The sequence below is a fragment of the Streptomyces sp. NPDC012508 genome, from assembly GCF_042902595.1.
Classification (GTDB): domain Bacteria; phylum Actinomycetota; class Actinomycetes; order Streptomycetales; family Streptomycetaceae; genus Streptomyces.
Map to the genome: position 1 here is coordinate 203718 of NZ_JBIBEO010000007.1, position 115343 is coordinate 319060.

Annotated in this window: 90 protein-coding genes, 1 pseudogene and 1 riboswitch (2 of these 92 cut by a window edge); of the genes and pseudogenes, 64 read left to right on the plus strand and 27 right to left on the minus strand. The window is 71.0% G+C overall.

Features of this window, described 5'->3' with window-relative positions; translation table 11 throughout:
- The 9 genes from ACFY8U_RS24565 to ACFY8U_RS24605 all read left to right on the plus strand — a co-directional run.
- Positions 1–551: the 3' portion of an AraC family transcriptional regulator gene (locus ACFY8U_RS24565; RefSeq protein WP_361599657.1), read on the plus strand. The gene continues 430 nt to the left of window position 1, outside the view; only the last 551 of its 981 coding nucleotides appear in the window; its start codon lies off the left edge, out of view; the stop codon is at positions 549–551.
- 513 nt (positions 552–1064) lie between these two features.
- Positions 1065–11234, plus strand: a complete 10170-nt coding sequence (locus ACFY8U_RS24570; RefSeq protein ID WP_389573616.1) for a LamG-like jellyroll fold domain-containing protein — start codon at positions 1065–1067, stop codon at positions 11232–11234.
- Between the two features lie 41 nt (positions 11235–11275).
- Positions 11276–11848 (plus strand): SMI1/KNR4 family protein, encoded by a 573-nt coding sequence (locus ACFY8U_RS24575; protein ID WP_389574149.1) that lies wholly within the window; start codon positions 11276–11278, stop codon positions 11846–11848.
- 839 nt (positions 11849–12687) lie between these two features.
- Positions 12688–14100: a 4-hydroxyphenylacetate 3-hydroxylase family protein gene (locus ACFY8U_RS24580; RefSeq protein ID WP_389573619.1), complete on the plus strand. Its 1413-nt coding sequence runs from the start codon at positions 12688–12690 to the stop codon at positions 14098–14100.
- A gap of 451 nt (positions 14101–14551) precedes the next feature.
- Entirely contained in the window at positions 14552–15973 is a 1422-nt protein-coding gene (locus ACFY8U_RS24585) for an MFS transporter (protein ID WP_389573621.1), read from the plus strand.
- Between the two features lie 177 nt (positions 15974–16150).
- The gene (locus tag ACFY8U_RS24590; RefSeq protein ID WP_389573623.1) at positions 16151–17488 is read left to right on the plus strand and encodes a monodechloroaminopyrrolnitrin synthase PrnB family protein; all 1338 of its coding nucleotides are present in this window, start codon (positions 16151–16153) and stop codon (positions 17486–17488) included.
- Positions 17485–18831: an FAD-dependent monooxygenase gene (locus tag ACFY8U_RS24595; RefSeq protein ID WP_389573626.1), complete on the plus strand. Its 1347-nt coding sequence runs from the start codon at positions 17485–17487 to the stop codon at positions 18829–18831. Before ACFY8U_RS24590 ends, ACFY8U_RS24595 begins: the two co-directional genes overlap by 4 nt.
- A 138-nt stretch (positions 18832–18969) precedes the next feature.
- Positions 18970–21555: an alpha-glucan family phosphorylase gene (gene glgP / locus ACFY8U_RS24600; RefSeq protein WP_389573628.1), complete on the plus strand. Its 2586-nt coding sequence runs from the start codon at positions 18970–18972 to the stop codon at positions 21553–21555.
- Positions 21556–21669: 114 nt separating this feature from the next.
- On the plus strand, positions 21670–22896 hold the full coding sequence (locus tag ACFY8U_RS24605; protein WP_389573631.1) for an alginate lyase family protein: 1227 nt from the start codon (positions 21670–21672) through the stop codon (positions 22894–22896).
- A gap of 13 nt (positions 22897–22909) precedes the next feature.
- On the opposite strand, the gene ACFY8U_RS24610 is transcribed toward ACFY8U_RS24605, so the two are convergent.
- The 5 genes from ACFY8U_RS24610 to ACFY8U_RS24630 all read right to left on the minus strand — a co-directional run bounded on the left by ACFY8U_RS24610 (position 22910) and on the right by ACFY8U_RS24630 (position 28804).
- A complete protein-coding gene (locus tag ACFY8U_RS24610; RefSeq protein WP_389573633.1) occupies positions 22910–24466 on the minus strand; it encodes a sensor histidine kinase in 1557 nt (518 codons plus the stop codon).
- Between the two features lie 80 nt (positions 24467–24546).
- Complete coding sequence (locus ACFY8U_RS24615; protein WP_361759710.1) at positions 24547–25200, minus strand: response regulator transcription factor; 654 nt, start codon at positions 25198–25200, stop codon at positions 24547–24549.
- Positions 25197–25580 carry a nuclear transport factor 2 family protein gene (locus ACFY8U_RS24620; protein ID WP_389573637.1) on the minus strand — a complete coding sequence of 128 codons (384 nt, stop codon included), beginning with the start codon at positions 25578–25580 and terminating at the stop codon, positions 25197–25199. Before ACFY8U_RS24620 ends, ACFY8U_RS24615 begins: the two co-directional genes overlap by 4 nt.
- A 107-nt stretch (positions 25581–25687) precedes the next feature.
- The gene (locus tag ACFY8U_RS24625; protein WP_389573640.1) at positions 25688–27718 is read right to left on the minus strand and encodes a M4 family metallopeptidase; all 2031 of its coding nucleotides are present in this window, start codon (positions 27716–27718) and stop codon (positions 25688–25690) included.
- Positions 27719–27901: 183 nt separating this feature from the next.
- Positions 27902–28804 carry a TetR/AcrR family transcriptional regulator C-terminal domain-containing protein gene (locus tag ACFY8U_RS24630; RefSeq protein ID WP_389573642.1) on the minus strand — a complete coding sequence of 301 codons (903 nt, stop codon included), beginning with the start codon at positions 28802–28804 and terminating at the stop codon, positions 27902–27904.
- Positions 28805–28927: 123 nt separating this feature from the next.
- Between ACFY8U_RS24630 and ACFY8U_RS24635 the strand changes: the two genes are divergently transcribed.
- Positions 28928–30439: an MFS transporter gene (locus ACFY8U_RS24635; protein ID WP_389573644.1), complete on the plus strand. Its 1512-nt coding sequence runs from the start codon at positions 28928–28930 to the stop codon at positions 30437–30439.
- Between the two features lie 60 nt (positions 30440–30499).
- Here ACFY8U_RS24635 and ACFY8U_RS24640 read toward each other — a convergent pair whose 3' ends face one another.
- Together ACFY8U_RS24640 and ACFY8U_RS24645 are read right to left on the minus strand one after the other, a co-directional pair.
- A complete protein-coding gene (locus tag ACFY8U_RS24640) occupies positions 30500–32377 on the minus strand; it encodes an ABC transporter ATP-binding protein (protein ID WP_389574152.1) in 1878 nt (625 codons plus the stop codon).
- An 8-nt stretch (positions 32378–32385) separates the two neighbouring features.
- Positions 32386–34293 carry an ABC transporter ATP-binding protein gene (locus ACFY8U_RS24645; protein ID WP_389573647.1) on the minus strand — a complete coding sequence of 636 codons (1908 nt, stop codon included), beginning with the start codon at positions 34291–34293 and terminating at the stop codon, positions 32386–32388.
- Between the two features lie 154 nt (positions 34294–34447).
- On the opposite strand from ACFY8U_RS24645, the gene ACFY8U_RS24650 reads away from it, so the two are divergent.
- Genes ACFY8U_RS24650 through ACFY8U_RS24670 form a run of 5 tightly spaced genes read left to right on the plus strand, consistent with a single transcriptional unit; the run spans position 34448 to position 39049 of the window.
- On the plus strand, positions 34448–35320 hold the full coding sequence (locus ACFY8U_RS24650; RefSeq protein ID WP_389573650.1) for a hypothetical protein: 873 nt from the start codon (positions 34448–34450) through the stop codon (positions 35318–35320).
- A 59-nt stretch (positions 35321–35379) separates the two neighbouring features.
- Positions 35380–36285 (plus strand): ABC transporter ATP-binding protein, encoded by a 906-nt coding sequence (locus tag ACFY8U_RS24655; RefSeq protein WP_389573652.1) that lies wholly within the window; start codon positions 35380–35382, stop codon positions 36283–36285.
- On the plus strand, positions 36282–37025 hold the full coding sequence (locus ACFY8U_RS24660) for an ABC transporter permease (protein ID WP_361599717.1): 744 nt from the start codon (positions 36282–36284) through the stop codon (positions 37023–37025). Before ACFY8U_RS24655 ends, ACFY8U_RS24660 begins: the two co-directional genes overlap by 4 nt.
- 49 nt (positions 37026–37074) lie before the next feature.
- The gene (locus ACFY8U_RS24665) at positions 37075–38388 is read left to right on the plus strand and encodes a sensor histidine kinase (RefSeq protein ID WP_389573655.1); all 1314 of its coding nucleotides are present in this window, start codon (positions 37075–37077) and stop codon (positions 38386–38388) included.
- Positions 38381–39049: a response regulator gene (locus ACFY8U_RS24670; RefSeq protein WP_389573658.1), complete on the plus strand. Its 669-nt coding sequence runs from the start codon at positions 38381–38383 to the stop codon at positions 39047–39049. The genes ACFY8U_RS24665 and ACFY8U_RS24670 overlap by 8 nt, the downstream gene beginning before the upstream one ends.
- A 28-nt stretch (positions 39050–39077) precedes the next feature.
- On the opposite strand, the gene glgX is transcribed toward ACFY8U_RS24670, so the two are convergent.
- Positions 39078–41294 carry a glycogen debranching protein GlgX gene (gene glgX, locus ACFY8U_RS24675; protein ID WP_389573660.1) on the minus strand — a complete coding sequence of 739 codons (2217 nt, stop codon included), beginning with the start codon at positions 41292–41294 and terminating at the stop codon, positions 39078–39080.
- Between the two features lie 217 nt (positions 41295–41511).
- Here glgX and ACFY8U_RS24680 point away from each other — a divergent pair, with 217 nt between their 5' ends.
- From ACFY8U_RS24680 to ACFY8U_RS24705, 6 genes and pseudogenes are all read left to right on the plus strand, one after another.
- The gene (locus ACFY8U_RS24680; RefSeq protein ID WP_389574154.1) at positions 41512–42693 is read left to right on the plus strand and encodes an Ig-like domain-containing protein; all 1182 of its coding nucleotides are present in this window, start codon (positions 41512–41514) and stop codon (positions 42691–42693) included.
- 184 nt (positions 42694–42877) lie between these two features.
- Positions 42878–44122: an Ig-like domain-containing protein gene (locus ACFY8U_RS24685; RefSeq protein WP_389573663.1), complete on the plus strand. Its 1245-nt coding sequence runs from the start codon at positions 42878–42880 to the stop codon at positions 44120–44122.
- A gap of 87 nt (positions 44123–44209) precedes the next feature.
- On the plus strand, positions 44210–44977 hold the full coding sequence (locus ACFY8U_RS24690) for an enoyl-CoA hydratase-related protein (protein ID WP_361434611.1): 768 nt from the start codon (positions 44210–44212) through the stop codon (positions 44975–44977).
- A 150-nt stretch (positions 44978–45127) separates the two neighbouring features.
- Positions 45128–45631 carry an ATP-binding protein gene (locus ACFY8U_RS24695; RefSeq protein ID WP_389573666.1) on the plus strand — a complete coding sequence of 168 codons (504 nt, stop codon included), beginning with the start codon at positions 45128–45130 and terminating at the stop codon, positions 45629–45631.
- A 385-nt stretch (positions 45632–46016) separates the two neighbouring features.
- Positions 46017–46773 (plus strand): annotated as a pseudogene (locus tag ACFY8U_RS24700) (polysaccharide deacetylase family protein).
- Positions 46773–47960 carry a hypothetical protein gene (locus tag ACFY8U_RS24705; protein WP_389573668.1) on the plus strand — a complete coding sequence of 396 codons (1188 nt, stop codon included), beginning with the start codon at positions 46773–46775 and terminating at the stop codon, positions 47958–47960. The pseudogene ACFY8U_RS24700 and the gene ACFY8U_RS24705 overlap by 1 nt, the downstream one beginning before the upstream one ends.
- Here ACFY8U_RS24705 and ACFY8U_RS24710 read toward each other — a convergent pair whose 3' ends face one another.
- Complete coding sequence (locus tag ACFY8U_RS24710) at positions 47961–48599, minus strand: GNAT family N-acetyltransferase (RefSeq protein WP_361599740.1); 639 nt, start codon at positions 48597–48599, stop codon at positions 47961–47963.
- A gap of 123 nt (positions 48600–48722) precedes the next feature.
- Between ACFY8U_RS24710 and ACFY8U_RS24715 the strand changes: the two genes are divergently transcribed.
- Entirely contained in the window at positions 48723–48938 is a 216-nt protein-coding gene (locus ACFY8U_RS24715) for an EF-hand domain-containing protein (protein ID WP_361434606.1), read from the plus strand.
- A gap of 66 nt (positions 48939–49004) precedes the next feature.
- Here ACFY8U_RS24715 and ACFY8U_RS24720 read toward each other — a convergent pair whose 3' ends face one another.
- The 5 genes from ACFY8U_RS24720 to gcvT all read right to left on the minus strand — a co-directional run bounded on the left by ACFY8U_RS24720 (position 49005) and on the right by gcvT (position 53662).
- On the minus strand, positions 49005–49160 hold the full coding sequence (locus ACFY8U_RS24720; protein ID WP_361434605.1) for a hydrophobic protein: 156 nt from the start codon (positions 49158–49160) through the stop codon (positions 49005–49007).
- A 107-nt stretch (positions 49161–49267) separates the two neighbouring features.
- Positions 49268–50638, minus strand: a complete 1371-nt coding sequence (locus tag ACFY8U_RS24725) for an L-serine ammonia-lyase (protein ID WP_389573673.1) — start codon at positions 50636–50638, stop codon at positions 49268–49270.
- A gap of 157 nt (positions 50639–50795) precedes the next feature.
- A complete protein-coding gene (glyA, locus tag ACFY8U_RS24730; protein ID WP_389573676.1) occupies positions 50796–52055 on the minus strand; it encodes a serine hydroxymethyltransferase in 1260 nt (419 codons plus the stop codon).
- A 21-nt stretch (positions 52056–52076) separates the two neighbouring features.
- Positions 52077–52457 carry a glycine cleavage system protein GcvH gene (gcvH, locus tag ACFY8U_RS24735; RefSeq protein WP_260227860.1) on the minus strand — a complete coding sequence of 127 codons (381 nt, stop codon included), beginning with the start codon at positions 52455–52457 and terminating at the stop codon, positions 52077–52079.
- 77 nt (positions 52458–52534) lie between these two features.
- Positions 52535–53662: a glycine cleavage system aminomethyltransferase GcvT gene (gcvT, locus tag ACFY8U_RS24740; RefSeq protein ID WP_389573680.1), complete on the minus strand. Its 1128-nt coding sequence runs from the start codon at positions 53660–53662 to the stop codon at positions 52535–52537.
- Positions 53663–53822: 160 nt separating this feature from the next.
- Positions 53823–53925, minus strand: a riboswitch (glycine riboswitch).
- Between the two features lie 140 nt (positions 53926–54065).
- Here gcvT and ACFY8U_RS24745 point away from each other — a divergent pair.
- The 11 genes from ACFY8U_RS24745 to ACFY8U_RS24795 all read left to right on the plus strand — a co-directional run bounded on the left by ACFY8U_RS24745 (position 54066) and on the right by ACFY8U_RS24795 (position 66067).
- Complete coding sequence (locus ACFY8U_RS24745) at positions 54066–54737, plus strand: AAA family ATPase (RefSeq protein WP_389573682.1); 672 nt, start codon at positions 54066–54068, stop codon at positions 54735–54737.
- Positions 54738–54828: 91 nt separating this feature from the next.
- On the plus strand, positions 54829–55569 hold the full coding sequence (locus tag ACFY8U_RS24750; RefSeq protein WP_361759648.1) for an enhanced serine sensitivity protein SseB: 741 nt from the start codon (positions 54829–54831) through the stop codon (positions 55567–55569).
- A 40-nt stretch (positions 55570–55609) separates the two neighbouring features.
- On the plus strand, positions 55610–56398 hold the full coding sequence (locus ACFY8U_RS24755; RefSeq protein ID WP_361599763.1) for an enhanced serine sensitivity protein SseB C-terminal domain-containing protein: 789 nt from the start codon (positions 55610–55612) through the stop codon (positions 56396–56398).
- 310 nt (positions 56399–56708) lie between these two features.
- Complete coding sequence (locus ACFY8U_RS24760; protein WP_389573685.1) at positions 56709–57713, plus strand: ABC transporter permease; 1005 nt, start codon at positions 56709–56711, stop codon at positions 57711–57713.
- A 129-nt stretch (positions 57714–57842) separates the two neighbouring features.
- Complete coding sequence (locus ACFY8U_RS24765) at positions 57843–59612, plus strand: ABC transporter substrate-binding protein (RefSeq protein ID WP_361434597.1); 1770 nt, start codon at positions 57843–57845, stop codon at positions 59610–59612.
- Positions 59613–59737: 125 nt separating this feature from the next.
- Positions 59738–60736, plus strand: coding sequence for an ABC transporter permease (locus ACFY8U_RS24770; protein ID WP_361434596.1), 999 nt, complete (start codon positions 59738–59740; stop codon positions 60734–60736).
- Entirely contained in the window at positions 60733–61854 is a 1122-nt protein-coding gene (locus ACFY8U_RS24775; protein WP_361434595.1) for an ABC transporter ATP-binding protein, read from the plus strand. Before ACFY8U_RS24770 ends, ACFY8U_RS24775 begins: the two co-directional genes overlap by 4 nt.
- Positions 61851–63014, plus strand: coding sequence for an ABC transporter ATP-binding protein (locus ACFY8U_RS24780; protein ID WP_389573689.1), 1164 nt, complete (start codon positions 61851–61853; stop codon positions 63012–63014). The genes ACFY8U_RS24775 and ACFY8U_RS24780 overlap by 4 nt, the downstream gene beginning before the upstream one ends.
- Before the next feature lie 108 nt (positions 63015–63122).
- Entirely contained in the window at positions 63123–63809 is a 687-nt protein-coding gene (locus ACFY8U_RS24785) for a trimeric intracellular cation channel family protein (protein ID WP_389573691.1), read from the plus strand.
- Positions 63810–63832: 23 nt separating this feature from the next.
- Positions 63833–64693 (plus strand): thioesterase family protein, encoded by an 861-nt coding sequence (locus ACFY8U_RS24790; protein ID WP_361599778.1) that lies wholly within the window; start codon positions 63833–63835, stop codon positions 64691–64693.
- A gap of 210 nt (positions 64694–64903) precedes the next feature.
- Entirely contained in the window at positions 64904–66067 is a 1164-nt protein-coding gene (locus tag ACFY8U_RS24795) for a cysteine desulfurase family protein (RefSeq protein ID WP_389573694.1), read from the plus strand.
- Here the strand turns inward: ACFY8U_RS24795 and ACFY8U_RS24800 are convergent.
- Positions 66060–66710: an N-acetylmuramoyl-L-alanine amidase gene (locus tag ACFY8U_RS24800; RefSeq protein ID WP_389573697.1), complete on the minus strand. Its 651-nt coding sequence runs from the start codon at positions 66708–66710 to the stop codon at positions 66060–66062. The two genes, ACFY8U_RS24795 and ACFY8U_RS24800, sit on opposite strands and share 8 nt — an antisense overlap.
- A gap of 61 nt (positions 66711–66771) precedes the next feature.
- Here ACFY8U_RS24800 and mnmA point away from each other — a divergent pair, with 61 nt between their 5' ends.
- Positions 66772–67902, plus strand: a complete 1131-nt coding sequence (gene mnmA / locus ACFY8U_RS24805; RefSeq protein WP_361434590.1) for a tRNA 2-thiouridine(34) synthase MnmA — start codon at positions 66772–66774, stop codon at positions 67900–67902.
- Between the two features lie 138 nt (positions 67903–68040).
- Here mnmA and ACFY8U_RS24810 read toward each other — a convergent pair whose 3' ends face one another.
- The gene (locus tag ACFY8U_RS24810; protein WP_389573700.1) at positions 68041–68826 is read right to left on the minus strand and encodes an alpha/beta fold hydrolase; all 786 of its coding nucleotides are present in this window, start codon (positions 68824–68826) and stop codon (positions 68041–68043) included.
- A gap of 106 nt (positions 68827–68932) precedes the next feature.
- On the opposite strand from ACFY8U_RS24810, the gene ACFY8U_RS24815 reads away from it, so the two are divergent.
- The 9 genes from ACFY8U_RS24815 (at position 68933) to gatB (ending at position 79468) form a co-directional block, all read left to right on the plus strand.
- Positions 68933–69472 (plus strand): TIGR00730 family Rossman fold protein, encoded by a 540-nt coding sequence (locus tag ACFY8U_RS24815; RefSeq protein WP_389573702.1) that lies wholly within the window; start codon positions 68933–68935, stop codon positions 69470–69472.
- 7 nt (positions 69473–69479) lie between these two features.
- Positions 69480–70178, plus strand: coding sequence for an SDR family oxidoreductase (locus ACFY8U_RS24820; RefSeq protein WP_361599790.1), 699 nt, complete (start codon positions 69480–69482; stop codon positions 70176–70178).
- A 12-nt stretch (positions 70179–70190) separates the two neighbouring features.
- On the plus strand, positions 70191–71204 hold the full coding sequence (locus ACFY8U_RS24825; protein WP_389573705.1) for a methionine synthase: 1014 nt from the start codon (positions 70191–70193) through the stop codon (positions 71202–71204).
- Between the two features lie 33 nt (positions 71205–71237).
- Positions 71238–73418, plus strand: a complete 2181-nt coding sequence (gene ligA / locus ACFY8U_RS24830; RefSeq protein WP_389573707.1) for an NAD-dependent DNA ligase LigA — start codon at positions 71238–71240, stop codon at positions 73416–73418.
- Positions 73419–73670: 252 nt separating this feature from the next.
- On the plus strand, positions 73671–75812 hold the full coding sequence (locus ACFY8U_RS24835; protein ID WP_389573709.1) for a putative bifunctional diguanylate cyclase/phosphodiesterase: 2142 nt from the start codon (positions 73671–73673) through the stop codon (positions 75810–75812).
- Between the two features lie 94 nt (positions 75813–75906).
- Positions 75907–76203 carry an Asp-tRNA(Asn)/Glu-tRNA(Gln) amidotransferase subunit GatC gene (gene gatC / locus ACFY8U_RS24840; protein WP_015036350.1) on the plus strand — a complete coding sequence of 99 codons (297 nt, stop codon included), beginning with the start codon at positions 75907–75909 and terminating at the stop codon, positions 76201–76203.
- A 4-nt stretch (positions 76204–76207) separates the two neighbouring features.
- On the plus strand, positions 76208–77701 hold the full coding sequence (gatA, locus tag ACFY8U_RS24845; RefSeq protein ID WP_389573712.1) for an Asp-tRNA(Asn)/Glu-tRNA(Gln) amidotransferase subunit GatA: 1494 nt from the start codon (positions 76208–76210) through the stop codon (positions 77699–77701).
- Positions 77698–77940, plus strand: coding sequence for a hypothetical protein (locus ACFY8U_RS24850; protein WP_389573715.1), 243 nt, complete (start codon positions 77698–77700; stop codon positions 77938–77940). Before gatA ends, ACFY8U_RS24850 begins: the two co-directional genes overlap by 4 nt.
- A 16-nt stretch (positions 77941–77956) precedes the next feature.
- Positions 77957–79468 carry an Asp-tRNA(Asn)/Glu-tRNA(Gln) amidotransferase subunit GatB gene (gene gatB, locus ACFY8U_RS24855; RefSeq protein ID WP_389573717.1) on the plus strand — a complete coding sequence of 504 codons (1512 nt, stop codon included), beginning with the start codon at positions 77957–77959 and terminating at the stop codon, positions 79466–79468.
- Positions 79469–79562: 94 nt separating this feature from the next.
- On the opposite strand, the gene ACFY8U_RS24860 is transcribed toward gatB, so the two are convergent.
- Positions 79563–80183: a TOPRIM nucleotidyl transferase/hydrolase domain-containing protein gene (locus ACFY8U_RS24860; RefSeq protein WP_389573720.1), complete on the minus strand. Its 621-nt coding sequence runs from the start codon at positions 80181–80183 to the stop codon at positions 79563–79565.
- Positions 80184–80397: 214 nt separating this feature from the next.
- Between ACFY8U_RS24860 and ACFY8U_RS24865 the strand changes: the two genes are divergently transcribed.
- From ACFY8U_RS24865 to ACFY8U_RS24890, 6 genes are all read left to right on the plus strand, one after another.
- On the plus strand, positions 80398–82476 hold the full coding sequence (locus tag ACFY8U_RS24865; protein WP_389573723.1) for a phosphocholine-specific phospholipase C: 2079 nt from the start codon (positions 80398–80400) through the stop codon (positions 82474–82476).
- Positions 82477–82666: 190 nt separating this feature from the next.
- Entirely contained in the window at positions 82667–84913 is a 2247-nt protein-coding gene (locus ACFY8U_RS24870; protein ID WP_389573726.1) for an MMPL family transporter, read from the plus strand.
- Positions 84891–85457: a GNAT family N-acetyltransferase gene (locus ACFY8U_RS24875; protein ID WP_389573728.1), complete on the plus strand. Its 567-nt coding sequence runs from the start codon at positions 84891–84893 to the stop codon at positions 85455–85457. Before ACFY8U_RS24870 ends, ACFY8U_RS24875 begins: the two co-directional genes overlap by 23 nt.
- 61 nt (positions 85458–85518) lie before the next feature.
- Complete coding sequence (locus ACFY8U_RS24880) at positions 85519–86091, plus strand: hypothetical protein (protein ID WP_389573731.1); 573 nt, start codon at positions 85519–85521, stop codon at positions 86089–86091.
- 128 nt (positions 86092–86219) lie between these two features.
- Positions 86220–86399: a hypothetical protein gene (locus ACFY8U_RS24885; protein WP_361434573.1), complete on the plus strand. Its 180-nt coding sequence runs from the start codon at positions 86220–86222 to the stop codon at positions 86397–86399.
- Between the two features lie 33 nt (positions 86400–86432).
- Positions 86433–89465 carry an AAA family ATPase gene (locus tag ACFY8U_RS24890; RefSeq protein ID WP_389574156.1) on the plus strand — a complete coding sequence of 1011 codons (3033 nt, stop codon included), beginning with the start codon at positions 86433–86435 and terminating at the stop codon, positions 89463–89465.
- 55 nt (positions 89466–89520) lie between these two features.
- Here ACFY8U_RS24890 and ACFY8U_RS24895 read toward each other — a convergent pair whose 3' ends face one another.
- From ACFY8U_RS24895 to ACFY8U_RS24905, 3 genes are all read right to left on the minus strand, one after another.
- Positions 89521–89745 carry a DUF6191 domain-containing protein gene (locus ACFY8U_RS24895; protein WP_389573734.1) on the minus strand — a complete coding sequence of 75 codons (225 nt, stop codon included), beginning with the start codon at positions 89743–89745 and terminating at the stop codon, positions 89521–89523.
- 7 nt (positions 89746–89752) lie between these two features.
- Positions 89753–90883: a PQQ-dependent sugar dehydrogenase gene (locus ACFY8U_RS24900; protein WP_389573736.1), complete on the minus strand. Its 1131-nt coding sequence runs from the start codon at positions 90881–90883 to the stop codon at positions 89753–89755.
- Between the two features lie 142 nt (positions 90884–91025).
- A complete protein-coding gene (locus ACFY8U_RS24905; protein WP_389573739.1) occupies positions 91026–92027 on the minus strand; it encodes an aldo/keto reductase in 1002 nt (333 codons plus the stop codon).
- A 74-nt stretch (positions 92028–92101) separates the two neighbouring features.
- On the opposite strand from ACFY8U_RS24905, the gene ACFY8U_RS24910 reads away from it, so the two are divergent.
- The 7 genes from ACFY8U_RS24910 (at position 92102) to ACFY8U_RS24940 (ending at position 102793) form a co-directional block, all read left to right on the plus strand.
- Complete coding sequence (locus ACFY8U_RS24910; RefSeq protein ID WP_361759591.1) at positions 92102–93064, plus strand: 2-hydroxyacid dehydrogenase; 963 nt, start codon at positions 92102–92104, stop codon at positions 93062–93064.
- Between the two features lie 584 nt (positions 93065–93648).
- Positions 93649–96501: a putative bifunctional diguanylate cyclase/phosphodiesterase gene (locus tag ACFY8U_RS24915; protein ID WP_389574158.1), complete on the plus strand. Its 2853-nt coding sequence runs from the start codon at positions 93649–93651 to the stop codon at positions 96499–96501.
- A gap of 211 nt (positions 96502–96712) precedes the next feature.
- Positions 96713–98590, plus strand: coding sequence for an acetolactate synthase large subunit (locus ACFY8U_RS24920; protein WP_361759588.1), 1878 nt, complete (start codon positions 96713–96715; stop codon positions 98588–98590).
- Positions 98591–98622: 32 nt separating this feature from the next.
- Positions 98623–99147 (plus strand): acetolactate synthase small subunit, encoded by a 525-nt coding sequence (ilvN, locus tag ACFY8U_RS24925; RefSeq protein WP_215065241.1) that lies wholly within the window; start codon positions 98623–98625, stop codon positions 99145–99147.
- A 136-nt stretch (positions 99148–99283) separates the two neighbouring features.
- Positions 99284–100285 (plus strand): ketol-acid reductoisomerase, encoded by a 1002-nt coding sequence (gene ilvC / locus ACFY8U_RS24930; protein ID WP_361434566.1) that lies wholly within the window; start codon positions 99284–99286, stop codon positions 100283–100285.
- Positions 100286–100522: 237 nt separating this feature from the next.
- Positions 100523–102112 (plus strand): phosphoglycerate dehydrogenase, encoded by a 1590-nt coding sequence (serA, locus tag ACFY8U_RS24935; protein WP_361599841.1) that lies wholly within the window; start codon positions 100523–100525, stop codon positions 102110–102112.
- A gap of 99 nt (positions 102113–102211) precedes the next feature.
- A complete protein-coding gene (locus ACFY8U_RS24940; protein WP_389573742.1) occupies positions 102212–102793 on the plus strand; it encodes a TetR/AcrR family transcriptional regulator in 582 nt (193 codons plus the stop codon).
- Here ACFY8U_RS24940 and ACFY8U_RS24945 read toward each other — a convergent pair.
- Positions 102765–103757 carry an NAD(P)-dependent alcohol dehydrogenase gene (locus tag ACFY8U_RS24945; RefSeq protein ID WP_389573744.1) on the minus strand — a complete coding sequence of 331 codons (993 nt, stop codon included), beginning with the start codon at positions 103755–103757 and terminating at the stop codon, positions 102765–102767. The two genes, ACFY8U_RS24940 and ACFY8U_RS24945, sit on opposite strands and share 29 nt — an antisense overlap.
- 129 nt (positions 103758–103886) lie before the next feature.
- Entirely contained in the window at positions 103887–105116 is a 1230-nt protein-coding gene (locus ACFY8U_RS24950) for a PucR family transcriptional regulator (RefSeq protein WP_389573746.1), read from the minus strand.
- 182 nt (positions 105117–105298) lie between these two features.
- Here ACFY8U_RS24950 and ACFY8U_RS24955 point away from each other — a divergent pair, with 182 nt between their 5' ends.
- The 3 genes from ACFY8U_RS24955 (at position 105299) to ACFY8U_RS24965 (ending at position 108248) form a co-directional block, all read left to right on the plus strand.
- The gene (locus ACFY8U_RS24955; protein WP_361599853.1) at positions 105299–106225 is read left to right on the plus strand and encodes a proline dehydrogenase family protein; all 927 of its coding nucleotides are present in this window, start codon (positions 105299–105301) and stop codon (positions 106223–106225) included.
- A gap of 30 nt (positions 106226–106255) precedes the next feature.
- Entirely contained in the window at positions 106256–107887 is a 1632-nt protein-coding gene (gene pruA, locus ACFY8U_RS24960; RefSeq protein ID WP_389573748.1) for an L-glutamate gamma-semialdehyde dehydrogenase, read from the plus strand.
- A gap of 127 nt (positions 107888–108014) precedes the next feature.
- Positions 108015–108248, plus strand: coding sequence for a hypothetical protein (locus ACFY8U_RS24965; protein WP_389573750.1), 234 nt, complete (start codon positions 108015–108017; stop codon positions 108246–108248).
- Here ACFY8U_RS24965 and ACFY8U_RS24970 read toward each other — a convergent pair.
- Positions 108196–109137 carry an alpha/beta fold hydrolase gene (locus ACFY8U_RS24970; protein ID WP_389573752.1) on the minus strand — a complete coding sequence of 314 codons (942 nt, stop codon included), beginning with the start codon at positions 109135–109137 and terminating at the stop codon, positions 108196–108198. The genes ACFY8U_RS24965 and ACFY8U_RS24970 overlap by 53 nt on opposite strands.
- 117 nt (positions 109138–109254) lie before the next feature.
- Between ACFY8U_RS24970 and ACFY8U_RS24975 the strand changes: the two genes are divergently transcribed.
- On the plus strand, positions 109255–109797 hold the full coding sequence (locus ACFY8U_RS24975; RefSeq protein ID WP_389573754.1) for a GNAT family N-acetyltransferase: 543 nt from the start codon (positions 109255–109257) through the stop codon (positions 109795–109797).
- A 13-nt stretch (positions 109798–109810) separates the two neighbouring features.
- On the opposite strand, the gene ACFY8U_RS24980 is transcribed toward ACFY8U_RS24975, so the two are convergent.
- Genes ACFY8U_RS24980 through ACFY8U_RS24990 form a run of 3 tightly spaced genes read right to left on the minus strand, consistent with a single transcriptional unit; the run spans position 109811 to position 111928 of the window.
- Positions 109811–110536 (minus strand): hypothetical protein, encoded by a 726-nt coding sequence (locus ACFY8U_RS24980; protein ID WP_389573756.1) that lies wholly within the window; start codon positions 110534–110536, stop codon positions 109811–109813.
- Entirely contained in the window at positions 110533–110871 is a 339-nt protein-coding gene (locus ACFY8U_RS24985; protein WP_315892635.1) for a PadR family transcriptional regulator, read from the minus strand. Before ACFY8U_RS24985 ends, ACFY8U_RS24980 begins: the two co-directional genes overlap by 4 nt.
- A 49-nt stretch (positions 110872–110920) precedes the next feature.
- Entirely contained in the window at positions 110921–111928 is a 1008-nt protein-coding gene (locus ACFY8U_RS24990) for a zinc-binding dehydrogenase (protein WP_389573759.1), read from the minus strand.
- 101 nt (positions 111929–112029) lie between these two features.
- On the opposite strand from ACFY8U_RS24990, the gene ACFY8U_RS24995 reads away from it, so the two are divergent.
- Positions 112030–112905 (plus strand): LysR family transcriptional regulator, encoded by an 876-nt coding sequence (locus ACFY8U_RS24995; RefSeq protein ID WP_389573762.1) that lies wholly within the window; start codon positions 112030–112032, stop codon positions 112903–112905.
- A gap of 226 nt (positions 112906–113131) precedes the next feature.
- Positions 113132–113266 carry a hypothetical protein gene (locus ACFY8U_RS25000; protein ID WP_361599877.1) on the plus strand — a complete coding sequence of 45 codons (135 nt, stop codon included), beginning with the start codon at positions 113132–113134 and terminating at the stop codon, positions 113264–113266.
- 23 nt (positions 113267–113289) lie between these two features.
- On the opposite strand, the gene ACFY8U_RS25005 is transcribed toward ACFY8U_RS25000, so the two are convergent.
- Positions 113290–113583 carry a hypothetical protein gene (locus tag ACFY8U_RS25005; protein ID WP_389574187.1) on the minus strand — a complete coding sequence of 98 codons (294 nt, stop codon included), beginning with the start codon at positions 113581–113583 and terminating at the stop codon, positions 113290–113292.
- Between ACFY8U_RS25005 and ACFY8U_RS25010 the strand changes: the two genes are divergently transcribed.
- Both ACFY8U_RS25010 and ACFY8U_RS25015 read left to right on the plus strand, forming a co-directional pair.
- The gene (locus ACFY8U_RS25010) at positions 113582–114622 is read left to right on the plus strand and encodes a 3-isopropylmalate dehydrogenase (protein WP_361599883.1); all 1041 of its coding nucleotides are present in this window, start codon (positions 113582–113584) and stop codon (positions 114620–114622) included. The two genes, ACFY8U_RS25005 and ACFY8U_RS25010, sit on opposite strands and share 2 nt — an antisense overlap.
- Before the next feature lie 244 nt (positions 114623–114866).
- On the plus strand, positions 114867–115343 hold the 5' end (the start) of the coding sequence (locus ACFY8U_RS25015; RefSeq protein WP_361599886.1) for a branched-chain amino acid aminotransferase. It continues 612 nt past the right edge of the window; the window shows 477 of its 1089 coding nt (coding positions 1–477); it begins with the start codon at positions 114867–114869; its stop codon lies beyond the right edge, outside the window.

A 115343-nucleotide genomic window follows, 5' to 3' on the forward strand; every position in this document is an offset into this window, starting at 1 on the left:
CGCTCTACACGTCGCTGCCCTGGGCCCTCGTCCTCGACGGCCCCCAGGTCGACCGCGAGCCCTTGCTCCGCGACACGCTCCGCCTCCTGGCCTCACCGGACCGACCGGTCGGCCCCGGGGACCGCCTCATCACTCTGCGTGCCTTCGAGATGGCCCTCGTCCTCGCGCTCCGCCCCCTGCTGCGCGACCTCGCCGACAACCCGACGTCACTGCCGCTGCTGCGCCACCCGGGCATCAGCCAGGCCATGATCATGATCGCCACCCGCTTCGCCCAGCCCTGGACGATCGACTCCCTCGCCCGCGAGGTCGGCATGTCCCGCTCGGCGTTCACGGCGGCCTTCCGCGACCTGGTGGGCGAATCCCCGGCCCGCCACCTGACGTCCCGCCGCATGCAGGAAGCAGCCCGCCTCCTCGCCGAAACCACCCTCCCCCAGTCAGCGGTCCCGGCCCGCGTCGGCTACCAGAGCGCGGTCGGCTTCCACCTGGCGTTCCGGAAGTGGTTCGGGATGACACCGGGGGAGTACCGGTCGGGGGTGGAGCGGGCGGCGTGAGGGATGGCTCGCCCGTGGATTTCTTGGCATTGGAGAGAAACGCGGCGTGATGATCTTCACGTCGTGATCACGAAATAGCCACGGATCTTGCTCATCGGCTGCTGTTGGAGATCTACTTCGCCTCTCTTGATCACATCCTGAGGGGGCTCCGTGCGTTTCGTACGGCCGATTTCTTTTGCTGTCGCAGCAGTTCTGGCGGGCCTGGTCGGCTCCGAAGGGGCGGCTGCGGCGCAGACCTTTGAGTCGGCCTATGGATGGGCGGATGCTCCTGATCAGCGGTGGGGGTCCGCTGCAGGGCGTTCGCACAAGTCGGCTGTGGGAATCACGGAGTCGGACGCGACGGGCGGCCGGAAGGGTCACCGGCCGGCGCCAGGGGAACTGCCTCGCGAGGCGGAGGCTCCGCGCTCGAACGACGGTTCGACTGTAGGGGGCATATCTGCTTTGACCGCCGCTCCCGTACGGGTCGAGGCGACCGAACCCCGGGGCTTCGACCCTGACACGAGCCGGGAGCTTGTGGCCGAACGTGAGCGAACGGCTCGTACGTTCCAGAACTCGGACGGCACTCTCACGACCCGGTTCTTCGAGGAGCCGGTCAACTTCAAGGACGCTGCCGGGAACTGGAAAGAGATCGACACCACGCTCAAGGCATCGCCACAGGGTGGCAGGCTTGGCCGTGCTGCAAGTGATACCACCGACGGGTGGCGTATCGCGGCAGGGGATACCGAGACGGCTTTCGCGGGCCATGCTGATGGCTCCCCGCTCGTGTCGCTGAAAGTCAGCGAGACGGAGTCTGTCGGCTTCGCCATCGAAGGCGCGGCGCGCGTGCCTGGTGAGCCCGAGGGGAGCACGATCACTTATCGGTCCGTGCGGCCTAACTCGGATGTGCGGTTCGTGGCCAGCGGCACGTCCGTCAAGGAAGTCCTCATGCTCAACAATGGGGACGCACCCACGGAGTGGACGTTCCCTCTGTACATGCAGGGGCTGACCGCGCGCCTCGATGCAACAGGGGCCGTGGTGTTCACGGACAATACGGGTACGGCGCGCGCGCGGATTCCGGCCGGTTGGATGGAGGACTCCAACCAGGCCCCCAACTCCAATGAGGGCGTGATCTCCAACGGTGTCGGGTACGAGCTGATCGACATCGACGGCGGGCAGGCGCTGAAGGTCACCCTCGATGCCGACTGGCTTCAGGCCCCTGAGCGGACTTTCCCGGTCAAGGTCGACCCGTCCGTGGCCACCGTGACGCCGGTAGCTTCCTCCTCCGGCACGTACGTCGAGTCCCCGTACAACGTCAACTTCTCCGGCGACACGAACATCAAAGTCGGCACCTACGACGCAGGCGGACACAAGGCGGCTGGCTTCCTGCACTTCGGGGGCGTCGAGAACACGTTGAAGAACGCATGGGTTCTGGGTGCCAGTCTCGCGCTCTACAACACCTGGTCGTACTCCTGCACAGCGCGCCCGGTGACGATCCATCCAGTCACCTCGAGCTGGGCGGAGTCGACCACGTCGACATACCCTGGGCCCGCAACGGGGGCCGCGCTGGCGTCGAAGAGCTTCACTCATGGCTGGCGCCCCGCGGGGCAGACGGCATACGCGTGCGGCGGTCCTGCGTGGGAGAGCATCAACCTCGGGTCGTCAGGCCGCCAGCTCGTTGACGACTGGACGCACGGCCGGAAGAAGAACTACGGCCTTGCCGTCAAGGCGTCGAGCACGGATTCGTATGGGTGGAAGAACTTCGGCTCCGACGACTACCCGAACGGCAAGCCTTCGCTGGACGTCACGTGGACCAAGTACGGAGCCACGTACGCACTCGGTCAGTTCGTCACGCCGATGACGGCTACGTCCGAAGGAACCTTCAAGGTCACGGTCACCAACCGTGGACAGCAGACCTGGCTCAAGAACGGTACGTACACCCTGGGGTACCGCCTGTACGACGCGGCGAACAAGGAGATCACGGACTCTGGGAAGATCCGCTGGTCGCCGATGCCGGCCGACGTGCCTCCGGGCTCCAGCGTCACCGTAGACGCCAAGATCGCGCCGCTTACTCCCGGCGCCTACACGCTTGCGTGGACGATGCGGGAGAACGGCGTGTCCACCTTCAGCGCGGCAGGTGTGCCGACAGTCGGCATGAAGTTCTCCGCCGCGAACATTCCGCCGTCGCTCTCAGGCCTGGCACCTGACAGCGGAGTCGTCCTCGACACCCTCATGCCCACGCTCTGGGCTTCTGCCACAGACCGAGACCGTTACCCCAAAGCCCTGGAGTACCAGTTCGAGGTCTGCGAGGTGGAGGGCAGCAACACGCGGAAGAACTGCAAGACGGGGGCGCGAAGCACCGCTTCCCAGTGGATCGTGCCCAGCGGATGGCTTGCGTGGGCGAAGACATACGCTTGGTACGGCTATGCCTATGACGGGAGCGCCACCTCGACCCGTCCGGAACCGTCTCTGATGACGACGCAGGTTCCGCAGCCCCCGATCACCGGTCACCTCGGCGGATCTGACTCCGGGGCCGACTTCGGCGAGCGCGCCGGAAACTACACCACCTCAGCCACGGATGCCGCCGTACCCACGGTCGGGCCCGAGCTTTCGGTGACCCGTACCTACAACTCCCAGGACCCACGGAAGAAGAATGCTTTCGGAGCCGGATGGGCAACCCGCTGGGACATGCGCGCGCTACCTGAGAGCAACGGCAGTGTCCTCATCACCATGTCGACAGGTGCCCAGGTCCGCTTCGGCCGCAACGCTGACGGCACCTACGCTGCGCCCGCGGGCTCGGTGGGTGTCCTCAAGGCGGAGGGTGGGGGTGGCTGGACGCTTCGAGACGGATCGGCAAGCCTCTATACCTTCGATGCCCAGGGCCGACTGACCAAGATTACGGATGGCCACGGTCGCATCCAGCAACTGACATACACGGACGGACAGCTGACCAAGGCAACGGATGCCGTCTCAGGGCGCCACCTCACCTTTGCCTGGTCGGGAGGTCACGTCGTCGCAGCGGAGACGAACTCGGTGGCGGGTGCCGGTACGCGTCTGCGGTGGTCCTACACCTACGACGGCGACAGGCTTGTGAAGGTCTGCCCACCGACATCCACGACTGCGTGTACCCAGTACTCCTACGAGAGCGGCAGTCAGTACCGCAGCATGGTTCTGGACGCCAACCCCGTCGGCTACTGGCGGCTCAACGAAGCGGAAGGCGAGACGGCGGTCAGCGAGGCGGTCTCGACAACAGGGAGAAACGCTGGTCGGTATCGCGATGTCACGCTCGGGGCCGCAGGAGTACTTACCGGCACAGGCAACAAGGCGGGCACATTCAGCGGCGGGCATGTTGAGCTGCCTGACTCCACGCTGTCGTCTTCCACCGTTCTGTCGGTGGAAATGTGGTTCAAGACTGGCCGGTACGAGGGCGTGCTCCTAGGGTTCCAGGACACGCCCCTGGGCGATGTGCCACCGAGCGAAACCTTTCCGGTCCTCGAGCTTGACCCCAATGGCTATTTGATCGGTGCCTTCGACACCGTTGGTGCAGCACCGTCTTTGATGTCCTCCGCCGGTCCCGTCGATGACAACCAATGGCACCATGTGGTTCTCGCCAGCACCGGAACGAGTCAGACGCTCTACGTCGACGGCGTGGCGACAGGAACCCTCACGGGCCCCGTGGACCATGCCGGCAAGACGTACTCCTACCTGGGAGCCGGTTACTCCAGCCGGATGCTTGGTACCGGGGAAGGGGAACGCCACTTCTCGGGAGCGCTGGATGAGGTGGCGGTCTACCACCGCGCCCTGGATGGCGCGACTGTCAAGGAGCACTTCGGGGCCCGGAACGGCGCCTCTAGAATCAACAAGGTCACGCTGCCCTCAGGTCGTACGAGTGCGCAGGTCACCTATGACAGCGACACCGAGCGGGCGACTGAGGTGTCGGACTCCGCTGGGACCTGGAAGATCTCCTCGCCGACGTACTCGTCGGGATCTGAAGGCTACGCGTCGGCAGTTCGTGCCGCCGCCCCTGTCAACTACTGGCGGTTGGGCGACAGCAGCGGTGCAGCCGCCGCCGACGACGTATCGAGTGGCGCAGACGGCTCTTACCGGGACGGCGTCATGCTTGGGCAAATCGGTGCATTCTCCGCTGGTGACGACGGTGCCATCGCCCTCGACGGCACCGAAGGGGCTGTCGAGGTGCCCGCAGACGCCCTCGAGAATGCGACCGCACTCTCGATCGAGACGTGGTTCCGTACCGACCAGCCTGGCGGTGTGCTTCTCGGCTTCCAGAACACGGAACTCGGCACCGTGCCACAGATGTTCAACCCGAGCCTGCATGTCGATGTCAACGGAAAGCTCCGGGGCCATCTGTGGCGGGGCTCGACTGCGACACCCACGATCAGCAGCAATTCCGTGACGGACAACGCGTGGCATCACGTCGTGATCACGGGCGGCACCGCAGGGCAGAGCTTGTACCTCGATGGCGTCAAGATCGGATCTCTTACGGGAGTGGTCAAGCCAGAGACCTTCGCGCACGTCTATCTCGGTGCCGGCTATTCGACCCCGGGCTGGGACGGTGGAAGCACCCGCGGGGTGCGGTATTTCAGCGGGTCCATGGACGAAACGGCGTTCTACGCGAAGGAACTGAGCGCTCAGACTGTCATGGAGCACTATCGGGCGCGCACGCGGCTCGTCTCAGGAGACGGAGAACACTACCGAGGATCGATCACCGGAGACGCCCCCGCAGGATTCTGGCGCTTGGACGAGCCCGGCGGTACCCAGGCCATCAGCAGGATTGCCGCGACCAACGGGAACGGGACGTATACGAAGGCTGCGCTCGGCACCACCGGCATATTCGGTGTCGGCGACGGTTCGGCCGTCCAGTTCAACGGAGATGGATATGTCGAAGTCCCAGGGCTCGGAACAAGAACCGCCGATGTCGCTGTAGAGCTCTGGTTCCGGACCGCCAAGCCCGGTGTATTGGTCAGTGACCACAAGAACCCCTTGGCCGGGGCAACCGCTGTATCCGGAACATGGACACCCGTACTGTATGTGGGCGCGGACGGCAAACTTCACGGTGAATACCCCTCGCCGGGAGTGACTCCGTCCAATGCCTCACCGGACACGGTCACAGACAGTCAGTGGCACCACGCCGCCATCACGGTCACTTCAGGAACGCAGACGCTCTTCCTGGATGGTGCTCCAGTGGCCACGAAGGCCAACGCTCCCGTCAACCACCGCTCCAACACACGCACGTTCCTAGGAGCCGGCTTCGCCAAAACCTGGCCGTCGGCGCCGTCGGACATCAGCTACTTCACCGGGCAGCTCGACGAAGCGGCCGTTTATCAGCACGGCCTGAGCGCCGAAGACGTCGCCGACCACTACGCGGCACGCACTTTCGCCAGCGGTTCGACTCTCGCCGCCACTGTGACGGTGACCGACCCCATCGGCCAGAAGACCAGCACCACCTATGACGCCCTGCGTGGTCAGCGTCGCATCGCCTCCACCGATGAGGCCGGAGGGGTCACCAGGTACGCCTACGACGCGGGCGGCTTCCTGCACACCGTGATCGACGCCAACGGCCATTCGGCGATTACCGGCCACGACACGAAGGGCAACCCCGTTTCCCGCACCACGTGCCGGGACGCCAATTCCTGCTGGACCTCCTACGAGGAGTACTTCGACAACCCCGCCGACCCGCTCGATCCACGCAACGGCAAGCGCACGGCAGTACTCGATGCACGCTCCTCGGGACCGTCCGACAACCGCTACAAGACCATAACGACTTACACGGCCCTGGGCCTGCCCGACAAACTGACCCTTGCCGACGGTCGGACCTCGGCCACTACGTACACGAGCGGAGCCGAAGCCGCTGTTGGCGGTGGAACCGTCCCTGCCGGGCTGGTCGCCACCACCGTCACGCCGGAGGGCGCGGTCACCACCCACGCCTACTCCGCCAACGGTGATCTTGTCACCACCACCAGTCCCTCGGGTCTCGTCACGCGTTACACCTACGACGGCATCGGGCGGAAGACCGGCGAAACCCAGGTCTCTGACGCGTACCCCAACGGCGTCGCCACGACCTACGCCTACGACGAAATGTCGAACGTCGTGGTGGAGGCCGGCGTCGGTGTCGAGAACGAGATCACCGGCGTCACCCACACCGCCAAGATCAGCCGCACCCATGACGTCGACGGAAACGTCCTCAGCGAGTCGGAGGCGGACCTCACCGGCGGCGACTCGACAAAGACGACCATCTACCACTACGACGGTCGCAACCTCAACGACACCGTCACGGACGCCGAGGGCAACACAACGACGTTCGGATATGACACCCTGGGGCGGCTCACCAGCGAGAAGGACGCCCTCGGGGACGAGGTGACCTACAGCTACACCCCGCTGGGACTCACCTACGAAACTGTCCTGAAGAATTGGGCCGGTGACCCCTCGGGCACTACCCGGGACCTGGTCTTGGAATCCAACGCCTACGACCCGGCGGGCCGACTCGCCTCCACCACCGACGCCATGGGCGCCACCACGGCCTTCACCTACTTCGACGACGGGCTGCCTGCCACGACGACCGCCAAGCAGGTGGAAGGGTCCGACGGCACGCGCCGTGACATCGTCCTGGAGAACAACACCTATGACGGTGCCGGTTACCTGACCAAGCAGGTTTCAGCAGGTGGCACCCGTACCGAGACCTACACCCTCGACGCCACTGGACGTGTCACCCGGTCCGTGCTGGACCCCAACACCCTCAACCGGTCGGTGGACTACGTCTATGACGACGACGACCGGGTTGTCGAAAGCACCCGACGAGCCCCGAACACAGCAGAGCTGACCGAGCGTGCGACCTACGACAACGCAGGAAACATCACCGCCTCGTCCCTCTCCTCCGGTAGCACCACACTGAGCACCCGCCACACGTACGATCAGCGCGGTCTGCTTCTCAGCAGCACCAGCCCGCGAGGGACCAAGGCTGGGGCGAGCCCCGCCGCCCACACGACGAACTTCCGCTATGACGCCCTCGGTCGACTCGTCGAACAAGCTGCACCCTCCGTGCCGACGGAGACCCACGGGGCGTCGGCTCAGCAGAAGCGCCCGACCGTCACTCTCGGGTACAACACGTTTGGAGGCGCCACCGACTCGCGTGACGAGAACGGAGCCTTGACCCGGGCGGAACTCGACAGACTCGGCAGGACCATCAAGCTCACACTGCCGGCGTACACGCCTCCCGGCGGCACCCCGATCACTCCCGCATACCACACGGGCTACGACGCACTGGGACGCGTCACCTCCACCACGGATCCGCTGGACCGCGCGACGCGCTACGCCTACGACCAGCTCGGACAGCTCATTCAGCAGACCGACCCGCGGGCCGGAGCTTCGCTCACGCAGCTGCCCATCGGCGAAGGCGGCGCACTCAGCGGAACCTCGACCTCGCTCGACGGCTCAGGGATCACCCGCTATACGTGGACGCCCACGGGGTTGCAGCTCTCGGCCACCAGCCCGACCGGAGCGCGAACCGAGGCGACCTACGACGGCCTGGGCCGACAACTGACGGCCACCGCCGTCGAGCGTTTCCCGTCACTTCAGAACCTCACGTCCCGCTTCAGCTGGGACGACGCGGGAAACCAGGTTATGACCAGCTCACCGTCCGGGCTGGTGACCTCCGCTACGTACAACGCCGCCGGTGAGACCCTGACCGCGACCGAACCGGGTGAGCGAGTCACTGGGTACGAGTACGACGGGCTCGGACGCCAGATCGCGGTCGTCGACCCCACCAACCGCAAGAGCACCTTCACGTACGACCTGCTGGGCAACGTGACCGAAGCCGCCGACTACGGCACGGGCACGAGCGCCCTGCGAACCTTTAGGTCCCTCTTCGACGAAGAAGGCAATCAGACTTCGGCCACGACGCCGGGTGGCGGTCACACGACATTCGTCTACGACGTGCTCGGACGGCTGAGCCAGCAGACGGAGAAGGTGTCGGAGGCCGACGTGATCACGAGTAGCTTCGGGTATGACGCGCGAGGCCATCTCACCCGCTTCACCGACGGCCGTGCCAAGTCCACCTTCTACACGTTCAACAGCTGGGGCTTGCCGGAATCCACCATCGAACCCGCGACAAGCCAGCATCCGAACGATTCCGACCGTACCTGGACGACGATCTACGACGCTGCCGGCCAGGCCGTTACCGAGATCCTGCCCGGAAACGTCAAGCGGCAGCGCACCTACGACGGGCTGGGGCGCCTCGTTCGTGAAACGGGCTCTGGCACCTCCGCCGCCACGACACCCCGAAGCCTGGCGTACGACCTCGACGGTCGACTCACGGGCGCTGGGACGGACGGCATCTCGTTCGGCAACGCGTTCAGCTACAACGACCGAGGGCAGCTGCTCCGGGCCCAAGGCCCATCTGGCAACTCCCAGTACGCCTACGACGCTGACGGCAACATGCTCTCCCGCACGGACGCCGCCGGGACGGCGAGCTATGGCTACGACGCCACGGGTCGGCTGGACTCCGCCACCGACCCGCTCACCGGCACCGTCGTCCAGTACGACTTCGACGCCGCCGGACGGCCCACGAGGGAGCAGTACGCCCGAGTCGACACCAGCGGGCAGACCGCGATCGCCGCTCAGCGCAGCTACGGCTACGACAGCCTCGGACGCCAGACGTCGGACTCCGTGACCCGCACCACGACTGGAGCATCTGTCGGGGGCGTTACCTATGGCTACGACCTTGACGACCAACTGGTTCAGAAGACCACGACAGGAACCGCAGGAGCAGCCCAGAACAGCTATGGCTACGACCTCGCCGGTCGTATGACCTCCTGGAGCAGTGGCACCAACACGACCGGCTACGAGTGGGACAAGGCAGGCAACCTCACACGGAGCGGCAACACCGTTGGTGTCTACGACGACCGCAGCCGTCTCCAGACCTGGGGCACGGAGACCTACGACTACAGCGCGCGAGGCACCACTGAAGCCATAAGACAGGGCAACGGGGAAACGCGCAGCATGTCCACCGATGCGTTTGAACGCACTGTAATCAACGGCACGAGCACTTTCGGATACGACTCGCTCGATCGCGTACTCACGTACAACGGTGCGAATTTCACCTACGACGGTGGCTCCAACAATCTGATCACCGATGCCACCACGTCCTACAGCAGAGGACCGGACGGCTCATTGCTGGCCAGTGCTGCCAAGACTGAACCGGCCGCTGCTCAGCTCGCCCTCACGGACCAGCACACCGACGTCATTGCCGGTCTCAGCGCAGACGGTACGTCTCTCGCGGGCTCTCGCGCGTACGACCCCTTCGGCAAGACCATCACGAGTGAAGGCGCCAACCCGGGCATCGGATTCCAGTCCGGCTGGACCGACACCACCACGGGCGAAGTCAACATGGCCTCGCGCTGGTACCAGCCCGGCACCGGCGGCTTCACCTCACGCGACACCTGGCAACTGGACCCCACGCCTTCCGGGCGAGCGAACCGCTACGCCTACGGAGAAGGAGGCCCTCTCAACGGGATTGACCCTTCCGGCCACGCCGCCGACAAGGGCAACGGCGGTGGCGGCGGCCCTAGGAGTCAGTCCTATGGCGGGTCTATGGGTGTGGGTTCCAGCAGGGGATCATCGACAAGGTCCAAGGCACAGCCCCGCAGGCCGATGAGTGCAGCAACAGGCAAGTCCAGGAATGACGCATGCGGTGGGTCGAGGTGTAAGCCCCGTAGAAGCTCTGTGGGCCGGCAGCCGTCGAAGAAGTCGCCCCAGCCGAAGGGCTGTACCTACCTCGGAACCTGCAACACGCCCAAGGCGCCTCGGGGAACAAGCTCACCTGCGCTTGGCAAGGGCAAGGGTTACTCATCAGGTACCGGAAAGGGGCGGCCGTCGCGGAATGGCGTGACGAAGCCGGTCAGGCCGGCGGAGCCCCAGAACGTCAACCAAGGCAAAAACCCGAAGCCCGCCACGCAACGCCCGAAGCCGAAGCCCGAGATCAACGTCACCAGGAGCGAACGTGAAGCGCTGCTCAACGCGCAGGACGTCACATCCGTGGTCCAGGCAGTGTTGGCCGCTGCGGATCAGCCGCTAACACCGGATGAGGTCATCCCGGCCCCGGAGGGTAGTCCTGGCGGAAAGAACGACGGTCGTACACGGAATGATGGGAGGTGCGACGACGGTCCGGGGGTGAGCCCCACTGGGCATGCTGTCTATCTGCCGCGCGAGCGTTATTTCGACGACTTCGAGGGGAGCTATCAATGTCGCGCCACTGGAGTCTATGGCCTGTTGGACTTTACTGATTACAATAAGGGTCGAAAGAATCCGGGAACGAATACGAATAACTCCACGCGGCCTCCAGGGATGCGGGAAATTGAAAGTCAGGGCTACGTGCCTGCCAACGGCCACCTGATTCCGGCCGCGGCAAGTGGGTCCGGTATAGACTTGCGAAACCTTGTCGCGGAGTACGAGAAGACGAATACGCCGTATCTTAATCATGGCATCGAGAAGGAAATTAGGCAGGTGATCAAGTCTGGTAAGCGTATCTCCCTGTCTGTCACTCCGCGATACGGTAATCCTGGCAGTGGGATCCCGACGCAGATCGAGTACAATTATTCAGTCCTGGAGGATGGGACTGTGAAGCATTGCGTTATTCATCAAACACCTACAGGTGGAATCACGACGGGCAGTTCGACTTGCCCTAGGAGGTGAAGGGCTGAATGGGCAACGAATACCTTCTGCGGGTTACTGCGATGCTGGGTGCCCCGCAGGCTCGGCCTCGGGATCCTCGTGCGTGGGCAGCTCTTGAGGCGAGTATCTGCGGGAGCCTGCCGAGTGACTTTAAGGATCTTATCGACGCGTACGCGCCGATCCAGCTGAACGGCCACCTTTATCTGATGCACCCTGCCACGGAGCGCTGGAATCTCGGTGAGTATGTTCGGAGCACTGCAGACGCGTGGTCGGAGATTGAATGGGATGAAGCGGAATTGGAAGGCGATCCCCGTCTATCTCTGAAAACTCCCGAGCTAACTTTTGGGGCTGCGGATGGGCTGATTCCAATTGCTAGCACCGATCGTGGTGAAACCTTGTTCTATGCGCCTCGCGGAGGAGGTGGGAGGGGGACCTTCTTTGTCGAGGACGGCGAAGGTGAGTTCTTTGAGTACGCTTGCAGCTTCAGTGAGTGGCTCTATAGGTATTTGGTCGGCGAGGAAATGGCGGGCCCAGGGACGGGTGCCTTCTATCCCGGCCCTGTATCATTGCGAGATCTCCCCATGACTCCGGGCGAAGATCCACCGGCGCGCTTTGGCCCCCCGCGCGGCATGTAAGTCACCACCCCATGAGCGTCGTCGTCCCCAGGCACCCTCTGGGTGCCCCCTTCGTGACGGTCCGTCGTTTCTCTGGCGGCCCGCTTCGGTTGTTCGGCTGAGACCTAAGCCGGTCAACAGCGCTGGTCAGGTGTCGTCGTGTTGTCACCCACAGATTGGCCTGCCACGGGCGTCGCGGGCGCATGTGCCGGACGGCGGCCCCTCCTTGGGCCGCCAGCCGCGCCCCGTAACGGCTTCCCTCGATCGGCCGCTGACCTTTCGTCAGAAGGATCCCTTGCTTCCGCACCTAAGGGCTTCCCGTGAATGTTCTTCCGGCTGGTCGGGACGTGCCCGACCCTGGGGCGGGTGGGGTACCGGCCTAGCGAGGGCGAGGTTGTCCAGGTGGGCGATGCCGAGCTGGGCGTGGTGAACGCTGGCGCCGCGTTGGCGGTAGTCGGGCAGGTTCCTCGTTCTGCCCACCGCCAGCCCGGCTAGCGTCAGATCGGTGCCATGCGCCAGCGGCGGATTCCCGATGACTCCTACGTGCCAGGGGCGCACGTTTTTTCCGTGATCCAGCTTCAGGGGCAGCGCCGCATCGCCGGTGCCCGGCCGGGAACGTGCACTGCGCCCTGCATGAAGAGGGGGCATCCGTACGAAGCGCGGTCTGGGGTCGTTCGGCGTCAATTTAGAGCGGAAGTCGACCCCTCACCCTGCGTGATCCGTACAAATGCCGCGTCAGCGGCCACCGACTGGCCGGTTCTTAAGGACCGGTGGACGGTCGTTCATTGCCTCTTGTGTCCTGTGACGGGAAGGCTCGGGTCCGGTACAAGGCGTGACACACGAGGAGAGGCGATATCACCGTGACCAGGTCCGGGCAGGATTATCTGGAGGCGCTGCGCGACGGGCGCGAGGTCTGGCTCGACGGGGAGCGGGTCAAGGACGTCAGTGCGCATCCCGCCTTCCGGGCAACCGCCGCCTCCTTCGCCGGGCTCTTCGACCTCGCCAAGGACTCGCCGCACACCGAGACCCTGCTCTCCGGCGGCGTGCATCGTGCTTACGCCGTGCCCCGGTCCTACGAGGATCTCGTGGCGCGCCGGCGTGCGTACAAGGTGTGGGCCGAGGCCAGTTACGGCTTCCTCGGCCGTACCCCCGACTACATGGCCTCCGGCGCCGCCGGGTTCGCCGCCGCGCCCGAGGTCTTCACCACCGATCGGTTCGACGGCGCGGAGAACGCGCTCGCCTACCACCGCCGGCTCGCCGAGGGCGGGTTGTACAGCGCCTTCACCATCACCGATCCCGCCTGCGAGGGTGTGCGGGTCGTCGAGGAGCGTGACGGCGGGATCGTCGTGCGCGGCGCCAAGACCATCGGCACCGGGGCCGTCTTCGCCGACGAGATCCTCGTCGGGACCATCGAGCCCCTGCCGGACGGGGAGGTCGAGAGGGCCGTCTCCTTCTCCGTACGTGTCGACACCCCTGGGCTCAAGCTCGTCTCCCGGACCTCCTACGAGGCCCAGGCCCGGTCCGTCTTCGACCACCCGCTCTCCTCGCGGTACGACGAGAACGACGCGCTGCTCGTCTGCGACGACGTCTTCGTCCCCTGGGACCGCGTGCTGACCTACCGCGACGTCACCGCGACCGCCGCCATGTGGTGGGAGACGCCCGCCTATCTGAACTTCACCCACCAGTCGTCCACCCGCTTCTGGACCAAGCTGGAGTTCCTCACGGGGATCGCGATCCTCCTCGCGCGGTCGAACGGCACCGACGGCATCCCTCAGGTCACCCAGGCCATCGGGCGGCTCCTCGGGACGGTCGCCCAGGCCAAGGCGTTCGTCCTCGGGGCGGAGGCGTCCTGCGAACCGGTCGCCGGCGGTCGGGGCGGTGTACGGCCCGGGCAGGAGATCTCGTTCGCGCAGCGGATCATGGCCGGTGAGCTGTACCCGCGTGCCGTGGCGGACATCAAGCTGCTTGCCGGTGGGGCGATCATCCAGACCCCCGCCAGTGGGCGCGATCTGCTCCACCCCGAGCTCGGGCCGCTGATCCAGCGGTACGTCCGGACCCCCGGCGACCCCGCCGAGGACCGGCTCAAGCTCCTCAAGCTGGCCTGGGACGCCCTCGGTTCGGAGTTCGCCGGCCGCCACGAGCAGTACGAGCGCTTCTACCAGGGCGCCCCCCACGTCTACCTCACGATGCAGACCTGGGCCGGCGCCGCCGACGCCTGCGAAAGCCTCGCGCGGACCTGCCTGGACGGCTACGACCTGGGCACGACGAAGTGAGGCGGCCTGGGGTGGGTGCGATACGGCCCCGGGACGACGGAACGTCTCCCGCCGCCGGGCCGGGTGCGTACCGGAGCGCCGGGCCGGGTGCGTACCGACGGGGCGCGGCCCGTTGCCGCGACCTCGATCCCGGGTGGGGGCGGCGCGGCGTCCTGGCACCCGGCCGGGCCCGGCTCGGGGATCGCGATCCCGGGTGGGGGCGGTGCTCGGTCGCCGTCGAGCCGCCATCCGTCGCCCGGGCCGATGACGGGCCGCGCGCGCCGCGCGCCCCCCGCGCCGTGCGGTCGGCCGGGCTGCCGCGTCGTGGGCCGGGCGGCCGGGCCGTCGCGCTCCGCCCGCCGGGGGGCCGGCGGAGCGCGACCCGGCGTCCCGGCCGGCCCGAGGGGCCGGTCGGTGCCGTGCCGGCCGCAGCCCCGCGCGCGGCGCGCGGCGGAGACGCGGAGGCCGCGCCGTGAAGGACGCCCACGCCTTCCGCGGTGCTCTCTTCCTGCTCGCCACCACCCAGCTCCTCCTGATCCTCGACACCGCGATCGTCAACGTCGCGCTGCCCTCGATCGGGGCGGACCTCGGCGCGGGGTCCGCCGGCCTGTCGTGGGTGGCCAACGCCTATCTGATCGCCTTCGGCGGGCTGTTGCTGCTCGGCGGGCGCGCCGCCGACCTGCTCGGCCACCGGCGCGTGTTCCTCGCCGGACTCGCGCTCCTCGCCGCCGCCTCCGCGCTCGGCGGGCTCGCGCCGAGCGCGGGTGTCCTGGTCGCCGCCCGGGCCGCGCAGGGCATCGGCGCCGCGTTCGCCGCGGCCGCCGCGTTCGCCCTGCTGCTCGTCCTCTTCCCCGACGGGCCCGCCCGGCACAAGGCGCTCGGCGCGTTCGCCGCGATGGGCGGTCTGGGCGGCGTCCTCGGCACCGTACTCGGCGGGATCCTCACCGATCTCCTGAGCTGGCGTTCCACCTTCTGGCTCAACGTCCTCGCCGCGGCCCTGCTGATCCTGTGGGGATCGGCCGTCCTGCGAGGAGGCGGTACGGGCTCGCGCGCGTCCGGCCTCGACGTCGCCGGGGCCCTCACCGTCACCGCCGGGCTCGCCCTCGTCGCGTACGCGCTCGTCGGATCCGCCGCCCATGGATGGGTGTCCGTGCCGACCCTCGGCGCGGGCGGCGCCGGACTGGTCCTGCTCGCCGTGTTCGCCGTCGTCGAGACCCGTACCGCCCGGCCCCTCGTCCCGCCCGCCGTCCTCGCCCGTCCCGCGCTCCGGCTCGCCAACCTGCTCAGCGCCCTCGCCCAGATGACGCTGTTTCCGATGTTCTTCCTGGTCAGCCTCTATTTGCAGAGCGTTCTCTGGTACGACCCGCTCGGCGGCGGCCTCGGTCTCCTCCCGCTCTCCCTCGTCGTCGTCGCGGTCGCACCGCAGACCGGCCGGCTCATCTTCCGTCTCGGCCTGACCCGGACCATGACCCTCGGCTTCGTGCTGCTGTGCGCCGGGACCGTGTGGCTCGCGCTCACGCTCCGGCCCGACGGCACGTTCTTCACCACCGTCCTCGCGCCCAGCCTGCTCCTCGGGGCCGCCCTTCCGCTCGTCATGGTCGCCACCAACGTGGCCGCCACCGCCGACGCCGTCCCCGAGGAGACCGGCCTCGCCTCCGGACTCGTCAACACCGCCCAGCAGTTCGGCTCGGTGCTCGGCCTCGCCGTCCTCGTGGCCGTCGCCGCCACCCGTGACGAATCAGCCACCGCGGCCGCCCAGACCGGCGGATTCCGGGCCGCTCTGCTCATCGGCGGGGCCTTCGCCGCCGTTGCCGCGGTGATCTCCTTACGCTTGCGCCTGCCCACGCCCACCCCGGCGCCGCCACGCCAGGGGCGCGTGGCCGAACCGCGATGACCTCGGTGACCGCGGTGACCACGTAGACCCGGCGAGTGAACCGAAGGACGTCGCGGGTGTCGGAAGGGGAGATCGCGCGCAGGTCCCGAGGAACGCGGGACCGCAGCGGGATCGACCGGTCGACGCGCGCGCGAGGCGTCCGGAGGTGAACGCGCCCCAAATGGAGGGGGCATTCCGTTGGCCCTGTACGACCTTGTCGCACCCCGGCTCGAGGAACGCGGCGACCCGCGCTATCGCATAGCCGACATACGCGACGCCGACCCGCTCGGCGCCGATGCCCTGCTCGCCGCGGTGCCCGCCATGAACGCCCGCGCCGATGTGCCCGCGCTCACCGTCGCGCTGCGGGCGCTCCTCCCGGACCGTGAACTGGCCGCCGAGTGGAGCGTCGTCGACGCGCTCGCCGCGATGCGCGACCTCGGCATCCTGCTCGGCTCGCTGAAACGTCACGGCACGCAGCCCACGGCCGCCGTCCCCGAGGTCCTGCCGATCCTCGAACTCCTCGGCCGCCGCACGGACATGGTGCCCCGCGACACCGTCCACCACTACACGACCTGGAACCCGCCCGGCGCGCGTCAGCGCATGTACACCGGCGACCCCATGGAGAGCCGCCTCCAGGAGGCCGTCCGGATGTCGTTCCCGGGCCTGGTCGCCGCCCTGGACACCTGTGAGCGGCTCACCACGCTCGAACCGTACGACCCCGGCTTCGCCGTCGCGCTCGACCGCACCGCCCACCACGTCCAGTCCGTCGTCGACGCCATCGACTTCACCGTCGCCCATGTCAGCCCGGAGTACTTCGCGCTCACCCTGCGCCCGTACTTCGAGGAGATCGACGTCGACGGGCGCGACTACCTCGGTCCCGCCGCCGCGCAGGTCCCCCTCTGGCTGGTGGACCTGACGCTCTGGCAGTGCGACCGCTCCGACCCGGCCTACGACGCGTTCCTCGCCGAATCCATCCAGTACAGCCTGCCGTCCTGGCGGGACTTCCACGCCCGGTACGCCGGAAGGGTCTCCGCCGTCAGCAAGCTCTCGGCCGCCGTCAGCTGGGAGAGCGGCGACCGCCTGCCCCCGCAACTGGCCGCCTCCGCCCACGCGCTCGGCCGGGTCCTGAAGATCCTCAAGACCTTCCGCGCCCGGCACATCGGCATCGCCCGCAAGGCGTACGCGGACGATGTGCGGCTCTACGAGGAGGGCAGCGGCGGCGCACCCGTCGCCCTGCTGCGCTCGATACTCGACCTGACCAGGGACAACGAGACGCTCGTACGCCGTGCCTCCAAGGGCGTGCCGGGGGCGGCCCCTTCCACGGCGGCCCGGTCCCAGGCGGCCCCTTCCACGGCGGCCCGGCCCCAGGCGGCCCGGCCCCAGACGGTCCGGCCCCAGACGGCCCGGTCCCAGGCCGCCCGGTCCACGACAGCCCCCGCCGGCCCCCCGGCCCCTTCCCCCGTGGCCTCCTCCTCCGCCGGCCGCGCGCTCGCGCCCAGCGCGCATGCCGCCGGCCACCCAGGGGGACTCCGATGACGCGCCCCGGTCCGTTCGCCCCGCCCACACCGGACGGCGGACTGCTCCACATCGTCGTCGCGGGGGGTGGCATCGCGGGTCTCACCGCCGCACTCTCCCTCCACGCCGCCGGATTCGACCGTGTCACCGTCGTCGAGTCCGTCCGAGAGAGCCGCCCGGTCGGCGCCGGTCTCAACCTGATGCCCCACGCGGTCCGCGAACTGGACGCGCTCGGTCTCCTTCCCCGCCTCGAAGCCGGCGCCCTGCGCACCCGCGAGCTGCGCTACTACCACCGCTCCGGCGGCCTGATCGCCCGGGAACCCCGCGGCCTGGGCGCCGGGTACCGCTGGCCCCAGCTCTCCATCCACCGCGCCCACCTCCAGCAGGTCCTGGCGGAGGCGGTACGGGAACGGCTCGGCGCGGCAGCCCTGGTGACCGGCGTCCGGGTGACCGGCGTCGAGCCCCTGCCCGACGGCCGCCCCCGGATCCAGCTGGTCCACCGTGACGGCGCCGTCCGGGGCCGGGCCTCCCTCGAACCGGACGTCCTCGTCGGCGCGGACGGCATCCGCTCGGCCGTACGGGCGGCGCTCAACCCCGGCGAGGGCGCCCCGCCGTGGAACGGGACCCTGGTGTGGCGGGGTGTCTCCCGGATGCCGGCCCGGTCCGTCGGCACCTTCATGCTCATCGCGGGCGACGACCGGCAGAAGGCCGTGGTCTACCCGATGAGCGGGCCCTCGGGCCCCTCCCGTGAGGTCCTGGTGAACTGGGCCCTCGCCCGGCCGTCCGAGGCGGCGGACGAGCGCTACCTCGGCGACTGGAACCGCCCGGTCCCGGTGGAGTCGTTCCTGCACCACTACGAGGGCTGGGAGTTCGACGGCGTCCGCGTCACCGACGTCCTCCGGGCGGCCGACACCGCCCATGAGTACCCGATGGTCGACCGCGAGCCCCTGACGCGGTGGAGCCACGGCCGGACCACCCTCATCGGCGACGCGGCCCACGCCATGTACCCCGTCGGCTCCAACGGCGCCTCGCAGTCCGTCCTCGACGCGCGCGCCCTCGCCCACTCCCTCGCGCTCCACCACGACCCGGCCGAAGCGCTCGCCGCCTACGAAGCGGACCGCAGGCCCGTCACCACCGAACTGCAGCGCGCCAACCGCAGGCTCGGCCCCGAGGTCGTCATCAATCTGGCGCACGAGCGGGCCCCGCACGGCTTCACCGACATCCACCAGGTGATCCCCGCCGCCGAACTGGCCGCCGTCGCCGCACGCTACGCCGTCAGCGGCGCGGCCGACCCGGCCACCGTCAACGCAGGCTCGCCCTACGAGGTGCGACCCGGCGACCTGTCCGTCGGCGCGCCGCGCTGACGCCCTCCCGGGCCACGGCACCACCCCCGTGCGCCGTGGCCCGGGAGCGCGCGGTGGCCTACCTTCGGTGGATGCACAACCGGCTGCACAGCGTGGTGCGTCGGCTCCGCTCCGTCATCCCCTGCGAAGGTGGAACACGTGAAGGCAATCCGTCGATTCACCGTGCGTCCCGTCCTCCCCGACACCCTTCGACCCCTCACCGACCTCGCGCGCAACCTGCGCTGGTCCTGGCACGACCCGACCCGTGAGCTCTTCGGCTCCGTCGACCCCGACCACGCCGGCCGGGCGGGGGACCGTCGCGCCGACGACCTCGACCCGGTCCAGCTGCTCGGCTCCGTCTCCGCCGCCCGGCTCGCCGCCCTCGCCGGCGACGAGGACTTCCAGGCCCGGCTGCGCGCCGCGGCCGAGGACCTCGACCACTATCTGCACGCCCCCCGCTGGTATCAGGAGGAGCGGGAGCGGCGCGACGACCTGCCCGCCTGCATCGCCTACTTCTCACCCGAGTTCGGAGTCGCCGCGGCCCTGCCCCAGTACTCCGGCGGCCTCGGCATCCTGGCCGGCGACCATCTGAAGGCGGCCAGCGACCTCGGCGTCCCGCTCGTCGGCGTCGGCCTGCTCTACCGGCACGGCTACTTCCGCCAGTCGCTCTCCCGCGAAGGCTGGCAGCAGGAGCAGTACCCCGTCCTCGACCCCGGCGAGCTGCCCGTCACCCTCCTCCGCGAGAGCGACGGCAGCCCCGCCCGGGTCACCCTCGCGCTGCCCGGCGGCCGCTCCCTGCACGCCCACATCTGGACCGCGCAGGTCGGCCGCGTGCCGCTGCTGATGCTCGACTCCGACGTCGAGGGGAACGCGCCGGCCGAACGGGAGGTCACCGACCGGCTGTACGGCGGCGGCAGCGAGCACCGGCTGCTCCAGGAGATGCTGCTCGGCATCGGCGGCGTCCGCGCCGTCCGTACGTACTGCCGGCTCACCGGCACCCCCGCGCCCGAGGTCTTCCACAGCAACGAGGGTCACGCCGGGTTCCTCGGCCTCGAACGCATCCGGGAACTGGCCGAGCGGGGCCTCGACTTCGACGCGGCCCTGGAGACCGTCCGCGCCGGGACGGTCTTCACCACCCACACGCCCGTCCCCGCCGGTATCGACCGGTTCGAGCGGAGCCTCGTCGCCCGCCACCTCGGTGAGGACGGCGAGCTCTCCGGTGTCGACGTCGGCCGGATCCTCGCCCTCGGCGACGAGACCCCGCTCGGCGGCGAGCCCGGTCTCTTCAACATGGCCGCCATGGGCCTGCGGCTCGCCCAGCGCGCCAACGGCGTCTCCACCCTCCACGGGTCCGTCAGCCGTGAGATGTTCGCCGGACTGTGGCCGGGCTTCGACCCGGAGGAGGTGCCCATCGGCTCGATCACCAACGGCGTCCACGCGCCGACCTGGACCGCGCCGGAGGTCGGCCGCCGCGCGGAGGGGGCCGACGACCGGGAGCTGTGGGAGCTGCGCCGCACCCTGCGCGAGCAGCTCGTGACGGAGGTACGGGAGCGGGTGCGGCGCTCCTGGCGGCAGCGGGGTGCCGGGGCCGCCGAACTCGGCTGGACCGACACCGTCCTGGACCCGGACGTGCTCACCATCGGGTTCGCGCGCCGGGTCCCCTCGTACAAACGGCTCACGCTGATGCTGCGCGATCCCGACCGGCTGCGGGCGCTGCTGCTCCACCCCGAGCGGCCCGTGCAGCTCGTCGTGGCGGGCAAGGCGCACCCGGCCGACCACGGCGGGAAGCGGCTGGTGCAGGAGCTGGTGCGGTTCGCCGACGACCCGCGGGTGCGGCACCGGATCGTCTTCCTGCCCGACTACGGCATGGCCATGGCGCGCCGGTTGTACCCGGGCTGCGACGTCTGGCTGAACAATCCGCTGCGCCCGCTGGAGGCCTGTGGGACGAGCGGGATGAAGGCGGCCCTGAACGGCTGTCTCAACCTCTCCGTCCTGGACGGCTGGTGGGACGAGTGGTACGAGTCCGACTTCGGCTGGGCGATCCCCACGGCCGACGGGGCCTCGGCCACGGACGAGGAGCGCCGCGACGACCTGGAGGCGGCCGCGCTCTACGAGCTGATCGAGCGCCGGGTCGCGCCCCGCTTCTACGACCGGGGCGCGGACGGGGTGCCGGTCCGCTGGACGGAGATGGTCCGCAGGACGCTCCGTGACCTCGGTCCGAAGGTGCTCGCCGACCGCATGGTGCGCGAGTACGTCGAGCGGCTGTACGCGCCGGCGGCGCGGGCGCACCGGGCGCTCGCGCCGCCGGCCGCGCGGGAGCTCGCGGAGTGGAAGTCCCGGGTGCGGGGCGCCTGGCCGAAGATCGCCGTCGACCATATCGAGGTGGGCGAGATCGGCGAGGACCTGGCCGACGCGGAGCTCGGCGCGACGACGGCGGTACGGGTGAGGGTGGCGCTCGGCGAGCTGCTGCCGGACGACGTGGAGGTGCAGGCGCTGGCCGGCCGGGTCACCCCGGACGACGCGCTCGTGGACGCCCGGGTGTGCGTGCTGAAGCCCGCGGGCGGCCCCGACCTGGAGGGGAGGCTGCCCTACGAGGGCTCCCTCGTCCTGGACCGTACGGGTTCCTTCGGCTGCACGGTCCGGGTGCTGCCCGCCCACCGGCTGCTGGCCTCCACGGCGGAGCTGGGTCTGGTGACCCTGCCGACGGAGACGACGCGCGAGGGGGCGGGGGTTCTGATGCGCTGACAGGTATGGACCAGGGTCTTGACGTGTTCATGAGCCGCCTTTAAGTTCCACGCTCGACGCGGAGTTCATTCACCCGCGCATCGTTCACATACAGGAACGAAAGGCACCCCCCACATGCGCCTCAAAGCCCTGGTCCCCACCCTCGCGGCCACGCTCGCGACGGCCCTCGCCGTCACGCTCGCCCCGACGGCCGCCGCCGGACCCGAACAGGCCGCGGCGGCCCCGGCCGCCCCGGCCCAGGTCGCCGCCCCCGCGACCTTCACCCACCCGGGCGTGGTCGTGTCGCGCCCGCAACTCGACTTCGTACGCTCGAAGGTGCAGGCCGGGGCGCAGCCCTGGAAGGCCGCCCACGACCAGATGATGGCGAGCTCCTACGCCTCCCTCACCCGCGCCCCCAAGCCGCGCGCGATCGTCGAGTGCGGCTCCTCCTCCAACCCCAACAACGGCTGCACGGACGAGCGGCAGGACGCCGTCGCCGCGTACACCCAGGCGCTGGCCTGGTACATCACCCGGGACGACCGCCACGCCCGCAAGGCGATCGAGATCATGGACGCCTGGTCGGCCGTGATCAAGGACCACACCAACTCCAACGCGCCGCTCCAGACCGGCTGGGCCGGCTCCTCCTGGCCCCGGGCCGCCGAGATCATCAAGCACACCTACACCGGCGGATGGGCCGGCTCCGGCCGCTTCGCGACCATGCTGCGCACCGTCTACCTGCCCGAGATCATCAACGGGGCCGCGACGAAGAACGGCAACTGGGAACTCATCATGACCGAGGCCGCGCTGGGCATCGCCGTCCACCTGGAGGACCGCGCGGCCTACGACAAGGCCGTGAAGACCTATCTCGGCCGGGTCCCCGCGTACATCTATCTGACCGGCGACGGCTCCACGCCCAAGCCGCCGCCGAACAGCGGCATCGACACCCGCGACGAGATCGTGAAGTACTGGCAGGGCCAGTCCACCTTCGCCGACGGCCTCTCCCAGGAGACCTGCCGGGACTTCGGCCACACCGGCTGGGGCCTCGCCGCGGCCGTCCACACCGCCGAGACCAGCCGTATCCAGGGTGCGGACCTCTACCCCCAGGTCTCCGAGCGGCTGCGGCACGCGCTCGGCTTCCACACCAAGTACGAGAACGGCGCGGCGATTCCGTCCTGGCTGTGCGGCGGCACGGTGAAGCCGGGCCTGGGACGGGTGACGGAGGTCGGCTACAACGCGCTCCACGGCCGGATGGGGATCTCCATGACGAACACGGCGCAGTACACGGAGTCGCGCCGGCCCTCCGGTACGGACAACTACTTCGTGTCCTGGGAGACCCTGACGCACGCGGGGAACCCGAACTGACGCCGCCGCCCCCTCACTCCACGACCGCCTTGTCGGCGAGCCGCCCGTCGACGAGGCAGAGGCGGTAGACGGGCACCGTCGCCGTCAGCGTCGCCCGGTAGTACAGACACCGGTCCATGCCGGACGGCTCCGGCGGGGCGTCGGCGGGCGGGCCGTCCAGCGGGTGCGGCGGAAGGCGTTCGGCGTCGGCGGAGAGGGGGTCGCCGACGTGCAGGGAGACGTAGTCGTCCCGGTCCAGGAAGGACCGGGACTGCGTCCAGAGGCCGAAGACCAGCATCACCACACCGAGCGCGGCGACCAGCGCGAGCGGGATCCAGATCGCCTGGGCGAGCCCGCGCCGCACCTCCTGCCGCGCGCGGTCCCTTTCCCGTACGGAGGTGGGCGCGGCGGGCCGGGCGGCGGCTGCCGCTGCCGGCGCACCGGGCGCCAGAGGCAGTACCGCCCGGACGGCGAACCCCCCGTCCGTACGGGCGCGATGGGTCAGCCGCCCCCCGGCCAGCCGGACGCGCTCGTCGAGCCCGACGAGGCCGGTGCCGCCGGAGGGGGACCGCTCCCCGCGCACCCCCGTCCCGGGGCCGTTGGACACCGAGACCGTCAGCGTGTCGGCCGCGCGCTCCAGTGCGACCCGGACCGGGGCGCCCGGGGCGTGCCTGGCCGCGTTCGTGAGGGACTCCACCACCAGCCGGTGGACCGCCCGGTCGACCATCGGCGGTGTCTCACCGCACGGGCCCGTCACCGTCAGCTCCACCCGCAGCCCGGAGGCCCGCGCCCGCTCGACGACTGCCTCGACGGTCTCCCCGACGGGCGTCGTCGGGACGCTCGTCCCCTTCCCCTCCCCGTCCTCGTCGGTCCTCAGGACACCGATGATGTCGCGCAGCCGGGCGGTCGCGTCGGCGGCCGCCACGCGCAGCTCCCCTGCCGCGGCCTGCTGCCGGGCGCCCAGTCCCGGATCGACCTCGAGGGCGGCGGCCCGCAGCGCGATCAGGGCGAGGTCGTGGCCGAGGGAGTCGTGCATGTCGCCCGCGATCCGGGAGCGTTCGCGCAGCCGCTCCCGGTCGGCGACGGCGGCCTGCTCGCGCTCCATGCGCGCGGCCAGCTCCCAGCCCGCCCGCACGAGCCGGGCGTACTGGCGCACGTACCGGCCCGTCAGCCAGGGCGCGACGATCGCCAGGGCGAGGACCAGGACGACGGTGAAGCCCTGGGAGACGTTCCCGTCCGAGAGCGGGACGAGGGCGAAGCCGAGGGCCGCGATCGCGGCGAAGAGGGCGAGCGCGGCCCGGGTGTGCCGCCGGCGCCGCCCGGCGAGATACCCGAAGACGACGAGCGCGAGCGCGTACGGAGGGGTGAACAGCTCCGGCGAGGTGGCGAGGCTCAGCCCGACGGCGAGGGCGAGCGCGAGCAGCGGCAGGACCCGGCAGACGGCCACCGCGACCCCGAGCCCGACGACCCCCAGGGCGACCTGCCCCCACGATCCGCCGTCGTGGGGATCGAGCCGCAGCAGGACGGGACAGACGAGGACCCCCCACAGCCCCAGGTCGAGCACCAGCTCCCGAAGTCGTTCACGCCGCATCCCCCCAGCTTCTCGCACGCAGAGGGCGCGGACCCCTGACGAAAGTGATGCCCGGGGCCGGGCGACGCGGGCCGCGACCGTCAGTCGTCGACCAGCCCCGCCTCGTACGCCAGGATCGCCAGCTGCACCCGGTTCTTCAGGCCGAGGCGGGCGAGGACCGCGCTCACATGGGCCTTGACCGTGCCCTCCACGACGTACAGGCGGCCCGCGATCTCGCCGTTCGAGAGGCCCGCGCCGACCAGGGCCACCACCTCGCGCTCCCGGGCCGTCAGGGGCTCCAGCCGTTCCCGGGCCTCCGCCGCGCGGGAGAGGCGGCCCGTCGGCAGGTGGGCGATCACGCGACGGGTCACCTCGGGGGAGAGGAACGCGGCCCCGCCGGCCACCGCCCGTACCCCGGCGAGCAGTTCCCTCGGGTCGCCCGACTTCAGCAGGAATCCGGCAGCGCCCGAACCGAGGGCCCGGGCGATGTACTCGTCCTCGGAGAACGTGGTCAGCATCAGGACCGCCGCGTCCGGCACCGCCCGGCGCAGCTCCTCCGCCGCCCCCAGCCCGTCCAGCCTCGGCATCCGGATGTCGAGCAGGACCACGTCGGGAAGGTGGCGGCGCGCGAGCTCGACGGCCTCCCTGCCGTCGCCCGCCTCCGCGACCACCTCGACCCCCGGGTCGGCGGCGAGGATCGCCTTCACCCCGGCCCGGATCATCGTCTCGTCGTCCGCGAGGAGCACCCTGATCACGTCGTCAGCCTCTGTACGTACGCCGCGCGCCACTCCGGCGAAGGGTCCGCGCCCACCTCGGTCCAGTACTCCCGTCCGCCGGTGATCGTCCCGTTCCCGACCGTCCAGAACGACGCCACCCGGTGCACCCCCATCGTCTCGTGGGGGACCTCGACCTCGGAGACCACGTCCTCGCCCTGCGCCACGACCCGCAGGACCCGGATCGACCACCCCTCCGGGTACTCCGCGTTGACCCGTACGAAGTTCTCGCGGCCCACGATCCGCTCGCCGCTGACCGGCCACTCCACCACAAGGTCGTCGGCGAGCAACGCGGCAAGGCCGGCCCAGTCCCTCGCCTGCATACGGTCCCAGAAACCCCGGACGATCTCAGTCGGCTCCATGGGCCCATCCTGGCAGGGACCCTCGCGCCCCCGCACACACGCACGGACGCCCGGAGGGCACGAGCCCCCCGGGCGTCCGTCACTCACCCGTCGTCACAGCCTCGCTGTTACGGGAAGGTGAGCTTGAAGCTGTTGATGTAGCCGGTGTCGACCGAGGCCCGGTCCTGGACACGGAGCTTCCAGGCGCCGTTGGCGACCTCCGAGGAGGCGTTCACGGTGTAGGTCTGGACGATGTTGTCGGCGCTGCCGCCGGAGCGGTTGTGCAGGTTGTAGACCGAGCCGTCGGGGGCGACGAGGTCGACGACGAGGTCACCGCGGTAGGTGTGGACGATGTTCACGTCCACCTTGAGGGTGGAGGGGGCGTTGCCGGTGATACCGGTGACGTTGACCGTGGAGGTCACCGCGGCGCCGTTGTCCGGGATGGACACGTCGGCCGCGTTCTCGAAGACCTTGCCGGGGTTGGGGTTGCCACCACCGGGGCGCGAGCCCACGTTGATGCCGGCCCAGGCGTGCTCGACGGCCAGGACCTCGGGGCTGCCGGCGCCGTACAGCTCGGTGGCCACCGCGACCGTACCGGTGCGCGCACCGGCGTAGTTGGTGTTCGAGCTGAACTTGGTGGTGAGCGCCTTGAACCAGATCAGCGCGGCCTTGTCCCGGCCGATGCCGGTGACGGGCAGGCCGTCGGAGGTCGGCGAGTCGTAGTTGACGCCGTTGACGGTCTTGGCGCCGCTGCCCTCGGAGAGCAGGTAGAACCAGTGGTTCGCCGGGCCCGAGGAGTAGTGGACGTCGATGCCGCCGATGCCCGAGTACCAGGAGTCCTTGGAGGAGCCGTCCTTGCTCGGCTTGTCCATGTAGCGCAGCGGCGTGCCGTTGCCGCGGATGTCGATCTTCTCGCCGACGAGGTAGTCGCCCTTGTCCTGGGCGTTGTTGGCGTAGAACTCGACGGCCGCCGCGAAGATGTCGGAGGTGGCCTCGTTCAGACCGCCGGACTCCCCGCTGTAGACCAGACCGGCCGTGTTCGAGGTGACGCCGTGCGACATCTCGTGCGCGGCCACGTCGATCGAGGTGAGCGGCTTGGCGTTGCCCGCGCCGTCGCCGTACGTCATGCAGAAGCAGGAGTCCTGCCAGAAGGCGTTGACGTACGCGTTGCCGTAGTGGACCCGGGAGTACGCGCCGACGCCGTCACCGCGGATGCCGGAGCGGCCGTGCACGTTCTTGAAGTAGTCCCAGGTGACCCCGGCGCCGAAGTGCGCGTCCGCGCCCGCGGTCTCCGCGTTCTGCGGGGTGCCGTCGCCCCAGATGTCGTCGGAGCCGGAGAAGAGCGTCCCGGTGCCGGACGTACCGCGGTTGAGGTTGTACGTCTTGTGGTTGCCGCGGCCGGTGTCGGTCAGCGTGTACGACGGCGCGGTGCCCAGCGTCACCTGGCCGCTGTACTGCGTGTTGCCGGTACCGGTGTGGACGGCCTGCCACTCGTACAGCTTCGCGCCCGTGCTCGCGTCGGTGACGACGTGCAGCTCGTTCGGGGTGCCGTCGTGCTGGAGGCCGCCGACGACGGTCTCGTACGCGAGGACGGGCGAACCCTGCGCCATCCAGACCACCTTGCGCGGGGCGCGCTCGGCGGAGGTCTTCTTCGAGCCCTCCGCGGCGGCTGCGCCGAGCGCCTGCTTCTCGGCGGCGGCCGGGGCGACGTCGGCAGTCATGTCGACGTTCTTCAGCTCCGCGCGGGAGGCCTTGGTGACGCCCTGGGTCACTCCGGCCTTGGTCTCCTGGACGACCAGGTCGCCGCCGAGCACGGGGAGTCCGGCGTAGGTGCGCTCGTAGCGGGTGTGCGTCGTGCCGTCGCGGTCCTGGACGACGTCCCGGACGACGAGCTTCTCCTGGGCGCCGAGGCCGAGGGACTTGGCGGTCGCCGCCTTGTCGGCGTCGGCCGCGCGTATCAGCGCGGTGCGCTGGGCCGGGGACAGGTCGGCCGGCAGCTTGCCGGGGTTGGCCTGGCCCGCGGCCTGGGCCTTCGGCGCGGCCGTCCACGGATCGTCCGCCGCGGTGGCGGAACCCGACTGGACGGTGACGGCGATCATGGCGGCGGCAGCGATCAGAGCGCCGGTCGCGGTGGCGCGACGGCTGGGCGTGGATCTCACGCAGACTCCTTTTGCGAGGGGGGTACCGGACGGCTGGGTCGGTCGCCCGGGCAGAGCAAACAGAGCTGTGGAGCACGAACTCACTGACGAGTCGGGGAGAGAGTGGCAGTGATGACACGTATCTGTCAGGAGCGCGTCAATAAGTTGGCCGGAAATCGTCCGGTGCCCGAATGGTCGTGTTCGTTAACCGGACGTTTCGTCGATCATGGCCGCCACGCCGTCCAGCGTTCTCCTCAGCCCGAATTCGAAGAGCGTCTCCAGGTCGAGCTCGAAATCCTCGCCCTCGCTCAGACTGCTGAGCAGCGGATACGCGCCACCGCCCGAGATGGCGTCGTAACGTGGCTCGTTCCGCTCCATCCACTCGCCGTCCGAGATCCCCGAGTCCTGCCGCGCCTGCTCCTCCAAGTCGTCGGCCATGGCCACTCCTTGGACATACGCGAAGATCACCAGATGTGTGTGGATCTTCTCGAAGGGCGTCAGGGGTGTGCCGCGCAGCGCCCCCAGCACCCACTCCGTGTACGCCATCGCGTTCGGTGACGCGACCGGCCTGGTGAACGAGGCCATCGCGTGCGCCAGCCAGCGATGCCGCGCGTGGACCGCGCGCAGCCAGCGGGCCGCCTGCTCCAGCCCTGTACGCCAGTCCGCCGGCACCGGCCCCAACGGCACCTCTCCGCAGACCGCGTCCGTCATCAGCCGCACCAACTCGCCCTTGCCCGGCACATGCCGGTACAGCGCCATGGTCGACGTGCCGAGCCGCGTGGCGATCCGGCGCATGGAGAGCGTCGACAGCCCCTCGCTGTCGGCGAGTTCCAGGGCGACCCGGACGATCCGCTCACGGCTCAGCGCCTCCGCGGCCGGGCCGCCGGCCGAACCGGCCGTCACCACCGTCCCGACACCCGGCTCGACCCGGACGAGGCCTTCCTGGCGCAGCGCCGCGAGCGCCTTCGTGGCCGTCGCCATCGCCACACCCCACTCACGCGTGATGGCCCGGGTGGAGGGGACGCGGTCGCCGGGGGAGAGCTCCCCCGCGCGGATCCTCCGACGGATCTCGGCGGCGATGGCGAGGTAGGGCGGCGGAGTCGTCACGGCGGGCAGTGTACTAGTGCACCGCGCTGCCGTACGCACGGTTGAACTGGTCGTTCGTCGCCCCTGCGGGGGTGCACTAGGGCGAGGGTGGCACCGTACGCGCAGGGCTGCTTCGCTCCCCGCATGACGCTCACGACACCACCGGAAACGGCCCTCGCCGGCCGCCGCGAATGGACCGCGCTCGGCGTGCTGATGCTGCCGCTGCTCCTCGTCTCCATGGACGTCTCCGTCCTGTACTTCGCCATCCCCTCCATCAGCGCCGACCTGCGCCCCGGAGCCACCGAACAGCTGTGGATCCTCGACATGTACGGCTTCGTCCTCGCCGGACTCCTCATCACCATGGGGGCGTTGGGGGACAGGATCGGCCGCCGCCGACTGCTCCTCGCCGGCGCCGGCCTCTTCGGCGCCGCGTCCCTCGCCGCCGCATACGCCCACAGCCCCGGCACGCTGATCGCCGCCCGCGCGCTGCTCGGCGTCGCGGGCGCCTGCCTGATGCCGTCCACGCTGGCCCTGATCCGCACGCTCTTCCGCGACGACGCCCAGCGCGCCAAGGCCGTCACCGCCTGGACGGCCGTCATGGCCGGCGGGATCTCGCTCGGCCCGGTCGTCAGCGGCGCACTCGTCGAACACTTCTGGTGGGGCTCGGTGTTCCTCATCAACCTGCCCGCGATGCTCCTGCTCCTGCTCCTCGGCCCGCTCCTCCTGCCGGAGTCCAAAGGCCCGGTAGCCCGCGGCCCCTTCGACTGGCGGAGTGCGCTCCTCTCCCTCGCCGCGCTGCTGCCCCTGATCCATGGCATCAAGGAACTCGCCGAGGACGGCGCACGGCCGCTGCCACTCCTCACGATCACGGCGGGCCTGCTCCTCACTCTGGTCTTCCTGCGCCGTCAGACCCGGCTCGCGGAACCGATGGTGGACCTCGGACTGCTGCGCACACGGGCCTACGGGGGCTCGGTCCTCACCAACCTGCTGGCGATGCTCGCCACCGTCGGGTTCGCCGTCTTCCTCACCCAGTACCTCCAGTCCGTCCTCGGCCGGAGCCCGTTCGAGGCGGCGCTGTGGAGCCTCGTACCGTCGGCGGGCGTCATGGTCGCCGCCCCCGCGGGCGCGGCGCTCGCCCAGCGGATCGACCGGGCGTACGTGATGGCGGGCGGCTTCCTGCTCTCCGCGGGCGGCTTCGCCTCGCTGACGCTCATCGGCACAGACACCCCGCTCTGGGCGGTCCTGACCGGCTCCACCGTCTACGCCTCCGGTCTCGTCTCCGCCATGACCCTGGCCAACGAGAGCGCTCTGGGCGCCGCCCCGCCCGAGCGGGCGGGCGCAGCGGCCGCCGTCCTCGAATCGGGCTCGGAGCTCGGCGGCGCGCTCGGCATGGCGGTCCTCGGCTCGATCGGAGCCGCCGTCTACACCGCCGCCATGCCCGCCTCGGCCCCGGCGGCGGCCCGCGAGACCCTGGGCGGCGCGCTCACGACCCCCGGCCCGGTCCTGGACGCGGCCCGCACCGCCTTCACCGACGCCCTGAACCGGGCCGCGGGCGGTGCGGCCGTGGTGATGCTCTGCGCCGCGGCGCTCTGCGTGGGCCTGCTCAGGGGACGGCGTCCGGCGGAGGGGACGGCGCCGTACGTGGCGTCCACCTGAGGCCCACCCGGGGCGCGTGGCGTCACCCGACGTCCGGCCGAGGCGCGCGGGACGCCCGGCTCACCCCACCAGGCTGTCCCGCCAGGCGCGGTGGAGGGTCGCGAAGCGGCCCTCGCCGCCCACCAGGTCCGACGGGGTGCCGTCCTCCACGATCCGGCCGGCCTCCATCACCAGCACCCGGTCCGCGATCTCCACCGTCGAGAGGCGGTGGGCGATCACCACCGCCGTACGGCCCGCGAGCACCGTGTCCATCGCCCGCTGCACCGCCCGTTCCCCCGGCACGTCCAGCGAGCTGGTCGCCTCGTCCAGGATCAGGACCGCCGGGTCCGCGAGCAGGGCGCGGGCGAAGGCCACCAGCTGGCGCTGACCCGCGGAGATCCGGCCGCCCCGCTTCCGTACGTCCGTGTCGTACCCGTCCGGCAGCCCGGCGATGAAGTCGTGCGCGCCGATCGCCTTCGCCGCCTGCTCGATCTCCTCCCGGGTCGCGTCCGGCCGCCCGATCGCGATGTTCTCGGCGACCGTCCCGGAGAACAGGAACGCCTCCTGGGTCACCATCACCACGCCCCGCCGCAGTTCGGCCGTCTCCAGGTCGCGGACGTCGACGCCGTCGAGCAGCACCCGCCCCTCCGTCGGGTCGTAGAACCGGGCCAGCAGCTTGGCGAGCGTCGACTTGCCGGCGCCCGTGGAGCCGACCACCGCGACCGTCTGACCCGCCGGGATCGTGAGGTCGAAGCGCGGCAGCACCTCGCCACCCGTCCGGTACGCGAACCGCACCCCGTCGAAGACGACCGCCCGGCCGGGGTGTCCGCCCCGGCGCTCCGGAAGCTCACGCGGCGCGGCGGCCTCCGGGACCCCCGGCTCCTGCGCCAGCAGGCCGGCGATCTTGGCGAGGGAGGCGGCGGCCGACTGGTACGAGTTGAGGAACATGCCGAGCCGGTCGATCGGGTCGTACAGCCGCCGCATGTACAGCACCGCCGCCGCGAGCACGCCCAGCGCCAGGGTCCCGCCGGCCACCCGGTACGCGCCCCACAGACACATGCCGGCCACGGCCGTGTTCGCGACGAGCCGCGAGCCGACGACATAGCGCGCCATCTCCAGGAGCGCGTCGCCGTTGGAGCGCTCGTGCCGCCGGTTGAGCGCGGCGAACTCCGTGTCGTTGGCCCGCTCGCGGCGGAACGCCCGCACGGGCCGGATCCCGTTCATCGTCTCCGCGAACTTCACGATCACGCCGGCGATGGCCGTGGACCGCTCGGCGAAGACGACGCCCGCGCGCCGCTGGTAGATCCGTACCAGCAGATACAGCGGTACGAAGGAGGCGACCGCGACCGCGCCGATGCCCAGGTCCAGCCACAGCAGCATCGCCGAGATGTACACGAACGCGAGGACGACGCCGATCAGCTCCTGGAGCCCCTCGGCGAGCAGCTCGCGGAGGGACTCCACGTCGGTGGTGGACCGGGAGATGAGCCGGCCGGAGGTGTACCGCTCGTGGAAGTCGACGCTCAGCACCTGAGCGTGGCGGAAGATGCGCCCGCGCAGATCGAGCAGCACGTCCTGGTTGACCCGGGCGGCGCCGCGCACGAAGGCGTACTGGAGGAGTCCGCCGGCCACGGAACAGACCAGGTACCCGACGGCGACGGCCACCAGGGGGCCGTGGTCCCCGTCACGGAAGGCGGGTACGCCGCGGTCGATGGCGTACGCGACGAGCAGCGGACCGGCCTGCACGGCGGCCTGCTGGAGGAGCAGGACGAGCGCGGCGAGGGCCACGCGGGCGCGGTGGGCGGCGAGCAGCGACCGCAGCAGGGCGCCGGTGGCCCCGGGCGCGGTGGGCAGGTCGTCCCGGTCGAAGGGGTCGCCGCCGCCGTCGGGGCGTCCGGCCTCGACGCCCGCGGCCGTACCCGTCCCCCTCGCTGTCGCCTTCGACGTCTTCGTCGCCGTCATCGGATCCGTCATCGTTCCTCAGCCCCTTCGCCGGACATCAGCCAGGCGTACTCGGCGTTGCCGCGCAGCAGTTCGTGATGGGTGCCGACCGCGGCGACGCGGCCCCCCGACAGCAGCGCCACCCGGTCGGCGAGCAGCACCGTCGACGGGCGGTGGGCGACCACCAGGGCGGTCGTGTCGCGCAGGACCTCGCGGAGGGCCGCCTCGACCAGGGCCTCCGTGTGGACGTCGAGCGCGGAGAGCGGGTCGTCGAGGACCAGGAAGCGGGGCCGGCCGACCACCGCGCGGGCCAGCGCGAGGCGCTGGCGCTGGCCGCCGGAGAGGCTGAGGCCCTGCTCACCGACCTGGGTGGCCGCCCCCTCGGGCAGCGCCCCCACGAAGCCGCCCGCCTGGGCGACGTCGAGCGCGCGCCACAGCTCGGGCTCGCCGGCTCCCTCCGTACCGCCCATCAGGACGTTCTCGCCGACGCTCGCCGAGAAGAGGGTCGGCTCCTCGAAGGCCATCGACACGAGCGTGCGGAGCCGTTCGCGCTCCATGAGCGTGATGTCCTCGCCGTCCAGCAGGATCCGCCCCCCGGTCGGCTCGTGGAGCCGCGGGACGAGGGCGGTGAGCGTCGTCTTTCCGGAACCGGTCCCGCCGACGAGGGCGAGGGTCTCGCCGGGCCGGATGTGCAGATCGACGCGGTCGAGGACGGGAGGGGCGTCGGGGGGCGCGTCCGGGTAGCGGAACGACACGTTCTCGAACCGCACCCCGTCGGCGGACGAGGACGCGGGCGGAAGCGAGGACGGGGACGCGGATGTGGACGAGGACGAGGACGCGGGCGGAAGCGAGGACGGGGACGGGGACGCGGGCGGAGGCGAGGACGGGGACGCGCCGCTCGGGCTCTTGACCGGCTCGGGCCCCTGGCTCTCCTCCGCCGAGTCCATCACCTCGAAATACCGTTCCGTCGCCGTCGCCGCCTCCTGGCTCATCGCGAGCAGGAAGCCGATCGACTCCACCGGCCAGCGCAGCGCGAGCGCCGTCGACAGGAACGCGACGAGCGTGCCGGCCGACAGCTCCCCGTCGGCGACCTGGACGGTGCCGAGCACCAGGGCCGCGCCGATCGCCAGCTCGGGAATGATCGTGATGAGCGCCCAGATCCCGGCGAGCATCCGCGCCTTGACCAACTCCGTGCCGCGCAGCCGCTCGGCCAGCGCGCGGAACGCGAGGGCCTGACTGCGGTGCCGCCCGAAGCCCTTCACGATCCGGATGCCGAGGACGCTCTCCTCGACCACGGTCGTCAGATCGCCGACCTGGTCCTGCGCGCGGCGCGCCACCATGGAGTACTTCGTCTCGAACATCGCGCAGAGGATCACCAGCGGGACGACGGGCGTGAGCAGCACGAGCCCGAGCGTCCAGTCCTGGCCGAGCAGCAGGACATAACCGGCGAGGATCGTCACGCCGTTGACCAGCAGGAACGTCAGCGGAAACGCGAGGAACATCCGCAGCAGCATCAGATCGGTGGTGGCGCGCGAGAGCAGCTGGCCCGAGGCCCACCGGTCGTGGAAGGCGATCGGCAGCCGCTGCAGCCGCCGGTACAGCGCGGCCCGCATGCTCGCCTCGACCCCGGCGAGCGGCCGGGCCACCAGCCACCGCCGGAACCCGAAGAGCACGGCCTCCGCGATGCCGAGCAGCAGCAGATACAGAGCCCCGAGCCACACCCCGCCCGGATCGCCCTCGGCGACGGGCCCGTCCACCATCCATTTCAGGACGAGCGGGATGACGAGCGACAGGCACGAGGCGACGATCGCGACGGCGGCGGCCCACGCCAACCGTGCGCGCACGGGCCGCACATAGGGCCACAGCCGCGCCAACGAGCGCACGGTCGAGCGGCGGGGATCGGGGGAATCGTTGTCTACTGCATGTTCTCCGGGCATCAGGTCCGAGCCTAGGGTTCACCACTGACATCCCTCACCCGAATTTCCCCGCACCGGGCCCTCCCGGTCTGCCCCTTGACCGGCGTATCCGCAGGCCGGAGACTTTCCCGACCCCGTGGACCATCCGGGGTACGAGCACAGGGGCGGGAAACGGATGACGACGGCCGAGGCGTACTTCGCGCGCTGCGAGCAGCTCTACCTGGCGGGCGGGCACGCCGCCGTACGCCGCGCGGCGCGGGAGGGCCTCGACGCGCTCGGCCCGACCGCCGATCTGTACTGCTGGCTCGCCGTCGGGCATATGGCCGCGGACGAGGACGACCACGACGACGACGCCGAGGAGGCGTTCCGGGCCGGGCTGAAGCTCGCCCCCGACCATCTCGGGCTGCTCGCCGGGTATACGGAACTCTGTCTCCGGGCCGACGGGTTCGAGCATCCCGGCCGGTCCGCCCGCGCGGTCGCCCTCACCGCGAGGATCAAGGCTCTGGCCCCGGATTCCCCGGAGGCCGAACGGGCAGCGTCCGCCGAACGCCTGCACCGCAGGGGCTACTGGGAGGACATCCGGCTCCAGGCCGCGCGGGCCGCCGTGACCAGCCGGGCCGTCGAGGAGCAGAGCGCCGACCTCACGTACGCGCTGAGCCACCACGGCGACCAGGACGCGCGCGCGGCGGTGCGGGCGCACGAGACCGCCCGGCCGACGGACCGCCGCGCCGCCGTGCTCGCGGCGACGCTCGACGCGCTGTCGGGCCCCTGGAACGCACCCGTACGCCTCCTCGCCCGCTACCGGCCCGCGGCCTGGGTGGTCTCCGTCGTGCTGTCGTACGCCACCAACCTCGTGCTCCGGGAGACCGGCGTCGTGGACTCCTTCAGCCTCTGGGGCTGGCTCTGGCTGCTGCCGATGGCGCTCGTCGACCGCCGCTTCGCGGCGGCCCGGCGCGCCGGCGAGGAGCGCGTGGTGGCCCGGCTCGAGGCCGGGCTCTCGGCCGCGGGGGAGACCACGGGTCGTACCGGGCATCAACCGATCGGTTGATCGCGCTTCGAGCGTGATGGCCGATACCCCCGGCCTGCCCCCGCGGCCAGTCTGGGGGCATGCCAATGATCGAGGTTCAGGGCCTGCGCAAGGCCTACGGCGGCCGGACGGTCGTCGACGGTGTGTCGTTCGCGGTCGACGAGGGGGAGATCTTCGGGATCCTCGGGCCCAACGGGGCCGGCAAGACCACGACCGTGGAGTGCGTCGAGGGGCTGCGGAGCCCGGACGCCGGGACCGTGCGGGTCGGCGGGCTCGACCCCGTCGCCCGGCACGCCGACGTCACCCGGATCCTCGGGGTGCAGCTCCAGGAGAGCGAGCTCCAGGCCAAGCTGACCGTACGGGAGGCCCTGGAGCTGTACGCCTCCTTCTACGAGCGGCCCGCCGACTGGCGGACGCTCGCCGAGCGCCTCGGGCTCGACGCCCATCTGAACGCACGGTTCGGGAAGCTCTCCGGCGGGCAGAAGCAGCGGCTGTTCATCGCCCTCGCCCTGGTCGGCAACCCGCGGGCCGTCGTCCTCGACGAACTCACCACCGGGCTCGACCCGCGCGCCCGGCGCGACACCTGGACCCTCATCGAGGACATCAGGGCGGGCGGGGTGACCGTCCTGCTCGTCACCCACTTCATGGAGGAGGCCCAGCGCCTCTGCGACCGGATCGCCGTCATCGACCAGGGCCGGATCGCCGCGCTCGACACCCCCGACGGGCTCATCGGACGGGCCGCCGCCTCCAGGGTGATCTCCTTCGCCGCCGAGACGGCCCTCGACCCCGCCGAACTCCGCGCCCTGCCGCAGGCCGCGTCCGTGGAGACCAAGGACGGCAGGACCGTCGTCACGGGCACCGACGTCACCGTCAACGCGTTCATCCAGCTCCTCGCCCGGCGCGCCGTCACCGCCGAACAGCTCCGGGTCACCGACGCCACCCTCGACGACGCCTTCCTCGACCTGACAGGAGCCGACCACCGATGAGCGCCGCCACCACCATGGTCCTGAAGACCGAGGCCCGCCTCTTCTCCCGCGAACCCGGCTCCCTGTTCTGGGTGATGGTCTCGCCGACCGTCCTCCTGGTGATCCTCGGTCTGATCCCGTCCTTCCGCGAGGCGTCCGACGACCTCGGCGGCCGCCGCGTCATCGACCTCTACGTCCCCGTCTCCGTCCTCTTCGCCATGATCATGTCCGGTCTCCAGGCCATGCCGCCCGTCCTCGCCGGCTACCGCGAACGCGGCATCCTGCGACGGATGTCGACCACCCCCGTCCGCCCGGCCTCCCTCCTCACCGCCCAGATCGCCCTGCACGGTGCCGCGGCCCTGGTCTCCTCCGCGCTCGTCATCGTGGTCGGGCGGCTGGCCTTCGGCGTCCGGCTGCCGCAGAACCTCCCCGGGTACGCGCTCGCGCTGCTGCTCGCGATCGCCGGCGGTCTCGCCCTGGGCGCCGCCGTCTGCGCCGTCTCCCGTACCCAGAAGATCGCCACCGCGGTCGGGTCGGCGGTCTTCTTCCCGACGATGTTCACGGCGGGCGTCTGGGTCCCCGTCCAGGCCATGCCGGATACGCTGCAACGCATCGTCCAGGTCACGCCGTTCGGCGCGGCCTCGCAGGCCCTCGACGCCGCGACGTCCGGCGGGTGGCCCGGGTGGGCGGCGCTCGGGACCATGGCCCTGTGGACGGTGCTGCTGACCGCCACGGCGGCCCGCTGGTTCCGCTGGGAGTGACGGCCGGGGAATGACGGCCGGGGAGCGACGGTATGGGGGGCGAGAGCCGATGACGGTCGAGGAACGCTGGCAACAGTTCTTCCGCTGGGGGCCGTACGGCCTGCTGGCCCTCGCCACGGTCCTCGCCGCCGCGGCCGCCGACCTGGTCATGCACGGTACGGAGGTGGAGACGGCCGCGGTCCTGGTCGTCGCCGCCCTCGCCCTCCAGGTGGGATGGGAGGTCCACCGGCGCCGTGCGGTCGCGCGGGGCAAGACGCCCCCCGACACCACCGTGGGCGTCGACGACACCACGCCCCACCTCGTTCCCGGCGCGCCCAGCACCGCGTCCGTCTGCTACTTCGTCCTGCGCACGGCCCTCGCGTTCGCGCTCAGCTGGCTCAACCCGTTCTTCTCCGTCTACGCCAGCATCGGTTTCTTCGACGCCGTACAGCTCCTGCCCCGCCGCCTCGCCCGCGCCGGACTCCTCTGCACGGCCGTCACCATGGCGGGCGCCCAGTCCGGTGGTCTGCCGCCCGCGGCGCTCGTCAACTGGGTCGCCTTCGGCGGCCTCTTCGCCCTCAACGCCTGCCTCGCCGTGGTCTTCTCCCACCTCCGTACGAAAGAGATCGAGAAGGCCGACGAGCGCGCGGCCACCATCACCGAACTCGCCCGCACCAACGCCCGGCTGGAGGAGGCCCTCGCCGAGAACGCCGCCCTTCAGGCCCAGCTCCTCCTCCAGGCCCGCGAGGCGGGGGTCGCCGACGAGCGGCGCCGACTGGCCGCCGAGATCCACGACACCCTCGCCCAGGGCCTGACCGGGATCATCGCCCAGCTCCAGGTCGTCACCGCCACCCCCGACCCCGGCCTCGCACGCGTCCACGTCCAGCGCGCCGCCGACCTCGCTCGCCACAGCCTCGGCGAGGCCCGCCGGTCCGTGCAGAACCTGAGCCCGGTGGCCCTGGAGCACGACGGCCTCCCCGAGGCGCTGAAGAAGACCGTCGCCACCTGGTCCGAACGCACCGGGATCACCACCCGGTTCACCGTCACCGGCACGCAGGAGCCCCTCCACGACGAGGTCGCCGCCACCCTGCTGCGGATCGCCCAGGAGGCACTGGCCAACGCCGAGCGCCACTCCGGTGCCTCCCGGGCCGGCGTCACCCTCTCGTACATGGGGGACGAGATCACCCTCGACGTACGGGACGACGGGCACGGCTTCGACCCCCGGAGCGTCCCCGCCCGCTCCACCACCCCCGACGGCGGCGGGTTCGGACTCGACGGCATGCGGGCCCGGGCCGAACGCCTCGCCGGCTGCGTCGCCGTGGAGACGGCGCCCGGCGAGGGCACGGCGATCTCCGCCCGCGTACCGTTGGTGCACCATGGCTGACCGAACGAGCATCACCCTGCTGATCGTCGACGACCATCCCGTCGTACGTGACGGCCTGCGCGGCATGTTCACCGCAGCCGGCCCCGGCGCCGCGGAAGCCGGCTTCGACGTCCTCGGTGAGGCGGCCGACGGCGTCGAGGCCGTCGAACTCGCCCTGCGCCTGGACCCGGACGTCGTCCTCATGGACCTGCGGATGCCCGGCGGCAGCGGCGTCGACGCCATAGCCGAGCTGACCCGGCGCGGCGCCCGCTCCCGGGTGCTCGTCCTCACCACGTACGACACGGACACGGACACCCTCCCCGCGATCGAGGCGGGTGCCACCGGCTACCTCCTCAAGGACGCGCCCCGCGACGAGCTGTTCGCCGCCGTCCGGGCCGCCGCCGAGGGCCGTACCGTCCTGTCCCCGGCCGTCGCCTCCCGGCTCGTCTCCCGCGTCCGCACCCCCGCCGCGCCCGCCGACGAGACGCTCTCCGCCCGCGAGCGCGAAGTCCTCGAACTCGTCGCCAAGGGCACCTCGAACCGCGCCGTCGCCGCCGAACTCTTCATCAGCGAGGCGACGGTGAAGACCCATCTGACACACATCTACGGCAAGCTGGGCGTCAAGGACCGAGCCGCCGCGGTGGCCGTCGGATACGACCGCGGCATCCTGGGCCGCGGCTGACCGCCGGCCGACCCCGCAGGCCCCCCCCTCACCCCCCGACCCGCAGCAGCCACACCGAGCGCGCTCCCACCGTCACCGTCCCCCCGCCCGCGTGGACCGTCCCCGGAGGGCGCGTCTGGTCCTCCAGGGCGGTGTCCAGGACCAGTTCGTACGACTCCGCCCACGGCGGACCCGGCAGCCGGTACTCCACCGGACGGGACCCCGCGTGCAGGATCGCCAGGAAGCTGTCGTCGGTGACCTGGGCGCCACGCTCGTCACGCCCCGGGATGTCGCGGCCCGAGAGATAGAGGCCCAGTGTCGCGGCCGGCGCGTACCAGTCGCCCTCCGTCATCTCCGTGCCGTCCGCCGAGAACCACGCCAGGTCCCGGAGCCCGTCCGCGGCCTGCGGCCGGCCCGAGAAGAACGCGCGGCGGCGCAGCACCGGATGGCGGTGGCGCAGTGCGAGCAGCCGCCGGGTCAGGGCGAGCAGCCCGGCCCGCCCCGGTTCCTCGGGCAGCGACCAGTCCAGCCAGCTCGTCTCGTTGTCCTGGCAGTACGCGTTGTTGTTGCCACCCTGCGTACGGCCCATCTCGTCGCCCGCGACCAGCATCGGCACGCCCGTCGACAGCAGCAGCGTCGTCAGCAGGTTGCGCAGCTGCCGCAGTCGCAGCGCGCCCACCTCGGGGTCGTCGCTCTCGCCCTCCGCCCCGCAGTTCCAGGCCCGGTTGTCGTTCGTGCCGTCCCGGTTCCCCTCCCCGTTGGCCTCGTTGTGCTTCCGCTCGTACGTGACGAGGTCCCGCAGCGTGAAGCCGTCGTGGGCGGTGACGAAGTTGACCGAGGCGTACGGCCGCCGGCCGCCCCAGGCGTACAAGTCGCTCGATCCGGAGAGCCGGTACCCGAGATCCCGTACGTCCGGCAGCGCACCGCGCCAGAAGTCCCGCACCGCGTCGCGGTAGCGGTCGTTCCACTCGGTCCACAGCGGCGGGAACGCGCCGACCTGGTAGCCGCCGTTGCCGACGTCCCAGGGCTCGGCGATCAGCTTCACCCGGCGCAGCACCGGGTCCTGGGCGATGACCGCCAGAAAGGGGGAGAGCATGTCGACGTCGTGCATCGAGCGGGCGAGCGCGGCCGCCAGGTCGAAGCGGAAGCCGTCGACGCCCATCTCCGTCACCCAGTACCGCAGCGAGTCGGTGATCAGCCGCAGCACCTGCGGCTGCACCACATGCAGGGTGTTGCCGCAGCCGGTGTAGTCGGCGTACCGGCGGGCGTCGGACTGGAGCCGGTAGTAGCCCCGGTTGTCGATGCCCTTCAGCGACAGCGTCGGCCCCAGCTCGCCCGCCTCGGCCGTGTGGTTGTAGACGACGTCGAGGATGACCTCGATCCCGGCCGCGTGCAGGGCCCGCACCATCCGCTTGAACTCGCCCACCTGCTGCCCGGTGGTCCCGGACGAGGAGTAGCCGGCGTGCGGGGCGAAGTACCCGATGGAGTTGTAGCCCCAGTAGTTCCGCAGCCCCCGCCGCAGCAGATGGTCCTCGTGCGCGAACTGGTGTACGGGGAGCAGCTCCACGGCCGTCACCCCGAGCCGTACGAGATGGTCGACGGCCGCCGGGTGCGCGAGGCCCGCGTAGGTGCCGCGCAGCTCCTCGGGGATGCCCGGGTGGAGCTTGGTGAAGCCCTTCACATGCAGCTCGTAGATGACCGAGTCCGGCCAGGGGGTCTTCGGCCTGCGGTCGTCCGACCAGTCGTCGTCGTCCAGGACGACGACGCCCTTCGGTACGTGCGGAGCGGAGTCCCGGCCGTCCCGCACGGTGTCGGCCACATGCTGCTGCGGCCAGTCCCGCACATGCCCGTACACCTCCGGCGGCAGCGCGAAGTCCCCGTCCACCGCACGGGCGTACGGGTCGAGGAGCAGCTTCGCCGGGTTCCAGCGGGCGCCGGTCCACGGGTCCCAGCGGCCGTGGACCCGGAAGCCGTACCGCTGCCCGGCGCCCACCCCGGGCACGAATCCGTGCCAGATCTCATGGGTCAGTTCGGTCAGCGGGAGCCGTCTCTCCGCCCCGTCGGCGTCGAAGAGGCAGAGCTCGACGGCCTCGGCCCCGCCGGCCCACAGCGCGAAGTTCGTCCCCGCCACGCCGTCCGGTCCCACCCGGCAGCGCGCCCCCAACGGCGTCGGAGCCCCCGGCCACACCACCGGCCGGACCTGCTCCGGGGCAGGCGGGAGCCCCACTCCGTCCCGTACCGCCTCCTGCTCGGCTGCGCTCGACACCTGTCGGCCTCCCGCGGCTCGTCGGGCCCCGTACGGCGCGGACACCGCGGCGTCCCGGCCGCGGCGCCCCGTCGGGGTCCTCCCACCTGTTCTGCCCGTACCGCCGTACTCCCAACATGACCCGCACGCACGTTTCCCCTGGAGGGTGGCCGTCGTTGGGCTGAGCGTGACACTTGTATGGAAGCGGGCGGGTTACGCCCTCGCGGTGGCGGCACTCATGGCGGGCCTGGCGGGCTGCACCGACAAGGGCGACGGCGGCGGTGGTGGTGGCGGCGGTATCGAGCTCCCGCTGCCCGGCAAGGCGCGGGCACCGGGCGACCTCATCCGGATCAGCCCCGAGGACGGCAGCAAGGGCGTGCCGGCCGAGGGGCCGATCGAGGTACGGGTCGACAGCGGCCGGCTGGAGCGGGTCACCGTCGTCCGGGTGGAGGACGCGCAGCGGACCCAGGTGGCCGGTGAGATCAGCGAGGACGGGCTGCGCTGGCGGCCCTCGGCGGACTCCCGGCTCGCGCTGGCCGCGAAGTACAGCGTGGACGCCGTGGCGCTCGACGCGCACGGCCGGCGCTCCGCCCGGCACTCGACCTTCACCACCGTCGTCCCCGAGAGCCGCTTCATCGGCTACTTCAAGCCGGAGAACCGTTCCACGGTCGGCACCGGCATGATCGTTTCGTTCGGCTTCAACCGGGCCATCGAGAACCGGGAGGCCGTCGAACGGGCCATCAGAATCACCTCCGACCCGCCTGTCGAGGTGGTCGGCCACTGGTTCGGCAAGGAGCGGCTCGACTTCCGCCCCGAGGAGTACTGGCGTCCCGGCACCAAGGTGACGGTCGAGCTGGCGCTGCGTGACCTCGAGGGCGCGCCCGGCGTGTACGGCATCCAGAGCAAGACGGTCGGGTTCACGGTCGGGCGCTCCCAGGTCTCCGTGGTCGACGCGGCCGAGCACACCATGAAGGTCCACCGGGACGGCGAGCTGCTCGCGACCGTGCCCATCACGGCCGGGGCGCCCAAGACGACGACGTACAACGGCAAGATGGTCGTGACGGAGCTCTTCGACGTGACGCGGATGGACGGCAGGACGGTCGGCTTCGGCGGCGAGTACGACATCAAGGACGTGCCGCACGCCATGCGGCTCACCAGCTCCGGAACGTTCCTGCACGGCAACTACTGGGCCGATCCCTCCACGTTCGGCTCGGCCAACGTGAGCCACGGCTGCGTCGGTCTTCGGGACGACAAGGGCGGCAGCCCGGACTCCCCGGCGGGCTGGTTCTTCGACCGTACGCTCATCGGCGACGTCGTCGAGGTGGTCAACTCCCGTGACCGAAAGGTCGCTCCCGACAACGGCCTCGGAGGCTGGAACATGGAGTGGGCGGAGTGGACGGAGGGCTCCGCTCTGAGATGAGCCCGTCAGCCCCTCGCCGACCGGTCTCACGTGCACGGTTCCTGGTGCAACTGGGACTGAACGGTGACATTCACGTGGAACTTTCGTGTCCTGCGGTGTGATTATCTATCGCCGTGCGCGCGATGGATGCGCACGGGGGTGCGGGCCGGGGTGAGACCAGGCCGTGCGAGGGGAGACGACCATTTTGAACGGGCAGCCGATATCGGCCGGGGTGGGGCGCGGACGGCGACGCGGGGGCGCGCGTCTGCAGGCTCTGGCTGTGGGGGCGTTGCTCCTGGTCCTGACGGCGTGCGGGGGCGGGGACCCGGCCGACGGGGGCAAGGGCGGGCAGGATCCGGCGCAGGGCGGCAAGCAGGAGATCGCCGCGTCGAAGGCGGTCGTCACGATCGCTCCGAAGGACGGCGCCGACTCGGTCGCCACCAGCGGCGCTCTGAAGGTGACGGCGGAGCAGGGCAAGCTGACGACGGTCACGGTCGCCGACAGCAAGGGCGCCGAGGTCGAGGGCAAGATATCGGCGGACGGCGCCAGCTGGCAGCCCGTCGGCCACCTCGCCGCCGGTACGGAGTACAAGGTCCACGCGGTCGCGCAGGACTCCGACGGGCGTGAGTCGGCCAAGGACACCACCTTCACCACGCTCGTCCCGAAGAACACCTTCATCGGCCACTACACGCCCGAGGACGGCTCGACCGTCGGCGTGGGCATGCCGGTCTCCATCCGCTTCACCCGCGGCATCACCGACCCGGAGGCCGTGGAGAAGGCCATCAAGGTCACCGCGACGCCCGCCGTGCAGGTCGAGGGCCACTGGTTCGGCAACGACCGCCTCGACTTCCGTCCGGAGAACTACTGGGCCGCCGGCACCAAGGTGACCGTCGAGCTCAACCTCGACGGTGTCGAGGGTCGCCCGGGCGTCTACGGCAAGCAGAAGAAGAAGGTCTCCTTCACCATCGGCCGCCGCCAGGTCTCCACGGTCGACGCCAGCGCCAAGACCATGAAGGTCGAGCGCGACGGCAAGATCATCAAGACGATCCCGATCACCGCGGGCGCCCCGTCCACGACCACGTACAACGGTCAGATGGTCATCAGCGAGAAGTACAAGGTGACCCGGATGAACGGCGCCACGGTCGGCTTCGGCGGTGAGTACGACATCAAGGACGTGCCGCACGCGATGCGTCTGTCCACCTCGGGCACGTTCGTCCACGGCAACTACTGGGCCTCCTCCGGGACCTTCGGCTCCGCCAACGTCAGCCACGGCTGCGTGGGTCTGCGCGACACGCGCGGCGCGGGCGACAGCACCACCCCGGCGGCCTGGTTCTACGACCGCTCGCTCATCGGCGACGTGGTGGTCGTGAAGAACTCGAAGGACAAGCAGATCGCCCCGGACAACGGCCTGAACGGCTGGAACATGTCCTGGTCGGAGTGGACCAAGTAGGTCCCCGGGCCTGACCGGACGAGGGACCCGGTGCTGTGAGCAACAGCACCGGGTCCCTCGTCGTTAACGGCGGCTAACCTGCCGGGTATGACTGTGAACCTCGAAGTCGCCGAAGGCGTCGGCACGATCCGCCTCGACCGCCCTCCGATGAACGCCCTCGACATCGCCGTCCAGGACCGGCTGCGCGAGCTGGCCCAGGAGGCGACCGACCGCGACGACGTACGGGCCGTGATCCTGTACGGCGGCGAGAAGGTGTTCGCGGCCGGCGCGGACATCAAGGAGATGCAGGTCATGGACCACGCGGCCATGGTCAAGCGGTCGCGCGCGCTCCAGGACTCCTTCACCGCGATCGCCCGCATCCCCAAGCCCGTCGTCGCCGCGATCACCGGCTACGCCCTGGGCGGCGGCTGCGAACTGACGCTCTGCGCCGACTACCGGATCGCCGCGGACAACGCCAAGCTCGGCCAGCCCGAGATCCTGCTCGGTCTGATCCCGGGCGCCGGCGGCACCCAGCGGCTGTCCCGGCTGATCGGCCCCTCCAAGGCCAAGGACCTCATCTTCACCGGCCGGATGGTCAAGGCCGACGAGGCCCTCGCGCTCGGTCTGGTCGACCGGGTCGTCCCGGCGGCCGAGGTGTACGAGCAGGCGCACGCCTGGGCCGCGAAGCTCGCCCAGGGCCCCGCCATCGCGCTGCGTGCCGCGAAGGAGGCGATCGACCAGGGCCTGGAGGCCGACATCGACACCGGCCTCGCGATCGAGCGCACCTGGTTCGCCGGGCTGTTCGCGACCGAGGACCGGGAGCGCGGAATGCGCAGCTTCGTCGAGGAGGGCCCGGGCAAGGCGAAGTTCGTCTGACCGGCGGTGGCGGCGGTCCCGTACCTACTCACGGGTACCGCCGCCCGCCTCTGACATATGCCGGAGGAATCTTCCGGAATTGTCGATTCCGGGGTACCGAATCCTCCGGAACGGCCACGCGGCCCCGGTCCGTCCGGCCATGATGGGGGCATGGCGGGCCTGGAGGGTGTCGAACAACCGCGGCAGCACGGCGGTGCGACCGCCGCACGGTGGGTACCGACCGTCGAGGACGAACAGGCCCTCAAAGCCCTGGAGTTGTACGGGAATCCGGCCGAGGACGACGTCCGGCTGCCGTCCCGTCCTGAGTCCGCCGCCGTGGCCCGCCGGCTCACCCAGTGTGTCGTGCTGCGCCAGTGGGCGCTGACTCCCCTGATCGCGGAGCACGCCGTCTTACTCGTCTCGGAACTCGTCGGCAACGCGGTCCGGCACACGGGGGCGCGCGTCTTCGCCCTGCGGCTGATGCGCCGCCGCGGCTGGATCCGCGTCGAAGTCCGTGACCCCTCGCGCGGTCTGCCCTGCCTGATGCCCGTCCAGGAAATGGACATCAGCGGCCGTGGGCTCTTTCTCGTCGACAAGCTCTCCGACCGCTGGGGCGTCGATCTGCAGCCGCGCGGCAAGACCACCTGGTTCGAGATGCGCGTGTCCGACCGCTGACCGCCGGACCCGGATGCACAGAAGCCCCCGTCCGCCGTCATGCGGCGCCTGGGGGCTTCCGTGAGACGGCCGTGGATCGGGGGGGTGTAATCCACGGCCGTGAAGACGACCTGGCCCGGGTCAATGGGGGTCGTGGCTCCGACTATGGCAGACGGGCGGCCTTGTCGCCAAAAGTCCCTATCCGGCCAAAACCGGGCATACCGGCATAGTTCACCAATGAATCGTTGGTGACATGGAGCACCGCCCTTATAAATGCTGAATAAGTATGGTGTTCATCGGGTGTTTCCTCGCCGCGTCCGCATGTCGGACGCCTGGATGCGACCTGTAAACGTCCTGAATTGGCTCAATCGTTACTTTTCGGGCATCTCGCCTCTTTAATGGGCGCGTGACCCTCCCCGACCGCCGCGGCGCACTACGGGCAGGTGTGGCGGCCGCCCTCACGGGAGCCCTCACCACCGCCTGCGGTACGGAGCCCCGCCCCGCGCCGCGCGGCCCCGCCCCCGCCGCGAGGCCGGCCGCCCCGGCTCCCCGTCCCTTCCCCGGCCGCCCCGCCGAGATCGAGAACGGCCCGCGCGACCGCCCCCGGGTCGCCCTCACCTTCCACGGCCACGGCGACCCCGCCCTCGCCCGCGCCGTGCTCACCGAGGCCGAGAAGGGCGGGGCCAGGGTCACCGTCCTCGCCGTGGGGGAGTGGCTCGACCAGCACCCCGAGATCGCCCGCCGGATCCTCGACGGCGGCCACGACCTCGGCAACCACACCCAGCGCCACCTCGACGTCAACGCGATGACCGAGGCGGAGGCGTACGACGAGATCGCCGCCTGCGCCACCCGGCTGCGCCGCCTCACCGGCTCCATCGGCACCTGGTTCCGGCCCTCCCGGACCCGGCACGCCGCCGAGACCGTCCGGCGGGCCGCCCACCGCGCCGGCTACCCGCACGTCCTCTCGTACGACGTCGACTCCCTCGACCACACCTCGCCCGGCGCCCCGGCCGTCGTCCGCAACGTCAGCGGACAGATCCGGGGCGGATCCGTGGAGCCTGCACCTCGGCTACCCGGACACCCTCGCCGCACTGCCGTCCCTCCTCGCCGACCTCGACCGCCGCGGCCTGCGCGCGGTGACGACCACGGAGCTGCTGACCTGATGCTGCCTCTCACCACGCGTACGAAGAGCCTCCTCGCCGCCGCCCTGCTCGCCGCACTCGCGGGATGCGGCATCGCCGACGAGACGCCCGAGCCCCGGGGCGGAGCCAAGAAGGAGGCCGCCGCGGTCCCCGCCCCGCCCAGGAAGGCCGTCCCGGCCGGACTGCCCGGCATGCCGCCCGTCCTCGACCCCGACGACATCTACGCGGCGGACCGGCCGGGCATGCTCTCGCCCGTCGTCAAGAACTTCCCGTCCCGCGTCTACGTGCCCAACACCAACTCCAACACGGTCTCGGTCATCGACCCGGCGACGTACAAGGTCGTCGAGACCATCCCGGTCGGCATCCAGCCCCAGCACGTCGTCCCGTCCTGGGACATGAAGACCCTCTGGGTCAACAACAACCGCGGCCACACGCTCACCCCGATCGACCCGGCGACCGGCGTCGCCGGCAAGCCCGTCGAGGTCCACGACCCGTACAACCTGTACTTCACGCCCGACGGCAAGTACGCCGTCGTCATGGCCTCCCTCGACCGTGAGCTGGTCTTCCGCGACCCGCACACCATGGAGCGGAAGAAGACCGTCCCGGTCTCCTGTTACGGCGTCAACCACGCGGACTTCTCGGCCGACGGGCGGTACTTCGTCGTCTCCTGCGAGTTCTCCGGCGAACTCCTGAAGGTCGACACGGCGAAGATGGAGGTCATCGGCCAGCAGAAGCTCCCCCTCCAGGGCGCCATGCCGCAGGACGTGAAGATCTCCCCGGACGGCAAGACCTTCTACATCGCCGACATGATGGCCCACGGCATGTGGGTCCTGGACGGCGAGAAGTTCACCACGCCGCAGCTGATGCCGACCGGCAAGGGAGCCCACGGCCTCTACATCTCCCGCGACTCCAAGGAGATGTACATCCCCAACCGAGGCGAAGGTTCCATCTCGGTCTTCGACTTCGGCCGGAACAAGCTGACGAAGAAGTGGCACCTGCCGGACGGCGGCTCCCCGGACATGGGCGGAGTCTCCGCCGACGGCAAGGTGCTGTGGCTGTCCGGCCGTTACGACTCCGAGGTCTACGCGATCGACACCGCGACCGGTGAGCAGCTGGCCCGCATCCCGGTCGGCGGCGGCCCCCACGGTCTCGCCGTCTACCCCCAGCCCGGCCGCTACTCCCTCGGCCACACCGGCGTCTTCCGCTGATCAGCCCGCGGTCAGCAGCGCCTCGGAGGCCACCGGGCGGTAGCCCGCGGCCTGGAAGACGCGGACACTGCGGGCGTTGCCCGGGGACTGCTGCGCCCACACCACGTCGCCCGGCGTCAGATGCCGGGCGGCGAGGGCCAGCGCCCGGCCGGTTCCGCGGTGCCTGACCTCCTCGTCGACCTCGATCGCGGCCTCCCAGCGGCCCGCCACGCCGCGGCCCAGGATCACCACCCCGCCGTCGGCGGCCCACACCCGTACGTCGTCGCGGAACTTCAGCGCCCGCGCCACCCGGGGGTGCTCCGGGTCCTCGATCTCCCGCAGCGGCAGCTCCGGATCCCCGGGCAGCGCCGTGGCGACCGTCAGCAGGTCGATGGTGTTCATCCGCCGGTCCGTGTGCCGCATCAGGGCCAGCAGGAAACCCGGGTTCATCGAGGCGGCCAGCGGGTCGCTGGAGGTGGCCGCCAGCTCCGCCCGTACCCATGCCGGATCCGCGTCCGTGAAGACCACCGAATGGGCCGTGAAGGCGAGGACCCCGGCGTCCCGGGCGTTCGGCGGCGGGACGACGGTCGTCGAACCGTCCGGCGGAGGGAACTGCCCCCGCGCCGCCGCCGCCAGGATCCGTGCCACGTCGTCGCTCATACCCTCATGATCCTCCCCCCACGCTCGCGGGCGTCGGGGGACCCCCATGCCCGAGGGCCGGGCACGGCGGACCGCCCGATAATCTTTGCTCCGTCATCGAAGCATCGAGAAGGGGCGGAAACAGTGGCGGACATCGAGTCGGCACGCACGGCGTTCGAGCGGTTCGACGTGGACGGGGACGGTCTCATCACGGCCGCCGAGTACAAGAGCGTCATGGCTCAGCTCGGTGACTTCAACGTCACCGAGACGGTCGCCGAGGCGCTCATCAAGCAGCGGGACGACAACGCCGACGGCAAGCTGTCCTGGGACGAGTTCTGGGCGCACCTCAACAAGGCCTGACCCACCGGAGGACCGGAACGGGACGGGCGGCGAGTGACTCGCCGCCCGTCCGGGCGCCGGCGAGGTTCACCAGCGGTACCAACGCGACCCGCTGCTGCGCACGAAGAACCCGAGCAGCCACAGGACCAGGACCGCGATGGCGATGAACCACAGCACGTCGAGCGCGAATCCCGCTCCGAAGAGGATGAGAATCACGAGCAGTACGAGAAGCAGCGGAACCATGGCGGCACCTCCGGCATAGGGACTCGCCCGAGCGGGTGCCCCCGATCAGGCGTCCCATGCGCGCTGCCGACCGCTGCCCGGCCCGGCCGCCGAGGCGGCCCGCGGCCTCAGCACTCGATGATGTTCACCGCCAGACCGCCGCGCGCGGTCTCCTTGTACTTGACCGACATGTCCGCGCCGGTCTCCTTCATCGTCTTGATGACCTTGTCGAGCGAGACCATGTGGCTGCCGTCGCCCCGCAGGGCCATCTTCGCCGCGGTGACCGCCTTGACCGCCGCCATGCCGTTGCGCTCGATGCACGGGATCTGGACCAGGCCGCCGACCGGGTCGCAGGTCAGGCCCAGGTTGTGCTCCATGCCGATCTCGGCCGCGTTCTCGACCTGCTCAGGGCTGCCGCCCATGACCTCGGCGAGGGCGCCCGCCGCCATCGAGCAGGCCGAGCCGACCTCGCCCTGGCAGCCGACCTCGGCGCCGGAGATCGAGGCGTTCTCCTTGAAGAGCATGCCGACCGCGCCCGCCGCGAGGAGGAAGCGGACCACGCCGTCCTCATCGGCCCCGGGCACGAAGTTCATGTAGTAGTGCAGGACGGCGGGGATGATGCCGGCCGCGCCGTTCGTCGGGGCGGTGACCACGCGGCCGCCCGCCGCGTTCTCCTCGTTCACGGCCATCGCGTAGAGCGTGATCCACTCCATCGCCAGCGACGCCGGGTCGCCCTCGGAGCGGAGCTTGCGGGCCGTGTTCGCGGCGCGGCGGCGGACCTTCAGGCCGCCGGGCAGGATGCCCTCGCGGGACATGCCGCGCGAGACACAGGCCTGCATGACCCGCCAGATCTCCAGCAGGCCCGCGCGGATCTCGTCCTCGGTGCGCCAGGCCTTCTCGTTCTCCATCATCATCGCGGAGATCGACAGGCCGGTCTCCTTCGCGAGACGGAGCAGCTCGTCGCCCGTGCGGAAGGGGTACTTCAGGACCGTGTCGTCCGGCACGATCGGGTTCTCGCCCTGGACGGCGTCCTCGTCGACCACGAAGCCGCCGCCGACCGAGTAGTACGTCTTCTCCAGGATCAGCGCGCCCTCCGCGTCGTACGCGGAGATCGTCATGCCGTTGGCGTGGTACGGCAGCGCCTTGCGGCGGTGCAGGATCAGGTCCTCGTCGAAGTCGAAGGGGATCTCGTGCGCCCCGAGCAGGTTGATCCGGCCGCTCGACTTGATCCGCTCGACCTCGTCGTCCGCCGACTCGACGTCGACCGTGCGCGGGGAGTTCCCCTCCAGGCCGAGCAGGACGGCCTTCGGGGTGCCGTGGCCGTGGCCGGTCGCGCCCAGCGAGCCGTACAGCTCGGCCCGTATCGACGCGGTGTGGGCGAGGAGGCCCTCGTTCTTCAGCCGGCGGGCGAACATCCGGGCCGCGCGCATCGGGCCCACCGTGTGGGAGCTGGACGGGCCGATGCCGATCGAGAACAGGTCGAAGACCGAGATGGCCACGGGGAACTCCTTGTGGGGGGCTAGACGCCGTTGTCTGCCGGGGTGGTGCAGAACAGCAGGAAGAGCGGAAAGGGGGTGGGGCACCGCGCTCACTGTCCAGTGTGCGCGGTGCCCCGGAGCTTTCGTACGAATGAAACCGGAACTAAAGCGTACGAAATTACTTCAGGCCGGGGTACAGCGGGTGCTTGTCCGCGAGCGCGGTCACCCGGGCCTTCAGGGCCTCGGCGTCGAAGCCGGGCTTCAGGGCCTCCGCGATGATGTCGGCCACCTCACGGAAGTCCTCGGTGCCGAAGCCACGGGTGGCGAGCGCCGGCGTACCGATGCGCAGACCCGAGGTGACCATCGGCGGACGCGGGTCGTTCGGGATCGCGTTCCGGTTGACCGTGATGCCGAGCTCGTGAAGACGGTCCTCGGCCTGCTGGCCGTCCAGCTCGGAGTTGCGCAGGTCGACCAGGACCAGGTGCACGTCCGTGCCGCCGGACAGGACCGAGACACCGTGCGCGGTGATGTCGTCCTGGACCAGGCGCTCGGCGAGGATCCGGGCGCCGTCGAGCGTGCGCTGCTGGCGCTCCTTGAACTCCTCCGATGCCGCGATCTTGAACGAGACGGCCTTGGCCGCGATCACGTGCTCCAGCGGGCCGCCCTGGAAGCCGGGGAAGACCGAGGAGTTCATCTTCTTGGCGAAGGCCTGCTTCGCCAGGATGACGCCGCCGCGCGGGCCGCCGAGCGTCTTGTGCGTGGTGGAGGTCACCACGTCCGCGTACTCGACCGGGTTGGGGTGCAGACCGGCCGCGACCAGGCCCGCGAAGTGGGCCATGTCGACCCACAGGAACGCCTCGACCTCGTCGGCGATCCGGCGGAACTCGGCGAAGTCCAGCTGACGCGGGTAGGCGGACCAGCCCGCGATGATCACCTTCGGGCGGTGCTCCTTGGCAAGCCGCTCGACCTCGGCCATGTCGACCAGACCGGCCTCGTCCACGTGGTACGCGACCACGTTGAACTGCTTGCCCGAGAAGTTCAGGCGCATGCCGTGGGTCAGGTGACCGCCGTGGGCCAGGTCCAGACCCAGGATCGTGTCGCCCGGCTGGGCCATCGCGAAGAGCGCGGCCTGGTTCGCGGACGCGCCGGAGTGCGGCTGGACGTTGGCGTACTCGGCGCCGAACAGGTCCTTGATCCGGTCGATGGCGATCTGCTCGGCCACGTCGACGTGCTCACAGCCGCCGTAGTAGCGGCGGCCCGGGTAGCCCTCGGCGTACTTGTTGGTGAGGACCGAGCCCTGGGCCTCCATGACCGAGAGCGGAGCGAAGTTCTCCGAGGCGATCATCTCGAGGGTGGACTGCTGGCGGCGGAGCTCGGCGTCGACCGTGGCGGCGACTTCCGGGTCCAGCTCGTGGAGAGGGGTGTTCAGCACAGACATGAATTCGATCCCTAAGGGGTCTCAGTTCCCGGCGGAGAACTCGGCGTACGCGTCGGCGGTCAGCAGGTCGTCCGGCTCTCCGGTGACGCGCACCTTGAACAGCCAGCCACCCTCGAACGGAGCGGTGTTCACCAGCGACGGGTCGTCCACCACGTCCTGGTTGGCCGCCACGACCTCACCGGTGACCGGGGAGTACAGGTCGCTGACGGACTTGGTCGACTCCAGCTCGCCGCAGGTCTCGCCCGCGGTCACCGTGTCACCGACCTCCGGGAGCTGGGCGTAGACGACGTCACCGAGCGCGTTGGCCGCGAACTCCGTGATGCCGACCGTCGCGACGCCGTCCTCGGCGGCCGACAGCCACTCGTGCTCCTTGGTGTAGCGCAGCTGCTGGGGGTTGCTCATGACCTGATTCTCCTGGATCGAGGGAGTGCTGATGAACGTGGGTCTTGCGGGCTGAGACGCGGAGCGAGACGGATGCGTCACTTCTGGCGCTTGTAGAACGGCAGCGCCACGACCTCGTACGGCTCGTGGGTGCCGCGGATGTCCACACCTACACCCTGCGTGCCGGGCTCGGCGTGCGCCGCGTCCACGTACGCCATGGCGATCGGCTTTCCGAGGGTGGGCGACGGGGCACCGGAGGTGACCTCGCCGATGACCTCGCCGTCCGCGACGACGGAGAAGCCGGCGCGCGGGACACGGCGGCCCTCGGCGATCAGGCCGACCAGCTTGCGCGGCGGGGCGGTCTCTGCGCGCTCGGCGGCCTTCTCGAGCGCCTCGCGGCCGACGAAGCGGCCCTCGTTGGTCGTCTTCTCGAACTTCACGACCCGGCCGAGGCCCGCGTCGAAGGGGGTGAGCGAGGTCGTCAGCTCGTGCCCGTACAGCGGCATGCCCGCCTCCAGGCGGAGCGTGTCACGGCAGGACAGGCCGCAGGGGATCAGGCCGACCGGGGCTCCCGCCTCGGTCAGCGCCTTCCAGACGCCCTCGGCGTGCTCGGGCTTCAGGAAGAGCTCGAAGCCGTCCTCGCCGGTGTAGCCGGTACGGGCGATCAGCGCGGGGACCCCGGCGACCGTGCCCGGGAGGCCGGCGTAGTACTTCAGACCGTCCAGGTCGGCGTCGGTGAGCGACTTCAGGATGCCGGGGGACTCCGGGCCCTGGACGGCGAGCAGCGCGTACGCGTCACGGTCGTCGCGCACCTCGGCGTCGAAGCCCGCCGCGCGCCCGGTCAGCGCGTCGAGGACGATCTGCGCGTTGGAGGCGTTGGCGACGACCATGTACTCCTGCTCCTGGAGCCGGTACACGATCAGGTCGTCGAGGATGCCGCCGTCCTCCTGGCAGATCATCGTGTAGCGGGCGCGGCCCACACCGACCGTGGAGATGTTGCCCACCAGGGCGAAGTCGAGGAGCTCGACGGCCTGCGGGCCGGTGACGGTGATCTCGCCCATGTGGGAGAGGTCGAAGAGGCCCGCCTTGGTGCGGACGGCGTTGTGCTCGTCACGCTCGCTGGCGTAGCGCAGCGGCATGTCCCAGCCGGCGAAATCGGTCATGGTCGCGCCCAGGGAGCGATGCAGCGCATCGAGGGCGGTCAGACGGGGGGCAGACGTGCTCATGGGTGGCTCCCGGGTCCCAAGGGCGGAAAACATGACGGGCGAGGACGTCCTCCCCATCTGTCATGGAACCTGAGAGGTTCACCGAGGGCATCTCGTCTCCGAGAGGTCGGCTTGCACCTTGGGTGGGAACGCCGGGGGGCGTCCCGCTTTTCAGATCTGCCTCATCCACGCGGTACGGGGCCTGAGAGATTCAAGGGAGGGTCTTGCTCCTTCGGCGCCCGGGGCCCACCGTGGTGGTTCCGGGACTCTCCCGCGCGGATTCGAGCGGCCGGTATGAGGTTGTGTGCGCTTGGCGCGCACATCATTGCACGCGGTGTCCGATCGGCAAATCGCTTGTGACTGATTACCCCTTCTTTACACTTTGTGGGCAGGGGGTCTCCGGGACCCGACAGGGGGAGAAAAGATGACGTTCCAGCACAGCGGCGCATACGCGACGGGCACGGGCATACCGGCCCAGCGCGCCCGCGCCAGGACACGGAGGCGCCGCTCCGCCGCGCCCCTGCTGCGGGACCTGCGCGAGCGCGGCGGCCGAGGGCCGCGGACGCTCGCCTTCGCCGCCGGGGACCTCGTGGTGGTCTCCGGGCTGCCCGGAAGCGGCAAGTCGACGCTGATGCGGCGCGCGGCCCAGGGCCTGGGCATCGACTCCCAGGATGCCCGCGAGCGCTGGGAGGCCCGCCTGCCCGGCTTCCTGCCGTACACGGTCTACCGCCCGCTGGCCCGGATCGCCCACTACGCCGGGCTGTGGCGGGCGCTGCGATCCGGGCGGAGCGTCGTCGTCCACGACTGCGGCACGCAGTCCTGGGTGCGGAACTGGCTGGCCCGCGAGGCCGGCCGCCGCGGCCACGCCCTGCACCTGATCCTGCTCGACGTCACCCCCGACACGGCCCGCGCGGGACAGCGCGAGCGCGGCCGCGGAGTCTCCGGGTACGCCTTCGCCCGCCACCGCCGGGCCGTCGGCCGGATGATCGGCTCCGTCGAGTCCGGCCGGCTGCCCCGCGGCTGCGCCTCGGCGACGCTGCTCGACCGGGACGCGGCGGGAGCTCTGCGGACGATCGCGTTCCGTACCGCGCACTGAGTACTTTTGGCCACGACGGCATCAGGGCGGCGTTAGGGTTCTGCCCCGAGGGCGTCGTGACCAGGGCGCGCGAGAAGGGGAAACGGGAACCGTGGACGTTACGTGGCCGGGCAACGAGCTCGAAGAGGTCCTCGCGGCCTCGCTCGGCAACGCCTCCGCCGGGGGCCGGCTCGTGGAGGTGCTCGGCCGGAGCGCCGTCTGGGTGCCGCTGCCCAACGGCGGCAGCCCCGAGAGCCGGGACCTCGACCTGCCCACGATGGAGATCGACGGACTCCCGTACGTCCCCGTCTTCAGCTCCGAACAGCAGTTCCTGGCCTGCGTCGGCAGCCATATGTCCTTCACCGTCGCGCCCGCCCGTGACTTCGCCCGCGGTCTGCCCCCGCAGCTCGGCATCGCCGTCAACCCCGGTGGCACCGTCGGCGCGCCGCTGCCGCCGCCCGCCGTGGCCGAGCTCTGCCGCGTCGGGCGCACGCCGCTGGACGGCCCCGCGAGCGGCGGCCGGGTCCGGCTCTTCGAGCCCGACTGGCAGGACGACCCGGTCGACTTCCTCTCCGCCGCGGCCGCCGAGTTCGAGGCCACCGGCGTCGTCGTCTCCGCCCGGCGCGCCCTGGCCAGCGTCGAGGGCACCGAACCCGCCCTCTTCGTCGGCGTCGAGCTCGTCGCCTGGGAGGGTGTCGACCGGAACGCCCCGCTTGACGCCCTCGGCCGCGCGCTCGGGCGGATCGAGGTTGCCTGGCCGGTCAATCTCATCCTGCTCGACGTCGCGCAGGACCCGGTCGGCGACTGGATGCTGGAGCGGGTGCGCCCCTTCTATCAGCGGGCCTCCCTGTAATTAAGCTGGTGCGGTGGACGGAAGAGGGGCGGGAACCAGGGTGAGCGCGTCAGGCACCGCTGCGGCCGGACAGGTCGAGCACATGCTGCGCCAGGTGGCACCCGGACGCTACGACGCGTACGAGCAGCTGCTGCACGCCCTCGCCGACGGCAGCGTCTGGATGCTGCTCTGGCAGGGCACGCCCGGCGCGCCCGAGGCCCAGTACGGAAACATGGAGGTCGACGGCTTCGGGTACGCCCCGTGCGTCACCTCCGCCCAGGAGCTCGCCGCTTCCGGATGGACCCGCGCCCACGAGGTGGTCACCGGCAAGGAGATCGCCCGCGCGCTCTACCCCGACCGCTGGGGCATCTGGCTGAATCCGCATGACGCGGGCGGCGGCGTCGGCATCCCGTGGGCCGACCTCCGCCGGATCGCCACCGGTCTCGACCGGATGCCGGCCGGACCGCTGCGGCTCTCCGAGCCTGCCCTGGAAATCCCCCAGTTCTATGCCCTGCTGACCCAGAACGCCCATCGCACCCCGGCGGTCAGGGCCCTGCGCCGCGCCTGGGTGCAGCCGGCGGTGGGATCTCCGTACCTCGCCATCGGTCTCGACCTGTACGACACCTCGGCCGCCGCCGTCGAGTCGGTACGGGCGATGATGCGCCAGTCGATCTCTGCCGTACCCGACGGGCTGCCCGTGTCGACCGTCGCGATGTCCGACGCGTACGACCCCGTCGCGATGTGGCTGCGGGCCAACGCGCGGCCGTTCTACGACCGCGACGCGCACGCCGCGCCCGCGCCGCCCGCCCCAGGCTACGGCTACCCTCCGGCCGTGCCCCGGACGTACTGATACGTCCCTTCCGTCACCCCAATTCACTCCTTCACCAGAGGAGTTGGGGCACATGTCCGGTCTGACCGAATAGCGGGTGACATGGTCCGCTGACGCGTTCCCAGCGTCCGGATAACGGAAGGCAACGAACCGCATCACGGTTGAGCAAACATTCACCGTGAGGTCTGGCGGGTGATCGCGAACCCATTGAAGACTCCCCGGAACACCGGGCGTTCGGCCTCCTGGCCGGTGCCTCGCAGTTGTTCCACCAAGCCGCTACCCGCGGCGGGCAAGGGCCGGCTACCGGCGGCCGAGAGGGGTCCTGACCACGATGACGGCACCACTGCACGAGACGAGTGCGGTCGAGTCGACCACCGCCGTCGACGCCGTGCCCGACGCGCCGCCGGGCAAGACGATCGAGGGACGTTCCCCCTGGCAGATCGCCTGGTTGCGGCTGAAGCGGGACAAGGTCGCCCTCGTGGGCGGCGCGATCGTGCTGTTCCTGATCCTGGTCGCCATCTGCGCACCGCTCATCGTCGGTCTCCTCGGCCACCCGCCGGACGAGTTCCACGAGGACCAGATCGACCCGCTCTTCGGCACCCCGATCGGCTCCTACGGCGGCATCTCCTCCGACTTCCTGCTCGGCGTCGAGCCGGTCAACGGCCGTGACGTCTTCAGCCGCATCGTCTACGGAGCCCGGATCTCCCTCCTCGTCGCCTTCCTCGCGGCGGTCTTCGCGGTGGTCCTCGGCACGATCCTCGGCATCGTCGCGGGCTACTTCGGCGGCTGGGTCGACGCGGCGCTCAGCCGCGTCATGGACGTCATGCTCGCCTTCCCCCAGCTGCTCTTCACCATCGCCCTGGTCTCCGTGCTCCCCAACGAGCTGCTGGGGATCGAGGGTTCGGGCGTACGCATCGGCGCCCTGGTGGTCGTGATCGGCTTCTTCGGCTGGCCGTACGTCGGCCGCATCGTCCGCGGCCAGACCCTCTCGCTGCGCGAGCGCGAGTACGTGGAGGCCGCCCGCAGCCTGGGCGCCGGCCGGCTCTACATCCTGCGCCGGGAGCTGCTGCCGAACCTGATCGCCCCGATCACGGTCTACGCGACCCTCATGATCCCCACCAACATCCTCACCGAGGCCGCGCTCAGCTTCCTCGGCGCGGGAGTGAAGCCTCCCACCGCTTCCTGGGGGCAGATGCTGTCGAAGGCCGTCAACACCTATGAGGCGGACCCGCTGTTCATGGTGTTCCCGGGCCTCGCCATCTTCATCACCGTTCTGGCGTTCAACCTCTTCGGCGACGGCGTGCGTGACGCGCTCGACCCGAAGGGCGCCCGCTGAGCACCCCGCCCGGCACCCACAGACCGCCCGCACGCCCGTACAGACCCCGCCCCTGCCGCTGGTGACAGGAGGCAGTCAAGACCGGCGGACCGTTTCGACGGCCGCCACTATTCCGGAGGTTGCGAGACCATGACTCTGAACAGCTCTTCGCGGCGCAGAATCGCCGCCGGTGCGCTGCTCGCCGCGGCCACGATGGTCGTCACCACCGCCTGTGGCGGCGGCAGCGGCGACGGTGGCGACAAGGGCAAGACCGGCGCGGCCGGCTTCAACGCCGCCGTGAACAAGGTCGCCAACCCCTCGGACAAGAAGGGCGGCGAGCTGAAGTTCATCGGCTCGCAGGAGGCCGACTCGTGGGACCCGCAGCGCGGTTACTACGGCTTCGTGTGGGACTTCGCGCGCTACTACACGCGTCAGCTGGTCACCTTCAAGGCCGAGCCGGGCGCCGCCTCCACCGAGCTGGTCCCCGACCTCGCCACCGACGCCGGCAAGGTCTCGCCCGACGGTCTGACCTACACCTTCACGCTGAAGGACGGGGTGACCTGGGAGGACGGCAAGCCGATCACCTCCAAGGACATCAAGTACGGCATCGAGCGCATCTGGGCCCAGGACGTCATCTCCGGCGGCCCGATCTACCTCCAGCAGGTCCTCGACCCCAAGGGCGAGTACAAGGGTCCCTACAAGGACACCTCCGCGGACAAGCTCGGCCTGAAGGCGATCGAGACCCCGGACGACAAGACCATCATCTTCAAGCTGCCGGTCGCCAACGGTGACTTCCTGCAGATGCTGGCCATGCCCGCCGCCTCCCCGGTCCGCCAGGACAAGGACACCAAGGCCAAGTACGGTCTGAAGCCCTTCTCCTCCGGCCCGTACAAGTGGCAGGAGTACACCCCCAACAAGTCGATGCTGCTGGTCCGCAACGACAAGTGGGACGCCAAGACGGACACCGTCCGCAAGGCCCTGCCGGACAAGATCAGCGTCGCGTTCACCACCAACGCCGACGACATGGACAACCGCCTGATCGAGGGCGAGTACGACCTCGACCTCAACGCCACCGGCGTCGGCGCGGCGGCCCGTGCCAAGGTGCTCCAGCAGCACAAGGAGAACGCGGACAACCCGCAGACCGGCTTCATCCGCTACGCGGTCTTCCCGCAGACGGTCATCGACAACGTCGAGTGCCGCAAGGCGATCATCTACGCGGCCGACTCCAAGTCCCTCCAGACCGCCCGTGGTGGCCCGCAGGCCGGTGGCGACATCGCCGCCAACATGCTGCCCCCGGCGATCAAGGGTGCCGACCCGAAGGCCGACCCGTACGGCAAGCTGGCCGGCAAGGCGGACGTCGCGAAGGCCAAGGAGGCGCTGCAGAAGTGCGGTAAGCCGAACGGCTTCAAGACCACGATCGCGGTCCGCAACAACAAGCCGATCGAGATCGCCACCGCCGAGTCCCTCCAGCAGTCGCTGAAGGCCGTCGGCATCGACGCCCAGATCGACCAGTTCGACGGCGCCCAGACCTCCGGCATCATCGGTTCGCCGAAGGTGGTCAAGGAGAAGGGCTACGGCATCATCATCATGGGCTGGGGCGCCGACTTCCCGTCGGGCCAGGGCTTCCTGCAGCCGCTGGTCGACGGCCGCTTCATCCTGCAGAGCGGTAACAACAACTTCTCGGAGCTGAACGACCCGGCCGTCAACGGCCTGTTCGACCAGGCGCTGAAGGAGACCGACCCGGAGAAGGCCGGCGAGCTCTACAAGCAGATCAACACCAAGGTCTCCGAGGCCGCGGTCTACCTGCCCTTCACCCACGAGAAGAACATCATCTGGCGCTCCTCGCGACTGACCAACGTCTACACGGCCGACGCCTACAACGGCCGCTACGACTACGCGTCGCTCGGCGTCATGAAGTAAGTCCAGAGTCAATCCACCCGCTCCAACGGCGCACCACCCGCCGCTAGGTCCGAAGGGCAGGTGATGGCCGCCCACGGTGGCCGGGGATCCCGATCGGGATCCCCGGCCACCGGACGGCCGACCGCATGCTTGCATATCTCGTACGACGGCTGTTCGCCGTCGCAGTGATGCTGATGGTCGTCACCCTGGTGACGCTCAGCATCTTCTTCCTCATCCCCAAGCTGACCGGCAGCGACCCTGCCGCGATGTTCGTCGGCAAGCAGGCGGATCCGGCTTCCATCGAGGGCGTCCGCCAGAAGCTGGGCCTGGACGAGCCGATCCTGGTGCAGTTCTGGCACTTCGTCTCCGGCATCTTCGTCGGCCGGGACTACACCGGCGGCGGCGACACCATCCACTGCGCGGCACCCTGCTTCGGCTACTCCTTCCGCACCGAGCAGGACGTCTGGACGCTGCTGGTCGACCGGATCCCGGTCACGATCTCCATGGTCATCGGCGCGGCCCTCCTGTGGCTCGTCATGGGTGTCGCCACCGGCGTGCTCTCCGCGCTCAAGCGGGGCACCGTCGTCGACCGCGCGGCCATGATCACCGCCCTGGCCGGCGTCTCGCTCCCCATCTACTTCACCGCCATGCTGGCGATGTTCGCGTTCCGCACCCAGCTGGGCTGGCTCGACGCCAAGTACGTACCGATCACCGAGTCCTTCGGCGGCTGGTTCGGCGGACTGCTGCTGCCCTGGGTCACCCTCGCCTTCCTGTACGCGGCGATGTACGCGCGGCTCACCCGCGCCACCATGCTGGAGGTCCTCGGCGAGGACTACATCCGTACCGCACGGGCCAAGGGGCTGCCGGAGCGGGTCGTGCTCGGCAAGCACGCCATGCGCTCCACCATGACCCCCATCCTGACCATCTTCGGCATGGACCTCGGCGCCCTCGTCGGCGGCGCGATCCTGACCGAGACCGCGTTCAGCCTGCCGGGCCTCGGCAACGCTGCCTTCAAGGCGGTCAGCGACCGCGACCTGCCGCTGATCCTGGCGGTCACGCTCATCACCGCGGCCGCCGTCGTCATCGCCAACCTCGTGGTGGACCTTCTGTACGCGGTGATCGACCCCCGAGTGAGGCTCGCATGACGGACAAGCTGACCAAGACCGGCGCGGCCCTGGGAGAACCGGTCGCGTCCGGGAACGCCCCGTCCGACGCCTTCCTCGACGTCCGCGACCTGAAGATCCACTTCCCGACCGACGACGGCCTGGTCAAGTCCGTCGACGGGCTCTCCTTCCAGCTGGAGAAGGGCAAGACCCTCGGTATCGTGGGCGAGTCCGGCTCCGGCAAGTCGGTGACCTCGCTCGGCATCATGGGTCTGCACACCGTCGGCCAGTACGGCCGTCAGAAGGCCCGGATCTCCGGCGAGATCTGGCTGAACGGCCGTGAGCTGCTCTCGGCCGACCCCGAAGAGGTGCGCAGGCTGCGCGGCCGCGACATGGCGATGATCTTCCAGGACCCGCTGTCCGCGATGCACCCGTACTACTCCGTCGGCGCGCAGATCGTGGAGGCGTACCGGGTCCACCACCCGGTCGACAAGAAGACCGCGCGCAGGCGAGCCGTCGAACTCCTCGACCGGGTCGGCATCCCCGAGCCGGCCAAGCGGTTCGACAACTACCCGCACGAGTTCTCCGGCGGTATGCGCCAGCGCGCGATGATCGCGATGGCGCTGGTCAACAACCCCGAACTGCTCATCGCGGACGAGCCGACCACCGCGCTCGACGTGACGGTCCAGGCGCAGATCCTGGACCTGATCCGGGACCTGCAGAAGGAGTTCGGCTCCGCGGTCGTCATCATCACCCACGACCTCGGCGTCGTCGCCGAGGTCGCCGACGACATCCTCGTGATGTACGGCGGCCGGTGCGTGGAGCGCGGTCCGGCCGAGGCGGTCTTCTACGAGCCCCAGCACCCCTACACCTGGGGTCTGCTCGGCTCGATGCCGAGGATCGACCGCGAGCAGACCGACCGGCTCATCCCGGTGAAGGGCAACCCGCCCAGCCTGATCAACGTGCCCAGCGGCTGTGCCTTCAACCCGCGATGCCCGTACGCGGATGTGCCCAAGGGCGGCATCACGCGCACCGAGCGCCCCGAGCTGCGGCTCGCGCCGACGGGCGGCGAGCACGCCGACCGTCACTACTCCGCCTGCCACATGTCGACGGAGGAGCGGACCCGGATCTGGACCGAAGAGATTGCGCCGAAGCTGTGAGCGACAACAAGAGCACTGAGCCCCTGCTCAAGGTCAACGGCCTGGTGAAGCACTTCCCGATCAAGAAGGGGCTGCTCCAGCGCCAGGTCGGGGCGGTCAAGGCGGTCGACGGCATCGACTTCGAGGTGTACCCGGGGGAGACCCTCGGCGTCGTCGGCGAGTCGGGCTGCGGCAAGTCGACGATGGGCCGGCTGATCACCCGGCTGCTCGAACCGACCGGCGGCACCGTCGAGTTCGAGGGCGTGGACGTCTCGCACCTCGGTGTGGCCAAGATGCGCCCGCTGCGCCGCGACATCCAGATGATCTTCCAGGACCCGTACGGCTCGCTGAACCCGCGCCACACGGTCGGCACGATCGTCTCGGCGCCGTTCAAGCTCCAGGGCGTGGAGCCCGAGGGCGGGGTCAAGAAGGAGGTCCAGCGCCTCCTCGGCCTGGTCGGCCTGAACCCGGAGCACTACAACCGCTACCCGCACGAGTTCTCGGGCGGTCAGCGCCAGCGCATCGGCATCGCGAGGGCGCTCGCCCTGAAGCCGAAGCTGGTCGTCGCCGACGAACCGGTCTCGGCGCTGGACGTCTCGATCCAGGCGCAGGTGGTGAACCTCCTGGACGACCTCCAGGAGGAGCTGGGCCTCACGTACGTGATCATCGCCCACGACCTGTCGGTGATCCGGCACGTCTCGGACCGGATCGCGGTGATGTACCTCGGCAAGATCGTGGAGCTCGCGGACCGCAAGTCCCTGTACGAGTCGCCGATGCACCCGTACACCCGCGCGCTGATGTCGGCGGTCCCGATCCCGGACCCCCGCCGCAAGGGCGCGAAGAGCGAGCGCATCCTGCTCAAGGGCGACGTCCCGTCCCCGATCGCCCCGCCGCCGGGCTGCCGCTTCCACACGCGCTGCTGGAAGGCGACGGAGGTCTGCAAGACCGTCGAGCCGCCGCTGATCGAGCTCCGCCCGGGCCAGCGGGTCGCATGCCACCACCCGGAGAACGCGGAGGGTGTGACGGTGCCCTCGGCGAGGGAGTCGGTGGAGGTGTCGATCACGAAGCCGGCGCCGGCGCCCGCGAAGGACGCCGAGGTTGAGGCGCCCGCGAAGGACACGGAAGGTGAGGCGCCCGCGAAGGCGCAGGAGCCCACGGAGGGCGACGGCCCGAAGGCGTAACACACGACGAGGCCCCCGCTGCCGCCCGGCAGCGGGGGCCTCGTGCATGCCCGGCGGGCGGCCCGCCCCCACCCGCTCTCGGCGACGCCGCTCGTCCCACCCGTCACAATGGGCGCCGTGTTCCACGATCTGTTCAGTCCCTCCGTACAACACGCCCTCGATCTCGTCGGCATCTTCGTCTTCGCCATCTCCGGCGCCCTCCTGGCCGTCCGGAAGAACTTCGACGTCTTCGGCATCGCCGTCCTCGCCGAGGTCACCGCCCTGGGCGGCGGGCTCCTGCGCGACCTGATCATCGGCGCCGTGCCCCCCGCCGCCTTCACCGACCTCGGCTACTTCCTCATGCCGCTCGTCGCCACCGTGCTCGTCTTCTTCCTGCACCCCGAGGTCGAGCGCACCCAGACCGCCGTCAACGTCTTCGACGCGGCCGGGCTCGGGCTCTTCTCCGTCACCGGCACGATCAAGGCGTACGAGTACGGTCTCGGCCTCACCGCCTCCGCCGCCCTCGGTCTCGCGACCGCCGTCGGCGGCGGTGTCCTGCGCGATGTGCTCGCCAACGAGGTGCCCTCCCTGCTCCGCTGGGACCGCGACCTCTACGCCGTGCCCGCGATGGTCGGCGCCACGACGGTCGTCCTCTGCATCCGTTTCGACGCGCTCAACACGTTCACGACCGGCGCCGCCGTGCTCCTGGCCTTCGCCCTCCGTCTGCTCGCCATGCGCTACCACTGGCGCGCGCCCCGCGCCTGGAACCGCCGTACGTCCGCACGTGAGGAGCCCGAAAAAGCTACCGCTCAGTAGCATCCTGTTGTACGGTCGGGGGCATGAGCACGAGCATCGAGACGACGACCGGCGCGACGACGACGGTCAGCGAGTTCGACCGCGACACCGCCGTCACCCTCCGCGCCCCCGGTGTCTACGACGCCGACCTCTCCGCCGGCTGGACGATCATCAACGCCGTCAACGGCGGCTACCTCCTCGCCCTGCTCGGCCGCGCGCTCGGCGACCACCTGCCGCACCCGGACCCGTTCACGATCTCGGCGCACTACCTCACGCCGTCCGTGCCCGGCCCCGCGGTGATCCGCACGGAGACCGTCCGCACCGGCCGCACGCTCTCCACGGGCCAGGCCTCCCTCTTCCAGTTCGCCGAGGACGGCACCGAGGTCGAGCGCATCCGCGTCCTCGCCTCGTACGGCGACCTGGACGCGCTCAGCGACGACGTCCGCACCTCCGCCGCGCCCCCGGCGATCGCGCCCATCGACCAGTGCTTCGGCCCGTCCGACGGCCCGCGCCCCCCGATCCCCGGCTCCAACGCGATCACCGACCGCCTCGCCCTCAAGCTCGATCCGGCGACCGTCGGCTGGGCGATCGGCGCGCCGTCGGGGAAGGGCGAGATGCGCGGCTGGTTCGGCCTCGCCGACGGCCGTGAGCCGGACGCGCTCTCCTTGCTCCTGACCGTCGACGCGCTGCCGCCGACCTCCTTCGAGCTGGGCCTCAAGGGCTGGACCCCCACGGTCGAGCTCACCACGCACGTGCGCTGCCGCCCGGCCCCCGGGCCGCTGCGGGTCTCCATCACCACGCGGAACCTCGCCGGCGGCTTCCTGGAGGAGGACGCCGAGGTCTGGGACAGCGCGGACCGGCTCGTCGCCCAGTCCCGCCAGCTGGCCCGCGCCCCGCGCGCCTAGGCGATCGGCGTGGGGAGGTGGAGGTGGAGTCCGACCGCCTCCTCTCCCTCCTGCTTCCCCTCCGGACGCGGGGCCGCCCGGGCGGGAGGGGGTGGCGCCGACGGCCGGGGCCCGGGTGCGCCGCCCCGCTGTCCGGTGGCGGTCGCGCGGCCTCCCCGGCCCGGGGGCGTGACCGAGTGGCCGGCCGTGCACTCGTAGAATCAATGCACCATGGCTTACCTCGACCACGCCGCGACCACGCCCATGCTTCCCGAGGCGATCGAGGCGATGACCGCCCAGCTCGCCGTCACGGGCAACGCCTCCTCCCTGCACGCGGCCGGGCGGCGCGCCCGGCGGGTCGTCGAGGAGGCGCGCGAGACCCTCGCCGCCGCCCTGGGCGCGCGGCCCAGCGAGGTCGTCTTCACCTCCGGCGGCACCGAGGCCGACAACCTCGCCGTCAAGGGCCTGTACTGGGCCCGCCGTGACGCCGACCCCGCCCGCACCCGCGTCCTCGCCAGCCCCGTCGAACACCACGCCGTCCTCGACGCCGTCGACTGGCTCGCCACGCACGAGGGCGCCACGGTCGAGTACCTCCCCGTCGACCGCCACGGCCGCGTCCACCCCGACGCCCTGCGCGAGGCGATCGCCCGCGAGCCCGAGACCGTCGCGCTCGCCACCGTCATGTGGGCGAACAACGAGATCGGCACCGTCATGCCGGTACGCGAACTCGCCGACGTCGCCCGCGAGTTCGACGTCCCCCTGCACGCCGACGCCGTCCAGGCCTTCGGCCAGCTCCCGGTCGACTTCGGCGCCTCCGGCCTCGCCGCCCTGACCGTCTCCGGCCACAAGATCGGCGGCCCCTACGGCATCGGCGCGCTGCTCCTCGGCCGCGAGTACAGCCCCGTCCCCGTCCTGCACGGCGGCGGCCAGGAGCGCCACGTCCGCTCCGGCACCCTGGACGCGCCCGCCATCGCCGCCTTCGCCGTCGCCGGGCGGCTCGCCGCCGAGCGGCGCGAGGAGTTCGCCCGCGAGATCGGCGCCCTCCGCGACGAGCTGGTCGCGGCCGTCCTCGCCGCCGTCCCCGACGCGATCCTCGGCGGCGACCCGGTCGACCGGCTCCCCGCCAACGCCCACTTCACCTTCCCCGGCTGCGAGGGCGACTCGCTCCTCCTGCTCCTCGACGCCCAGGGCATCGAGTGCTCCACCGGCTCCGCCTGCACCGCCGGCGTCGCCCAGCCCAGCCACGTCCTGCTCGCCACGGGCACCGACCCGGACCTCGCCCGCGGCACCCTGCGCTTCACCCTCGGCCACACCTCCACCGAGGAGGACGTCGCGGCGGTCGCCGGAGCCATCGGCCCCGCCGTCGAGCGGGCGCGCACCGCCGGCCTCACGTGACCTTCTTCGAAGCCTCCCGTACGAGCTCCATGTAGCGGTCCCAGTCCCAGTGCGGTCCGGGGTCGGTGTGGTCGGTCCCGGGCACCTCGACGTGCCCGATGATGTGCTCCCGGTCCACGGGTATGCCGTACCGGGCACAGATCCCCGCCGTCAGCCGCGCCGAGGACGCGTACATCGCCGCCGTGAAGCCCCGCGGACGGTCCACGAAGCCCTCGTGCTCGATCCCGACGCTCCGCTCGTTCATGTCCCGGGTCCCCGCGTGGAACGCCACGTCGAGCTCGCGGATCATCTGCGCCACATGACCGTCCTTCCGCACGACGTAGTGCGTGGCGGCCCCGTGCCCCGGGTTCTTGAAGACCTTCAGCGCCGTGGCGTAGCTGCCCTGGACGACATGGATCACCACCCGGTCGATCGTGAAGTCGGCCGGGCGGTCGGCCCGCCGCCAGTTCGCCCGGGACGCCGCCGACCAGTCCGCGCCCTTGTGGTCGAGCTCGCCCTCCAGCCGGTCCTTCTCCGTCCCCGGCAGCCGCCACCACGCGCGCGCCAGCTCGTCGCGTGCCAGCGCCGCCGTACCGAGCACGGCCGCGCCGCCGCCGAGCAGGACGGCTCGCCGCCCCACCCCCCGCTTCTTCTCGCTCCCCATGTGCAGGACAACGCTTACTCACGCGACCGCGGTTCCCGGCGCCCCGTACCCTGGTAGGGCTATGACTCAGACTCCGCCGCAGCGCCCCCTCCGTGTCCTCGCCGCCATGTCCGGCGGCGTCGACTCCGCCGTCGCCGCCGCCCGCGCCGCCGAAGCCGGGCACGACGTCACCGGCGTCCACCTGGCGCTCTCCGCGAACCCGCAGTCCTTCCGTACCGGTGCGCGCGGCTGCTGCACCATCGAGGACTCCCGCGACGCCCGCCGCGCGGCCGACGTCATCGGCATCCCGTTCTACGTCTGGGACCTCGCCGAGCGCTTCCGCGAGGACGTCGTCGACGACTTCGTCGCGGAGTACGAGGCGGGCCGCACCCCCAACCCGTGCCTGCGCTGCAACGAGAAGATCAAGTTCGCGGCCCTGCTCGACAAGGCGCTCGCACTCGGCTTCGACGCGGTCTGCACCGGCCACTACGCCACCGTCGTGCTCAACGAGGACGGCTCGCGCGAGCTGCACCGGGCCTCCGACATGGCCAAGGACCAGTCGTACGTCCTCGGCGTCCTGGACGAGAAGCAGCTCGCCCACGCGATGTTCCCGCTGGGCGACACCCTCACCACCAAGGACGAGATCCGGGCGGAGGCGGAGCGGCGCGGGCTCGCGGTGGCGAAGAAGCCCGACAGCCACGACATCTGCTTCATCGCCGACGGCGACACCCAGGGCTTCCTCGCCTCCCGGCTCGGCCGGGCGGAGGGCGACATCGTCGACGAGTCGGGGGAGAAGGTGGGCACCCACGAGGGTGCGTACGGCTTCACCATCGGCCAGCGCAAGGGCCTGCGGATCGGCCACCCGGCGCCGGACGGCAAGCCGCGCTACGTCCTGGACATCTCGCCCGTGAACAACACGGTCACGGTCGGCCCGGTCGAGGCGCTCGACGTCACCGGCCTGACGGCGATCAAGCCGCGCTGGTGCGGCACGGCTCCGGAAGGCTCCGGCCGCTACACCGCCCAGCTGCGCGCCCACGGCGGCGAGACGGCGGTGACGGCGGCGCTGGAGGACGGCGAGCTGACGGTCACCTTCGACGAGCCGGTCCGGGGCGTGGCACCCGGGCAGGCGATCGTGCTGTACGACGACACGCGCGTGGTGGGCTCGGCGACGATCGCGACGACGGTACGGCGCGGGGCGACGGCGACGGTCTGACGCGGGTACGGCGCGGGGCGACGGCGACGATCGCGACGACGGTACGGCGCGGGGCGACGGCGACGGTCTGACGCGGGGCGCGGCTACAGGCTGACGCGGGTTCGGGTACCCGCCCCGGCGTGTCTTCGACGGATCCCGTCACTCCTCCTCGAAGAACTCCTCCAGGACCGGCGCCAGGACGTGCGGTGCCACCTGGTGCGTCTGGCCGGTCAGGGTGCGGTGGCGGCCGCGCGGGAGAGCCGTCGCGACCGCCATCGCCGCGCGGCGCGTCCGGGCCGGGCTCGCCCCGCCGTCGACGACGAGCGCACGCGTGTGGACCCGTCCCAGCCGCGCGGCCGGCACGGTCCCGTCGCCCAGGACCGCGTGGTCGTACGCGAGGGTGTGCGCGACGGCCTCCAGCCGCGGCCCTTCCTGCGCCGGTCCCGCCCCCTCCCTCAGGAACAGCTCGACGGCGGCGCCCCGCTGCCCGCCGTCGAGGAGCCCGGCGAGCCGCCGCCGTTGCCATGTGAAGGCGTCCCGGGCCCCGGCCTCCGTGGAGAACGGCGGCTCGAAGACCGACAGCCGCTCGATCGGCAGCCCGCCGGCCGCCGCCGCGAGGGCAAGCGCCCCGCCGGACGAGACGCCGTGCACGAAGGCCCGGCCGCCCACCTCGTCGATCAGCGCCGCCAGATCGTCGATCTCCCGCCGCACCCTGTACGGCCCCGTGTCTCCGCTCCCGCCGCGCCCCCGCCGGTCGTAGGTCACGACCGCGTAGTGCGACGCCAGGAGATCGGCCAGCGGCTGTTCCGTACCGGCCGTCGACAGGGCTCCGCCCACGAGGATCACCGGGGCCCCCTCCCCGCGCCGCTCGTACGCGATCCGCGTCCCGTCCGCCGACCTGACCTGCCCCCGGACCCTGTGCAGAGTGCCGCTCATCTCGTCCATGCCAGTGCTGACCGGACGCGCTCCCGGAACTCATCGGCGTGGAACGGAAATTCCCGAAAGAATCCTGAAAGCCGAGGTCAGGGATGTGAGGGATACGGTGGGCGCCATGAACATCTGCGTCTTCCTCTCCGCCGCCGACCTCGACGAGCGCTACACCGCTCCCGCCCGCGACTTCGCCGAACGGCTCGGGAAGGCGGGCCACACCCTGGTGTGGGGAGGCTCCGACGTCGGCCTGATGAAGGTCGTCGCGGACGGGGTGGAGCGGGCGGGCGGCCGGCTCGTCGGCGTCTCGGTCGAGTTCCTCGCCGCGAAGGCCCGGCCCGGCGCGGACCAGATGATCGTCGCCAAGGATCTCGCCGAGCGGAAGGCGCTGCTCCTGGCCAAGTCCGACGCGATCGTGATCATGGTGGGGGGCACCGGCACCCTCGACGAGGCCACCGAGGTCCTGGAGCTGAGGAAGCACGGCAAGCACACCAAGCCGGTGGTCCTGCTGAACACGGCCGGGTTCTACGACGGCCTGAAGGCGCAGTTCCAGCGCATGGAGGCGGAGGGCTTCCTGCCGCTCCCTCTCGCCGACCTGGTGTTCTTCGCCGAGGACGGTGTATCCGCCCTCGCCCACCTTGAGGAGTCGATCGCCGCACGGTGATGGGACCATGGTCCCCATGGCTACTCATGTGATCACCGGGGCAGGTTCCGGCATCGGCGCGGCGGTCGCGCGACGGCTCCACGCGCGCGGGGACGAACTCGTGCTCCACGCGCGCGACGCCGGCCGGGCCAAGGAGCTCGCCGCCGAGTTCCCCGGCGCCAGGACGCTCGTCGGCGATCTCGCCGACCCCGACCGTCTCTCCTGGGCGTTCTCGCACCAGAGCCTGCCCGAGCGGGTCGACACGCTCCTCCACATCGCGGGCGTGGTCGACCTCGGCCCGGTCGGCGACCTCACCCCCAAGACCTGGCGCCACCAGCTCAACGTCAACCTCGTCGCCCCCGCCGAGCTGACCCGGCACTTCCTGCCCCAGCTCCGCGTCTCCCAGGGCCATGTGGTCTTCGTCAACTCCGGCGCCGGGCTCAACGCCCACGCCGAGTGGAGCGCCTACGCCGCCTCCAAGCACGGCCTGAAGGCGCTCGCCGACTCCCTGCGCCACGAGGAGCACGGCAACGGAGTGCGGGTCACCTCGGTGTACCCCGGCCGCACCGCCAGCCCGATGCAGGCGAAGGTCCACGCCCAGGAGGGCAAGGAGTACGACCCCTCGCAGTGGATCGACCCCGAGTCGGTGGCCACCACGATCCTCACGGCCGTCGACCTCCCGCGCGACGCCGAGATCAACGACCTGACCGTCCGTCCGGGACGGTAGGAACCAGGAACAGTGAGCGACACGAGCGAGCAGCAAGCATTCATCTGGGGGCCCGCCACCGGCGTCGGCTCCCTGCCCGGCGGAGACGCCCGCGAGGCCGCCAGGACCGTCACCGGTTCCTTCGAGGACTTCCCGTTCCTGGCCGAACTGCCCGCGCGCGGCCCCGGTGCCGACATGATCGGGCGGACCATCGGACTGCTCGTCGAGATGTACGCGCACGTGGAGCCGAGCGGATGGCGGGTCAGCGACCGGCCCGGCCGTGACACCCGGCGTGCCCGCTCCTGGCTCGGCGAGGACCTCGACGCCCTGGAGGAGTTCACCCAGGGCTACGAGGGCCCGCTCAAGGTCCAGGCCGTGGGCCCCTGGACGCTCGCCGCGGCGCTCGAACTGCGCGGCGGCGAGGCCGCACTCGGCGACCCCGGCGCCTGCCGGGACCTCACGGGCTCCCTCGCCGAGGGCCTCCGCGCCCACCTCGACGAACTCCGCAAGCGGATCCCGGGCGCCCGCCTCGTCCTCCAGCTCGACGAGCCCTCCCTCACGGCCGTCCTGCGCGGCCACGTCCGTACCGCCAGCGGCTACCGCACCTACCGCGCGGTCGACCGGCAGGTCGTCGAGAGCGCGCTGCGCGAGGTGGCCGCGGTCCACGACGGCCCGGTCGTCGTCCACTCCTGCGCCCCCGAGGTGCCGTTCGGGCTGCTGCGGCGGGCCGGTGTCTCAGGGGTCTCGTTCGACTTCGGTCTCCTCACCGAACGTGACGAGGAGCCGATCGGCGAGGCCGTCGAGGCCGGCACCAAGCTCTTCGTGGGCGTGGTGCCGTCCACCGACACGGCATTGTCCGACCCGGGCGGTAGCGTCATGGGTGTCAGGACGCTGTGGCGCAGGCTGGGGCTGAATCCGGGGACTCTCGCCGAGTCCGTGGTGGTCACCCCGACGTGCGGTCTCGCGGGTGCTTCGCCCGCGTATGCCCGCGCGGCCCTCGCCCACTGCGCCCGGGCGGCGAGATCGCTCGCGGACAACCCTGAGTGACTTCGGTCAGAGGCAACGGGAGGACGAGTAACGGTGGCAGTCGAACAGGGGGCCCTGCCCGCCGAGGCACGGGAGAAGCACGCGGACCTGGCCGAGCAGGTCGAGGAGCACCGCTTCCGGTACTACGTGAGGGACCAGCCGGTCATCAGCGACGGCGAGTTCGACAAGCTCCTGCGCTCCCTGGAGGCGCTGGAGGAGGAGTACCCCGAGCTGCGCACGCCGGACTCGCCGACGCAGAAGGTCGCGGGGCAGTACGAGACGGAGTTCACCTCCGTCGCCCACCGGGAGCGCATGCTCTCCCTCGACAACGCCTTCGACGACCTGGAACTGGCCGCCTGGGCCGAGCGGACCGCCCGTGACGTCGGCACGCCCGACTACCACCTGCTGTGCGAGCTGAAGGTCGACGGCCTCGCGGTCAACCTGACGTACGAGCGCGGCCGGCTGACCCGGGCGGCCACCCGGGGCGACGGCCGGGCCGGCGAGGACATCACGCCCAACGTCCGTACGATCGCCGACATCCCGGACCGGCTGCACGGGGACCGCGTCCCGGAGCTCGTCGAGATCCGCGGCGAGGTCTACTTCCCGATGGAAGCCTTCGAAGGGCTGAACGCGCGTCTGGTGGAGGCGGGCGACAAGCCCTTCGCCAACCCGCGCAACGCGGCGGCCGGTTCGCTGCGGCAGAAGGACCCGAAGGTCACCGCGACCCGTCCCCTCCGGATGGTCGTCCACGGCATCGGCGCCCGCGAGGGTCTGGACATCGACCGCCTCAGCCAGGCGTACGACCTCCTGCGCGAGTGGGGCATGCCGACCGCCCGGCACAACAAGGTCGTGGCCTCGCTCGACGAGGTACGGGAGTTCATCGCGTACTTCGGCGAGAACCGCCACTCCGTGGAGCACGAGATCGACGGGGTCGTCGTCAAGCTGGACGAGATCCCGCTCCAGGGCCGGCTCGGCTCCACCGCGCGCGCCCCGCGCTGGGCGATCGCCTGGAAGTACGCGCCCGAGGAGGTCAACACCAAGCTGGTCGACATCAAGGTCGGTGTCGGCCGGACGGGCCGGGTCACTCCCTACGCCCAGGTGGAGCCGGTCACGGTCGCCGGTTCGGAGGTCGAGTTCGCCACGCTCCACAACCAGGAGGTGGTGAAGGCCAAGGGCGTGCTGATCGGTGACACGGTCGTGCTGCGCAAGGCCGGTGACGTCATCCCGGAGATCCTCGGTCCCGTCGCCGACCTGCGGGACGGCACCGAGCGGGAGTTCGTGATGCCCGCCGAGTGCCCCGAGTGCGGGACGCCGCTGCGGGCCATGAAGGAGGGCGACATCGATCTGCGCTGCCCCAACGCGCGGACCTGCCCCGCCCAACTGCGTGAACGTCTCTTCTATCTGGCGGGCCGTGAGTGCCTGGACATCGAGAACTTCGGCGCGGTGGCCGCGGCCGCGCTGACGCGCCCCCTGGAGCCGGCCGAGCCGCCGCTCGTCGACGAGGGCGATCTCTTCGACCTCACCATCGAGCAGCTCCTGCCGATCAAGGCGTACGTCCTCGACTCCGACAGCGGGCTGCCCAAGCGGGACCCGAAGACCGGTGAGGAGAAGGTCGTCACGGTCTTCGCCAACCAGAAGGGCGAGCCGAAGAAGAACGCGCTTGCCATGCTGGCGAACATCGAGGCGGCCAAGGCCCGCCCGCTCGCCCGGTTCATCAACGGCCTCTCCATCCGGCACGTGGGGCCCGTCGCCGCCCAGGCGCTGGCCCGCGAGTTCCGCTCCCTGGAGCGGATCGAGCAGGCGAGCGAGGAGGAGCTGGCGGCCGTCGACGGGGTCGGCGGGATCATCGCCACGGCGGTGAAGGACTGGTTCTCCGAGGAGTGGCACCGCGAGATCGTGCGCAAGTGGCGTGCGGCGGGAGTGGCGTTCGAGGACGAGGGCGCCGGCGAGGAGCAGGGGCCGCGTCCGCTGGAGGGACTGACCGTCGTCGTCACCGGCACCCTGCAGAACTTCACCAGGGATGGCGCAAAAGAGTCGCTCCAGAGCCGCGGAGCGAAGGTCACCGGTTCCGTTTCGAAGAAGACCGACTTCGTGGTGGTCGGCGAGAACCCTGGATCCAAGTACGACAAGGCGATGCAGCTGAAGGTTCCGGTTCTCGACGAGGACGGCTTCGGCGTGCTGCTCGAACAAGGTCCCGAGGCCGCTAGGGAGGCCGCGGTTCCGGTCGAGGGATAGCCGGGAGGGCCCGCGGGAGAGCCGGAGCGGCGGCCGCGCGAACGTCACCCGTTTGGCGCATACCAGATCGTTACGGGTGGCCAGGTCGCATTCGGGCAAGACATGGAGAGCGCTGCCCGTCGGAGCCCTCCGCGGCCTAGTGTTGAGACCGTGCGTCTGTCGCGCACGGCCGCGTGAGGGCTCTGCCGGTCGTGGCGGTATGACAACGGCCCATCGCGTTGCATCGGCACCGCCGGCTGTGAGAGGGACGGAATGAAACCGACCGAGAGTGCCGCCGCCCCGGTCTCACGGCCGCGTGCCCGCGCGGCCTTCGTGGGCATCACCTCCGGGCTGCCCGGAGCGGTGGTGGGGCTCGCCGCCGGCGCGCTCGTCACCGGGCTCTACCACGTCCTGAGCGCCGGCCACGGACTCTTCCCCGGCGGCGCCGAAGGCTGGTCCCTCGCCGTCCTCACCGGACTCATCGTCGGACACCTGGTCGCCCTCGGCCGCGACCGCTGGTGGGGCGGCACCGGCTCCGGCGCCGCCCTCACCCTCGCCGTCCTGCTCCTCTACGGCTGGGTGCCCGCCGGACTCGTCTCCATGGCCGTCGTCCTCCTGGTCGGCGCGGCCCGCCGGCACCGCTGGCGCCAGGGCCTGTTGCACGGCGCCGTGGACGTCCTCGGCGTCGGCGCCGCCGCCCTGGTCCTCGCCGCGTTCGGAGACGTACCGACGGTCGAGCACCCCTGGCAGCCCCCCGACTGGGGGATCGCCGACGTACCCGAAGTGGTGCTCGCCGCCGCCACCTACCTCGCGGTCACCCGCCTGCTCCTGTGGTACGCCCTCTCGCCCCGCAGCGGCGGACTGCCGACCGTCGCCCGCACCGCCCTGCTCCGGCAGGGCCTCGTCGCGGTCGCCCTGCTGGGCATCGCCCCGCTGATCTGCGTCGTCGCCGTCGCCCAGCCGATCCTGCTGCCGCTCTTCGCGGTCCCGCTCATCGCCCTCGACTCCACCCTCTGGATCGCCCGCGCCCGCGCCGAGGAGCAGCTGCGCGACCCGCTCACCGGACTGCCGAACCGCCAGTGGCTCCTGGAGCGGGCCTGGACCGCCCTGGAGGAGGCCGAGGGGGAGGGCGCCCGCTCGGCCCTCGTCCTGATCGACCTCGACCGTTTCCGCTCGGTCAACGACACCCTCGGCCATCTCGCCGGGGACCGGCTGCTTCTTCAGATCGCCGAGCGGCTCAAGCTCGCCCTGCCGCGCGGGGCGGAGGCCGCGCGGCTCGGCGGTGACGAGTTCGCCGTCCTGCTCCCCATCGCCGACTCCACCACCAGCGCCCAGCGTGTCGCCCGCCATCTGGTCGCCGAGCTCTCCTCGCCGCTCGATCTGGACGGCCTGACCCTCGTCCTGGAGGCCAGCGCCGGCGTCGCGGTCTTCCCCGACCACGCGCTGGACGCCGAGGGGCTGCTGCGGCGGGCCGACGTCGCCATGTACCAGGCGAAGCGGGACCGTACGGGCGTCGAGGTGTACGAGTCCAAGCGCGACTCCAACACCCCCGACCGGCTCGGACTCCTCGGCGACCTGCGGCGCGCCCTGGACGCCGGCGAGGTCGAGCTCCACTACCAGCCCAAGGTCCGCTTCGACGGGCAGGTCGCCGGCCTGGAGGCCCTGGTGCGCTGGGTGCACCCGGAGCGCGGGCGGGTCCCCCCGGACGAGTTCATCGCCATCGCCGAGTCCTCGGGCCTGATGCCCCACCTCACCGAGTACGTCCTGGAGACCGCGCTCGCGCAGGTGGCCCGGTGGCGTGCCCAGGGGTTGAACGTTCCTGTGGCCGTGAACGTCTCGCCCCGGGACGTCCACACCCCCGGCTTCGCCGGCGCGGTCGCCGCCCGCCTGGCCCGGCACGGCGTCCCGGCAGGGGCCCTGCAGCTGGAGATAACGGAGCACGTGCTCCTGGAGGACCCGCAGCGCGCCGCCGACACCATGGCCGGGCTGACCGGCCACGGCGTGAAGATGTCCCTGGACGACTTCGGTACCGGCTACTCCTCCCTGGTCCACCTGCGGCGCCTCCCGGTGAGCGAGCTGAAGATCGACCGCTCCTTCGTCGCCCGGCTCGCCGTCGACGCCGAGGACGCCGAGATCGTGCGCTGCACCCTCGACCTCGCCCACTCGCTCGGCCTGCTCGTGGTCGCCGAGGGCGTCGAGGACGACGAGACCTGGGAGCGCCTGCGGGACCTGGGCTGCGACGCCGTCCAGGGCTGGCTGGTGGCCGCCGCGATGCCCCCGGCCGAGACCACCGCCTGGCTGCTCGCCCGCGGCGAACGCGGCTGGCGCCGCCCCTCCGAGGAGGCCGCGATGCAGGCCGCGGAGGCGGCCGCGGCCGTGGACCTCGACCAGTCCTCGGGCCAGGTGGTGCAGTAGCCGCGCGGCGGGCGGCGGGCGACCGTTTCACGGGTAGCGGTGCGGGCCCCATAGGATTGGGCCAACACCATCAAACTCACCCCGTGAGGATCGCATGCCTGGCATCACGCGCGAGGAGGTCGCCCACCTCGCACGGCTGGCGCGTCTGGAGCTGAAGGGCGAAGAGCTCGATCACTTCGCCGGTCAGCTCGACGACATCATCGGCGCGGTCGCCCGCGTCTCCGAGGTCGCCGACCAAGACGTACCGCCGACCTCCCACCCGCTGCCGCTGACGAACGTCATGCGCGCGGACGAGGTCCGTCCGTCGCTCACCCCCGAGCAGGCGCTCTCCGGCGCCCCGGCCCAGGAGCAGCAGCGTTTCAAGGTGCCGCAGATCCTGGGGGAGGACTAATCACATGACGGACATCATCAAGCTCACGGCCGCCGAGATCGCCGCGAAGATCGCCTCCGGCGAACTCACCGCCGTCGAGGTGACCGAGGCCCACCTCGCCAGGATCGAGGCCGTCGACGAGAAGGTCCACGCCTTCCTGCACGTCGACCGCGAGGGCGCCCTCGCCCAGGCCCGCGCCGTGGACGAGAAGCGCGCCAAGGGCGAGAAGCTCGGCCCGCTGGCCGGCGTCCCCCTGGCGCTCAAGGACATCTTCACCACCGTCGGCATCCCGACGACCGTCGGCTCGAAGATCCTCGAAGGCTGGATCCCGCCGTACGACGCGACCCTGGTGAAGAACCTCAAGGCCGCCGACGTCGTCATCCTCGGCAAGACCAACATGGACGAGTTCGCCATGGGGTCCTCCACCGAGAACAGCGCCTACGGCCCCACCGGCAACCCCTGGGACCTCACACGGATCCCCGGCGGCTCCGGCGGTGGCTCCTCCGCGGCCCTCGCCGCCTACGAGGCGCCCCTCGCCATCGGCACGGACACCGGCGGCTCGATCCGCCAGCCCGCCGCCGTCACCGGCACCGTCGGCGTCAAGCCGACCTACGGCGGGGTCTCCCGCTTCGGCATGGTGGCCTTCTCCTCCTCCCTCGACCAGGGCGGCCCCTGCGCCCGTACGGTCCTGGACGCGGCCCTGCTGCACGAGGCCATCGCCGGGCACGACCCGCTGGACTCGACCTCCATCGACGCCCCGGTCCCGCCGGTCGTCGAGGCCGCCCGCAACGGCTCCGTCGCCGGCATGCGCGTCGGTGTCGTCAAGCAGTTCCGCGGCGAGGGCTACCAGGCCGGTGTCGTGCAGCGCTTCGACGAGTCCGTCGAGCTCCTCAAGGAGCTGGGTGCCGAGATCGTCGAGCTTGACTGCCCGACCTTCGACCTCGCCCTTTCGGCGTACTACCTGATCGCGCCGTCGGAGTGCTCCTCCAACCTGGCCCGCTTCGACGCCATGCGCTACGGCCTGCGGGTCGGCGACGACGGTACGAAGTCGGCCGAGGACGTCACCGCCCTCACCCGTGAGGCCGGCTTCGGCGACGAGGTCAAGCGCCGCATCATCCTCGGTACGTACGCGCTGAGCTCCGGCTACTACGACGCGTACTACGGCTCGGCGCAGAAGGTCCGCACGCTCATCACCCGTGAGTTCGAGCAGGCCTTCGAGCAGGTGGACGTGATCGTCTCCCCGACGACCCCCACCACCGCCTTCCCGATCGGCGAGCGCGCCGACGACCCGATGGCGATGTACCTCGCGGACCTGTGCACCATTCCGACCAACCTGGCGGGCAACGCCGCCATGTCGCTGCCCTGCGGCCTCGCGCCGGAGGACGGCCTGCCGGTCGGGCTGCAGATCATCGCCCCCGCCATGAAGGACGACCGGCTGTACAGGGTCGGCGCCGCCGTCGAGGCCGCCTTCGTGGAAAGGTGGGGTCACCCACTGCTTGAGGAGGCTCCGTCGCTATGAGTGCCATGGCAAAGAAGGCCAAGAACTTCAAGAAGTCCAAGACCGGCGTCTACGTCTCGCTGGCGACCACCGCGTTCGGTGCCATCAGCGTCGCGAAGCAGGCCAAGATGGCCCGCAGCGACAACGACATGCTGCGGCTGATCGACTCCGCCGTGTCCGCCGCCGCCATCGTTACCGGCCTGGCGATCCTCTACCGGGAGCTGAAGCGCCTGGGCGACGACGACGTCCTGCTGGGCTGAGAGGGAAAGTCTCACTGTGACCGTCACTGAACTGCTGTCGTACGACGCGGCGCTCGCTGCGTACGACCCCGTCATGGGCCTGGAGGTCCATGTCGAGCTCGGCACGAAGACCAAGATGTTCTGCGGCTGCTCGACCGAGCTGGGCGCCGAGCCCAACTCGCAGACCTGCCCGACCTGTCTGGGTCTGCCCGGCTCGCTCCCGGTCGTCAACGCGATCGGCGTCGAGTCGGCCGTCAAGATCGGTCTCGCGCTGAACTGCGAGATCGCCGAGTGGTGCCGCTTCGCCCGGAAGAACTACTTCTATCCGGACATGCCGAAGAACTTCCAGACCTCGCAGTACGACGAGCCGATCGCCTTCAACGGCTATCTGGACGTCCAGCTGGAGGACGGGGAGATCTTCCGCGTGGAGATCGAGCGCGCCCACATGGAGGAGGACACCGGCAAGTCGCTGCACGTCGGCGGCGCCACCGGCCGTATCCACGGCGCGTCCCACTCCCTGCTCGACTACAACCGCGCCGGCATCCCGCTCATCGAGATCGTCACCAAGCCGATCGAGGGCGCGGGCGAGCGTGCCCCCGAGGTCGCCAAGGCGTACGTCGCCGAGCTGCGCGAGCTGATCCGCGCGCTGGACGTCTCCGAGGCGCGGATGGACAAAGGCCAGATGCGCTGCGACGTGAACCTGTCGCTGCGCCCCCACGGCACCACTACCTTCGGCACCCGCTCGGAGACGAAGAACGTCAACTCGCTCCGTTCGGTGGAGCGGGCGGCGCGCTTCGAGATCCAGCGCCACGCGGCCGTCCTCCAGTCGGGCGGCCAGATCGTGCAGGAGACCCGTCACTTCCACGAGGACGACGGCTCCACCACGTCCGGCCGGATCAAGGACAACGCCGAGGACTACCGGTACTTCCCGGAGCCGGACCTCGTCCCCGTCGCCCCGGCCCGTGAGTGGGTCGAGGAGCTGCGTGCCGGACTGCCCGAGCTGCCGCGCGTGCGCCGCAACCGGCTCCGTGAGGAGTGGGGTGTGTCGGAGCACGACATGCAGTCGATCCTCAACGCGGGCGCGGTCGACCTGATCGTCGCGACCACGGACGCCGGTGCTCCCGCGGACCAGGCCCGCAAGTGGTGGATGGGCGAACTGGCCCGCTCCGCCAACGAGTCGGGCACGGCCCTGGACGAGCTGCCGATCACTCCGGCGCAGGTCGCCCGTGTGACCGAGCTGGTGGCCTCCGGCGACCTCACCGACAAGCTGGCCCGCCAGGTCATCGAGGGCGTGCTGGCCGGCGAGGGCGGACCGGACGAGGTCGTCGAGAAGCGCGGCCTGAAGGTCGTCTCCGACGAGGGCGCGCTGGGCACGGCCGTCGACGAGGCCATCGCGGCCAACGCGGGCATCGCCGACAAGATCCGCGGCGGCAAGGTCGCCGCGGTCGGCGCCCTGGTCGGCGCGGTGATGAAGGCCACCCGCGGCCAGGCGGACGCGGCGCGCGTGAAGGACCTGATCCTGGAGAAGCTGGGCGTCAGCGAAGGCTGAGCGTCCGACTGTCACGCGTACGAGGGCGGCGCCCCGGGTTCCACGACCCGGGGCGCCGCCCTCTTCGTACCGACGTGAGGCCGGAGCCCGGCGGTCAGAGGCTCCTGAGGAGGTCGTCGAGCGGGGCCGGGGCACGGTCGGGGGCGAGGGCCTCGACCAGCAGGCTGCCGTAGCGGATCTTGCGGCCCTTCTTCGTGCCGAGGAAGCGCCGCAGCTGCTGATGGCGGGGCCGGCCGTGCTGGGCCGGCTGGCGCAGGAACGTCTGCCAGGCGCGCAGGTCGTCGTCCTCTGCCCGGACGATCTCCTCGACCCTCTCCGTGCCCAGGGTGCGGATGAGTTCGTCCTCCAGGTCCGCCACGCACACGAAGATGCCGTCCCGCGGCGCGCCGGCCCGCTCCAGACCGCGGTCGTAGTACCGCTGCTCGCGCTCGTCGCACAGTCCCGTCAGGCGCAGACCGAGACCGGGCGGCCCGAGGAGGCCCGCGTACCGGCCCACGTTCATCGCCCCGCCCATCGACACCACGCACACGCCCTCGGCGGCGAGGTCCCGGCCCCGCCGGGCGGCCAGCGTCTCGACGGCCGCGAGGTCGCTCGGTCCTTCCAGCAACACCGCCGTCCGCAGCCCCAGTCGTACCGCCAGCTCGCTCGCCGGACCGCCGGGACCGCCCGCCGCCCAGTCACCGACCGCGTCCCGGAACGCCCACATGTCCGCCATGGATCGAGTCTGCACGCCCATCGACCGGCGCGGCAGCGAATATTTCCGCGCTTGGACTCCTGTCACCGGGTGTTGGACGTTCACCGCGCGGTCCGCGTCGGGTCTTCCGCGCGTCATCCGGCGTCACTACCGTCCCCGACGTACCACCCAATGGCTCGAAGGCGAACCATTGGCCGTCGACTGGAGGTCGGTCTTGTCCCCCGAGAAGTCCCGGATGTCCCGCCGCAGGGTCCTCGCGCTGGGCGGAGGCGCGCTCGGCGCCGCCGCTGCGGGCTCGCTGCTCCCGCCGTCGCTCCAGGAGGCGATCGCCGCGGGACCGCCGGCCGGGGGTATGTCGGCCGTCCGCCACGTCGTGATCCTCATGCAGGAGAACCGGTCCTTCGACCACTACTTCGGCACCCTCCGCGGGGTCCGCGGCTTCGGCGACCGCAACGCGATCGAGCTCCCCTCCGGTACGCCGGTGTTCGAGCAGCCCGCCGCGCTCGGCCGGACCGTGCTGCCGTTCCCGATCCGCGGCGCCGCCGAGACGCAGAAGAAGGACCTCCAGTACATCGGCGACCTCGACCACTCCTGGAGCGGCGGCGCCAAGGCCTGGCACGACGGCTGGATGGACGGCTGGGTCTCCGCCAAGACCGCGGCGACGATGGCGTACTACGACCGTCAGGACATCCCGCTGCACTACGAGCTCGCCGACACCTTCACCATCTGCGACGCCTACCACTCGTCCACCCACACCTCGACGAGCCCCAACCGCAACCACCTCTGGTCCGGCTGGACCGGCTACGAGGCCGACGGCAGCCGTGCCGTCACCAACGCCGCGTACGCCGAGGGCACCCACCCCGGCTACCCCTGGCCCACCTATGCCGAGCGTCTCGAAGCGGCCGGGCGGACCTGGAAGACGTACACCGAGTGGGAGAACTTCACCGACAACAACATCGAGTTCTTCACCTCCTTCAAGAAGATCGCCCGCAAGGCGCTCGCCCCCACCGGCGGGCACACCTTCATGGAGTCCTTCTACGCCGCCGTCCGAGACACGGACGACGACGCCGAGCGGGCCCGGCTGCTCGCCGCCCTCGAGGACGGCGTCGCCACGCTCACCCCCGCCGAGCGCTCGCTCTTCGAGCGGGGCCTGCGCCGCGTCGAGACCGGCAGGCTCGCCGACGCCTTCCGCGCCGACGTGGCCGCCGGAACGCTCCCCGAGGTCTCCTACCTCGTCCCGTCCGCGATCGACTCCGAGCACCCCGGCTCCTCCTCGCCGATCGCCTCCGCCTCGCTCGTCTACAAGGTGCTCGACGCCCTCGGCTCGCACCCGGACGTCTGGCGCCACACCGTCGTCCTGATCAACTACGACGAGAACGACGGCTTCTTCGACCACGTGCCGCCGCCCGTCCCGCCGGCCGACAACACGGACGAGCGCTGGAAGGGCCTGCCCACCGGTCTCGGCATCCGCGTCCCGCTGCTCGTCGTCTCGCCCTGGTCGGTCGGCGGCTACGTCTGCTCCGAGACCTTCGACCACACCTCCGTGATCCGGTTCCTGGAGCAGCTCACCGGCATCGAGGAGCCCAACATCACCCCGTGGCGGCGCGCCGTCACCGGCGACCTGACCTCCGCCTTCGACTTCCGGCGCGCCCACCGGCAGCCCGACGTCGAGGAGCCCGGCCCGATCCCCCCGTTCTCCGGCCGCTGGCGGCCGCAGCCCCCGGCCGTCCAGCAGATGCCGGTCCAGGAGCCGGGCACCCGCCCGGCCCGTCCGCTGCCGTACCAGCCGGACGCCCAGGCGCGGGTCGGCGGCGGTGCGCTCACCGTCGACCTCACGAACAGCGGGAAGGCCTCCGCGCACTTCGCGCTGTACCCGTACGCCGGTGAGTTCGCCGTTCCCCAGCACCGGGATGTAAGGGGCAAGGCGCAATGGGCCGTACCCCTTACGCGTGATCATTACCGTTTCACGATCACCGGTCCGAACGGCTTCCGCCGCGAGTTCGAGGGCCCGGCGGCCGGCGGCGCCGACCTCGCCACACACATCGATCATCATGACCGTGACCTGCACCTCACCGTACGGAACACGGGCACCGCGACGGTCTCCTTCACCGTCCGCCCGCTCGGCTACGTGGACCAGGACGACCTCCGCGACTGGACCCGTACGGTCAAGGTGAAGCCCGGCAGGAGCCGTACCCTCGTGCACTCGGCGGCCGACGCGCACGGCTGGTACGACGTCGAGGTGACCGGGCCCGGCGGCTTCCGCCGGCGGCTCATGGGGCACATCGAGAACGGGCGGGCGAGCGTCTCCGGCTGACCCTCCCTGCACGGCGCTGCGCGGAAGCACAGGACCAAAGGCCTGAGCTTCCGCGCAGCGCTGTGAGTAACGCCACGAAAGGGACAAAGGATCTCTTAAGGCTGTAACAGTGGCCTTATCCAGGTCATGCGTTCTTTGCGGGCTGTTCCCCGGTAAAGATCCACGAACCACCCACCAGGGAGCACGTCCTTTGGCAGCCATCGCACGGTGGTGCATCAAGCACCGCCTCGTCGCCGTTCTCCTCTGGCTCACCGTCCTCGGCGGAGCCGTCGCCGGAGCATCGGTGGCGGGCTCGGCGTACTCGAACGACTACGAGGTCCCCGGCACCGAGTCCGGCCGTGCCACCGCCCTCCTCGAGAAGGGCTTCCCGGGCTCCGGGGGCGACAGCAACACCATCGTCTGGCACACCGACCAGGGCAGTGTCCGCGCTACCGGTGTCGAGCAGCGCATGACCGAGATGCTGGACGAGGTCGCCGACCTGCCCGGCATCGCGTCCGTGACCTCTCCGTACGACGACGGCCCGGCCGCCCAGGCGCAGATCAGCGAGGACGGGCGGACCGCCTACGCCCCGGTGATCTTCCACGAGCAGGCCGACGACATCCCGAAGTCCCAGGCCCAGGCCCTGGTCGACACGGCCCGCGGGGCCGCCGGCGACCACCTCCAGGTCGAGCTCGGCGGCAGCGCCGTCGCTCTCACCGAAGCCTCCGGCGGGCATGTCGCCGAGGCCGTCGGCGTCGTCGTCGCGGCCGTCGTCCTCTTCCTCGCCTTCGGCTCGCTCGCCGCCTCCGCGCTTCCCATCGCCACCGCGCTCGTCAGCGTCGGCATCGCGTACTCCGGGATCGTGCTCCTCGGCCATGTCATGACCGTCGCCGACTTCGCCCCCATGCTGGGCATGCTCATCGGCCTCGGCGTCGGCATCGACTACGCGCTCTTCATCGTCACGCGCCACCGCAAGGGACTCAAACGCGGGCTCTCGGTCCCCGAATCCGCGCAGATCGCCGTCGCGACCACCGGCCGCGCCGTCGTCTTCGCCGGCGCGACCGTCTGCATCGCCCTCCTCGGCATGCTCATACTGCGACTCAGCTTCCTCAACGGCGTCGCCATCGCCGCCTCGCTGACGGTCGTCCTCACGGTCGCCGCGTCCGTGACCCTGCTGCCCGCGCTGCTCTCGCTCATCGGGATGCGGGCGCTCTCGCGCCGCGAGCGCCGACAGCTCGCCGAGCACGGACCGCAGCCCGAGCTGCCGACCGGTTTCGCCGCCCGCTGGTCCGCCTTCGTCGAGCGCCACCCCAAGCTGCTCGGCGCGGTCGCCGCCGTCGTCATGCTGGTCCTGGCGCTGCCGACCTTCTCGCTCCACCTCGGCACCTCCGACCAGGGCAACGGGCCCGCCACGTCGACCACCCGGCAGGCGTACGACCTGCTTGCCGAAGGGTTCGGGCCCGGGGTCAACGGGCCGCTCACCCTCGTCGCCGCGATCGACGGCGCCGACGACCGTGTCGCGATGGGCGAGCTGCCGGCCGAGCTGGCACACACCCGCGGTGTCGAAGCCGTCTCCCCGGTCGTCTACAACAGCGCCGGGGACACCGCCGCCCTGACCGTCGTACCGGACTCCTCACCGCAGTCGAAGGCCACCAGCGAACTCGTCGACCGGCTCCGCTCGGACGTGCTGCCGGCGGCCGAGCAGGGCACCTCGCTCGATGTGCACGTGGGCGGCGTCACCGCCTCGTACGACGACTTCGCCGAGATCATCGTCGGCAAGCTGCCGCTCTTCGTGGGCGTGGTCGTCGCCCTGGGCTCTCTGCTGCTCCTGGTCGCCTTCCGCTCCCTCGGCATCCCGCTGAAGGCCGCGCTGATGAACGTCGCCGCCGTCGCCTCCGCCTTCGGCATCGTCGTCGCGATCTTCCAGTGGGGCTGGGGGAGCGAGCTCCTCGGCCTCGGCAGCGCGGGCCCGATCGAACCCTTCCTGCCGGTCATCATGGTGTCGGTGCTCTTCGGGCTCTCGATGGACTACCAGGTCTTCCTGGTCAGCCGGATGTACGAGGAGTGGCTGGAGACCGGCGACAACCGGCGGGCGGTCCGGGTCGGGCTCGCCGAGACCAGCCGTGTGATCAACTCCGCGGCGGTCATCATGATCTCCGTCTTCCTCGCCTTCGTGCTCTCCGGCGACCGGGTCGTCGCGATGTTCGGCATCGCGCTCGCGGCGGCCGTCGCTCTGGACGCCTTCGTCCTGCGGACCCTGCTCGTACCCGCCCTCATGCACATGCTCGGCGGGGCGAACTGGTGGCTGCCCCGCTGGCTCGACCGCCGGCTGCCCCGGATCAGCATCGAACCGCCGGAGTCCCGCGCCGTGGCCGACGCCCGTGCGAAGATCCCCACACAGCGTGTGACGGTTCCGACTGCGGAGGACGAGAACAGTGTTCGCGATATCGCTGGGTGACGACGGCGCCGAACTGAGGCCGCTGGAGCCCTCGTACGCCGAGGAGTTCCTCACCCACATGGACCGGGGGCGCGAGTACGTCGGGCAGCACATCGCCCTCGCCGACGTGGTGACGGACCTCGAATCGGCCCGCTCCTTCCTCCAGGCGTACGCCGAGAAGGCCGCGAACGACGCCGGCCGGATCTACGGCATCTGGACCGAGGGCACCCTCGTCGGCGGCGTGCTCTTCCGCGCGATGGACGTGAACCAGGCGACGGCCGAGGCAGGCTGCTGGCTGGAGCCTTCGGCCGTCGGCAAGGGCCTGGTCACCCGGGCCGCGCGGACGATCATCGACTGGGCGATCGGGGAACGCGGCATCCACCGTGTCGAGTGGCTGGTCTCCTCGAAGAACGAGAGCAGCATCGCGGTGGCCCGGAGGCTGGGGATGACCAAGGACGGCGTGCTGCGCGAGAGCTACGCGTACCGGGGCCGGCGCCTCGACATGGAGGTCTGGTCGGTGCTCGCACCGGAGTGGAAGGCCCAGAAGGCCGAGCCGGCGACCTGAGGCCCTTGCCCGAGGCTGTTCTTTAAGGCGCTTCTCATACGTGGCACCTAGCGTGCGGTGCATGACTATCAAGACTGACGAGACGCCGGCGCCCGACGAGACGGCGGAGAAGGCCGGGACGGCGGAGAAGGCTGAGGCGGCTGAGACGGGCGGGACGGCCGGGAAGGCCAAGACCGCGGCGGCCGTGGAGGAGTCGGACGAGCTCGACGAGCTGGACGACGAGGACCTCGCCGAGGCCGAGGCGGCGTCCGCCACGGCCTCCGGCGACGGCGTCGGCGCGGCGGCCGCGGCCGTCGTCTCCGCCGGCCTCGGGCTCGCCGCCCTGACGGGCACCTGGGTGGGCAAGGTCGTCAGCGAGCGCGAGACCCTCATCGGGCAGATCAAGGCCCAGGGCGGCACCGCGGCCCAGCAGATCAACGAGATCTACGCCGACGCCTGGCACAGCACCGCACTGGTCAACGGCGTCTTCGCGTTCCTCGCCCTCGTCGTCGCCGTGCTCGTCCTCGTCCGCCCGCAGCGGCCCACCTGGGTCCGCGCCGTGGCCCTCGCCGGAGCCGTCCTGGGCGCGATCGGCCTGTTCCTGTCGGCGGGCATGTTCTTCGACCTGTTCCTGAACCTCCCGACCGCGTCCTAAGGCCCCCTGAGACCTTCCTAAGGCCCCCCGTGCGCCGAACATGCGGCACTCGCCCGATGTGGCCGCACCCCCTGGGAGACGAGAGTCGAGGCATCGCAAGGAGCGATACCGACACCAGGGAGAACGAGATGTTCGCGTACGAACTGCACCGCATGCACCACTCCGAGCTCGTCCGTGAGGCCGCCGCCCAGCGCCTGACCCGCCAGGCCGTCAAGGCGCGGCGGGCCGCGAAGGCCGAGCGGTCCGGCGACCACGAAGCCGAGGGGCGGGTGAGCGCCCGGCCCGGCCGCTTCGTCCGGGCCGCGTGAACCCGCATGGCCCGGACGCCGGACGTCTGTGCGATGCTCGGCGCCGTGGAGACCAGGTCAGTCAGCCCCGTGTTCGTCGGCCGGGCCGGTGAACTCACCGCCCTCACCGACGCCTTCGTCCGCGCCGCCGACGGAGAGCCCCAGGCTCTGCTCGTCGCCGGCGAGGCGGGCGTCGGCAAGACCCGGCTCATCGAGGAGTTCGTGGCCACGGTCCAGGACCGCGGCGCGTACGTCGCCGTCGGGGGCTGTGTCGAGATCGGCGCGGACGGGCTCCCGTTCGCGCCCTTCTCCACGGCCCTGCGCGCCCTGAGTCGCCGGCTCCCGGACGAACTGGCCGCCGCCGCAGCCGGCCAGGAGGGCGAACTCGCCCGGCTCCTCCCCGAACTCGGCGACGTCGGCAGCCACGAGCCCTCCCACGAGGACTCCACCGCCCGCCTCTTCGAGCTGACCGTACGGCTCCTGGAGCGCCTCGCCACCGACCGTACGATCGTGCTCGTCCTGGAGGACCTGCACTGGGCCGACGCCTCCACCCGGCACCTCCTCGCCTACCTCCTGCGCACCCTGCGCCGCGGCAGGATCGTCGTCGTCGCCACCTACCGCTCCGACGACATCCACCGTCGCCACCCGATGCGCCCGCTCCTGGCCGAACTCGACCGGCTGCGGACCATCCGGCGCATCGAACTCGCCCGTTTCACCCGCGCCGAAGTACGCCGCCAGCTCACCGGCATCCTCGCCGCCGAACCCGACGCGGCCCTCGTCGACGGGGTGTTCGACCGCTCCGACGGCAACGCGTTCTTCGTCGAGGAGCTCGTCGTCTCCCACGAGGCCGGCTGCGCCCCCGGCTCCCTCAGCGACTCCCTGCGCGATCTGCTGCTCGTCCGCGTCGAGGCGCTCCCCGAGGATGCCCAGCGCGTGGCCCGGATCGTCGCCGAGGGAGGGTCCACCGTCGAGTACGCGCTGCTCGCCGCAGTCGCCAGGCTCTCCGAGGACGAGCTCATCGAGGCGCTCAGGGCGGCCGTCGGCGCCAACATCCTGCTCGCCGTCCCCGACGGCGACGGCTACCGCTTCCGGCACTCGCTGGTCCGCGAGGCCGTCAGCGACGACCTGCTGCCCGGCGAACGGTCCCGGCTCAACCGGCGCTACGCCGAGGCCCTGGAGGCCGATCCCTCCCTCGTCCGCGCCGACGAGCGCGCGACCCGGACCGCCACCTACTGGTATCGCGCCCACGACCCCGCCAAGGCGCTGCCGGCCGTGCTCCGTGCCTCCGTCGAGACCCGCAAGCGCTACGCGTACGCCGAACAACTCCGGCTTCTCGAACGGGCCATGGAGCTCTGGGACGAGGTCCCCGACGAGGTGCGCCGCTCCCTGCGGCCGATGGACTACGCCGAGGCGTACCCGCCGTGCGGCTGCGACCCCGAGACCACCCCGCTGCGCTATCTCGACCTGCTCGCCGAGGCCGCGTACGCCGCTCGCCTGTGCGGGGAGCGCGAACGCGCCCTGAAGATAGGCAAGATGGCGCTGCGGCTCCTCGAAGGGGACGAGGCCGAGGAGCTCGACCCGCTGCGGTCCGCCTGGTTCTGGACCGAACGCTCCCGCATCGTCTCCGGACTCGGCCGCTCCGACGGCTGGGCCGAGATCGCGACCGCCCAGGAACTCGTCAAGGGCCTGCCCCCGTCCAGCGTGCACGCGCGTGTGCTCGTCGTGGCCGCGGGCTGGGGCATGCTCCACCAGCCCGGCCCCGAGAGCCTCGCTGCCGCCGAACGGGCCGTCGAATACGCCCGTCTCGTCAAGGACGAGTCCATCGAACTCGCCGCCCGCCTCACCCTCGGCACCCTCCAGGTCGGCGCCGGCGACCGCGAGCTCGGACTGGCCACCATGCGCGAGGTACGCGATCGCACCCGCGCCCTCGGCCTCCACCACGAGGCCTCCCGCGCCTACGTCAACCTCTCCCATTCCCTGGAGAACCTCGGCCGCTCCCGGGAGGCCGCCCAGGTCGCCGAGGAGGGCATCCGGCTCACCAGCGACCACGGGCTCCTCGACAGCGAGGGCTGGATTCGCTCCAACCTCGCGGAGTCACAGCTCTCGCTCGGGCTCTGGTGCGAGGCGCAGCGCAACTGCGAGTGGCTGGAGCGCGCCGGGACCCGGTCCAAGCCGCGCGGCTCCGTGGCGCTGCGTCTCGCCCAATTGGCCATCGCCCGGGGCGAGCCGGCCACGGCCGTCACCCAGCTCGCCGTCGCGCGCGAGTACTTCGGCGAGGCCGACCCGATGCCCCAGTACGTGGTCCCCACCCGCATGGTCGAGCTGAGCCTCGCCGCCGCCACCGGGCGCATCCAGGACGTGCGGACCGTGCTCGCCGCCGCCGTCGAGGCCGGCTTCCCGCCCGGCACCCACCGCGAGGCCTGGCCGCTGCTCCTCGCCGCCGCGACCGCCGAGGCGGACGCCCTCGGTCTGCCCGCCGCCGCGGAGGGCCGAGCCGAGACGCTCGCCCTGCTCCGCCGCTCCGCCCGGGGGATGGCGACCCCGGCACCCGTCTGGGAGGCGTACGCCCTGCACACCTCGGCGGAGCTGGACCGCGCCGAGGGCCGCCAACCCGTGGACCGCTGGGCGGAGACCGTCGCCGCCCTCGAGCCGCTGGAGCGGCCCCACCTGCTCGCCCTCGCCCGGCACCGCCTCGCCGACGCCCTCCTCGCCGAGGGCGGCCGGCGCGACGAGGCCGCCGCGCTGCTCCGCGAGGCCCACGCCACGGCCGTCCGCCTCGGCGCGCACCCGCTCCGTGAGGACGTCGAGCTCCTGGCCGCCCGCGCCCGCCTCCCGCTGACCTCGCCCGACCGCGCCCCGGAACCCGAACCGGGCGACGACGCCTTCGGCCTGACCCCCCGTGAGCACGACGTCCTGCGCCTGGTCGCCGCAGGCCGCACCAACCGTCAGATCGCCGAGGAGCTCTTCATCTCCCCGAAGACGGCGAGCGTCCACGTCTCCAACATCCTGGCCAAGCTGGGCGTCTCCGGCCGGGGCGAGGCAGCCGCCCTGGCCCACCGTCTCCGCCTGCTGGAGCCGACGCCCTAGAAGTCCCGGACCCCTCCCCGGTCAGGGCCCTTCGTTCCGGTCGTCGCCTCCCCGGTCAGGGCCCTTCGTTCCGGTCGTCGCCTCCGTCCCCGGCGCCCTCCTCGTCGTCGCGGGTCACCAGGCCCGGCACCCGTATCGTCACCGCACCCGAGGCGAGGTCGATCGGACCGCGGCCGGGGTCGGCGTCGCCCCGGTCCTCCCGGGTCAGCTCGAGCCGCTGCCGCTCGTCGTCGGTGTGCTTCTGGCTCGGCGCGAACAGTTCTTCCATCAGGTTGAACATCGGGCCCCTATCCGACCTCCAGGCGGAGGATCTTGTCGTCGCCGGGCTCGGGCGTGCCCCGGGTGTCGGTCTCGCTCGTCGTCAGCCAGAGCCTGCCGTCACCCGCCGCAAGGACCGTGCGCAGCCGGCCGTACTCCGCCACGAGGAACGCCTCGGGATCCCCGGAGCGTTCCGCTCCGGACAGCGGGATCCGCCACAGGCGCTCGCCTCTCAGGCCCGCCATCCAGATCGCGCCCTCCGCATAGGCGATACCGCTCGGCGACGCCTCCTCCGTCCTCCACTGGGCCACCGGGTCCACGAAGCCCGACACGTTCGCCGTGCCCTCGACCTTCGGCCAGCCGTAGTTCTTCCCGGCCTCGACCAGATTGAGCTCGTCCCAGGTGTTCTGGCCGAACTCGGCCGCCCACAGCCGTCCGTCCGCGTCCCAGGCCAGCCCCTGGACATTGCGGTGACCGTACGAATAGACCACCGAGCCGGGGAACGGATTGCCGGGCGCCGGTTTCCCCTCCGGGGTCATCCGCAGGATCTTGCCGCCCAACGACTCCACGTCCTGTGCGAGCCCCGTCTCACCGCGCTCGCCCGTGCCCGCGTACAGCATTCCGTCCGGGCCGAACGCGATCCGCCCGCCGTTGTGCACATTCCCCTTCGGGATGCCCGAGAGGACCACCTCGGGCGCGCCGAGGCGGTCAGACGCCCCGCCGCCGTACGGCATGCGGACGATGCGGTTGTCCGACTCCGCCGTGAAGTACGCGTACACATGGCCGTCCCGCACGGCCAGACCGAGGAGACCGCCCTCGCCGCCGGGAACCACCCCCGGCACCTCTCCGACCGCCGTCTTCCTGCCCGTCTCCGCGTCGACCCGGGTGATCGTGCGCTCGTCACGCGAGGCGACGAGAAGATCACCGTCCGGCAGGGCGGCCACGCCCCACGGAGACTCCAGATCCCCGGTCAGCGTGCCGGCGACGCGCACGGAGCCCGGAGAGCCCCGCGTCCCCGATTCCGGCGCGGACACGGACACGGAGGGGGCCCCTGACGGCGACGCGGCTCCCTCCCCGTCCCCGTCTCCCCCCGACGCGCAACCCGCCAGCAGCCCCAGCACGGCGGCGGCCCCCACAGCTCCCACAAAAGCTCGGCTCACGGTCCCGATCCCTTCAAGCGGCGATCACTACCCTTGATACACCGCTCGGCCCGATCAGGTTCCCGCGCTCGCTCCCGCGACCTCACTCCGCGAGCCCGGGCCCACGCTCCCGGACCCGTTCACTCCCACGCTCTCGGCCCGCTCAGTCCCACGATCCGCGCGGCGCCGGCAGCCGCGCGATCTCGGCGAGATCTCCGGCCGTCAGCAGCACCTCCGCCGCCCGCGCGTTCTCCACCGCCCAGCACTCCCGCTTCGCCCCCGGGATCGGTACCACGTGCGGCCCCTGGGCCAGCGCCCACGCCAGCGCCACCTGCGCCGGAGTGACGTCCTCCCCGTGCCGCGCAGCGACCCGCCGCAGTCCCGCCACCAGCGGCTGGTTCGCCGCCATCATCTCGGCCGTGAAGCGGGGGTGCCGGGCCCGTGGGTCGTCCGGCTCGAAACCCCCGCCCGGCGTCAGCGTCCCGGTCAGGAACCCGTTCCCCAGCGGCATCGCGGCCAGGAACCCCACACCCCGCGCCTCGCACCAGGGCAGCAGCCGTTCCAGCGCCTCCGGCGACCACACCGACAGCTCGGCCTCCACCGCGCTCACCGGGAAGACCTGCTGGATCCGCTCCAACTGCCGGATCGTTCCCTCGTGCAGGTGTGCCGTTCCACCGCGCCGCGCCGCCCGCGCCCCGACCGCGCAGAACCCGAGCGCCCGCACCTTGCCCGCCGACACCAGCTCGGCCATCGCGCCCCAGGTCTCCTCGACCGGCACCTCCGGGTCCGCCCGGTGCAGCTGGTAGAGATCGATCACATCCGTCTGCAGCCGCCGCAGCGAGGCGTCGCACGCCCGCCGTACGTACCCAGGGCGGCCGTTGGCCACGACATGCTGATCGCCCACGAGCAGACCGCACTTGGTCGACACGAACGCCTCCGCCCGGCGTTCCTTCAGCGCCCGCCCCACCAGCAGCTCGTTGGTGAACGGCCCGTACATGTCGGCGGTGTCGAGCAGGCTCACCCCGGCGTCCAGCGCCGCGTGCACCGTACGCAGCGAGCGGTCACCGCGCTGCTGCGAGGCGCTGTACGCCCAGTTCATCGGCATACAGCCCAGGCCGACCGCGCCCACGTCGAGCGCCGCCGCCCCGATTGTCCTGCGCTCCACCTGCCGGTACCCCTCCCTGTGCCGTCCCCAAAGTAACCAATGACGGCCGGGATTCTTCGCATAGCCTCCCGGTCATGACACTCGATGAGACGACCGCCGACGTCTGGCTTCCGATTCCCGCGGACGAGATCGAAGGACTTCCCGATCCGGGCGCGTCGGGGTTCAACTACCGCCTCTGGGACGGCGGTCCCGATTTCCCCGCCGATCCGGCGCGCTGCGTCTTCTACGTGGTCCCCTACATGAAGGGCTCGGAGATCGCCGTCCGGCCACTCGCCGGGATGGCCTCGGTGCGCGCGGTGCAGACGCTCTCGGCGGGCACGGACCATGTGACGCCCGGACTCGGCTCACTGCCCCCGGGCGTCGAGCTGTGCAACGCCAAGGGCGTCCACGAGGCCAGCACCGCCGAGCTGACACTCGCCCTGATCCTCGCCTCCCTGCGCGGCATCCCCGGGTTCGTCCGGGGCCAGGACAAGGAGGAGTGGCGGGCCGGCTTCTATCCGGCCCTCGCGGACAAGTCCGTACTCATCGTGGGGTACGGATCGATCGGCGCCGCCATCGAGGACCGGCTCGTGCCATTCGAGTGCGCGCGGGTGGTGCGCGTCGCGCGCTCCGCACGCACCACGGAGCGCGGTCCCGTGCAGCCCCTCTCCGAACTACCCGCCCTTCTGCCGCAGGCGGACGTGGTCGTCCTCTCCACTCCGCTCACGCCCGAGACCAGGCACCTCGCCGACGCGGGGTTTCTCGGCCGGATGAAGGACGGCGCCCTTCTGGTGAACGTGGCCCGCGGTCCCGTCGTGGACACCGCCGCGCTGCTCAAGGAGGTCGAGAGCGGCCGGATCACCGCGGCGCTCGACGTCACCGACCCCGAACCCCTGCCGCCGGGTCACCCGTTGTGGCACGCTCCCGGTGTTCTGCTGAGTCCCCATGTCGGTGGTTCCACTTCGGCGTTCATGCCCCGTGCCAAGCGGCTGATCGCCGCCCAGCTCACCCGGTTCGCGGCAGGGGAGCGGCTGGCGAACGTGGTGCTGACCACCTGAGCCGCGAGGCCGTGCGGAGCGCCCCCTCAGTGCGCCTCGCGCGAGCCCCCGGGCCGTCACGCAGAGTACAGCACCCCTGTCCCTGAGTGACGGTCCTGGTGTATCGTCCCGGAGCGGGGGGCTGCGTCGAGTACGAGCTGACGCCGGGGAGCGAAGTGACGGGACATCAGATTCCGAGGGGGGCGACGGGTGATGTACGGCCGATGGACCGACGAACCGACGCGGCGGGGCCGCCGTCGACGACCCTTGCACGCGACGACGGCACCGGGCCGCCCCCGCAGGGCGCCGGCCTCCACAGGCCGACCGGTGGAGCCGGTCTCCCCGTCCAGGCCGACCGGCGCACCCCCGAGCCGGACACCTCGGACCCGGCCGCGGTCCAGGACCCAGGCGCCCCGGACCGTGACGCGGACACCCCAGGCCCGCTCGCCTCGCCGGACCCCGCCCCGGCCGCTTCGGGTCCGCCCCCGGCCGGATCGGGTCCGGCCCCGGCCGCCTCAGGCCCCGCCTCGGCCGCCGTACGTTCCTGGGTCCGGCGCTTCACCCCGTCCCCGCGCTCTGATGCGCACGAAACCCCGGTGGCGGCGATGAGCGCCCCTGGCGCGCTCATCGAGCGCGGCCGCGTCGCGCGAGCCGGCGCCGCCCCCGGGCGGGGGGAGAGCGGCCGGGGCCCCGCCCGCTCCGGGAGCCCGGTGGTCCTGACCCAGATCCTCCTCGGACTGGTCTGCGCGGGATACGCGACCGGTGCCGCCCTCGGCTGGGGCTCCGAGAAACTGGCCCTCGTCATGGGTGACTTCGGCCTCAGCGCCGCGGCCCTCGCCGCGGGCGTCTCCTGCTTCCTCTACGCCCGCCTGCACGAAAGCCGCTTCCGCCCCGCCTGGCTGCTCTTCGCCTTCTCCTCCGCAATGGCCGCCGCCGGGAACGCCGTCTGGGGGTGGTACGAAGTCGTGCTCGGCAGGGCGGTCCCCAGCCCCTCCCTCGCCGACGTCTTCTTCCTGCTCTTCGCACCGCCCGCCATCGTCGGCCTGCTGGTGCTCGCCAAGAAGCCCGTCACCCGGGCCGGCTGGGTCTGCCTCGCCCTCGACGCCTGGCTCATCGGCGGCTCGCTGCTCACCCTCTCCTGGAGCCTGGCCCTCGCGCACACCGCCCACTTCGAGGGCGAGAGCGTCGCCCGGGCCGCGCTCACCCTGGCGTACCCCCTGCTGGACATCGTTCTCGTCAGCATGGTCCTCGCCCTGCACTTCCGCCGCTCGCAGGTGAACCGCTCGGCGACCAACACCGCGATCGCCGCCCTCGCCCTCACCGTGCTGTGCGACGCCCTGTTCACCTCGCCGCTGCTGCGCGAGAACTACACCTCCGGCCAGCTGCTCGACGCCGGCTGGTTCGCCGGCTCGCTGCTCCTGGCCTACGCCCCCTGGGGGGTGCGCCGGACCACCGAGGGGGTCTCCTCCCCGCGCGGCCAGCGCCCGCACAGCCGGCCGGTCGCCGGCTCGCTGGCCGCCCTCACCCCGTATCTCGCCGCGGCGGTCTGCACGCTCGGCATCCTGTACAACGTCGTCGAGGGACGCAGAGTGGACCGCGTGGTCGTCTTCACCGGCTGTACGGTCGTGCTCGCCCTGGTCGTGCGCCAAGGCATCATGCTCCTCGACAACATCGCCCTCACCCACGAACTGGCCCAGAAGGAGAACCACTTCAGGTCGCTGGTGCAGGGCTCCAGCGACGTCATCATGATCGCCGCGCCCACCGGCATACTCCGCTACGTCAGCCCCGCGGCCTCGGGGGTCTACGGACGGGAGGCCGAGGACCTGATCGGCTCCGAGCTGGCCTCACTCATCCATCCCGAGGACCTTGGCGGAGTCGTCCACGAGGTCCGCCGCTTCCTCGCCGCTTCTCCTTCGGAGGAGCCCACCACACGGATCGAGTGCCGCTTCCGCTCCGGCCGCGGCGACTGGCTCAACGTCGAGTCCACCGTCAACCGTCACCAGGGCGGGCTGATCTTCAACAGCCGGGACGTCACCGAACGGGTCCGCCTCCAGGCCCAGCTCCAGCACAACGCCGAGCACGACCCGCTCACCGACCTGCCCAACCGGGCGCTGTTCACCCGGCGCGTCCGCAAGGCGCTCGCCGGCCGGCGCTCCTCCGACCCCGGCACCGCCGTGCTCTTCATCGACCTCGACGGCTTCAAGGCCGTCAACGACCGGCTCGGCCACCAGGCGGGCGACGAGCTGCTCGTCCAGGCGGCACGGCGCCTCCAGGACTCCGTACGGGCCGGGGACACCGCCGCCCGGCTCGGTGGCGACGAGTTCGCCGCGCTGATCCTCGGAGACGGCTCACGGGACCGCTCCGCCCGCGAGTACCAGGTCCACGAGATCGCCGACCGGCTGCGCCTCACGCTCTCCCAGCCGTACCAGGTCGAGGGAGGGAACGAGGTGCGCGTCGCCGCCTCCATCGGCGTCGCCTTCGCCGAGCCCGGCATCAGCGCCGGGGATCTGCTGCGCAACGCCGACCTGGCCATGTACCGGGCCAAGGCCGCCGGCAAGGACCGCGTCGAGATGTACGCCCCGCAGATGCAGGCCGAGATCGTCCGCAGGACCGAACTGGCCACCCGGCTGCGCACCGCGTTGGACGACGGCGAGTTCGCCCTGCTCCACCAGCCGGTGGTGGACCTGTCCACCGGCCGGATCACCGCCGTCGCCGCCCAGGCCCGCTGGCGCTCCGCCCAGGGCATCCTCTTCACCCCCGCCGAGTTCCTGCGGGTCGCCGAGGACGGGGAGCGCGTCGCCCAGCTCGGCCGCTGGCTCCTCGAGCAGGCCGTCGAGCAGGCCGCCGAGCGGGCCCGGCTCGGCCACCGGACCCCGGTCTCCGTCCGGCTCTCCGCCCGCCGCCTGCTCGACCGCTCGCTGCCGCTCGGCTCCGTCGAGGCGCTGCTGACCCGGTACGAGCTCCCCTCGGGCTCCCTGATGATCGAGCTGGCCGACAGCGACCCCCGGGTCTCCTTCGACGACCTGGAGCAGCGCCTGGTCGTTCTGCGCCGGCTCGGTGTGCGGATCGCGCTCGACGGCTTCGGCAGCGGCTACGCGGCCATCAACGCGCTGCGCCGCCTCCCCGTCGACGTACTGAAACTGGACAGAGGGCTCGTCGAGGGCGTGGTGGAGTCCGCCCGACTCCGCAAGATCACCAGCGGGCTGCTCCGGATCGCCTCCGACCTGGGCCTGCAGTCCGTCGCCGACGGCGTGGACGTCCCCGAGCAGGTGCTCGCCCTGCGCGCCATGGGGTGCACCCACGGCCAGGGCATGGCCTTCTCGGGCCCCCTCGACGAGTACCGGCTGCGCCGCGCGCTCGTGCGGGACGAGTATCCCGTCCCCGGCGGCGAGGCGGTTCCAGCCGGAAACCATCCCCCGATCCGCTCAAATAATGAGACGCCCGTCCCACCCACTTGACACTGATGGTGCGTCGGGGGGAGGGTCAGTGCCATGCGCACCCGAATTCTCGTACTTGGAAAGCGCGTCGGCTGAAGCAGGGCCATGACGGCCCGGCTTGAAACGCTACCGACGCGCTCCCCTCGCTTGCCTCCCGGCACGAGGGGTTTTTTGTTGCACCGGCTCCTCCCAAACCCTCGCAAAAACCCTCTGCTTCGAGAAGAGAATGCTGATGACCGAGCAGGCCACCGGGCACCATCCGCAGCCGCGGGCCCGTAGCGGCGGACAGTCCGCCACCACCGTCGAGCACGTCACGGGTGCGCAGTCCCTCATCCGTTCTCTCGAGGAAGTGGGGGCCGACACCGTCTTCGGTATTCCGGGCGGCGCCATCCTCCCCGCGTACGACCCGATGATGGACTCGCAGAAGGTCCGCCACATCCTGGTCCGCCACGAGCAGGGCGCCGGCCACGCCGCCACCGGCTACGCCCAGGCGACCGGCAAGGTCGGCGTCTGCATGGCGACCTCCGGTCCCGGTGCGACGAACCTGGTCACCCCGATCGCCGACGCCCACATGGACTCCGTCCCGCTGGTCGCGATCACCGGTCAGGTCGCCTCGAAGGCCATCGGCACGGACGCCTTCCAGGAGGCGGACATCTGCGGCATCACGATGCCGATCACCAAGCACAACTTCCTGGTCACCAAGGCCGAGGACATCCCGAGGACGATCGCCGAGGCCTTCCACATCGCCTCCACCGGCCGTCCCGGCCCGGTCCTGGTCGACATCGCCAAGGATGCCCTGCAGGCGAAGACCACCTTCAGCTGGCCGCCGCAGACCGACCTGCCCGGCTACCGCCCGGTGACCAAGCCGCACGCCAAGCAGATCCGCGAGGCCGCGAAGCTGATCACCGCCGCCAAGCGCCCGATCCTGTACGTCGGCGGCGGTGTCCTGAAGGCCGGCGCCACCGCCGAGCTGAAGGTTCTCGCCGAGCTCACCGGAGCCCCTGTCACCACCACCCTGATGGCGCTGGGCGCGTTCCCCGACAGCCACCCGCTGCACGTGGGAATGCCGGGCATGCACGGTGCGGTCACCGCCGTCACCGCGCTGCAGAAGGCCGACCTGATCGTCGCCCTCGGAGCCCGCTTCGACGACCGCGTCACCGGCAAGCTGGACAGCTTCGCCCCCTTCGCCAAGATCGTCCACGCCGACATCGACCCGGCCGAGATCGGCAAGAACCGCGCCGCCGACGTCCCGATCGTCGGTGACGCCCGCGAGGTCATCGCCGACCTGGTCCAGGCCGTCCAGGCCGAGTACAGCGAGGGGAACCAGGGCGACTACACCTCCTGGTGGAGCGACCTGAACCGCTGGCGCGAGACCTACCCGCTCGGCTACGACCTGCCGGAGGACGGCAGCCTCTCGCCGCAGCAGGTCATCCAGCGCATCGGCCAGCTCGCCCCCGCCGACACCATCTACGCGGCCGGCGTCGGACAGCACCAGATGTGGGCGGCCCACTTCATCGACTACGAGAAGCCGGCCACCTGGCTGAACTCCGGCGGCGCCGGAACGATGGGCTACGCGGTCCCCGCCGCCATGGGCGCCAAGGCCGGTATGCCGGACCGCCCGGTCTGGGCGATCGACGGCGACGGCTGCTTCCAGATGACGAACCAGGAGCTCGTCACCTGCGCGCTCAACAACATCCCGATCAAGGTCGCCATCATCAACAACGGCGCCCTCGGGATGGTCCGCCAGTGGCAGACCCTCTTCTACAACCAGCGCTACTCGAGCACGGTCCTGCACGCCGACGAGACCGGCCACGAGGCCACCGGCTCCCAGGTCGGCGCCAGCACGGCGCCCCGCAAGGGCACCCGTATCCCGGACTTCGTCAAGCTGTCCGAGGCCATGGGCTGTGTCGCCCTGCGCTGCGAGGACCCGGCCGACCTGGACAAGGTCATCGAAGAGGCCAACGCCATCAACGACCGCCCGGTCGTGATCGACTTCATCGTCCACGAGGACGCCCAGGTCTGGCCCATGGTCGCCGCCGGCACCTCCAACGACGAGGTCATGGCCGCCCGGGGCGTCCGCCCCGACTTCGGCGACAACGAAGACGACTGAGACCGAGAGCCGTAGGAAGAGGTACCACGCACATGACTAGGCACACGCTCTCCGTCCTGGTGGAGAACACCCCCGGCATCCTCGCCCGGATCGCCGCGCTCTTCTCCCGCCGCGGCTTCAACATCGACTCGCTCGCCGTCGGTGTCACCGAACACCCCGACATCTCCCGCATCACCATCGTGGTCAATGTCGAGGACCTGCCGCTGGAGCAGGTGACCAAGCAGCTCAACAAGCTGGTCAACGTCCTGAAGATCGTCGAACTCGAGCCCTCCGCTGCGATCCAGCGCGAGCTCGTCCTGGTGAAGGTCCGCGCCGACAACGAGACCCGCTCCCAGATCGTCGAGATCGTCCAGCTGTTCCGCGCCAAGACCGTGGACGTCTCGCCCGAGGCGGTCACCATCGAGGCCACCGGTTCGAGTGACAAGCTCGACGCGATGCTCAAGATGCTGGAGCAGTTCGGCATCAAGGAGCTCGTGCAGTCCGGCACGATCGCCATAGGGCGTGGTGCGCGGTCCATCACGGACCGTTCCCTGCGGGCCCTCGACCGCAGCGCCTGACCGGCCTCCCCGGCCGGGCCGCCAGGACGGTCCGTCGGCTCGTCCGCCGACCGGTCCGCCTGACGAGACAGAAGACTTCCCTTCCCCCGCCCGCCGTACGGTGGGACGCAACACCAGCACACCAAGGAGAATCCCAGTGGCCGAGCTGTTCTACGACGACGATGCCGACCTGTCCATCATCCAGGGCCGCAAGGTCGCGGTGATCGGTTACGGCAGCCAGGGCCACGCCCACGCGCTGTCGCTCCGTGACTCGGGTGTCGACGTCCGTGTCGGTCTGCACGAGGGCTCCAAGTCCAAGGCCAAGGCCGAGGAGCAGGGCCTGCGCGTGGTGACGCCCGCCGAGGCCGCCGCCGAGGCCGACGTCATCATGATCCTGATCCCGGACCCGATCCAGGCCAAGGTCTACGAGGAGTCGATCGCCCCGAACCTGAAGGACGGCGACGCCCTCTTCTTCGCGCACGGCTTCAACGTCCGCTTCGGCTTCATCAAGCCCCCGGCCGGTGTCGACGTCGCGCTCGTCGCCCCGAAGGGCCCGGGCCACCTGGTCCGCCGCCAGTACGAGGAGGGTCGCGGCGTCCCCGCGATCGCCGCGGTCGAGCAGGACGCGACCGGCAACGCCTTCGCCCTGGCGCTCTCCTACGCCAAGGCCATCGGCGGCACGCGTGCGGGCGTCATCAAGACGACCTTCACCGAGGAGACCGAGACCGACCTCTTCGGTGAGCAGGCCGTCCTGTGCGGTGGCGCCAGCGCCCTCGTCAAGGCGGGCTTCGAGACCCTGGTCGAGGCCGGCTACCAGCCGGAGATCGCCTACTTCGAGTGCCTGCACGAGCTGAAGCTCATCGTCGACCTCATGTACGAGGGCGGCCTGGAGAAGATGCGCTGGTCCGTCTCCGAGACCGCCGAGTGGGGCGACTACATCACCGGCCCGCGGATCATCACCGACGCCACCAAGGCCGAGATGAAGAAGGTCCTCGAGGAGATCCAGGACGGCACGTTCGCCCAGAACTGGATGGACGAGTACCACGGCGGTCTGAAGAAGTACAACGAGTACAAGACCCAGGACGAGAAGCACCTCCTGGAGACCACCGGCAAGGAGCTGCGCAAGCTCATGAGCTGGGTGAACGACGAGGAGGCGTAAGCCTTCGGCACGGGGCCGGACACACCGTCCGGCCCCGCGCCACATCGTTGGACAGGCCGTCCAACCACCGACGGGTGATCCTTCCAACGAGGCGCATGATCGGCGCCTGTGCACCACTACACTGCTCAACAACATTCGCGTTCAGGCCCACAGCGTCGTGCGCTTTCACGCGGCAAGCCCCCTCCACCGCCTGCGGCCGTCGGGACGGCCGTCCGCACTGGATCTGTGAGGACTCACGTGAGCTCGAAACCCGTCGTACTCATCGCTGAAGAGCTGTCGCCCGCCACCGTCGACGCACTGGGCCCGGACTTCGAGATCCGGCACTGCAACGGCGCGGACCGCGCCGAGCTGCTCCCCGCCATCGCCGACGTGGACGCGATCCTGGTCCGCTCCGCCACCAAGGTCGACGCGGAGGCCATCGCCGCCGCGAACAAGCTCCGGGTCGTGGCCCGGGCCGGTGTCGGTCTGGACAACGTCGACGTCTCCGCCGCCACCAAGGCCGGCGTGATGGTCGTCAACGCCCCGACCTCCAACATCGTCACCGCCGCCGAGCTCGCGTGCGGTCTGCTCGTCGCCACCGCGCGCAACATTCCGCAGGCCAACACCGCGCTGAAGAACGGCGAGTGGAAGCGCTCCAAGTACACGGGCGTCGAACTCAGCGAGAAGACCCTCGGCGTCGTCGGCCTCGGCCGCATCGGCGTCCTGGTCGCCCAGCGGATGTCCGCGTTCGGCATGAAGATCGTCGCGTACGACCCCTACGTGCAGCCCGCCCGCGCCGCGCAGATGGGGGTGAAGCTGCTGGCCCTGGACGAGCTCCTGGAGGTCGCCGACTTCATCACCGTCCACCTGCCGAAGACGCCCGAGACCCTCGGTCTCATCGGCGACGAGGCCCTGCACAAGGTCAAGCCGTCCGTCCGCATCGTCAACGCCGCGCGCGGCGGGATCGTGGACGAGGAGGCGCTCTACTCGGCGCTCAAGGAGGGCCGGGTCGCCGGCGCGGGTCTCGACGTGTACGCGAAGGAGCCCTGCACGGACTCCCCGCTCTTCGAGCTCGACCAGGTCGTCTGCACCCCGCACCTCGGCGCGTCCACGGACGAGGCCCAGGAGAAGGCCGGTATCGCGGTCGCCCGTTCGGTGCGCCTGGCGCTCGCCGGTGAGCTGGTCCCGGACGCGGTCAACGTGCAGGGCGGTGTCATCGCCGAGGACGTCAAGCCCGGTCTGCCGCTCGCCGAGAAGCTCGGCCGGATCTTCACCGCGCTCGCGGGCGAGGTCGCGGCCCGTCTCGATGTCGAGGTGTACGGCGAGATCACCCAGCACGACGTCAAGGTGCTCGAACTCTCCGCGCTCAAGGGCGTGTTCGAGGACGTCGTCGACGAGACCGTGTCGTACGTCAACGCGCCGCTGTTCGCGCAGGAGCGCGGTGTCGAGGTCCGTCTGACGACCTCCAGCGAGTCGCCCGACCACCGCAACGTGGTGACCGTGCGCGGCACGCTCTCGAGCGGCGAGGAGGTCGCGGTCTCCGGCACGCTGGCCGGCCCCAAGCACCTCCAGAAGATCGTCGCCGTCGGTGACTACGACGTGGACGTGGCGCTCGCCGACCACATGGTGGTGCTCCGCTACGAGGACCGCCCGGGTGTCGTCGGCACCGTGGGCCGCATCCTCGGCGAGGCCGGTCTGAACATCGCGGGCATGCAGGTGGCGCGTGCGGAGGAGGGCGGCGAGGCGCTCGTCGTCCTCACCGTGGACGACACCGTCCCGCCGGCGGTGCTCGCGGAGATCTCGGAGGAGATCGGCGCGGCGTCGGCCCGCTCGGTCAACCTGGTCTGATCCCGGGCCGGGCCCGGCCCGGTCCCGCACAGGTACCCGTACCCGGTGCGCTAGACGGTCGTCTTACACGAGCGTCTAGCCGCCGGGTACAGTGCTGTCATGGGACACAAGGAAGACCTGCTGGACGGCGCCAAGAGCTGCCTCCTGGAGAAGGGCTACGCCCGCACCACGGCCCGCGACATCGTCGCCGCCTCGGGCACCAACCTGGCCTCCATCGGCTACCACTACGGCTCCAAGGAGGCCCTGCTCCAGCAGGCGTTCCTCGCGCTCACCGAGGAGTGGGGCAACCGGGTGGGCCCGGCGGGGAGCGGTGAGGACAGGAAGACGCTCCCGGCCGACCCGTACGAGCGATTCCATACGGTCTGGGAGCAGGTCATCGCGGCCGCCGACGCCAGCCGCCCGGTCTGGAAGCTCCAGACGGAGGTCGTCACCCGCCTCGACGACGACGCGAAGCTCCGCGAGGCCATCAAGGAGCCGCAGCGCGAGGGCCGGCTGGGGATGGCCGAGGTGTTCCTCGGCCTGGACCCGGACGCGGACCCGGAGAAGGCCCGGGTCGCGGGGCTGCTCTGTCAGGCGCTCGCGACGGGCGTGATGATCCAGTGGATGGTGGACCCGGATACGGCTCCGACGGCGGACGACCTGACCGAAGGGCTCAAGGTGCTGATGGGGGAAGGGAACTGACGACGACCTTCGCACGCGCGTGCTCGATCTCCACGTAGCGGACGGCCTCGGCCGCCTCGCTCAACGGATAGGTCCGGTCGACCGCCGGGGTGACGCTGCCCGCCTCGACGAGCTCCCGCAGGGCCGCGAGCTTCTCGCTGCCGGGGGAGGCCGAGAGCACGAGCAGCCGGTGGCGCACGAAGCGTGACATCAGCTGCCCCTTCAGGAGGAGCGCCATCGGCCCGACCAGGCTGCCCCCTTCGAAGACTCCGCCGCCGGACAGGACGAGCGTCCCGGTGGGGGTCAGGACTCGTCGGCACTCGGCCAGCGAACGGTTCCCCACCAGGTCGAACAGGAGGTCGTAGCGCTCGGCGCCGCCGGCGAAGTCCTCCCGCGTGTAGTCGACGACGCGGTCCGCGCCGAGCGAGCGGACCAGATCCACGTGCCTCGTACTGCACACGCCGGTGACGTCCGCGCCGAAGGCCTTCGCGATCTGGACGGCGAAGGTCCCCACACCCCCCGACGCACCGTTGATCAGCACCTTCTGGCCCTGCCGCACGCGCCCCGCGTCGCGCAGCCCCATGAGTGCGGTGGTGCCCGCCAGCGGAATCGCCGCCGCCTGTTCGTACGACAGGTTCGCCGGTCTTCGCTCCACGACGTTCTCGGCCGCGCACAGGAACTCGGCGAACGCTCCCGGGGCTTCGCCGAACACCTCGTCACCGGGCCGGAACCGCGTCACCCCCGCGCCCACCGCCTCCACCCGGCCCGCGAAGTCCGTACCCGGGATCCGCGCCTTCGGTCTGCGGACGCCGAGCGTCAGACGCGCCAGATACGGATCGCCTCGCATCAGATGCCAGTCGCGCGCGTTGACCGAGGCCGCGTGGACCCGTACGAGCACCTCGCGGTCGCCCGGCACCGGCGTCTCGATGTCGCCGAACTCCAGCACGTCGGCCGAGCCGTACCGGTCCTGAACGATCGCCTTCATGGTCCTCCGCCTTCCCCCGCCTTTCTCCGAAGGTACGAGCCTCCGGCGCCCGGGGGTATCGGGGACGGCCCCCAGAACACCCCCGCGGATCCCTGAGAAAGTCCCGGGGACGGGAAAGCCGAAAGATGACTACAACTTCGCCGCCTTGAGTGCCATGTGGAGCAGCAGACGGTCCTCGCCCGCGTCCAGGTCGAGGCCCGTCAGCTGCTCGACGCGCGAGAGACGGTAGTAGAGCGTCTGGCGATGGATGCCGAGGGCCGCCGCCGTGCGGCCCGCCTGGCCCGCGTGGTCGAGGAACACCTCGGCGGTGTGGGCCAGTTCGGCGTGGGAGGGGGTGAGCAGGGCGCGGACCGCCGGGTCCGGCGCGGTTCGGGGGAGGGCGGTGAGCAGGCGGTACGGGCCGATGGCCGACCACTCGGCGAGCGGGCCGAGCCCCGGCTGGGCCGTCGCCGCCCGCGCTGCCGCCGCGGCCTCCCGCCAGGCGGTGTCCAGGTCGGCGAGCCCCCGGCGGGGGAGCGAGACGCCGGCGACGGCCCCCGGGCCCGCGGTGTCCCGCAGCCGCCCGGCAGCCGAGGCGGCGGGCGCGAGGTTGTCCGCGGCCCGCAGCCGCACCAGCGCCCCGAGCGCCCGCGCGCCGCCCTCGCCGCCGAGCGCCAGGGCCGGTGCCGGCTCCGGCTCGCCGTCCGACCCGCCGGTCCGGCCTCCGCCCCGTCTCGACGGGCCCACCGGGGGGTGCCACGGCACCGTGCAGAGCGCCGCCGAGGCCGGGACCGTACGGGACGACGGGCTGTCCTCGCCGGGCCAGGGCGCCACGCACACCATCGCGTGCAGCCCGTCCGCGTCCGGACCCAGGGCCGTACGCAGCGCCGTGAGCGCCATGTCGTACTGCCAGCCGCGCTCCGCCGTCAGGGCCGCCCGCAGCTCGCGGGAGAGGTCGGAGCCCGCGCGCTCCTCGTCCGCGAGCAGGCCGCCGATCCGGGTGGCGACCTCCATGGCCGCCGTGAGCTGGGCGTGCGTGGGATGCGGCTCGGCGTCCAGCAGCCAGACGTACCCGAGGACGACGCCCCGATGCCGTACGGGAAGGCAGATCCGGTCGCGGAACACCCCGGCGTCGGGGGCCGCCGGGATGCGGACGGGGCCCGTCGCCCGGGTGATGCCGAAGCCCTCGAACCAGGCGCGGACCGCCGGGGTCGACTTCCGCGTCAGGATCGACCGCGTCCGGACGGGGTCCATGGCGGTGTCGTCGTCGCTGTCGTGGGCGCCGAAGGCGATCAGCCCGAAGTCACGGTTCTCCAGCGTGGCCGGCGCTCCCAGAAGCGCGGAGATCTCGTCCACCAGTTCTTGGTAATCGCCCTTCACGGCGCCATTCTCGCACCCCTTCAGACATTTGTATGAGATGCCGCGCACGGATGCGTGACAGCTGTCGATGGCAGAGGATCGGAGCGATCCTTAGGTTTCACGGTGGTTCTCCGTGCTGTTCCCGATTGCTTACGAAAGATCGGGTAGGCACCCTTCGTCACCCTGCCCTTCTGGAGGTCCCCGTGCTGGGTCCCGTGATCCTCGCCGCGTCCCGCAGCGACAAGATGCGCCGTTTCGTGTCGGCCGCCCCCGGGACCAAGCAGGTCGTGGACCGGTTCATCGCCGGCGAGACGGTCGATCACGTCATCCCGATCGTCCAGGACATCACCGGCCGTGGCCTGGAGGTCACCCTCGACGTCGTGGGTGAGGACATCACCACCGTCGAGCAGTCCCACGCCGCGCGTGACGCGTACCTGGAGCTGATCGGCCGCCTGAAGGAGCTGGGCCTCGGCGAGCGCGCCGAGATGTCCGTGAAGCTCTCGATGTTCGGGCAAGCGCTGGAGGGCGGCCACGAGCTCGCCCTCGCCAACGTCCGCCCGGTCGTCGCGGCCGCCGCGGAGATCGGCACCACGGTCACCCTGGACGCCGAGGACCACACCACCCTCGACTCGATGTTCGCCATCCACGAGGAGCTGCGGAAGGACTTCCCGCAGACCGGCTGCGTCATCCAGGCGTACCTCTTCCGCACGGAGGACGACGCCCGCCGCCTCGCCGCCAACGGCTCCCGCGTCCGGATCGTGAAGGGCGCCTACAAGGAGCCCGCCTCCGTCGCCATCCAGGACAAGCCCGAGATCGACAAGGCCTACGTCCGGATCATGAAGATCCTGATGGAGGGCGAGGGCTACCCGATGATCGGCTCCCACGACCCCCGACTGATCTCCGTCGGACAGGAGCTCGCCCGCCGCGCGGGGCGCAAGCTGGACGAGTACGAGTTCCAGATGCTGTACGGCATCCGCAGCGAGGAGCAGAACCGTCTCGCCGCCGAGGGACACCGCATGCGTGTCTACACCGCGTACGGCACCGACTGGTACGGCTACTTCATGCGCCGCCTCGCGGAGAAGCCGGCCAACCTCCTCTTCTTCGTCCGCTCCATCCTCACCAAGGGCTGAGCCCACCCCTCAAAAGGAGTTACGAGACTCATGGACGCTGTGACCCAGGTCCCCGCTCCGGTCAACGAGCCGGTGCACAGCTACGCCCCCGGTTCCGCCGAGCGCGCCCGTCTGGAGGCCGCGCTCAAGGAGCTGGCCGACAACCCGCGCGACCTGCCGATGACCATCGGTGGCGTCAAGCGCATGGGCGGCGGTGAGCGCGTCGACGTCGTGCAGCCGCACAACCACAAGGCCGTCATCGGTACCTTCGCCGGTGCCACCCAGCAGGACGCCCAGGACGCCATCGACGCCGCCCTGGCCGCCGCCCCGGCGTGGCGCGCGATGTCCTTCGACGACCGCGCCGCGATCATCCTGCGCGCCGCCGAGCTGCTCGCCGGCCCCTGGCGCGAGACGCTGGCCGCCTCCACGATGCTCGGCCAGTCCAAGACCGCGCAGCAGGCCGAGATCGACACGCCCTGCGAGCTCGTCGACTTCTGGCGCTTCAACGTGGCGTACGCCCGCCAGATCCTGGCCGAGCAGCCGCCGGCGAACTCGCCCGGCGTGTGGAACCGCCTGGACCACCGGCCGCTCGAGGGCTTCGTCTACGCGATCACGCCGTTCAACTTCACGGCCATCGCGGGCAACCTGCCCACCGCCCCCGCCCTCATGGGCAACGTGGTGGTCTGGAAGCCGTCCCCGACCCAGACCCACTCCGCCGTGCTCCTCATGGAGCTCCTGGAGGAGGCCGGTCTGCCGAAGGGTGTCATCAACCTGGTGACGGGCGACGGCATCGCCGTCTCCGAGGTGGCCCTGAACCACCGCGACCTGGCCGGCATCCACTTCACCGGTTCGACCAAGACCTTCCAGCACCTGTGGAAGACGGTCGGCAACAACATCGAGTCGTACCGTTCCTACCCGCGGATCGTCGGCGAGACCGGCGGCAAGGACTTCGTCGTCGCCCACCCGAGCGCCGACCGCGCGATCCTGAAGACCGCGCTGACCCGTGGCTCCTTCGAGTTCCAGGGCCAGAAGTGCTCCGCGTCCTCGCGTGCGTACGTCCCGGCCTCCATCTGGAACTCGGGCTTCAAGGAGGAGTTCGCGGCCGAGGTCGACGGCATCAAGATGGGTGACGTCACCGACCTGACGAACTTCATCGGCGCCGTCATCGACGAGCGTTCGTTCGCCAAGAACAAGGCCGCGATCGACCGTGCGAAGGCCGACGAGACCTGCACGATCGTCGCCGGTGGCACGTACGACGACTCGGAGGGCTACTTCGTCCGCCCGACCGTCATCGAGTGCACCGACCCGGAGAACGAGGTCTTCACGACCGAGTACTTCGGCCCGATCCTCGCGATCCACGTCTACGAGGACGACGCGTACGACGAGATGCTGACCCAGATGGAGTCGGCCTCGGACTACGCGCTGACCGGCTCGGTCATCTCCGGCGACCGCGCCGCCACGGCTTACACGATGGAGAAGCTCCGCTTCGCCGCGGGCAACTTCTACATCAACGACAAGTCGACCGGCGCCGTCGTCGGCCAGCAGCCCTTCGGCGGCGGCCGCGCCTCGGGCACGAACGACAAGGCGGGCGCCCCGCAGAACCTGATGCGCTGGACGCTGACCCGCGCGATCAAGGAGACGCTGGTCCCGCCGACCGAGTACGGCTACCCCCACATGGGCTGACGCCCCCTGGGCCGACCTGAGGCCCACCCCTGACACCGCCCCCCTCCTGGACCCCCAAACCAGGACGGGGGCGGTTCTCATGCGGGGGGCTTACGCTGCTGGGAGGGGGCTCGGCGAGGAGGTAGACATGCCTGGTTCGACGACGCTCGGCCCCGGGCACGGCGTGGACGCGATCGAGCACTCCGACGCGTTGCGGATGCTGTCCCTGATGAAGGAGCTGCACCGGCTGCTGACCGAGCCGGGACCCGACCGGTTCACGGACGCACAGGTCGCCGCCCTGCGCGGGGAGGCCCGCCATCGGGAGGGCCTCACCGACTGGGTGGAGCGAATGGCCCGCGATCTGGAGAAGGCCACGGCCTGACGGGGAGGCGCCGCGCGAGGAAGTCGCCGATCAGCGAGGCGATCGCCGGCGCGTGCGTCTCCAGGGCGAAATGGCCCGTCGGCAGGAGGTGGACCTCGGCATCGGGGAGATCGCGGAGGAAGGCCTCGGCACCCGCCGGGACGAAGACCTCGTCGCCCCCGCCCCAGACGGCGAGCAGGGGGACCTGCGTGGTGCGGAAGTACTCGTGGAAGGCCGGATAGAGCGCGAAGTTGGAGCCGTAGTCGCCGATCAGGTCCAGCTGGATGGCGTCCTGGCCGTCCCGCGCCATCAGGGCGGCGTCGTGGTGCCAGGCGTCGGGGCTGAGCAGCTCGCGGAACTCGGGCGGCACGCCCGTCTCGTACTGCCACATGATGCCGTCCAGGGAGCGGATGCCGCGCACCGGCTCCTCGGTCTCGGGGTTGCGGTCGGCGATCATCGCGAGGACGGGCGCCCAGGCGTCGGCGCCGAGGCCCTCCTCGTACGCGTTGCCGTTCTGGGTGACGATCGCGGTGACGCGTTCGGGGTGGGCGAGGGCGAGGCGCAGGCCGATGGGGGCGCCGTAGTCCTGGATATAGAGGGCGAACCGCTCCAGGCCGAGGGCCTCGGTGAACTCCGCCGTCATGGCGGCCAGTTCGGCGAAGGTGTAGTCGAAATCCTCGGCCGAAGGCGCCGCGCTGCGGCCGAATCCGAGATGGTCGGGGGCGATCAGCCGGAAGCGGTCGGCGAGCGGTGGGATCAGGTCGCGGAACATGTGCGAGCTGGTGGGGAAGCCGTGCAGCAGAAGCAGCACGGGCGCGTCGGCGGGGCCGGCCTCCCGGTAGAAGACCTCGTGGCCCCGGACGGTGGTGGTGCGGTGGTGGACCTGGTGGACCTGCGCCGTACTCGCCATCTCTAACCGCCTAAAGAGTTGTGAGTGGTTATGAGGTGAGTCAAGCAGCGGTCTCGTAACCTGTCAATCGACCTAGAGGGGTTAGATGCGTCTCTGTGGGTGCGTCAGACTGGGCACATGGCGGACTCCCTGCACACCGACCCCACCCACAGGCTCGGGACCCAACGTCTCCGTGCCGTACGGGACATGCTCGACGACGCCTTCGGGGGTGGTTTCTCGGACGAGGACTGGGACCACGCCCTCGGGGGCGTGCACACGTGGATCGAGGACGAGCGCGGTGTCGCCGCCCACGGCAGCGTCGTCATGCGGCGCGTGCTGCACAACGGGCGTTCGTACCGCGTCGGATACGTCGAAGGCGTGGGTGTGCGCGGCGACCGGCGCCGGCAGGGGCTCGGCGGGCTCGTCATGGCCGAGCTGGAGCGGGTGATCGACGGCGCGTTCGCGTTCGGGGCGCTCTCCGCCTCCGAGGAGGGGGCGGCGCTCTACCTGGCGCGCGGCTGGGAGCCCTGGAAGGGGCGGATCGAGGTGCTCGGCCCCGAGGGGATCGCCCACCTTCCGGACGATGAGGGGTCCACCTATCTGCGAGCGGCAGCCGGTGGCATGCTGCCGGACCCCGCCGTCGCGCTCCTCTTCGACTGGCGCGACGGCGACGTGCTCTGAGTGAGCGGGGGACTCAGCCCCGGCAGCCCTTGGCGGCGTCCCGCTTCAGGCCGACCAGCGCGCCCGTCGCACCGAAGAGCGCGACGAAGGGCGCCGTGTAGGCCGGCATGTCGAAGACGCCGACGAGGGTCACCGCGACCGCTCCGAGGACCAGCAGCATCCAGACCCCCAGCAGGGCCTTGCCCTTGCGGCTGAGGAAGAGCCATCGGCCGGGCCGCTCGGGCAGTGTGTCGAGCGCCCCCGCCGGTCCTTCGCTCGCCGCCTTCGGGCGCTTGAAATAGGCGAAGAGCATCCACTCCCCGCATATCTCCCACCCTTCCGGCGCCAGCCGGTCGAGCACCTCGTCGCGCCGCTTACCGCTGATCAGCTCACGGCGGTACTCCCAGCGCAGAGCGGCGCCCGGCACCCGCCGGCACATGAACCGGCCGAGCGTGTCGAGCCCTTCGACCTCCCAGCCCTGGTCGCCGTGGAGCGCGAGCAGCCGCCGGTCGTTGTAGATGTCGGCCGTCCAGAGCCAGGTCTCGGCCTTCCCGGCGGGCTCCGCCGCCGCCGGCACCGTGCCGCCCAGGCGCGCCGCGAAGTCCGCGGCAGGGCCGAACTCCTCCTCCGGCGACGTGCCCGATTCGGTGAGGTGCCCGCGCAGTTCGGCGACGGTGGAGGCGATCTGATCCGCCGGTACGCCGGCCTCGCGCAGCGCGGCGGTCAGCTCGTCGAAGTACGTGCTCGGCTCGGTGTTCATCGTGGTCCCCCGGTCTTCAGCATGGTCCGTACGGCGGTGTGGAAGGTCAGCCACGCCCCGCTCTCGGTGGTGAGGTGGCTCCGGCCCTGCTCGGTGAGGCGGTAGTAGCGCCGCCCCGGCCCCCGCTCCGCGGCCCGGAACTCGGCCTCCACCAGCCCGGCTTCCTCCAGCCGGTTCAGTACGGGATAGAGGGTCCCGCCCTTGATCTCCCCGAGCCCCGCCTCGGCGAGAGCCTTGGAGATCTCGTACCCGTAACTCTCCTCCTCCGTGAGGCAGGAGAGGACGAGGAGGTCCAGGACGCCCTTGAGCCAACTTGATCTGCGGTCTGCGGCCATGGCTGTATTCCATCACCAGCTAGGTAGGAATGCAATCTAGCTGGCGCAGCTAGTTGGATCGGGACACCAGCATCTTCCCGGTGTTCTCGCCGCGCAGCATCCCCAGGAACGCGTCCACGATGTGCTCGAAGCCCTTCACCACCGTCACGTCCAGCGGCAGCCGCCCGCTCCGCAGATGCGGCACGGCGAAGTCGTACAACTCCTGCTGCGCGTCGGCGTGGTTGCTCACCAGGAAGCCTTCGAGGCGGATGCTCTTCTCCACGAGGTCGAAGAGGTTGCGCGGCGCCGGCGGGGGAGCGGACAGTGCGTGGTACTGCGCGACCGCGCCCACCCAGGCGATCCGGCCGTGTTCGCGCAGCGAGGCGATCGCGGCCTCCAGATGGTCGCCGCCCACCCCGTCCAGCACCGCGTCCAGGCCCGTCGGCGCAGCCTTCGCGAGCAGCTCCTTCACCGGCCCGTCGTGGTAGTCGAAGGCCGCGTCGAAGCCCGCCTCCTCCGTCAGGTACGCGACCTTCCGTGCCGAACCCGCGCTGCCGACGAGCCGCCCGGCGCCCAGCAGCCGGGCGAAGCGGCCGGCCGCCGTGCCGACCCCGCCTGCGGCGGCCGAGACGAACAGGTCCTCGCCCGGCTGGAGCCGCGCGATCCGGGTCAGGCCGACGTACGCCGAAAGACCCGTACCGCCCAGGAGGCTCAGATGCGCGGTGAGCGGCACTCCCTCGAAGTCCGGGACGGCGCGCGCCTCGTCGGACGCGACGAGCGAGTGCGTACGCCAGCCCTTGCGGTGCAGGACGAGGTCGCCGGGGGAGAGCGTGGGGGTACGGGAGTCCAGGACGCGGCCCAGGGTGCGGCCCTCCATCGGGGAGCCGAGCGTCCACAGGAAGTCCCCGTCCATCGCCTCGCGGTGGTAGGGGTCCACGGACCAGAGGAGGTTCTCGACGAGTGCGGTGCCGGGCGCCGGGGCGGGGACCGGGGCCTTGACGAAGGCGAAGTGGCCGGGAGTGGGGAAGCCGTCGGGCCGGGCGGTCTGGTGGATGGTGATCATGGTGTCGTGCGTCATGGGGGAGACCGTAGGAAGGAATCCGGCAGCCGGGCAGTAGGTTGCTCCGATGGATCGACCCGATCCATCGAAGTTCCTCATACTCCGAGGTGGAAGACCCGATGACCGACCTCGCGCCGCACGAGTTGCGCGTTCTCCTCGCCGTCGGGAGCGAGCGCGGCTTCTCGGCCGCCGCCCGGGCCCTCGGTACGACCCAGTCCGCGGTCTCCCACTCCGTACGGACCAGTGAGCGCAAGCTCGGCGCGGTCCTCTTCGACCGCGGGCGGTCCGGGGCCACGCCCACCGCCGCCGGGGAGCGGGCCCTCGCCCACGCACGGCGGGTGCTTCGGCTCCTGGAGGTGATGGGCGCGGAGGTGCGCGGGGCCGAGAGCGGCACCGTCGCCGGGCCGCTGCGGATCGCCGCGTTCCGCAGCGCGGCCCTGCACCTGCTGCCGCGCGCCCTGGAACGGCTGACCGCCCAGCATCCGGACCTCGTCCCGGAGGTGCGGATCGTACGGGAGGTGGGGCGGGGGACGGCCGGCGAAGTCCTGGACGGGCGGGCGGACCTCGGTATCGCGACCATCGGGACGAGCTCGCCCGTACCTCCGCGGCTCGTGGGGGGTGTGCTGGTCGAGGAGGCGTACGCGCTGGTGCACCCGGCCGGGCACGCGGCACCGCGCTCGCTGCCGCTCGTCGACTGGGCGGAGAACTGCACCTCGTACACCCGCCGCTGGTGGACGGAGCAGGAGTGGCTGCCGGCGGCGACCGTCGAGGCCGAGGACGACGGAGCGGTGCTCTCGATGGTGAGCAGTGGTTTCGGCATGGCCGTGATGCCGGAGCTCTCCCTGATCGGAGCACCGCCCTCGGTGGAGATCACCGATCTCGGTCCGGAGCGCCCGACCCGGTCCGTCGGCTATGTCACCACCCCTGAGCTGGCGAAATCCCTCGCCGTGCGGGCTCTCATCCGGGAGCTGCGGGCCGCCCGGCAGCCGGTGTGAGCCGAGCGCCGTCTCAGATAGTAGGAAGTCCGAGTAATTGTGGAGACAGATGCGGCCACCTGTCCTAGCTTTGTAGGAGCCGAACGTCTCGCTCCATCAGCGAATGGCGGTCGTGAGCGCGATGCCCCCGTGCAGGCAACCCCTGCGGGCCCGCTCCCCGCCCCTTCCGGCGCCTTCGATCACCACTGATCTCGGATCATCACTGATCTCAAGGAGTCGATCCCTCATGGCCGCTGAGACCACCCGCCGTGTCCGCCACTCCGTCGCCCGCCCCAGCGGCGACGACGCCCGCAAGAACGCCGCCGCCGCCCTCCAGCGCGCCCTCGACCGCCGTGACAACGGCGGCTCCACCGGGCACTGACGCGCTGATCCGCCGGACGACCCCTAGGCCGTCCGCCTGACCTCGAAGTGGTCGACGCGCTCGCCGCTCTCGGCGAGCGCCGACACCTTGAGCACCGGCGAGGGCCCCGCCACGGCCTCGACCGCGAGGAACGAGAAGCCGGTGTACCGGACCCGCGACCACTCCACCGTGCAGGTAGTGCTGGTCCACCGGTCCACCGCCGGCAGCTTCCTGGAGAGCGACGGCGTGTGCGGCGGGCGCACCTCGGAGAACTCGTGGTCGTCCACATCGTGGACTGCGAGTGTCAGACGGTGGGACGAGGAGTAGGGTGCCGACATGTCTCACAGCATCAATCTCGCAGTCATTCCCGGCGACGGCATCGGTCAGGAAGTCGTGGCCCAGGGCCTCAAGGTCCTCGCTGCCGCGCTCCCGCAGGATGTGAAGCTGGAGACGAAGGAGTACGACTTCGGCGCCAAGCGCTACCACGCGACCGGTGAGACCCTCACCGACGCCGACGTCGAGGCCCTCAAGAAGCACGACGCCATCCTGCTCGGCGCGATCGGCGACCCGTCGGTCCCGTCCGGCGTGCTGGAGCGCGGCTTTCTGCTGAAGCTCCGCTTCCTCTTCGACCACCACGTCAACCTGCGTCCGTCGAAGCTGCTCCCCGGGGTCTCGACCCCGCTCAAGGGCCAGCCCGAGATCGACTTCATCGTGGTCCGCGAGGGCACCGAGGGTCCGTACACCGGCAACGGCGGCTCGATCCGCACCGGCACCCCGCACGAGGTCGCCACCGAGGTCTCGGTCAACACGGCCTTCGGCGTGGAGCGTGTCGTCCGTGACGCCTTCGCCCGTGCCCAGGCCCGCCCGCGCAAGAAGCTGACGCTGGTCCACAAGAACAACGTCCTGGCGTACGCGGGTCACCTCTGGACCAACATCTTCAACAAGGTGGCCGAGGAGTTCCCCGAGGTCACCACCGACTACCTGCACGTGGACGCGGCGACGATCTTCCTCGTCACGCAGCCCGAGCGGTTCGACGTGATCGTCACCGACAACCTCTTCGGCGACATCATCACCGACCTCGCCGCGGCCGTCTCCGGCGGCATCGGCGTCGCCGCCTCGGGCAACATCAACCCGAGCGGCGAGTTCCCCTCCATGTTCGAGCCCGTCCACGGCTCCGCGCCGGACATCGCGGGCCAGGGCAAGGCCGACCCGACGGCCACCGTGCTCTCCGTCGCCCTCCTCCTGCGCCACCTCGGCCACGAGGCCGAGGCCGGCCGGGTCGAGGCCGCCGTCGCCGCGGATCTGACCGAGCGCGGCGACTCCGTCCGTACGACGGCCGAGATCGGCGACGCGCTCGCGGTACGCGTAGCGAGCTGACCCGTCGACTGAACGTTCACACAGCCGCCGGGTCGCATCAAGCACCCGGCGGCTGTACCTATGCGGTCGCAGGGTGCCACCATCAAACCCTGGACCGCACCACACACCGTTTCGTGCACCGGTCCCCACGGGCGATAATCGAACGTGGGGCCGCGGCATGCGGGAAAGCTCGGACGTCCTAGCAGAGCACTGATAGCGGCGTGAGCGCGGTCCGTCACACACAACCGGTGAAGGACTAGCACTCATGACGACGCCCACGATCGAGCTCAAGCCCTCCTCCAGCCCGCTGTCCGACGCGGAGCGCGAGGCGATCCTGGCCAACCCCGGATTCGGCCGCCACTTCACCGACCACATGGTGACCATCCGCTGGACCGAGGGGCGCGGCTGGCACGACGGCCAGCTCGTGCCGTACGGCCCGCTCTCGCTCGACCCGGCCACGAACGTCCTGCACTACGCCCAGGAGATCTTCGAGGGCCTCAAGGCGTACCGCCGTCCCGACGGCTCCGTCGCCACCTTCCGCCCGGACGCCAACGCCCGGCGCTTCCAGGCCTCCGCCCACCGGCTGGCCATGCCGGAGCTGCCCGTCGAGACCTTCATCGAGGCGTGCGACGTCCTCGTCCAGCAGGACAAGGCGTGGGTCCCGGCGCACGGCGGCGAGGAGTCGCTCTACCTGCGCCCGTTCATGATCGCGACCGAGGTCGGCCTCGGGGTGCGCCCGGCG

What these genes read in the sequence shown, in the direction of transcription:
- ACFY8U_RS24575 (WP_389574149.1), top strand. Translation starts at nt 11,276, where the DNA reads ATGCTGGGTGCCCCGCAGGCTCGGCCTCGGGATCCTCGTGCGTGGGCA.
- ACFY8U_RS24595 (WP_389573626.1), top strand. Translation starts at nt 17,485, where the DNA reads ATGACGCGCCCCGGTCCGTTCGCCCCGCCCACACCGGACGGCGGACTG.
- ACFY8U_RS24605 (WP_389573631.1), top strand. Translation starts at nt 21,670, where the DNA reads ATGCGCCTCAAAGCCCTGGTCCCCACCCTCGCGGCCACGCTCGCGACG.
- ACFY8U_RS24610 (WP_389573633.1), bottom strand. Translation starts at nt 24,466, where the DNA reads ATGCGGCGTGAACGACTTCGGGAGCTGGTGCTCGACCTGGGGCTGTGG.
- ACFY8U_RS24620 (WP_389573637.1), bottom strand. Translation starts at nt 25,580, where the DNA reads ATGGAGCCGACTGAGATCGTCCGGGGTTTCTGGGACCGTATGCAGGCG.
- ACFY8U_RS24635 (WP_389573644.1), top strand. Translation starts at nt 28,928, where the DNA reads ATGACGCTCACGACACCACCGGAAACGGCCCTCGCCGGCCGCCGCGAA.
- ACFY8U_RS24640 (WP_389574152.1), bottom strand. Translation starts at nt 32,377, where the DNA reads ATGACGGCGACGAAGACGTCGAAGGCGACAGCGAGGGGGACGGGTACG.
- ACFY8U_RS24645 (WP_389573647.1), bottom strand. Translation starts at nt 34,293, where the DNA reads ATGCCCGGAGAACATGCAGTAGACAACGATTCCCCCGATCCCCGCCGC.
- ACFY8U_RS24650 (WP_389573650.1), top strand. Translation starts at nt 34,448, where the DNA reads ATGACGACGGCCGAGGCGTACTTCGCGCGCTGCGAGCAGCTCTACCTG.
- ACFY8U_RS24655 (WP_389573652.1), top strand. Translation starts at nt 35,380, where the DNA reads ATGCCAATGATCGAGGTTCAGGGCCTGCGCAAGGCCTACGGCGGCCGG.
- ACFY8U_RS24660 (WP_361599717.1), top strand. Translation starts at nt 36,282, where the DNA reads ATGAGCGCCGCCACCACCATGGTCCTGAAGACCGAGGCCCGCCTCTTC.
- ACFY8U_RS24665 (WP_389573655.1), top strand. Translation starts at nt 37,075, where the DNA reads ATGACGGTCGAGGAACGCTGGCAACAGTTCTTCCGCTGGGGGCCGTAC.
- ACFY8U_RS24670 (WP_389573658.1), top strand. Translation starts at nt 38,381, where the DNA reads ATGGCTGACCGAACGAGCATCACCCTGCTGATCGTCGACGACCATCCC.
- ACFY8U_RS24680 (WP_389574154.1), top strand. Translation starts at nt 41,512, where the DNA reads ATGGCGGGCCTGGCGGGCTGCACCGACAAGGGCGACGGCGGCGGTGGT.
- ACFY8U_RS24690 (WP_361434611.1), top strand. Translation starts at nt 44,210, where the DNA reads ATGACTGTGAACCTCGAAGTCGCCGAAGGCGTCGGCACGATCCGCCTC.
- ACFY8U_RS24695 (WP_389573666.1), top strand. Translation starts at nt 45,128, where the DNA reads ATGGCGGGCCTGGAGGGTGTCGAACAACCGCGGCAGCACGGCGGTGCG.
- ACFY8U_RS24705 (WP_389573668.1), top strand. Translation starts at nt 46,773, where the DNA reads ATGCTGCCTCTCACCACGCGTACGAAGAGCCTCCTCGCCGCCGCCCTG.
- ACFY8U_RS24710 (WP_361599740.1), bottom strand. Translation starts at nt 48,599, where the DNA reads ATGAGCGACGACGTGGCACGGATCCTGGCGGCGGCGGCGCGGGGGCAG.
- ACFY8U_RS24720 (WP_361434605.1), bottom strand. Translation starts at nt 49,160, where the DNA reads ATGGTTCCGCTGCTTCTCGTACTGCTCGTGATTCTCATCCTCTTCGGA.
- glyA (WP_389573676.1), bottom strand. Translation starts at nt 52,055, where the DNA reads ATGTCTGTGCTGAACACCCCTCTCCACGAGCTGGACCCGGAAGTCGCC.
- gcvH (WP_260227860.1), bottom strand. Translation starts at nt 52,457, where the DNA reads ATGAGCAACCCCCAGCAGCTGCGCTACACCAAGGAGCACGAGTGGCTG.
- gcvT (WP_389573680.1), bottom strand. Translation starts at nt 53,662, where the DNA reads ATGAGCACGTCTGCCCCCCGTCTGACCGCCCTCGATGCGCTGCATCGC.
- ACFY8U_RS24745 (WP_389573682.1), top strand. Translation starts at nt 54,066, where the DNA reads ATGACGTTCCAGCACAGCGGCGCATACGCGACGGGCACGGGCATACCG.
- ACFY8U_RS24760 (WP_389573685.1), top strand. Translation starts at nt 56,709, where the DNA reads ATGACGGCACCACTGCACGAGACGAGTGCGGTCGAGTCGACCACCGCC.
- ACFY8U_RS24765 (WP_361434597.1), top strand. Translation starts at nt 57,843, where the DNA reads ATGACTCTGAACAGCTCTTCGCGGCGCAGAATCGCCGCCGGTGCGCTG.
- ACFY8U_RS24770 (WP_361434596.1), top strand. Translation starts at nt 59,738, where the DNA reads ATGCTTGCATATCTCGTACGACGGCTGTTCGCCGTCGCAGTGATGCTG.
- ACFY8U_RS24775 (WP_361434595.1), top strand. Translation starts at nt 60,733, where the DNA reads ATGACGGACAAGCTGACCAAGACCGGCGCGGCCCTGGGAGAACCGGTC.
- ACFY8U_RS24785 (WP_389573691.1), top strand. Translation starts at nt 63,123, where the DNA reads ATGGGCGCCGTGTTCCACGATCTGTTCAGTCCCTCCGTACAACACGCC.
- ACFY8U_RS24790 (WP_361599778.1), top strand. Translation starts at nt 63,833, where the DNA reads ATGAGCACGAGCATCGAGACGACGACCGGCGCGACGACGACGGTCAGC.
- ACFY8U_RS24795 (WP_389573694.1), top strand. Translation starts at nt 64,904, where the DNA reads ATGGCTTACCTCGACCACGCCGCGACCACGCCCATGCTTCCCGAGGCG.
- ACFY8U_RS24800 (WP_389573697.1), bottom strand. Translation starts at nt 66,710, where the DNA reads ATGGGGAGCGAGAAGAAGCGGGGGGTGGGGCGGCGAGCCGTCCTGCTC.
- mnmA (WP_361434590.1), top strand. Translation starts at nt 66,772, where the DNA reads ATGACTCAGACTCCGCCGCAGCGCCCCCTCCGTGTCCTCGCCGCCATG.
- ACFY8U_RS24810 (WP_389573700.1), bottom strand. Translation starts at nt 68,826, where the DNA reads ATGGACGAGATGAGCGGCACTCTGCACAGGGTCCGGGGGCAGGTCAGG.
- ACFY8U_RS24815 (WP_389573702.1), top strand. Translation starts at nt 68,933, where the DNA reads ATGAACATCTGCGTCTTCCTCTCCGCCGCCGACCTCGACGAGCGCTAC.
- ACFY8U_RS24820 (WP_361599790.1), top strand. Translation starts at nt 69,480, where the DNA reads ATGGTCCCCATGGCTACTCATGTGATCACCGGGGCAGGTTCCGGCATC.
- ACFY8U_RS24835 (WP_389573709.1), top strand. Translation starts at nt 73,671, where the DNA reads ATGAAACCGACCGAGAGTGCCGCCGCCCCGGTCTCACGGCCGCGTGCC.
- gatC (WP_015036350.1), top strand. Translation starts at nt 75,907, where the DNA reads ATGCCTGGCATCACGCGCGAGGAGGTCGCCCACCTCGCACGGCTGGCG.
- gatA (WP_389573712.1), top strand. Translation starts at nt 76,208, where the DNA reads ATGACGGACATCATCAAGCTCACGGCCGCCGAGATCGCCGCGAAGATC.
- ACFY8U_RS24850 (WP_389573715.1), top strand. Translation starts at nt 77,698, where the DNA reads ATGAGTGCCATGGCAAAGAAGGCCAAGAACTTCAAGAAGTCCAAGACC.
- ACFY8U_RS24860 (WP_389573720.1), bottom strand. Translation starts at nt 80,183, where the DNA reads ATGGCGGACATGTGGGCGTTCCGGGACGCGGTCGGTGACTGGGCGGCG.
- ACFY8U_RS24865 (WP_389573723.1), top strand. Translation starts at nt 80,398, where the DNA reads ATGTCCCGCCGCAGGGTCCTCGCGCTGGGCGGAGGCGCGCTCGGCGCC.
- ACFY8U_RS24880 (WP_389573731.1), top strand. Translation starts at nt 85,519, where the DNA reads ATGACTATCAAGACTGACGAGACGCCGGCGCCCGACGAGACGGCGGAG.
- ACFY8U_RS24885 (WP_361434573.1), top strand. Translation starts at nt 86,220, where the DNA reads ATGTTCGCGTACGAACTGCACCGCATGCACCACTCCGAGCTCGTCCGT.
- ACFY8U_RS24890 (WP_389574156.1), top strand. Translation starts at nt 86,433, where the DNA reads ATGCTCGGCGCCGTGGAGACCAGGTCAGTCAGCCCCGTGTTCGTCGGC.
- ACFY8U_RS24895 (WP_389573734.1), bottom strand. Translation starts at nt 89,745, where the DNA reads ATGTTCAACCTGATGGAAGAACTGTTCGCGCCGAGCCAGAAGCACACC.
- ACFY8U_RS24910 (WP_361759591.1), top strand. Translation starts at nt 92,102, where the DNA reads ATGACACTCGATGAGACGACCGCCGACGTCTGGCTTCCGATTCCCGCG.
- ACFY8U_RS24915 (WP_389574158.1), top strand. Translation starts at nt 93,649, where the DNA reads ATGAGCGCCCCTGGCGCGCTCATCGAGCGCGGCCGCGTCGCGCGAGCC.
- ACFY8U_RS24920 (WP_361759588.1), top strand. Translation starts at nt 96,713, where the DNA reads ATGACCGAGCAGGCCACCGGGCACCATCCGCAGCCGCGGGCCCGTAGC.
- ilvN (WP_215065241.1), top strand. Translation starts at nt 98,623, where the DNA reads ATGACTAGGCACACGCTCTCCGTCCTGGTGGAGAACACCCCCGGCATC.
- ACFY8U_RS24940 (WP_389573742.1), top strand. Translation starts at nt 102,212, where the DNA reads ATGGGACACAAGGAAGACCTGCTGGACGGCGCCAAGAGCTGCCTCCTG.
- ACFY8U_RS24945 (WP_389573744.1), bottom strand. Translation starts at nt 103,757, where the DNA reads ATGAAGGCGATCGTTCAGGACCGGTACGGCTCGGCCGACGTGCTGGAG.
- pruA (WP_389573748.1), top strand. Translation starts at nt 106,256, where the DNA reads ATGGACGCTGTGACCCAGGTCCCCGCTCCGGTCAACGAGCCGGTGCAC.
- ACFY8U_RS24965 (WP_389573750.1), top strand. Translation starts at nt 108,015, where the DNA reads ATGCCTGGTTCGACGACGCTCGGCCCCGGGCACGGCGTGGACGCGATC.
- ACFY8U_RS24970 (WP_389573752.1), bottom strand. Translation starts at nt 109,137, where the DNA reads ATGGCGAGTACGGCGCAGGTCCACCAGGTCCACCACCGCACCACCACC.
- ACFY8U_RS24975 (WP_389573754.1), top strand. Translation starts at nt 109,255, where the DNA reads ATGGCGGACTCCCTGCACACCGACCCCACCCACAGGCTCGGGACCCAA.
- ACFY8U_RS24980 (WP_389573756.1), bottom strand. Translation starts at nt 110,536, where the DNA reads ATGAACACCGAGCCGAGCACGTACTTCGACGAGCTGACCGCCGCGCTG.
- ACFY8U_RS24985 (WP_315892635.1), bottom strand. Translation starts at nt 110,871, where the DNA reads ATGGCCGCAGACCGCAGATCAAGTTGGCTCAAGGGCGTCCTGGACCTC.
- ACFY8U_RS24990 (WP_389573759.1), bottom strand. Translation starts at nt 111,928, where the DNA reads ATGACGCACGACACCATGATCACCATCCACCAGACCGCCCGGCCCGAC.
- ACFY8U_RS24995 (WP_389573762.1), top strand. Translation starts at nt 112,030, where the DNA reads ATGACCGACCTCGCGCCGCACGAGTTGCGCGTTCTCCTCGCCGTCGGG.
- ACFY8U_RS25000 (WP_361599877.1), top strand. Translation starts at nt 113,132, where the DNA reads ATGGCCGCTGAGACCACCCGCCGTGTCCGCCACTCCGTCGCCCGCCCC.
- ACFY8U_RS25010 (WP_361599883.1), top strand. Translation starts at nt 113,582, where the DNA reads ATGTCTCACAGCATCAATCTCGCAGTCATTCCCGGCGACGGCATCGGT.
- ACFY8U_RS25005 (WP_389574187.1), bottom strand. Translation starts at nt 113,583, where the DNA reads ATGTCGGCACCCTACTCCTCGTCCCACCGTCTGACACTCGCAGTCCAC.